At 31.1% G+C, this 115,343-nt stretch carries 107 protein-coding genes, 1 rRNA gene, 5 pseudogenes and 1 riboswitch (2 of these 114 running past the window's edge); of the genes and pseudogenes, 83 read left to right on the top strand and 30 right to left on the bottom strand.

Annotation, left to right across the window (positions count from 1 at the left end; translation table 11 throughout):
• The 7 genes from B3630_RS13250 to B3630_RS13220 form a co-directional block, all read left to right on the top strand.
• Positions 1–212 carry the 3' portion of a hypothetical protein gene (locus B3630_RS13250; protein ID WP_346898906.1) on the top strand. It extends 163 nt beyond the left edge of the window, so only the last 212 of its 375 coding nucleotides appear in the window; the start codon falls outside the window, past its left edge; the stop codon is at positions 210–212.
• A 136-nt stretch (positions 213–348) separates the two neighbouring features.
• Positions 349–516, top strand: coding sequence for a hypothetical protein (locus tag B3630_RS13245; RefSeq protein WP_346898904.1), 168 nt, complete (start codon positions 349–351; stop codon positions 514–516).
• Positions 517–526: 10 nt separating this feature from the next.
• Complete coding sequence (locus B3630_RS13240; protein ID WP_346898902.1) at positions 527–700, top strand: PH domain-containing protein; 174 nt, start codon at positions 527–529, stop codon at positions 698–700.
• A gap of 71 nt (positions 701–771) precedes the next feature.
• Positions 772–889, top strand: a 5S ribosomal RNA gene (gene rrf / locus B3630_RS13235).
• Between the two features lie 348 nt (positions 890–1,237).
• Positions 1,238–1,924, top strand: a complete 687-nt coding sequence (locus tag B3630_RS13230) for a polyphosphate polymerase domain-containing protein (protein ID WP_346898900.1) — start codon at positions 1,238–1,240, stop codon at positions 1,922–1,924.
• Positions 1,925–1,950: 26 nt separating this feature from the next.
• Positions 1,951–2,637, top strand: coding sequence for a DUF4956 domain-containing protein (locus B3630_RS13225; RefSeq protein WP_346898898.1), 687 nt, complete (start codon positions 1,951–1,953; stop codon positions 2,635–2,637).
• Between the two features lie 19 nt (positions 2,638–2,656).
• Positions 2,657–4,516, top strand: a complete 1,860-nt coding sequence (locus tag B3630_RS13220) for a CotH kinase family protein (RefSeq protein WP_346898896.1) — start codon at positions 2,657–2,659, stop codon at positions 4,514–4,516.
• Positions 4,517–4,612: 96 nt separating this feature from the next.
• Here B3630_RS13220 and B3630_RS13215 read toward each other — a convergent pair whose 3' ends face one another.
• Positions 4,613–5,821, bottom strand: a complete 1,209-nt coding sequence (locus B3630_RS13215) for a HAMP domain-containing sensor histidine kinase (protein ID WP_346898894.1) — start codon at positions 5,819–5,821, stop codon at positions 4,613–4,615.
• Between the two features lies 1 nt (position 5,822).
• Entirely contained in the window at positions 5,823–6,494 is a 672-nt protein-coding gene (locus B3630_RS13210) for a response regulator transcription factor (RefSeq protein ID WP_346898892.1), read from the bottom strand.
• Between the two features lie 225 nt (positions 6,495–6,719).
• On the opposite strand from B3630_RS13210, the gene B3630_RS13205 reads away from it, so the two are divergent.
• The 4 genes from B3630_RS13205 (at position 6,720) to B3630_RS13190 (ending at position 11,435) form a co-directional block, all read left to right on the top strand.
• Positions 6,720–8,780: a methyl-accepting chemotaxis protein gene (locus tag B3630_RS13205; protein WP_346898890.1), complete on the top strand. Its 2,061-nt coding sequence runs from the start codon at positions 6,720–6,722 to the stop codon at positions 8,778–8,780.
• A gap of 150 nt (positions 8,781–8,930) precedes the next feature.
• The gene (locus tag B3630_RS13200; protein ID WP_346898888.1) at positions 8,931–9,560 is read left to right on the top strand and encodes a lytic transglycosylase domain-containing protein; all 630 of its coding nucleotides are present in this window, start codon (positions 8,931–8,933) and stop codon (positions 9,558–9,560) included.
• A 151-nt stretch (positions 9,561–9,711) separates the two neighbouring features.
• Positions 9,712–10,155 carry a DUF805 domain-containing protein gene (locus tag B3630_RS13195; protein ID WP_346898886.1) on the top strand — a complete coding sequence of 148 codons (444 nt, stop codon included), beginning with the start codon at positions 9,712–9,714 and terminating at the stop codon, positions 10,153–10,155.
• Positions 10,156–10,322: 167 nt separating this feature from the next.
• Positions 10,323–11,435 (top strand): sensor histidine kinase, encoded by a 1,113-nt coding sequence (locus tag B3630_RS13190; protein WP_346898884.1) that lies wholly within the window; start codon positions 10,323–10,325, stop codon positions 11,433–11,435.
• A 67-nt stretch (positions 11,436–11,502) separates the two neighbouring features.
• On the opposite strand, the gene B3630_RS13185 is transcribed toward B3630_RS13190, so the two are convergent.
• The 8 genes from B3630_RS13185 to B3630_RS13150 form a co-directional block, all read right to left on the bottom strand.
• Entirely contained in the window at positions 11,503–12,249 is a 747-nt protein-coding gene (locus B3630_RS13185) for an ABC transporter permease (protein ID WP_346898882.1), read from the bottom strand.
• Entirely contained in the window at positions 12,249–12,902 is a 654-nt protein-coding gene (locus tag B3630_RS13180) for an ABC transporter ATP-binding protein (protein WP_346898880.1), read from the bottom strand. The genes B3630_RS13185 and B3630_RS13180 overlap by 1 nt, the downstream gene beginning before the upstream one ends.
• A 169-nt stretch (positions 12,903–13,071) precedes the next feature.
• Positions 13,072–14,196, bottom strand: coding sequence for an ABC transporter permease (locus B3630_RS13175; RefSeq protein WP_346898878.1), 1,125 nt, complete (start codon positions 14,194–14,196; stop codon positions 13,072–13,074).
• Positions 14,196–15,305: an ABC transporter permease gene (locus tag B3630_RS13170; protein ID WP_346898876.1), complete on the bottom strand. Its 1,110-nt coding sequence runs from the start codon at positions 15,303–15,305 to the stop codon at positions 14,196–14,198. Before B3630_RS13170 ends, B3630_RS13175 begins: the two co-directional genes overlap by 1 nt.
• Before the next feature lie 9 nt (positions 15,306–15,314).
• Positions 15,315–16,247: an ABC transporter ATP-binding protein gene (locus B3630_RS13165; protein WP_346898874.1), complete on the bottom strand. Its 933-nt coding sequence runs from the start codon at positions 16,245–16,247 to the stop codon at positions 15,315–15,317.
• Positions 16,248–16,420: 173 nt separating this feature from the next.
• Complete coding sequence (locus tag B3630_RS13160; protein WP_346898872.1) at positions 16,421–17,047, bottom strand: response regulator transcription factor; 627 nt, start codon at positions 17,045–17,047, stop codon at positions 16,421–16,423.
• Between the two features lie 212 nt (positions 17,048–17,259).
• Positions 17,260–17,799: a rubrerythrin family protein gene (locus tag B3630_RS13155; protein WP_346898870.1), complete on the bottom strand. Its 540-nt coding sequence runs from the start codon at positions 17,797–17,799 to the stop codon at positions 17,260–17,262.
• A gap of 154 nt (positions 17,800–17,953) precedes the next feature.
• The gene (locus B3630_RS13150; RefSeq protein WP_346898868.1) at positions 17,954–18,325 is read right to left on the bottom strand and encodes a hypothetical protein; all 372 of its coding nucleotides are present in this window, start codon (positions 18,323–18,325) and stop codon (positions 17,954–17,956) included.
• 201 nt (positions 18,326–18,526) lie between these two features.
• Between B3630_RS13150 and B3630_RS17465 the strand changes: the two are divergent.
• From B3630_RS17465 to B3630_RS13130, 4 genes and pseudogenes are all read left to right on the top strand, one after another.
• Positions 18,527–18,631, top strand: a pseudogene (locus tag B3630_RS17465) (CPC_1213 family protein); the annotation flags it as partial.
• A 414-nt stretch (positions 18,632–19,045) separates the two neighbouring features.
• Entirely contained in the window at positions 19,046–20,953 is a 1,908-nt protein-coding gene (locus tag B3630_RS13140) for a cell wall-binding repeat-containing protein (RefSeq protein ID WP_346898866.1), read from the top strand.
• A 141-nt stretch (positions 20,954–21,094) separates the two neighbouring features.
• Complete coding sequence (locus B3630_RS13135; RefSeq protein WP_346898864.1) at positions 21,095–22,243, top strand: DUF3298 and DUF4163 domain-containing protein; 1,149 nt, start codon at positions 21,095–21,097, stop codon at positions 22,241–22,243.
• 136 nt (positions 22,244–22,379) lie between these two features.
• The gene (locus B3630_RS13130) at positions 22,380–24,191 is read left to right on the top strand and encodes a glycoside hydrolase family 25 protein (protein WP_346898862.1); all 1,812 of its coding nucleotides are present in this window, start codon (positions 22,380–22,382) and stop codon (positions 24,189–24,191) included.
• A 44-nt stretch (positions 24,192–24,235) separates the two neighbouring features.
• Here B3630_RS13130 and B3630_RS13125 read toward each other — a convergent pair whose 3' ends face one another.
• The 6 genes from B3630_RS13125 to B3630_RS13100 all read right to left on the bottom strand — a co-directional run bounded on the left by B3630_RS13125 (position 24,236) and on the right by B3630_RS13100 (position 29,003).
• Positions 24,236–24,586 carry a hypothetical protein gene (locus B3630_RS13125; protein ID WP_346898860.1) on the bottom strand — a complete coding sequence of 117 codons (351 nt, stop codon included), beginning with the start codon at positions 24,584–24,586 and terminating at the stop codon, positions 24,236–24,238.
• A 92-nt stretch (positions 24,587–24,678) separates the two neighbouring features.
• Positions 24,679–25,002: a hypothetical protein gene (locus tag B3630_RS13120; protein WP_346898858.1), complete on the bottom strand. Its 324-nt coding sequence runs from the start codon at positions 25,000–25,002 to the stop codon at positions 24,679–24,681.
• Positions 25,003–25,098: 96 nt separating this feature from the next.
• Entirely contained in the window at positions 25,099–25,854 is a 756-nt protein-coding gene (locus B3630_RS13115) for a TSUP family transporter (protein ID WP_346898856.1), read from the bottom strand.
• Between the two features lie 181 nt (positions 25,855–26,035).
• Positions 26,036–27,391 carry a radical SAM protein gene (locus B3630_RS13110; protein ID WP_346898854.1) on the bottom strand — a complete coding sequence of 452 codons (1,356 nt, stop codon included), beginning with the start codon at positions 27,389–27,391 and terminating at the stop codon, positions 26,036–26,038.
• Between the two features lie 15 nt (positions 27,392–27,406).
• Positions 27,407–27,985, bottom strand: a complete 579-nt coding sequence (locus B3630_RS13105) for a manganese efflux pump MntP family protein (RefSeq protein ID WP_346898852.1) — start codon at positions 27,983–27,985, stop codon at positions 27,407–27,409.
• Positions 27,986–28,436: 451 nt separating this feature from the next.
• Positions 28,437–29,003: a TetR/AcrR family transcriptional regulator C-terminal domain-containing protein gene (locus B3630_RS13100; RefSeq protein ID WP_346898850.1), complete on the bottom strand. Its 567-nt coding sequence runs from the start codon at positions 29,001–29,003 to the stop codon at positions 28,437–28,439.
• 622 nt (positions 29,004–29,625) lie between these two features.
• Here B3630_RS13100 and rlmD point away from each other — a divergent pair.
• Positions 29,626–30,990, top strand: coding sequence for a 23S rRNA (uracil(1939)-C(5))-methyltransferase RlmD (rlmD, locus tag B3630_RS13095; protein WP_346898848.1), 1,365 nt, complete (start codon positions 29,626–29,628; stop codon positions 30,988–30,990).
• Positions 30,991–31,207: 217 nt separating this feature from the next.
• Here rlmD and B3630_RS13090 read toward each other — a convergent pair whose 3' ends face one another.
• Positions 31,208–32,104 carry a GIY-YIG nuclease family protein gene (locus B3630_RS13090; protein ID WP_346898846.1) on the bottom strand — a complete coding sequence of 299 codons (897 nt, stop codon included), beginning with the start codon at positions 32,102–32,104 and terminating at the stop codon, positions 31,208–31,210.
• A 503-nt stretch (positions 32,105–32,607) separates the two neighbouring features.
• Here B3630_RS13090 and B3630_RS13085 point away from each other — a divergent pair.
• From B3630_RS13085 to B3630_RS13010, 16 genes and pseudogenes are all read left to right on the top strand, one after another.
• Entirely contained in the window at positions 32,608–32,955 is a 348-nt protein-coding gene (locus B3630_RS13085) for a DNA recombinase (RefSeq protein ID WP_346898844.1), read from the top strand.
• A gap of 265 nt (positions 32,956–33,220) precedes the next feature.
• Complete coding sequence (locus B3630_RS13080) at positions 33,221–33,508, top strand: helix-turn-helix transcriptional regulator (protein WP_346898842.1); 288 nt, start codon at positions 33,221–33,223, stop codon at positions 33,506–33,508.
• Positions 33,509–33,608: 100 nt separating this feature from the next.
• The gene (locus B3630_RS13075) at positions 33,609–38,516 is read left to right on the top strand and encodes an AAA domain-containing protein (RefSeq protein WP_346898840.1); all 4,908 of its coding nucleotides are present in this window, start codon (positions 33,609–33,611) and stop codon (positions 38,514–38,516) included.
• A 137-nt stretch (positions 38,517–38,653) separates the two neighbouring features.
• The gene (locus B3630_RS13070) at positions 38,654–42,310 is read left to right on the top strand and encodes an ATP-dependent DNA helicase (RefSeq protein WP_346898838.1); all 3,657 of its coding nucleotides are present in this window, start codon (positions 38,654–38,656) and stop codon (positions 42,308–42,310) included.
• Between the two features lie 550 nt (positions 42,311–42,860).
• Positions 42,861–43,115 (top strand): hypothetical protein, encoded by a 255-nt coding sequence (locus B3630_RS13065; RefSeq protein ID WP_346898836.1) that lies wholly within the window; start codon positions 42,861–42,863, stop codon positions 43,113–43,115.
• A 592-nt stretch (positions 43,116–43,707) separates the two neighbouring features.
• Positions 43,708–44,547, top strand: coding sequence for a hypothetical protein (locus B3630_RS13060; RefSeq protein ID WP_346898834.1), 840 nt, complete (start codon positions 43,708–43,710; stop codon positions 44,545–44,547).
• Between the two features lie 400 nt (positions 44,548–44,947).
• The gene (locus B3630_RS13055; RefSeq protein WP_346898832.1) at positions 44,948–45,607 is read left to right on the top strand and encodes a hypothetical protein; all 660 of its coding nucleotides are present in this window, start codon (positions 44,948–44,950) and stop codon (positions 45,605–45,607) included.
• 24 nt (positions 45,608–45,631) lie between these two features.
• A complete protein-coding gene (locus B3630_RS13050) occupies positions 45,632–46,438 on the top strand; it encodes a recombinase family protein (RefSeq protein ID WP_346898934.1) in 807 nt (268 codons plus the stop codon).
• Positions 46,439–46,453: 15 nt separating this feature from the next.
• Positions 46,454–46,588, top strand: a pseudogene (locus B3630_RS13045) (recombinase zinc beta ribbon domain-containing protein); the annotation flags it as partial.
• Positions 46,589–46,832: 244 nt separating this feature from the next.
• Positions 46,833–50,786 carry a hypothetical protein gene (locus B3630_RS13040; RefSeq protein ID WP_346898830.1) on the top strand — a complete coding sequence of 1,318 codons (3,954 nt, stop codon included), beginning with the start codon at positions 46,833–46,835 and terminating at the stop codon, positions 50,784–50,786.
• Between the two features lie 329 nt (positions 50,787–51,115).
• Positions 51,116–52,267 carry a hypothetical protein gene (locus tag B3630_RS13035; RefSeq protein ID WP_346898828.1) on the top strand — a complete coding sequence of 384 codons (1,152 nt, stop codon included), beginning with the start codon at positions 51,116–51,118 and terminating at the stop codon, positions 52,265–52,267.
• Positions 52,224–52,616: a hypothetical protein gene (locus tag B3630_RS13030; RefSeq protein WP_346898826.1), complete on the top strand. Its 393-nt coding sequence runs from the start codon at positions 52,224–52,226 to the stop codon at positions 52,614–52,616. The genes B3630_RS13035 and B3630_RS13030 overlap by 44 nt, the downstream gene beginning before the upstream one ends.
• A 124-nt stretch (positions 52,617–52,740) precedes the next feature.
• On the top strand, positions 52,741–53,490 hold the full coding sequence (locus B3630_RS13025) for a hypothetical protein (RefSeq protein WP_346898824.1): 750 nt from the start codon (positions 52,741–52,743) through the stop codon (positions 53,488–53,490).
• A 583-nt stretch (positions 53,491–54,073) separates the two neighbouring features.
• On the top strand, positions 54,074–54,529 hold the full coding sequence (locus B3630_RS13020) for a hypothetical protein (RefSeq protein WP_346898822.1): 456 nt from the start codon (positions 54,074–54,076) through the stop codon (positions 54,527–54,529).
• A 100-nt stretch (positions 54,530–54,629) separates the two neighbouring features.
• Positions 54,630–54,764: a hypothetical protein gene (locus B3630_RS13015; RefSeq protein WP_346898820.1), complete on the top strand. Its 135-nt coding sequence runs from the start codon at positions 54,630–54,632 to the stop codon at positions 54,762–54,764.
• Between the two features lie 357 nt (positions 54,765–55,121).
• Positions 55,122–55,346: a hypothetical protein gene (locus B3630_RS13010; RefSeq protein WP_346898818.1), complete on the top strand. Its 225-nt coding sequence runs from the start codon at positions 55,122–55,124 to the stop codon at positions 55,344–55,346.
• A gap of 54 nt (positions 55,347–55,400) precedes the next feature.
• Here B3630_RS13010 and B3630_RS13005 read toward each other — a convergent pair whose 3' ends face one another.
• The 4 genes from B3630_RS13005 to B3630_RS12990 are packed head-to-tail and all read right to left on the bottom strand — an operon-like array spanning position 55,401 to position 57,775.
• Positions 55,401–55,838, bottom strand: a complete 438-nt coding sequence (locus B3630_RS13005; RefSeq protein WP_346898816.1) for a hypothetical protein — start codon at positions 55,836–55,838, stop codon at positions 55,401–55,403.
• Positions 55,839–55,841: 3 nt separating this feature from the next.
• The gene (gene istB, locus B3630_RS13000; protein WP_346898814.1) at positions 55,842–56,606 is read right to left on the bottom strand and encodes an IS21-like element helper ATPase IstB; all 765 of its coding nucleotides are present in this window, start codon (positions 56,604–56,606) and stop codon (positions 55,842–55,844) included.
• Positions 56,603–57,019, bottom strand: a complete 417-nt coding sequence (locus tag B3630_RS12995) for a hypothetical protein (protein ID WP_346898812.1) — start codon at positions 57,017–57,019, stop codon at positions 56,603–56,605. The genes istB and B3630_RS12995 overlap by 4 nt, the downstream gene beginning before the upstream one ends.
• A 51-nt stretch (positions 57,020–57,070) precedes the next feature.
• A complete protein-coding gene (locus B3630_RS12990) occupies positions 57,071–57,775 on the bottom strand; it encodes a helix-turn-helix domain-containing protein (protein WP_346898810.1) in 705 nt (234 codons plus the stop codon).
• 64 nt (positions 57,776–57,839) lie between these two features.
• Here B3630_RS12990 and B3630_RS12985 point away from each other — a divergent pair, with 64 nt between their 5' ends.
• The 3 genes from B3630_RS12985 to B3630_RS12975 all read left to right on the top strand — a co-directional run bounded on the left by B3630_RS12985 (position 57,840) and on the right by B3630_RS12975 (position 60,384).
• Positions 57,840–58,172 (top strand): hypothetical protein, encoded by a 333-nt coding sequence (locus B3630_RS12985; RefSeq protein WP_346898808.1) that lies wholly within the window; start codon positions 57,840–57,842, stop codon positions 58,170–58,172.
• Between the two features lie 790 nt (positions 58,173–58,962).
• Positions 58,963–59,400 (top strand): hypothetical protein, encoded by a 438-nt coding sequence (locus B3630_RS12980; protein WP_346898806.1) that lies wholly within the window; start codon positions 58,963–58,965, stop codon positions 59,398–59,400.
• 663 nt (positions 59,401–60,063) lie between these two features.
• On the top strand, positions 60,064–60,384 hold the full coding sequence (locus B3630_RS12975; protein ID WP_346898804.1) for a DUF2971 domain-containing protein: 321 nt from the start codon (positions 60,064–60,066) through the stop codon (positions 60,382–60,384).
• 240 nt (positions 60,385–60,624) lie between these two features.
• On the opposite strand, the pseudogene B3630_RS12970 reads toward B3630_RS12975, so the two are convergent.
• Positions 60,625–60,813: pseudogene (locus tag B3630_RS12970) on the bottom strand (ParA family protein); the annotation flags it as partial.
• A gap of 255 nt (positions 60,814–61,068) precedes the next feature.
• Here B3630_RS12970 and B3630_RS12965 point away from each other — a divergent pair.
• Both B3630_RS12965 and B3630_RS12960 read left to right on the top strand, forming a co-directional pair.
• On the top strand, positions 61,069–62,277 hold the full coding sequence (locus B3630_RS12965) for an SIR2 family protein (protein WP_346898802.1): 1,209 nt from the start codon (positions 61,069–61,071) through the stop codon (positions 62,275–62,277).
• Position 62,278: 1 nt separating this feature from the next.
• Positions 62,279–63,895, top strand: coding sequence for an ATP-binding protein (locus B3630_RS12960; protein ID WP_346898800.1), 1,617 nt, complete (start codon positions 62,279–62,281; stop codon positions 63,893–63,895).
• 77 nt (positions 63,896–63,972) lie between these two features.
• On the opposite strand, the gene B3630_RS12955 is transcribed toward B3630_RS12960, so the two are convergent.
• A complete protein-coding gene (locus B3630_RS12955; protein WP_346898798.1) occupies positions 63,973–64,239 on the bottom strand; it encodes a hypothetical protein in 267 nt (88 codons plus the stop codon).
• 317 nt (positions 64,240–64,556) lie between these two features.
• On the opposite strand from B3630_RS12955, the gene B3630_RS12950 reads away from it, so the two are divergent.
• The 19 genes and pseudogenes from B3630_RS12950 (at position 64,557) to B3630_RS12860 (ending at position 80,718) form a co-directional block, all read left to right on the top strand.
• The gene (locus B3630_RS12950) at positions 64,557–65,150 is read left to right on the top strand and encodes a YdaS family helix-turn-helix protein (RefSeq protein WP_346898796.1); all 594 of its coding nucleotides are present in this window, start codon (positions 64,557–64,559) and stop codon (positions 65,148–65,150) included.
• Between the two features lie 12 nt (positions 65,151–65,162).
• Complete coding sequence (locus B3630_RS12945) at positions 65,163–66,680, top strand: class I SAM-dependent DNA methyltransferase (RefSeq protein ID WP_346898794.1); 1,518 nt, start codon at positions 65,163–65,165, stop codon at positions 66,678–66,680.
• A 357-nt stretch (positions 66,681–67,037) separates the two neighbouring features.
• The gene (locus B3630_RS12940) at positions 67,038–68,258 is read left to right on the top strand and encodes a restriction endonuclease subunit S (protein ID WP_346898792.1); all 1,221 of its coding nucleotides are present in this window, start codon (positions 67,038–67,040) and stop codon (positions 68,256–68,258) included.
• 41 nt (positions 68,259–68,299) lie between these two features.
• Positions 68,300–71,557, top strand: coding sequence for a type I restriction endonuclease subunit R (locus B3630_RS12935; protein WP_346898790.1), 3,258 nt, complete (start codon positions 68,300–68,302; stop codon positions 71,555–71,557).
• A gap of 316 nt (positions 71,558–71,873) precedes the next feature.
• A complete protein-coding gene (locus B3630_RS12930; RefSeq protein ID WP_346898788.1) occupies positions 71,874–72,881 on the top strand; it encodes a hypothetical protein in 1,008 nt (335 codons plus the stop codon).
• Between the two features lie 287 nt (positions 72,882–73,168).
• A complete protein-coding gene (locus tag B3630_RS12925; RefSeq protein ID WP_346898786.1) occupies positions 73,169–73,753 on the top strand; it encodes a sugar O-acetyltransferase in 585 nt (194 codons plus the stop codon).
• Between the two features lie 352 nt (positions 73,754–74,105).
• Positions 74,106–74,381 carry a CPCC family cysteine-rich protein gene (locus tag B3630_RS12920; protein WP_346898784.1) on the top strand — a complete coding sequence of 92 codons (276 nt, stop codon included), beginning with the start codon at positions 74,106–74,108 and terminating at the stop codon, positions 74,379–74,381.
• A gap of 11 nt (positions 74,382–74,392) precedes the next feature.
• On the top strand, positions 74,393–74,572 hold the full coding sequence (locus B3630_RS12915; protein ID WP_346898932.1) for an HNH endonuclease signature motif containing protein: 180 nt from the start codon (positions 74,393–74,395) through the stop codon (positions 74,570–74,572).
• Between the two features lie 133 nt (positions 74,573–74,705).
• A complete protein-coding gene (locus B3630_RS12910; RefSeq protein ID WP_346898782.1) occupies positions 74,706–74,951 on the top strand; it encodes a hypothetical protein in 246 nt (81 codons plus the stop codon).
• Positions 74,952–75,319: 368 nt separating this feature from the next.
• Positions 75,320–75,601, top strand: a complete 282-nt coding sequence (locus B3630_RS12905; protein WP_346898780.1) for a hypothetical protein — start codon at positions 75,320–75,322, stop codon at positions 75,599–75,601.
• 78 nt (positions 75,602–75,679) lie between these two features.
• Positions 75,680–75,961, top strand: a complete 282-nt coding sequence (locus B3630_RS12900; RefSeq protein WP_346898778.1) for a hypothetical protein — start codon at positions 75,680–75,682, stop codon at positions 75,959–75,961.
• 124 nt (positions 75,962–76,085) lie between these two features.
• The gene (locus B3630_RS12895) at positions 76,086–76,478 is read left to right on the top strand and encodes a hypothetical protein (protein ID WP_346898776.1); all 393 of its coding nucleotides are present in this window, start codon (positions 76,086–76,088) and stop codon (positions 76,476–76,478) included.
• A complete protein-coding gene (locus tag B3630_RS12890) occupies positions 76,479–76,691 on the top strand; it encodes a helix-turn-helix transcriptional regulator (RefSeq protein ID WP_346898774.1) in 213 nt (70 codons plus the stop codon).
• Positions 76,692–76,764: 73 nt separating this feature from the next.
• Positions 76,765–77,711: pseudogene (locus B3630_RS12885) on the top strand (terminase TerL endonuclease subunit).
• A 280-nt stretch (positions 77,712–77,991) separates the two neighbouring features.
• Positions 77,992–78,480, top strand: a complete 489-nt coding sequence (locus tag B3630_RS12880; protein WP_346898772.1) for a hypothetical protein — start codon at positions 77,992–77,994, stop codon at positions 78,478–78,480.
• Between the two features lie 149 nt (positions 78,481–78,629).
• A complete protein-coding gene (locus B3630_RS12875) occupies positions 78,630–79,013 on the top strand; it encodes an NUDIX domain-containing protein (protein WP_346898770.1) in 384 nt (127 codons plus the stop codon).
• 11 nt (positions 79,014–79,024) lie between these two features.
• A complete protein-coding gene (locus tag B3630_RS12870; RefSeq protein ID WP_346898768.1) occupies positions 79,025–79,540 on the top strand; it encodes a DUF6933 domain-containing protein in 516 nt (171 codons plus the stop codon).
• Positions 79,533–79,730, top strand: a complete 198-nt coding sequence (locus B3630_RS12865; protein ID WP_346898766.1) for a hypothetical protein — start codon at positions 79,533–79,535, stop codon at positions 79,728–79,730. The genes B3630_RS12870 and B3630_RS12865 overlap by 8 nt, the downstream gene beginning before the upstream one ends.
• Positions 79,731–80,181: 451 nt before the next feature.
• A complete protein-coding gene (locus B3630_RS12860; protein ID WP_346898764.1) occupies positions 80,182–80,718 on the top strand; it encodes a hypothetical protein in 537 nt (178 codons plus the stop codon).
• A gap of 300 nt (positions 80,719–81,018) precedes the next feature.
• Here B3630_RS12860 and B3630_RS12855 read toward each other — a convergent pair whose 3' ends face one another.
• The gene (locus tag B3630_RS12855; protein WP_346898762.1) at positions 81,019–81,465 is read right to left on the bottom strand and encodes a hypothetical protein; all 447 of its coding nucleotides are present in this window, start codon (positions 81,463–81,465) and stop codon (positions 81,019–81,021) included.
• Positions 81,466–81,680: 215 nt separating this feature from the next.
• Here B3630_RS12855 and B3630_RS12850 point away from each other — a divergent pair, with 215 nt between their 5' ends.
• The 3 genes from B3630_RS12850 to B3630_RS12840 all read left to right on the top strand — a co-directional run bounded on the left by B3630_RS12850 (position 81,681) and on the right by B3630_RS12840 (position 84,118).
• Positions 81,681–82,610, top strand: coding sequence for a DNA/RNA non-specific endonuclease (locus B3630_RS12850; protein ID WP_346898760.1), 930 nt, complete (start codon positions 81,681–81,683; stop codon positions 82,608–82,610).
• A 216-nt stretch (positions 82,611–82,826) separates the two neighbouring features.
• Positions 82,827–83,099, top strand: coding sequence for a hypothetical protein (locus B3630_RS12845; protein WP_346898758.1), 273 nt, complete (start codon positions 82,827–82,829; stop codon positions 83,097–83,099).
• 287 nt (positions 83,100–83,386) lie between these two features.
• Positions 83,387–84,118, top strand: coding sequence for a Fic family protein (locus B3630_RS12840; RefSeq protein ID WP_346898756.1), 732 nt, complete (start codon positions 83,387–83,389; stop codon positions 84,116–84,118).
• A gap of 152 nt (positions 84,119–84,270) precedes the next feature.
• On the opposite strand, the gene B3630_RS12835 is transcribed toward B3630_RS12840, so the two are convergent.
• Positions 84,271–86,148 (bottom strand): S8 family peptidase, encoded by a 1,878-nt coding sequence (locus B3630_RS12835; protein WP_346898754.1) that lies wholly within the window; start codon positions 86,146–86,148, stop codon positions 84,271–84,273.
• A 300-nt stretch (positions 86,149–86,448) separates the two neighbouring features.
• Positions 86,449–86,940 (bottom strand): annotated as a pseudogene (locus B3630_RS12830) (cupin domain-containing protein); the annotation flags it as partial.
• 541 nt (positions 86,941–87,481) lie between these two features.
• Between B3630_RS12830 and B3630_RS12825 the strand changes: the two are divergent.
• A complete protein-coding gene (locus tag B3630_RS12825; protein ID WP_346898752.1) occupies positions 87,482–88,696 on the top strand; it encodes an FAD-dependent oxidoreductase in 1,215 nt (404 codons plus the stop codon).
• Between the two features lie 75 nt (positions 88,697–88,771).
• On the opposite strand, the gene B3630_RS12820 is transcribed toward B3630_RS12825, so the two are convergent.
• Positions 88,772–89,314 carry a nitroreductase family protein gene (locus B3630_RS12820; protein ID WP_346898750.1) on the bottom strand — a complete coding sequence of 181 codons (543 nt, stop codon included), beginning with the start codon at positions 89,312–89,314 and terminating at the stop codon, positions 88,772–88,774.
• 435 nt (positions 89,315–89,749) lie between these two features.
• On the opposite strand from B3630_RS12820, the gene B3630_RS12815 reads away from it, so the two are divergent.
• From B3630_RS12815 to B3630_RS12795, 5 genes are all read left to right on the top strand, one after another.
• A complete protein-coding gene (locus tag B3630_RS12815) occupies positions 89,750–90,073 on the top strand; it encodes a PadR family transcriptional regulator (RefSeq protein ID WP_346871383.1) in 324 nt (107 codons plus the stop codon).
• The gene (locus B3630_RS12810) at positions 90,073–90,420 is read left to right on the top strand and encodes a DUF1048 domain-containing protein (protein ID WP_346898748.1); all 348 of its coding nucleotides are present in this window, start codon (positions 90,073–90,075) and stop codon (positions 90,418–90,420) included. Before B3630_RS12815 ends, B3630_RS12810 begins: the two co-directional genes overlap by 1 nt.
• A gap of 9 nt (positions 90,421–90,429) precedes the next feature.
• Complete coding sequence (locus tag B3630_RS12805) at positions 90,430–90,780, top strand: DUF1048 domain-containing protein (protein WP_346898746.1); 351 nt, start codon at positions 90,430–90,432, stop codon at positions 90,778–90,780.
• 143 nt (positions 90,781–90,923) lie between these two features.
• Complete coding sequence (locus B3630_RS12800) at positions 90,924–91,112, top strand: cysteine-rich KTR domain-containing protein (RefSeq protein ID WP_346871380.1); 189 nt, start codon at positions 90,924–90,926, stop codon at positions 91,110–91,112.
• 3 nt (positions 91,113–91,115) lie between these two features.
• Positions 91,116–91,238 (top strand): hypothetical protein, encoded by a 123-nt coding sequence (locus B3630_RS12795; protein ID WP_346898744.1) that lies wholly within the window; start codon positions 91,116–91,118, stop codon positions 91,236–91,238.
• Between the two features lie 149 nt (positions 91,239–91,387).
• Here the strand turns inward: B3630_RS12795 and B3630_RS12790 are convergent, their stop codons facing one another.
• Entirely contained in the window at positions 91,388–91,888 is a 501-nt protein-coding gene (locus B3630_RS12790) for a DUF4489 domain-containing protein (protein WP_346898742.1), read from the bottom strand.
• A 390-nt stretch (positions 91,889–92,278) separates the two neighbouring features.
• On the opposite strand from B3630_RS12790, the gene B3630_RS12785 reads away from it, so the two are divergent.
• The 3 genes from B3630_RS12785 (at position 92,279) to B3630_RS12775 (ending at position 97,222) form a co-directional block, all read left to right on the top strand.
• Positions 92,279–94,084, top strand: a complete 1,806-nt coding sequence (locus B3630_RS12785) for an ABC transporter ATP-binding protein (RefSeq protein ID WP_346898740.1) — start codon at positions 92,279–92,281, stop codon at positions 94,082–94,084.
• Positions 94,074–95,858: an ABC transporter ATP-binding protein gene (locus B3630_RS12780; RefSeq protein WP_346898738.1), complete on the top strand. Its 1,785-nt coding sequence runs from the start codon at positions 94,074–94,076 to the stop codon at positions 95,856–95,858. The genes B3630_RS12785 and B3630_RS12780 overlap by 11 nt, the downstream gene beginning before the upstream one ends.
• Positions 95,859–96,097: 239 nt before the next feature.
• Complete coding sequence (locus B3630_RS12775; protein ID WP_346898736.1) at positions 96,098–97,222, top strand: radical SAM protein; 1,125 nt, start codon at positions 96,098–96,100, stop codon at positions 97,220–97,222.
• Between the two features lie 278 nt (positions 97,223–97,500).
• On the opposite strand, the gene B3630_RS12770 is transcribed toward B3630_RS12775, so the two are convergent.
• Positions 97,501–98,139, bottom strand: a complete 639-nt coding sequence (locus B3630_RS12770) for a CPBP family intramembrane glutamic endopeptidase (RefSeq protein ID WP_346898734.1) — start codon at positions 98,137–98,139, stop codon at positions 97,501–97,503.
• A gap of 576 nt (positions 98,140–98,715) precedes the next feature.
• On the opposite strand from B3630_RS12770, the gene B3630_RS12765 reads away from it, so the two are divergent.
• The 9 genes from B3630_RS12765 (at position 98,716) to B3630_RS12725 (ending at position 107,962) form a co-directional block, all read left to right on the top strand.
• Positions 98,716–99,216, top strand: a complete 501-nt coding sequence (locus tag B3630_RS12765; RefSeq protein ID WP_346898732.1) for an AraC family transcriptional regulator — start codon at positions 98,716–98,718, stop codon at positions 99,214–99,216.
• Positions 99,217–99,287: 71 nt separating this feature from the next.
• Positions 99,288–99,518 (top strand): GyrI-like domain-containing protein, encoded by a 231-nt coding sequence (locus B3630_RS12760; RefSeq protein ID WP_346898730.1) that lies wholly within the window; start codon positions 99,288–99,290, stop codon positions 99,516–99,518.
• A 197-nt stretch (positions 99,519–99,715) separates the two neighbouring features.
• On the top strand, positions 99,716–100,891 hold the full coding sequence (locus B3630_RS12755) for a sodium/glutamate symporter (protein WP_346898728.1): 1,176 nt from the start codon (positions 99,716–99,718) through the stop codon (positions 100,889–100,891).
• Positions 100,892–101,018: 127 nt separating this feature from the next.
• Positions 101,019–101,876: an AraC family transcriptional regulator gene (locus B3630_RS12750; protein WP_346898726.1), complete on the top strand. Its 858-nt coding sequence runs from the start codon at positions 101,019–101,021 to the stop codon at positions 101,874–101,876.
• 295 nt (positions 101,877–102,171) lie between these two features.
• Positions 102,172–102,954, top strand: a complete 783-nt coding sequence (locus B3630_RS12745; RefSeq protein WP_346898930.1) for an ABC transporter ATP-binding protein — start codon at positions 102,172–102,174, stop codon at positions 102,952–102,954.
• Positions 102,944–105,013 carry an ABC transporter permease gene (locus B3630_RS12740; protein ID WP_346898724.1) on the top strand — a complete coding sequence of 690 codons (2,070 nt, stop codon included), beginning with the start codon at positions 102,944–102,946 and terminating at the stop codon, positions 105,011–105,013. The genes B3630_RS12745 and B3630_RS12740 overlap by 11 nt, the downstream gene beginning before the upstream one ends.
• Before the next feature lie 11 nt (positions 105,014–105,024).
• Positions 105,025–105,702, top strand: coding sequence for a response regulator transcription factor (locus B3630_RS12735; protein WP_346898722.1), 678 nt, complete (start codon positions 105,025–105,027; stop codon positions 105,700–105,702).
• Positions 105,699–106,757: a sensor histidine kinase gene (locus B3630_RS12730; RefSeq protein ID WP_346898720.1), complete on the top strand. Its 1,059-nt coding sequence runs from the start codon at positions 105,699–105,701 to the stop codon at positions 106,755–106,757. The genes B3630_RS12735 and B3630_RS12730 overlap by 4 nt, the downstream gene beginning before the upstream one ends.
• A gap of 347 nt (positions 106,758–107,104) precedes the next feature.
• Positions 107,105–107,962 carry an AAA family ATPase gene (locus B3630_RS12725; RefSeq protein WP_346898718.1) on the top strand — a complete coding sequence of 286 codons (858 nt, stop codon included), beginning with the start codon at positions 107,105–107,107 and terminating at the stop codon, positions 107,960–107,962.
• Positions 107,963–107,982: 20 nt separating this feature from the next.
• On the opposite strand, the gene B3630_RS12720 is transcribed toward B3630_RS12725, so the two are convergent.
• Positions 107,983–108,456 (bottom strand): pyridoxamine 5'-phosphate oxidase family protein, encoded by a 474-nt coding sequence (locus tag B3630_RS12720; protein ID WP_346898716.1) that lies wholly within the window; start codon positions 108,454–108,456, stop codon positions 107,983–107,985.
• A gap of 163 nt (positions 108,457–108,619) precedes the next feature.
• Here B3630_RS12720 and B3630_RS12715 point away from each other — a divergent pair, with 163 nt between their 5' ends.
• The 6 genes from B3630_RS12715 to B3630_RS12690 all read left to right on the top strand — a co-directional run.
• Positions 108,620–110,038 (top strand): PLP-dependent aminotransferase family protein, encoded by a 1,419-nt coding sequence (locus tag B3630_RS12715; protein WP_346898714.1) that lies wholly within the window; start codon positions 108,620–108,622, stop codon positions 110,036–110,038.
• A 213-nt stretch (positions 110,039–110,251) separates the two neighbouring features.
• Positions 110,252–110,361: riboswitch (SAM riboswitch) on the top strand.
• Between the two features lie 126 nt (positions 110,362–110,487).
• On the top strand, positions 110,488–111,795 hold the full coding sequence (locus B3630_RS12710) for a Na+/H+ antiporter NhaC family protein (RefSeq protein ID WP_346898712.1): 1,308 nt from the start codon (positions 110,488–110,490) through the stop codon (positions 111,793–111,795).
• Between the two features lie 649 nt (positions 111,796–112,444).
• On the top strand, positions 112,445–113,290 hold the full coding sequence (locus tag B3630_RS12705; protein WP_346898710.1) for a GNAT family N-acetyltransferase: 846 nt from the start codon (positions 112,445–112,447) through the stop codon (positions 113,288–113,290).
• Positions 113,291–113,317: 27 nt separating this feature from the next.
• Positions 113,318–113,890 (top strand): GNAT family protein, encoded by a 573-nt coding sequence (locus tag B3630_RS12700; protein WP_346898708.1) that lies wholly within the window; start codon positions 113,318–113,320, stop codon positions 113,888–113,890.
• Between the two features lie 141 nt (positions 113,891–114,031).
• Positions 114,032–114,937 (top strand): AraC family transcriptional regulator, encoded by a 906-nt coding sequence (locus B3630_RS12695; RefSeq protein ID WP_346898706.1) that lies wholly within the window; start codon positions 114,032–114,034, stop codon positions 114,935–114,937.
• A gap of 339 nt (positions 114,938–115,276) precedes the next feature.
• Positions 115,277–115,343: the 5' portion of a TetR/AcrR family transcriptional regulator C-terminal domain-containing protein gene (locus B3630_RS12690; RefSeq protein WP_346898704.1), read on the top strand. 503 nt of this gene lie beyond the right edge of the window; 67 of the gene's 570 nt are visible here — the first part of the coding sequence; the start codon lies at positions 115,277–115,279; the stop codon falls past the right edge of the window.

Raw genomic sequence — 115,343 nt, 5'->3', positions numbered from 1 at the left:
ATAGACCATGCCCACCATGTCCACCATGTCCAAAACCATGTCCACCATGTCCACCATGCCCAAAACCATGTCCACCATGTCCAAAACCATGTCCACCATGTCCACCATGCCATTGTTATCCAAACTATAACCAATGCTCAAGCGGAGATGATTGGTGGATAATTTTAATACTATTATTCTGCATATGCCCATTTGGTGGATTTTTCTGGTAAACTATAGTATTATCAATAACTTAAATGTAAATATTTATAAATAAAATATTAAAATAAACAAGTAAAAATATAGAAATGGTCATCACTGTATATTAATATATATAGTGATGACTATTATTTTAAGAGGAGTAGTGATATGACTAGACAAGAAAAATTGTTAAAACTAATTGAAGAGAGACTTATTAAAGATGAAGTTATAAGTTATTGTGTGGAAGGTGCTTTTGAAAGCACTGTAAATGGAAGACAAAACACAATTACAGGGGTACTGGTAACCACTAATAAAAAAAATAAGATTTTGTGGTAAAAGATTTTTCTTGATTTATGATGATATTATAGAATATAAAGATATTGAATATGTAGATGCTAATAAAGAAAAGCTTGGTTATAAAATTTTTATAGCTGGAAAAGGAAAATCTTATTCCATGAAATTTATCATAAGTAAAAATGTACATAATTTTGTAGATAGTATAAATAAAAATTTATACTAAAATAAGTAGATAAAAGAAACTTAAAGATTTAATGATTATTATCTATAATAATGGTAAATAATAATAATAAATCTGGTGAGTATACTATTAGAGGCTACACCCGTATCCATTCCGAACACGTAAGTTAAGTTCTAATAGGCTATATATACTACATTAATGAAAATGTGGGAAAAGTAGTTATTGCCGGGTATAGAACAGAAGCTAAAAACTTTAAAGAAGCAAGATAAAAAAAGGATGTATAATGTTTTATTGATAATATGTTTAGCATGTTTATTAATGAATCTATTATAATCTTAAATTAACTAAAGATTTTATAAGATGACTTTAAAATATAAAGAAGGAGAGATAGTTTTTTATCTCTTCTTTTTTGTGCAAAATTATCTATTATTAGCCAAGTTTATGTTATCAGACAATCATTGGTAAATAAAGATTAAAAATTAAATATATAGGTAATGTAGATAAAAATAAATTTAAGATAAATTTAAGCTAAGTAATTTATTATAGGATTGTACTATATGACACAAGGAGGTGATTTATATGAAACAAGTTAAATTTAGACACGAGATAAAGCATTTAATAAATATTTCAGACTATTTGGCAATTAAAAACAGATTAAAAAATATTGCGCAGTTAGATGAGAATGCAGGAGATAAGGGTACTTATACTGTAAAGAGTCTATATTTTGACAATATTAATAATAAGGCATTAATGGAAAAAATTAATGGAGTAAATAATCGAGAAAAATTTAGATTAAGAATTTATAATGATAACCATTCTTTTATAAAATTAGAGAAAAAAAGTAAAGTTAATGGATTATGCAGTAAGATTGCAACAAGTATATCTATGAATCAATGTGAAGATATAATTAAAAATAATATTGATGACATATTTAAATATAAGGAGCCTATTTTAACGGAGTTATACTCAAAGATGAAATATGATTTATTACGTCCTAAGACTATAGTTGAATATATAAGGGAAGCATATGTATTCAAACCAGGAAATATTAGAATTACCTTTGATAGTAATATTAAGAGTGGTTTATATTCACAAAATTTTTTTAATGATAACCTTGCTACCATAGGAATGCCAGGAAGGAGTCCTATAGTTTTAGAGGTTAAGTTTGATGAGTTTTTTCCAGAAATTATTAGAGATATAATTCAAACAAAAGATAGAGAAAGCTCTGCTTTTTCAAAATATGCAGCTTGCAGAATTTATGAATAAAATTAAGTTATTTGGAGGAGATAAAAATGGATAAAGCACTAAGTTTTAATGATATTTTAAAATCAAGTTTTTTAGAAAAGGCATCTAGTTTTTCAATTGTAGATGTAGCTATAGCCCTAGGACTAGCGCTTGCTATTGGACTATTCATATTTTTGGTATATAAGAAAACTTTTAAAGGCGTAATGTACTCAGAAAGTTTTGGTATTTCACTTATTGCAATGAGTTTAGTTACAACATTAATTATTCTTGCAATTACTTCTAATGTAGTACTTTCACTTGGTATGGTTGGTGCTTTATCAATTGTAAGGTTTCGTACAGCAGTTAAAGAACCTATGGATATTGCGTTTTTATTTTGGTCAATAAGTGTAGGAATTGTTGTAGGAGCAGGATTAATACCTCTTGCGGTAATTGGCTCAGCATTTATAGGAATTATAATTATGGTGTTTGCAAATAAGAAAAGTACTGATAATCCGTATATCTTAGTTGTAAGTTGCAAGGGAGATAGCAGTGAAAATAATGCCATGGAGCATATTAATAAATATGTTAAAAAATATGTGGTGAAGTCTAAAACCGTTTCTGCAGGGAGCAATATTGAATTAACAGTAGAAATAAGATTAAAAGAAATGGCTACTCAATTTGTAAATGAAATTAGCAGTATATCAGGAGTAAACAATGCAGTGTTAGTAAGTTACAACGGAGAATACATGTCTTAATATTTAGGTGGTGTATGAAGTGATTTCAAATAAGTATATAAATATTTTTATAACAATGATTATGACATTAAGTCTAGCCTTGGCTGGAGTAATGGCAACTATTGATATGTCTACAGATGAAGCAAATGCTACAGAGAAAACAACCCAACCAGAGTATATAACAAATCTTTTTAACAAAGATGATATTATGGAAATTGATATAGATATAGATGAGAAACTTTGGAATGAACTAGCAGATAATGCTATGAAAGAAGAATATTATAGTGCCAATATAACTATTAACGGAGAAACATACTATAATGTTGGGCTTCGAGCTAAGGGAAATACAACATTATCACAAATTGCTAATGATGATACTACGGATAGATATAGTTTTAAAGTTAAATTTGATGAATATATCCATGGACAAACTCTTAAAGGTCTTGAGAAATTAGCATTAAATAATATGATGCAGGATACAACTTATATGAAAGAATATCTTTCCTATGATCTATTAAACAAAATGGGAGTTTATACTCCAGCGTTTCAGTATGCTAGCATCACCTTAAATGGAGAGCCTTGGGGTTTATACTTAGCCCTTGAGGTTATGGAAGAAAGCTATATTGAAAGATACTATGGAACAACAGTTGGAAATTTATATAAACCAGAAACTACTAATATGGCAGGAGGAATGGGTGGGGCTAAAGTTGATATGGAGGTGAAAAATGATGCTACAACAAAAGCTACAACAGATACTGCTAAGAAAAATCCTAACCTTAATAATGAAGAAAATTTAATGTCTCCACCGTCAAATCCAGAAATGAACAACTCACCACAAAAAGGTGAACAGGGGGATATGCCAAATAATAATATGCCTATGGAACAAGGCAAAGAAATCAATGGACCTATTGGAAGAAATACTTGTGGAGCAGACTTAGTATATTCTGGAGATAAGCATTCTAACTATTCTACTATATTTGGAAATGCGATTTTTGATTATACAAATGAAGATGACTACGATAAAATAATAGCCATGATAAAAAGCCTCAATGAAGATATTTATGAAATAGAAAAATATTTAGATGTAGATGAAATATTAAGATATTTTGCAGTAAATACTTTTGTTGTAAATTTAGACAGTTATGCATCAAACATGAAACATAATTATTATCTATATGAACAGGATGGAATATGTTCAATACTTCCTTGGGATTACAATTTAGCCTTTGGAGCATTTCAAGGAGGAAGTGCAAGTAATGTTATAAACTTTCCCATTGATAATCCTGTAGGTGATAGTTTAGAAAGTAGCCCACTTATAGGAAAACTTCTGGAAGTAGAAGAGTATAAAGAAAAATATCATGAGTACCTTAGTGAAATAGTTCAGGATTATGTAAATAGTGGAGTATTTACTGAAACAATTAATAATATAGATAATTTAATTGGTGACTATGTGAAAAATGATGCTACAGCCTTTTATACCTACGAAGAATATGTAGCTTCTATTCCTGAGTTAATTACCTATGGAGTAGACAGAGCTAAGAGTATATCTGCTCAACTTTCTGGATCCCAGTCCTCTACTTCTATTGGAAATATAGCTACTAATTTAAATATATCTGCCCTTGGTAGTCAAGGTGGTGGAGGTAATAGAGAGGGAAAGGATATTCCTCAAGATATAAAAGAGAATAATAATCCTGAAAAAGGAGCTCCTCAGGGTACCTTTAATCCAGGAAATAATCCAGGTGATATTAATAGGGAAAATTCTCTAAATAATATGAGGGGAAATACGTCAAATTATACAAACATTAAATCTAATTTAATAATATATGGTATATGTTTTCTAGGAGTCATTTCAGCAATAATAGTAGTGCTAAGGTTTAAAAGAAAAAAATATCATGTGTAAAATACTAAAAGCTATCTCAGAGTATATATCTAAGATAGCTTTTAAATTTATATAATTTAGATTATAGTACTTTTCTGTGTTTTATTATAAATTCTTTCATTCTAAAATAGGAAGTTCAATAATAAAGGAGGTATCTTTTCCTACATTACTTCTGGCATAAATCTTTCCTTTATGACTTATTACTATGGCATTTGCAATAGCTAAGCCTAAACCATAACCACCGGTTTTTCGTTGTCTAGACTCATCAGAACGATAAAATCTTTCGAAAATTTTTTCTAGGTCTTTATCAGGAATTCCTTCTCCAGTATTAGTAATAATGATTTCCATCTTAGATTTTAATTTACTTGAAGTGATGGCAATAGTTCCATTTGGGAAAGTGTGTTTAATAGCATTATCCAATAGAATATTAAAAAGCTTTTTAATTTCTTCTAAATCACCATTTATAAAAAAGTTATCCTTTAAATTGTTTTCTAATTCTATTTTATTTTCAAAGAAAACTGCTTCAAAGGACATAAGTAAATTTTCTAGTACTTTATTTATGTTTATAGGCTGTAGGTTAAGTACTTTTTTATCTTCATCAAGCTTTGCTAAGGAAAGCATATCATCTATAAGATGAGACATTCTATCAGTTTGTAGATCTATATAATTCATCCATTTGCCTTGACTTTCAATAGTTTTATCTTTATTAGATGAAACTAAAGCTAAATTAGTTTTAATAATGGCAATGGGTGTTCTAAGCTCATGGGAGGCATCTGCAATAAATTGTTTTTGTTTTTCAAATACCTCTTTAATTGGCGCTATGGTTTTATAAGCTAGGTAATAGCTTATAGTAAATAATATAATCAAACTGATAAAGCCAGTTATGAAAAAAGTCTTCAAAAGGTTTTTTAATAGATTTTGCTGAGGTGACTTATTTATTAAAGCAATTCTATTAATTTTACGATCTAAGCTTTTTAAGTATGCAAAATCAGTATCTTCAATTTTTATAACTCCTGATGAAGACTCTGTAGATAGAATGTTAACTGCTGATTCAACAAGAATATCTTTATCAACATTATATGGAGTCATAATATTTATCACGTTTAAATTATGGTCAAGATTTATTAGTATACCATTATTAAGGGGACCACCTTTACTGGGTCCACTATTGTTAGGTTCATGGATTAGTGCATTAAGAGAAAAGTTAATTTGTCTTTCTCCACTATTCCAAGTTATAAAGTATATGACTCCAAATATACAAAAAAATACAAAGGTTAAAAGAGACATATTTATCATAATAAATTTATATTTTAATTTTTTAAACATACTACTCCTCCAATTTATAACCAATACCACGAAGGGTGGATATTTTGGATTTAGAGCCCACATAGGATAATTTTTTTCTTAAAAAAGATATATAGACCTCGATATTATTATATTCAGCATCAGAGTCATAGCCCCAAACCTTTGTAATTAAATCATCTTTAGTAACTATTAAAATAGGTCTTTCCATAAAGTATTTTAGGATTTCAAATTCCTTTGAGGTAAGTCGGACAGAGTTACTATTTCCTTCAAGTTCATAGGTAGATAGATTTAAGGAAAAGTCACTAAAATGAAGAGCATTATCATTTATAACTTCAGCTTTTCTTCTACTAAGAGCTCTTAATCTAGCAAGAAGTTCTTCATGAGAGAAAGGTTTTACTAAGTAATCATCTGCTCCATAGTCTAATCCCTTAACTTTATCTTGAATTTCACCTTTAGCAGTGAGAAGAAGAATAGGAGTAGATACATTATTAGCTCTTAGCTCCTTTAGAATCTCTAATCCATTAACTTTGGGTAGCATTATATCTAATATAATTAAATCATATATTCCTGAAAGACCATAATCAAGACCTGATTCACCATCATAAACACTATCGACTATATATTTATTTTTACTGAGAATTTCTTTTAGAGCTTCCGCAAGGTGTATTTCATCTTCAACTAATAATAATTTCATAATTCATCACCCTTTAATTACAAATTTTTAGATAATATTACGTTTTTTTATTTAATTTTATCATACAAATCTTAAATTCATATTAAAATTATTATTTATTTTTAGAAAATAGTAAAAGTACCATATTGTGTAGTAAAGGATGTTATTTTTTGTTTCGATTATATCCATGTACAGAGTGTATATATAGCTATAAATTTTTTTTGTATATAGTAAGGTGGGGAAGATATGAAGGTCAAGAAAAGGGTAAAAAATGAACTGAAAAGTAAGAAAATTAAAAATACTAAAAAAGGAAAACAGAAAAGGATTAGAGGAATAGGAATGCAACTTATGTTAAGTTTTACAGTAATCATAGTATTAGTTGCAGCATTTCTATCTGCTTTTTCTCTTTATATGAATAAGAAAATTATTACTGACAAATCAAAAAGTCTCCTAGAGAATGTAGCTGCATCTATGGCAGGAGAAATAAATCAATTGACAGATAGTTATGGAGTTATAGTAAATCAAATAGCAATAAATGATTTTTTAGTAGATGATACAGTACATAAGAAAGAAAAGTTAACAAAATTAAAGAATATAGCTGAGAAAATACAGTTAAAAGAAATTGCTATAGTAGATGCTGAAGGGAATTGTATAGATACTTCAGGAGAAAGTACTAATATTAGTGATAAGGACTATTTTTCAAATGCATTAAGTGGACTTACATTTGTTAGTGAACCATACTTAGGTACAACTGATAATATGCTAGAAATAGCTATAAGTACCCCAATAAAAGAAAATGGGAATATAAAAGGTGTTTTAATAGCTTATCTAGATGCTAGTAAATTGTCAGCAATAATATCAAAGGTATCCATAGGTAAAAGTGGAAATGCTTATTTAATAAATAGGGAAGGAAATATAATAACTCATAATGATTCATTACTTATAGGAACTAAACTATTGGATACAGTGAAAGATAAAAATGGTTCTGAAAATATGAAACAGATTTCAGGAAAGATGACATCGGGAGAAAGAGGAGCAGGTGAGTATAGAGTAGGTGCTGATGAAAAATATATTGGATTCGCATTTATAGAATCAACAGGGTGGTCTGTAGGTGTAGAAGTAAGTGGAAGTGAGCTATTAGCAGAAATACCAGAATTTCAAATAAAGGTAGTAATTGTATGTATTATTTTTATAGTGATAGGTCTAATATTTGGATACGTAGTAGCTAAATCTATGACTAAAAGATTAGGCAAAATAGGTACTATTGTAGAAGATATGGCAAAGGGTAATTTCACTAAATCTAATATAGTTAAAATGAAAAATGATGAAATCAAAGATATATATACGGCTGTAGAAAAAAGCAAGGAAATTATAGGTGGAATGATTCTAAATGTTAAAGATAGTTCCATGGTTATTGAAAGCGAGGCTTCATCTCTAGCTGCTTTGGCAGAAGAATTTGTATCAGGAGCTCAAAGCATAAGTGAAAGTATAGAAGAAACTGCTACAAGCTCACAAAGGCAGGCAGAAGAATTGGAAGATGTAACTAAAGAACTAGAAGAATTCGATAATAAACTTTCTACTAATATTAGTGACATATATAATATTAGTGATATGGCGGAAAATATTAATAGCAAAGCGGATAAGAGTAATGAGGATATGGAAAAGTTAGCCATGGCCATGAATGAGTTAAGTAAATCCTTTAAAGAGTTTAACAGTTCTATATATAGTATGAAATCTAGTATGGAAACTGTAACAGAAATAACAGAAATTATTAATAGCATATTTGAACAGACAAATCTTCTAGCACTAAATGCGGCTATAGAGGCTGCAAGAGCTGGAGAAGCTGGAAGAGGTTTCTCAGTAGTAGCTGATGAAATTAGAAAGCTAGCAGAGCAAAGCAAGGAATCTACACAAAATATTTATAATGTAATAAATAATGCTATTAAAGAGAGTGAAACTATAGAAATTAAAAGCAATAAAATAAATGGTGAATTAAATAACGGATTAATTAGTGTAGATAATGCTATAGAGTCATTTAAAAATATTGCAGTATTAGTTTTAGATATGGTACCTAAAATAGAACATGTAGCAGTTAGCTCTAAAGAAATTATAGAAGAAAAAAATTCTATTACTGAAAATATAGAAAATTCAACTCAAATATCTTCTGAGGTTTCAGGAAATACACAACTAATAGCTGCATCTACAGAAGAACTTACAGCTTCTAGTGATGAAGTTGCAAATGCAGCAGAAAAATTACTTGGACTTACAGAAAATATGAAAGAGTTTATGGAACAATTTAAACTTTAGTATAAGGTTATTTCAGAGTAATTAAGACTTTAAAATAAATTAATTTTTATTTTAAAGTCTTTTTGTTTATTTTATGGTAAAGGTGAAATACTAATTAATACATGAATTCTAATTTAAATAATAAAGTTATACATTGATAGTGGAGGTATAATGGAAATATTAGAAGAAAAGCAGTTAAATCTTAAGTTTATTAGTATAACGGCTATTTTATTTATAGCAGGAATATGTATTAATTTATATTTTATGAATTTACATGAAAATGAAAAAATTAAGGAAGTAGATAGTAATGAAAAAGATATAGTAGAGAATCATATACAAGTACCATATAGTGAAGAGATTGAAGCATATAGTGAAATCTATGGACTAGATCCTTATTTAGTTGCAGCTATAATCAAAACAGAAAGTGGGTTTGATAAGGATATTGTTTCATCTATGGGAGCTGTAGGATTAATGCAGATAATGCCAAGTACAGGAGAATGGATAGCTAGGCAATTAAATATAGAAAACTTCTCTATAGAAATGTTGAAGAATGAAGATGTGAATATAGAAATGGGGTGTTGGTATCTAAATTACTTAAAAAATCAACTTAAATATACAAATGAAATGCTAGCAGCTTATAATGGTGGCATAGGCAATGTATGTAAATGGCTTCAGGATCCTAGATATTCCAAGGATGGAGAAGTAGTTCATACAATACCATTTAAAGAAACAGTAAACTATATAGAAAAAGTAGCTGTAGTTTATAAAGAATATGTAGACTTGTATAAAAGTGAAAAGTAATTTTTATAAAGAACTATGCTGTAGTATTAAAATAAACCTCTGGAGATTATTAAAATAACTTCCAGAGGTTTATTGATTTTAGTTATAATATTTGAAAATGTGTATAGAATTATAGTAGGTTACTGTAAAATACTGTTAATGAGGTGATGAAATGAGTGATGACTTATTTTTACTTAACAAAGGAATAGGAAGAAAAAAATATAGTATCTATGTACTAGCTTTCTTAATAGGATTTATAATTTTAGAGATTATTGGAACATTTATTACTTTTAAACTTGAAAAAACTGATAATGGATTGCTAATAGCGGCTTCCATGTCTTTTCAGATTACCCTGATAGTTTTTATAAATATAATGTTATTCATTTTAAGTTATAAAAGATTTAAGGATATAAATTTATCAGGTGTGTTTGGAATACTTGCAGCTCTTATATTTGTTCAAATCCCAGTGATAATATTTCTAATGTTTTTTAGAAGAAAAGAAAAATATGAAAAACAAAAGGAAGAAAGTATGGTAAATATCCTTGAGGAAAATGCAACCATAACTTTATGTGAGGGAGAAGAAATAGAAGTCACAGAATCTAACTTAGATCAATAATAAAAATGATTTTCATAAAATAAATTCATAAAAATAAATGTTGAGCATGTATTTAAATTATATAAGTACATGCTCAATATTTTATTCCAGACTAGTGATATATTTTGTGAAAGACCATATTATTGTGATAATATATAGATATAATATTTTGCAAAGGTGGAAATTGCATGATTAATAACAGCGATGATTATTTTCTCACTATAAAATTACTTGGGCTCATATTTAGTACCTATGTATATATAAATTATGGTTCCTTCCAAAGCTCTATAATTATAGGATTACTGTGTTTTTTAATAATAAACATAGCTTTATATTACCTAGAGAATATTAATATTAGGGTATGCTTATCAGCCATATCTTTCTGCATTTCTTATGGACTAGGTATAAAATATAACAGTATATTTTTTACATTAATACCATTTACCTTTTTTGACATAGGTATACTAATGAATATAAAGCTTAGCTATTCTTTTATGGTGACTATCTTGTTTATAACCATATTACCAAAAGACATAGTTATGAATTATTTATTATTTGCAATATTTTACTATATAGCAGCAAAAATATTAATTAACAAAGTAAGTAAAATAGATAAATTATGGAAAGAAAACTTAATGTTAAGAGAAAAAATAGACAAGTATACTAGAGAAGTAGAAAAAGAAAAAAATTATTCAAAACAGATAATATATACCACAAAGTTAGAAGAAAGAAATAAGCTATCAAAGGAAATGCATGACAAAGTTGGACATACTATAGCTTCTAGTTTAATGCATCTAGAAGCCACAAAGTTAGTAATAGATAAAGATAAAAATGAAGCTAAAAATATGATAAATACAACTATCCAAGTTTTAAGGAAAGGTATGGATGATATTAGAGAAACTTTAAAAATAATCAAGCCTTCTGAGGAGCAATTAGGTATAAATAGAGTGAAATCTATAATGGAAGATGCTTTTAGTCATAATAGTTATGGATATACCTTTAATCACTGTGGAAATATAGACAAACTTACCTATAGTCATTGGACGTGTATAATTAATAACCTAATAGAGGGAATTACAAACATAAAGAAACACTCTACCGGTAACAATGCTTCTTTAAATATTGAAGTCCTAAATAAGATTGTAAGAGTATCTATAAAAGATAATGGTGATGGAGCAGTGAATATAAAAAAGAGCATTGGACTTAAGGCAATGGAGGAAAGAGTAATAGACCTTGGAGGTAATATTAGTTTTAATGGAGAAAATGGATTTACTATTATAATGATTCTTCCTTTATCATAAGATCAATATTTAACAAGGATTGTCCTAAATAATTATTTAATTTATTTGGACAATCCTTATATTTACACTATATTCTTAATTGGGACCTTTCATTAAAAAAGCTTTTGTATGAGATATAGGTTGCTATTAAGGTAGCAATTGAAGTAGAAGATAATATCATAAAGGTAACCATTATTTGAAATTTAATTGCCATAAGTGGTGATGATCCAGCTAAAATTAATCCAGTCATCATCCCAGGCAGAGATACAATGCCAAGAGTTTTAGCAGAGTCAATGGAAGGCATTATTGAGAGCTTTATACTATCTTTAAGAATCTCTTTAGATGCAACCTTAGCTGTGGCTCCAAGGGCAAGTTTAACTTCAACTTCATTTCTCTTACTACTAAAGGTAGTATTAAGATTTTTGTAACTGAGATTTATGGCAACCATAGAATTACTAACAACCATACCAGCTACAGGAACTATTTCATTGGGAATAAAGTTAATAGCCCCAGAAAGTACTAATATAGAAAGCGTTATAAAAGCGCCTGAAAATAGAGCAATAAACGATGTTCTAACAGGATTTTTTATGTTCTCACTACGCTTTCTAGTGTTAAGTGCTGCGTTAATAATCATTAGTGTAACTAATAAAATAGTGAATATAGGATTTTCTAAACTAAATACAAATTGGAGTATATAGCCTACTATAACTAATTGTATTATGGCCCTAACCATACTAATAAGTATATCTTTACCTAGTCCTAAATCTTCTTTATAGGAGATGAAAATAGGAATACAAATTAATACTGAAGAAATTATAAGTGATAGAGTACTCATTAAAATCCCTCCCTAGAAATTATTGTTCCATCTTCTATAATAATCTTTTTGTTGCTTAAGCCCTTTATTTGAGATATATCATGGGTAATCCATAAGATTGTATGACCGTTCTTATTCATATCCTTCATAATAAGTTCAACTAAAAGTTTATTTTCTTTGTCTAGAGCTGAAGTAATCTCATCTAGTAAGAGAATAGGGCCTGCATGGAGAAGAGAGCGAATAAGGGAAATTCTTTGTTTCTCACCACCAGATAATTTGTTTATATCTTTACTTAGGTAGTCTTTGTCTATATTAAATTTTTCTAAAAGCATATATATTTTTCTATCATCTATATTTTCCTTTCTAATTTCATAAGGAAAAGAAAGATTATCATATACAGTATTACCAAACAAATAAGGTTGTTGGAAGAAATAATTTATTTCACTTCTTAGTTTAAGAGGGGGGATTTCAGAATAATCCTTATCTCTAAGGTATACATGACCAGAAGTTGGCGAAATTAAGTCTCCTAAAATTCTTAGTAAGGTTGATTTGCCACCACCAGAAGGACCTGTGATAGTTATAAAATCTCCTTCATTAACTTCTAAATTAATGTCCTTTAGAACTTTTGTATTAGCATCTCGAAAAGAAACATTTTTTAAAGATAATATACTCATTATATCCCTTCTTTCAAAGTAAAATTTAAAAATATTATTGTTTAATTATATCATTGAAAGAAAACAATACATAGATAAATCCTCACTAATAATTTGAATTTCTTAGTGAGGGTTTATTATAATGGGCTTTAATACAGTATTTATAATACTTATATTAAATATAAAACTTTTATTGAAGTTTAAACTTAAGTTTATAGGCTGAAGCTAAAAATAGTGCAATGGAAAAGAGTAATAATATTCCCAAATTAATAATAATAGAATCTATTCCCATACCCATTTGAAGCTTAGTTATTCCATTCATTACCCAGTATTGAGGAGTGAAGGGTGCTATAAATCTAATATTTTCAGGTAAGAAATCAATAGAAGTAAAAGCACCTGATACCATGGTAGTGATAGTAATTACAATGTTAGAAAACATACCGTATCCCTTAGAATTAAAAAATAAAGCTACGGAAAAAGTACCAAAGGCCACGGTAACTAGGGCAATTCCTAATAACAAAAGAAACAGAGGAATAAAGCCTACCCCAGTATATATATCTACAAAATAATTTAGAGTTATAAGAGCAATTATAAGTTGAAAGGCTAAAAGTGAGAAGTTTGCTAAGATATTTCCTCCAATATATTGAAAGGAGGTAACTGGCGTAGTAAATATTCTATAGTAAGTTTTATTCCATCTTTCTGATAATACTATATGAGATATAGAAGATGCCCTCATCATGAGAAAGAAAACTACAAAGCCAATGGAAATTTGAGTTAATTCAAAATCATTCTCTAAATCTGATAAGGTTTTGGAAGTGATTTTCACTGGATTATTACTATATTTTAATAAAAGATTTTGATATTCATCATTGATTTTATTAGAATTAGTGCCCAAGTTATATAAATTTTCTACTTGAAGATTTACTATAGAGGTAATAGCATCACCCATAGAACTGTCTTTTTCAGAAAGTACATTAATCTTTTTAGGAGTTCCATTTATAATACTTTCTTCAAAATCTTTAGGGATTTCAATGGTGACAGGAATAGATGTCTCCATCATATTTGATTCAACAGTAGAACTTTCAAGAGGTACTGTACTAATTGAAGAATTATTACTTAAACTACTTATTAAAAGCTTTGATGAATTAGATCTATCTTCATCTATAATACCAATTTTTACAATTCCATTGCTGAAACTAAATAATTTTATACTAAACATTATTATTATTATAGGAATAAATAGCTGTATTATAGAAAGTTTATCTTTAAATATAAGCCTTAGATTTTTTTCTGCCATAACTAATAAAATATTCATTAATAAACCTCCTTTTTATTTGATATAGAGAAAGTAAAAGCTAAAAATAAAATTCCCAGTGCTACAGAGTAGAGAATACTTATATAAAACTTAGAATAGTCCTCATAAAAAGCTATGGAAAGAATAGATTTATTTATTAAGGTTAAAGGTGAAATATAGCGTACTATATCAAGGAGCTTATTACCATCCTCTAAATATATATATCCTCCACCTAAAAAGGTCATAACAGGTATAATTAAGGTATTAAGAAAGAAGGAACCATGTTTTTCTTCTTTAAAAATATATCCAAATAAAATTCCAAGGGTAGTACCAAAGAAATTTAAGGATAAAAGTAGTGCTATAACAGAGAAGTAATCTTCACCCCAATAAGCTTTTAAAACAAATATGGAGTAAAGCATTGCAGGAATCAGTGATATAACTGTTACAATAAAAGTAGAGGTAACTTTAGTTAGTATATAGGAATTTTTAGAAAGGTTCCCTTGAAAGCATCTGGCTTCTATTTTGTTTCTTCTATTATTATAAATGTTATAAAACCCATAGAGAGAACCATAAAGGACCATCATGGTTATTTCTACGATGCCATAATAATCATAGGAGGTGAATCCTTTTTTAGGCTGAAATTCAGTGGCAGTGGTAAAGCCTTCTTCTAAGGTTTCAATATTACCATTAGTAATACTTTTTAGAGTAATTTTTTTAGATATGGAAGTTAGCATACTTATAACTATATTTGTGGAATATTTATTCTTAGAATTTTTATAAACTGTAATATTTTTATCCTTAAGTTCTATCAATATTGAATTAGCAGTTTGAACTTCTTTCTTGCCTTCTTCTAAAGAGGAAATTTCTTTAAAGGTTATATTATTTTTTTTCCCCAGTTCTAAGAAATTATTTAAAATAAGTTTTTCTTCACTATAATCAGAAGTGGTAGAAAGATTGTTCACATATATCACTGTTTTAGGTTTAAATTCATAGCTTGAAGAAAAGGCTCCACTTAAAGTTATTCCAAGGGTAGTCATAAATAATATAGGGAAAATTATCATGGATAACATGGAGGTCTTATCCCTAAGTAGGTCTAATATATCATAGTAAACAACATTCAAAAATTTCATAATTTCCTCCTAATCCCTAAGCTTTTTGCCTGTTAAAGTTAAGAATACATCTTCTAAATCTAAGGTTTTATAACCCATATTTTTAATTTCTATATTATTAGAAGTGAAAAAGTTAATAATGGAACTTAAATTTGATACATCTTTACTGGAGGTTATCAGCACTTTATTTTCATTTAAGGAATAACTTTTTACTCCCTTTATTTCCAAAAGCTTTTCTAAAATAGATTCATTAATATCATAGCCTTCAATTTCTAAAGTGGAATTATCTGAAATTAAAGAGATTAAATCATCCTTAGTTCCCTTTGCTATTAGCTTTCCATTATCCATAATAACAACTTTATTACACAGCTGTTGAACTTCTTCCATGTAGTGAGAAGTATAAATAATAGTACAACCTTCTTTATTAAGGTCCTTTGCCATATTTAATATATGATTTCTTGATTGAGGATCTATTCCCACGGTAGGTTCGTCCATAATTATAATTTCAGGCTTATGAGCTATGGCACAGCCAATATTTAATCGACGCTGCATTCCACCAGATAGATTTTTACACTTAGTTTTTTTATGATCCTGTAAAGAGGTAAAATCTAGAGCATAGTTTAAACCCTCTCTTAAAGAAGCTCCCCTTAATCCATAAAGTTTTGAAAAAAAACTAATATTTTCTTCTACTGTAAGGTTTTCGTATAAAGATATGCATTGAGGTACAATACCCATACGAGCCTTTATTTCTGGTCCATACTTATAAAGAGACTTTCCAAAGATTTCTACATTACCTTTAGTAGGCTTTAGTATGGAGGTGACTATATTTATAGTAGTGGTTTTACCTGCACCGTTAGGACCTAAAAGACCAAGAATTTCACCCTTTTCAATGGATAGAGTTAAGTTATCTACAGCAATATTATCACCAAAGTTTTTAGTTAGGTTTTCTATATTTATTAACATTATAACAACCCCTTTATTAAGCTAAAAAATTGATAAGTATTTTATAAAAATCTTATTGATATTTCTTAGCTGAAATTTAAATATAATTGGAATATCCTATATTTAAATTATATAAAAAACCTTTCCCACTAATAAGTGGGAAAGGTCATAACTTTATATTACTTTCGTCATATTTATATTTTTCCTTTTAAATAATAAACTGCAATTTGGGTTCTATGCTTTAAGTTAGTTTTAGTTAGTATGTTTGTAATATAATTTTTCACAGTACCTTCAGAGATATATAGCTTTTGAGAAATTTCCTTATTACTTAAGCCTTCAGCAATGGACTCTATAATTTCTACTTCTCTTTTAGAAAAATTATTCATATTAGGGTTAGGACTTACTGGAGAAGTTTTAGAAAGAAGCTTATCTATAATTCCATTTTCCACTACGTCACTTCCATTATGAACCACCTTTATGGTGTTAATAATAGTATTAGGAGAATTGCTTTTTAACAAATAACCCTTTGCTCCATTCCTTAATGAAGAAGAAATATATTCATCCTCATCAAAGGTGGTTAATATAATGACTTTAGTTGATGTTACTTTACAAATCTCCTTAGTTGCCTCTACACCATTTAATTTAGGCATACGAACATCTAAAAGGGCCACGTCCACAGAGTTATTACAGCAATACTTAACAGCTTCCAAACCATTTTCACAAACATGTACAACATTTAACTCCTCATCCATGGATAATATAATTTTTAAACTTTCTCTTATCAGTGCATCATCATCACAAATTAAAATTTTAATACTCATAATAACTCCTATAATAAATAAATTTAAATTTTTAATAAAAAATATGATATGTAAAGTTAATACATAGTAGGAGATTAAATTTAATATGCATAAGTTTAATCTCCTACTATATAAATAAATATTTCTATAAAAATCATTAAAAACCTTTATATAATAAAAATAAAATAGCGAGATTGCCCTGGGGGATAGGCATCTACGCTATTTTAAAGTGGTTAATCTAGAGGGTTACAGTATGGCTCAAACCATCCTTGAGGGAATTTACAAAGAGGACATACTCTAGGTGCAGTGTCGCCTTCATGAATATATCCACAGTTAGTACATTGCCATAGAGAATCAGAATCCCCTTTATACAATGTTGAGCTAAGTAATCTGTTGTAAAGAGCACGGAATCTTAAATCATGCTCAGCTTCTACTTCGGCAAGTTCTTTATAGAAGTCTGCTATTTCTTCGAACCCTTCCCTTCTTGCGACTTCTTCATATTCTTTATAAATTGCAGTAGCTTCAGCAGTTTCGCCCATAAAGGCATTCATTAAGTTTTCTTCTGTAGAGTTTACTTCACCTAGAAATTCACCATAGACTCTTCTAGCATGAGCAAGTTCATTAAATGCAGTTTCATCAAAAACTTGAGCTACATAGTGAAGACCTTCACTTCTAGCTTTTTCTGCATACAATGTATATTTAGTGTTAGCCTTACTCTCTCCAGTAAAAGTCTTTTTTAGATTTTTTTCAGTTTGGCTTCCGTAAAATTCCATGTAAATCTCCTAAAAAGTACTATCTATATATAATATATTAGTAGGTACTTTAAAGGTTACAAAAAATAGACTATGAAACAGTAAATTAAGTTTCATAGTCTATTTTTTATTTATGCACTCATCAATATCCATAATAAATCCTTACATAAAAATTTTACTCTTCATAGTAACTAAAACAATAAAATAAGCAATTTTTATAATGTGGCAGATCACTTTCAAGGATAACATGACCATTGTCAGGCATCTTTGAATAGAATTTCTTAGTACCATCTTCAAATCTAATTTCTATAGTTCTAAGCCTTTTGAATAGTTCATTAGCTAGTTCATAATCAATAGGCTTAATTATTCTCCATGTATCATTTAGACTTACATGCTTATCTTTTGCAAGTTTTACACGTCTATGAATGATAAATTTTTCTGGACCTCTAAGCTCTAAAGTATGTCCTTCAGCATTAATAGCTCTGTAAGTTGGATGAGAATCTAAAATTTGAAAAGCTTCTAAAGTTGATAAATTGTATTCCATCATATAATACCCTCCTTTAAATTATTTTTTATAATAAGTTTACTCTTAATATATAAGTATAATACTATAATTATATCATAATATGATTATAATTGGAGGTAAATATTGTAAAATATATTATCTTTAATACTAAAAGTTTTAAAAAGTATAAACTAAGGATTTGTGGTTATTCTAATATTACAAAGGGGTGATACCGTGACAAATATGAAAAGAACACAAAATAATAAAAAAGAAGATGGACATTTTAAGAAGAAAAATATAAATCATGATCCTCAAGTAGAAAGTGCAAAAGCTGTATTTAATGGGCCTAAGGTTGAATACAATGGTCCTAAAGCAAAGGAGCATGATCCAAAGGATTTTATTATTTAAAGTAAGAATTAAAAGGTATATCATAGTGATGAAAGTCATTAGGATATACCTTTTATAAGTTATATCTCTAATTAATTCCATTACTATTAGATTTAATACTCCATCTTAAGCTAGGAACTCTGTTTACAAAGATTTAAATTCGTATTAATTATTATATGAGGATGCTATATTATAAAAGTTTACAAATTACTCCTAATTTATATGTTATAATGTATAAGTAACAGTGTAAAAGTAAAAATTCCACATAATTTATCAAAAATCAAAAGGATATGAATGATATATGTAGAATAAAATTATTGGTGACTATATTTTAGTAATAAAATGTATAATTATGTATAATAGGGGGAAAGAAGAGTGAAAAGAAGTAAAATTCGTATTAGAAAGCTACTATGTGCAATAACTGCAGTGTTAACAATTACTATGGTATCTCCAGTTAGTAGATTAGCTGTAGCAGAAGATGGTGGTATAACTAATACAGAAAGTCAATTACAAACCATACTAAGTGAAAATGAAGGGGCTAATTTACAAGTGAAAAATGGATTATCCATTGATATTGGACAAGCAATTGATCATACTAGCCTTTTAGTAGAAGAAGAAGCTTCAATTCCTTTTAAATTAAGTTCCAGAGATGAAAGTATAGTCAAAGTAGACGAAAATGGCAAATTTGTAGGGGTAGCTACAGGGGAAACCTTTATACTACTTGAAAGTGAAGGTGGTTCTTATCTGTACCAAGTATTAGTAAAAGAACCAACTAAACAAGTAATGTCAGCCAGAACTTTAACAGCGACCACTGGAAAAACGATAACAACTAACAGTAACTATAGAGTATTTATTGATGCTGGACATGGTGGAAGTGAGCCTGGAGCTTGCGCAAATGGGTTAAAAGAAAAAGATTTAACTTTAGCTATATCAGAGAAGGTTCAAAGAATTCTTCAAGCACAAGGAATAGAAGTAGTAATGCGTAGAACTACAGATACCTATTTAGATTTTAGAAAAATTAGTTCCGTTGCTAATAACTCAGGAGCTGATGCCTTTGCATCTATTCATATAAATTCAGCAACTACAACTGCTGCCTATGGAATAGAAACTTATTATGGAACTAATAGATTTGATTCTAAGCCACTTGCAGAATCTGTGCAAAAACAATTAATAAGAAGTACAGGAGCTTATGATAGAGGGGTAAAGATTAATGGTTATAATGTAGTTGAAGATACAATAATGCCATCAATTTTAACAGAATGTGGTTTTATAAGTAATAAAAGTGAAGCAATTAAAATGAGCACTAATTCTTATCAAGAATTATTAGCTAGTGGTATAGCTAATGGTATAAATAATTATTTAAAAGCTAATGTAACCCTTTCTTCAACCCCAGGAGAGAGAATATATGGAGCTACAAGATTTGAGACATCTTATCTAGCAGCAAAAAAAGGATGGACGACTTCAGATACGGTAATAATAGCACCGGGAATGAGTTATCCAGATGCATTGTGTTCAGGACCACTAGCAGCAAAAAATAATGCACCAATTTTACTAGCAAGAAATGAATCTTTAAGTAGTCAAAGTGAGTTAAAAAACTTACTCTCTAGTTTAAAGGTAAAAAAAGCTATTATAGTTGGGGGACCTACTGTCCTTTCAACATCCTTTGAAAAAGAAATTAAGTCTATGTCTATATCTACGGAAAGATTAGGAGGTTTAAATAGATATGAGACCTCTGTGAAAATTGCTCAGGCAGTGGGTACTAACGGTGAAGTGGCCATTGCAACAGGTGAAGGATTTGCAGACAGCCTCTCTATATCAGCTGTAGCAGGTATAAGAAGAATGCCTATACTTTTAACTGAAAAAAGTGTATTAACAGGTACAGTGAAAAATTATTTAGATAAGCAATCTATTACTAGAAGTTATATAATAGGGGGAACCACTGTTATATCAGATAGTGTAGCTAAAAGTGTAAAAAGTCCAGAGAGAATTGGTGGAGCTAATAGATACGAAACTAATGAGAAAATTTTCAACAAATTTAAAGGAAGTTTAACTAGTAGTGAAATGTTTATGGCTCTAGGTACAAATTTCCCAGATGCTCTTTCTATTTCAGCTTTAGCAGCACAAAAAAAATCTTTTGTACTATTAACAAATACAACTGCTGTAGAAACACCAGTAATGAATGTAGTTACACAAAATAGAGATAGAATAAGTAAAATGTATATAGTAAGTGGACCACAGTTTATAACAAGTACTATATTAAATAAATTAAGAATTAAATTATAAAAAATTAATTTTAAAAAATGTCTTAACTAAAGGTTAAGGCATTTTTTTATTAAAAATTAACAGGTGTACACAGGATTTATATGGGCAAACTAAGATAAAGTTATTTTACTTAAAATATATTTTATAGAAGGGAGAAATGTTATGAGGAAAGTTATATATTTATTTTTAGTTTTATTATTAACTACTAATTTTCATGGAGCATTTGCCGTAGATACACACAGTGATCCAGATTCAGTAGAGATATCTTTACCAAGAATGGTTAATAATATACTGAAAGATGAAGAAGGTGCCACAATAGAAAACGAGGAGAAGGTATATTCTAATAAGTATGTATCAGTAAATATCAATAAGCCCATTGTAAAGATTGCTAAAAATAAAGAAGCAGAAGAACTTATAAATAATAAGATATCAAAAAGAATTAATGACTTTGAAGAATATATAACAAAGCTATCTATTAGAGATAATGAGTATAATATAAAAGTTGGATTAGAACCAAAACCCTATGTAATTAATATAAATAATAATGTGACTTATAATAAGAATAATATCCTTTCAATAACACTAAATCTATATAGTTATACAGGTGGAGCTCATGGATCTTCAGTAGATGAGTCCTTTAACTTTGATATAAATACAGGAAATAGAGGAGTCATTGAAGATTTCTTGGGTAATAATAGGAATTATAATAAAATTATTTTAGACAATGTAAAAGCTACTATAAATAAAAATCCTGAATTATATTTTAAAGAATCTGTAGATAAGCTAAATGCAATCCCTTATAATCAAAAATTTTTCTTAACAGATAAAGACTTAGTTATATATTTTGATGAATATGAAATTGCTCCCTACGTAGCAGGTATTCCTAAATTTTATATACCCCTAAGTAAATTTCCTAAAGGTTTAAATAAAGTAAATATTCAAGTTGAAGCCCCAATAATAAAAACAATAAATTATGAAGAAAGTAGTGAAGATTTTAACCAGTACTTATGTTATCCTAAAATTGAAAATATGATAAACAAGGATATAGAGGTGAAAATTAATAAGTATATTGAAGATGAAGTTTTTAAATTTATAAAAGATATAAAAGCATCAAACTCTCAAAATAAGGATTCTGATAAATATGTAAAGGGGGTTACCACCTACTACAAGAGTGTATTTAAAGACAAAAACACCTTAATTTTACATATAACCTATTCAGGAAATAATAGAAAGGATGAAAACATTTTGTTAAACAATAAAATATATGAGATAAACTTACAGAGTGGAGAAATTAAAGTAAAAAATCAGTAGATAATTAGGTTCTATATATTAATATTTAATAAGAAAATATATACATTAATCTCATATATTTAAATAAAAATGTTGTAACACATTGGATATATGACTAGTAATATAATAAGTGAAGCATTCAATTTCGGAGGAGAGTATGCAAAATAAAACTAGTCGTAACATAATAGGTCCTGATTTAAATGAATATAGGGGCGACGTAAATTATACTCTACTTGCAACACAAACCCCATATGCTTATTTACGTGGTTCTGGTTATGGTACTGGTAGATTTAGAATAGACAGAAAATTTTTTGAGTATGTAAACGGATTAAGAAATGTGGGAGTAAAAACAGGTGCATATCACTATGCAGTACCTTCTACAGATTTAACTACCGCAGATGTTCAATGTGATGGATTTATAGACGTGCTACAACAAGCTTACGGACCAGGAAGATATGGAGATCTTTTCCCTGTAATTGACATTGAAGCACCACTAGATAAATCTATATCTACAGATGCTTTACTAGATTGGGTAGACAGATTTAGAAAGAGATTTGAAAGAAAAACTAGAAGAAAAATGATGTTATATACTGGAGCATTTTTTATTGATTTATATAATAATTTCTACCATACAAAGAAAGGCTTTATTCTAGCAGATATGCCACTTTGGATTGCTATGTATCCAGAACTACCATCAAATCCTCCATTTCCAAGGGATCAAGGTGGATGGACTAGATGGAGGATGTGGCAATTTACTGAAAATGGAACTATGCCTGGAGTAAACCCACCAGTAGACTTAAACTATGGACCAGAAAATTTAGATTTATTAATGCAACCTAGAAATGTAAGAGATTTTAGAGCAGTAGCAACAGGCCAAGAAATAAGAATGAATTGGACCCCAAATACTGATATAGATTTAGGTGGATATAATATATTCATAAACTCCAACTATGTAACTACATTAGGTAGAGATGCTAATTCCTATGTTTTAAAATTAGCTAACAAACCAAGTCTAGGAGAAAAGTATATAATGTCTATTGAAGCCTTTGATACCGACGGAGATTTTTCACAACAGAGAGCTAGTGCTAATGTCACCTTTGGCAGGGACATAGTATTTAATGATGAAAATTCCCATGAATGTCAATGTAATAACAGATGGAATGTAGATGATTATAGTAATGTAAAATCTGTAGAATTTAAGGATCCTGTAGATAGTTTAGCAAAAAGATTTATTAAACCTGTTGAAAGAAAAGAAGATTTTAATATGTATGATGATTTTGTAGAAACAGATGATGAATTTGATGATATTTTATATATGAAGAGATTAGAAGCTGAAAGAGCATATAGAAAATATTATGATAATAGGGACTCTAGGGATAAATTTGGTCTTTCTGAAATCAATAGAGAGTGTAGAACAGAGAACTCTTATAAAAAGTTAGATAAGAAATGTGAAAATCCTTGCCCAAGATGTAATAAAAACTATGAGGAGTATCACGAGGAATACCACAAATGGAATGAAGATCAGTATGATGATATTGAAAAAGAAGTCCATGATGACAATGATATGATAGATAGAAATAATTTTAAAGAACACATAGACTATGAAGAAATAGAGACAAAAGGTATAGAACAAGAAGAAAATGATATTTTATTAGAGGGTGTTGAGAATAGTAAAAGATATGAAAAACCAGTATATGATGACATCCTAAGAGAAAAATATGAAGGAGACCGTCGTAGATTAGAAAATCGTGATCCAATAAGTTATAAGGTATGTGAGGAATGTGTGCAGCCTAAGAGCAACTGCATGAAGTGTGAATACTTACTTCAAAACATGTATCTAAATAATTGTGATTATGGACACAAACATCATAAAAAGAAATACTATGATTATAAAGAATATGATGATTGTTATCCAAGTAATAAGAAGAGCAAGAAGAAGAAAAAACATCATAAAAAACATCACAGATAATTAAAAGTCCACTTTCTTTTAAAGAAGGTGGACTTTAATACATATTATACTTCTTTTGGTGTATCCGTAATAGATTCAGTTTTTATAGCATACTGAAAAGCGCTTTCGTCACTATCTTCATATTGTTTCATGTCAGGGAAAGCTTCATAATCAATTTCACCATCTTCACCACAGTGACAAGCATTTAAATTTTCTTCATAGTCATCATCTAAAAAGCTACATTGACATAGGTCTGAATCTTCATCTCTATCTTCGTCTTCATTTAAATCACCTTTCATAAGAGCCTCGCTTATAGACTTTATGCTCTTGTTTGAAACGGCATTTACAATTTTATCTACAACCACAACAGCACCTACAATAGCTAAAGTATTTGTTATTAATTTTTTAAAATTCATAATATCATTCCTTTCTTAAGATTCTCATTTAGTTTATGTATAATATGAGAAATTATATCTAAATATTTATTAAAATATTTTTTTAATATTTTTTATTGCATTATATTAGTTTTTTGTGCCTTTATTTTTTTCATAATAGACTCTAGATTAAACATATGAGTTTGAAGTATGTTAAGATTCTTACCTAAAGCTATGCTTCTAGTTATTATTCCATCAAATAGCTGCGATTCCTTTTGAGTTAGAGAATCCTTGAATTTACCTCGCTGTTCAAAGTTAAGTTTTTCAAATTCTGTAACAATGTGATAACAATACTCTAATAAATTGCCATTAATATTACTAGCTCTATTTTTATAATTTCTTTTGCAAACTAAAAATCCAATAATAATTATAATAATTAAAACAACAAATGAATACATGAGCACAAAGCCTCCTTTTTAGCACACATTAATAAGTATAGGCTAAGGATAAGTTCCTGTAAAGAAAATTATTCCTAATATATAAAATATTTAATATTAGAATAGTTGTAATAACATTTTTATAGCTACGGCAAGGGACATAGTAACAAAAATAGGCTTAATAACCTTTGAACCCTTATTAATAGCTAACTTTGTTCCAAGCTTAGCTCCTAATATCATAAATACACAAACAGGTATACCAATTAGATAATTTATGTTACCACTAAAAGCAAAGGTAACAAGAGCAGCAATATTACTAATAAAATTTAAAACTCTAGCATTGGCTGAAGCTTTAAGAAAATTAAAACCTAAAATATTAATAAGACCAAAGATTAAAAAGGAGCCTGTACCAGGTCCAAAGAATCCGTCATAGAATCCTAGTGAAAAAGCAAAGATTATAGAAATAGTCATATTCCTTTTATTTAATCCCTTAAAATTATCCTTTTCCCCAATGGATTTAGAAAAGAATGTATAAACACCTATGGCAAGAACTAGCACAAGAACTAAAGGTTGAAGAAAACTTTCATCCAATAGAAGTACAGCCTTAACGCCTAAAATAGAGCCTATTAAAGTGAAAGGTGCTACTATTTTAAGAAACTTAAAATTGCAGTTACCTGACTTTATAAAATTAATAGAACTAGTAAGAGAGGCCATAGAAGCTGTAAACTTGTTAGTTCCAAGAACCATGTGAGGAGGCAAACCAGCTATCATATAAGCAGGAACGCTTATTATCCCACCACCACCAGCAATGGAATCTACAAAGGCTGCCAGAAAACCTGCAAAGCATAAAAAAATAAAAGTAAGTGTATTCATAATTCCTCCAGAAATTTAATTTTTACAAGCTTCATATTAAAGTATATATTATAAATTTATGAAGCATAATCTACTCTTATATTATAAGGGGAAAAGGAAGAAAAAGAAACAGCATTACTTTATTATTCATAAAAGTACCCCATAGGCCAGGAGTAAAATTCCTTACCCAATGGGGCATAGTTTATTTATTTTTACACATTAAATTTTCTTTCCATAATGGTTCAGCACGTTTAGCCCAAGTTTCACCATAGTCTATAGTTTTAGCTACTAAATCTTCTACATTTTCAGGATCTACATACTCTGTAGATTTAGCACCAGAAGCCTTAACCATCTCTGCAATCTTTGGAGCATTATCAAGAATTGGGCAAGGTCTAAATTGATTCTTATTAAAAGGTTGATTCTTTTGGTATTCCATAAACAGTGGCTGTCCTAGAGCTTCAATTAAAGGTACTTCCTTTATATTAGCACTGGAGTAGTGGCAGAATACACAAGGTTCCACATCTCCATTAGCATTAATATGGCAGTATCGTCTTCCACCAGCAACGCAACCACCAACATATTCAGCATCGTGCCAGAAGTCCATATTAAATATTGGTTTAGTAGAGCGCCAACCTCTTATAGTACGATATAGTTTCTCTCTTTGATCAGGATTAGCCATTAGGGAAGTGTCTGTTTTGCAGCCTATAGGCATAAAAGTAAAGTACCAAGAGAAATAAGCACCCATATCTATCATCATATCTATAAATTCTTCAGATAAAACGCTGTCACAGTTATTAGTTGTAAAGCAAGTTGAGAATCCAAATGGAACTCTATTTTCTTTCATAAGAGCCATAGCACGAGTGATATCCTTCCAAGAACCATCACCACGTCTTGCATCAGTAGCATCATCAAAACCTTCAACACTAATAGTAGGAACTATATTTCCAACTTCACATAGATCTTCACAGAAAGCTTGGTCAATTAAGGTTCCATTAGTAAATATCATAAATACACAATCGTTATGTTTCTTAGCTAATTTTAAAATATCATTCTTTCTAACTAAAGGTTCACCACCAGTCATTATATAGAAGAAGATACCTAAATCCTTACCTTGAATAAGTAAATTATCTAATTCATCATAGCTTAAATTTAAAGCTTTGTTATAATCAGCAGCCCAACATCCTATACATTTTTTATTACAAGCAGTAGTAGGGTCTATAAGTAGAGTAAAGGGAATTTCATATCCATACTCTTTAGATTTCTTCCTAGATTCACTCCAACCTCTAATAGAAGAATTAAGAAGGAAGTTACTAAACACAGTCTCTAAAATATGAGGGTCCACTTCTTTTGCTAATTTAGTCATAAGCTCTACCCAGTTATTATCCTTCTCCTTTAAAAATCCTTCAATGGCATCATATTGAGGAGTATATAAATTTTCAGTATCAAATTTTCTTAGCCAGTGAACAATTTTCTCAAAGTTTTTCTCAGGATTTTTCTTTAAGTATCCAAGTCCTTGTTTTAAAGCAGCCTTTTCAATTTTATATTTTACATTTAACATAAGCCATCCCCCATTTTAAATAATTTTAAAGTAAGAAAGTATCATTTTTACTCCCATAATAAGCAATATAACGCTACCAGATATATTAACAGCAACTCTGTACTTATCACCCACACGGTAGCCTACCCTTAGTCCAATGATAGATGAAATTCCTGTTATTACAAATATGATAAACATATCTATAATGATTTCAGTACGCATTAGAGCAAAACCAATTCCTAATACTAAAGCATCTATACTAGTTGCAAAGGCTAAGGAAAAAATATTTCTATAGTTAAAACTTTCCCTTTGCTCATTGATGGATTTAATAGTCATAGCATTTTTTATCATCTTCAGTCCTAAGAAAATGAAAATAATTGCAGAAAACCATTGATTGATGGATTTAAAAGTTTCAGAATAAATTGAGCTTACTGGAAACTTGGTAATCATCATTCCAATAGTAAGCATAATAGCTTGTATTCCCCCAAATGCTAGGCCAACAATAAAATCCATACGCTTTTTTAGATAAGGTTGAGTTGCACCTGTACATACTGTCACTGTAAATGCATCTAAAGACAATCCTATTGATACTATGATTACTTCCAGAACACTCATAAGCATCTTCCTTTCATAATCTGTTTTCTTAAATTATAGTCAATATAGATTTTTATGTAAAAATACACTTTGCCCTAAATGTATATGAAAAAAAACAAAAAGCAACTTATGTAGTTGCTTTAAAACAAATCTATTTAATTGTTTTATGATAGGTTAAGTAGGGGCTTTAACAAAATAAGCTAATCTAAATAAATATTGAATAAGCACTTATATTATTAACGCTCAGCCGTTTCGGAATATTGATTTACTAAAGCATTTATTCAAGGTAAAATCTACAACACAACAACTCGTATACACTCAAACAAGTTGTGTTGCTTAACGATTTTACCATTCATAAATACTAAGTAAATCTAATATCCCTGCAAATGGCATTCGCTAACAATAATATTAAAGTGCATCTTCAATATTTTATATAAGATTAGTAAGATATTTTGTTAAAGCCCATAACTTTTTATAATGGCTTGAACACAATATCTTCCAAGGAATTAGAAAGTAGTAAATAATATTTTTCAGCTAGCTCATGAGCAGGAACTTGTACACCTTTCTTAAGCCAAGTAATTAAGAAATAGGTTAAACCTCTAGAGTAATAATTAGCAATTTCAGAAGCGGTAAGAATTCCTTCAAAATTCATATTTTCTATATCTAGCACAGAGAACAATTCTTCAAACATCTTAAGAAGAAATTTATATATTATACTCTCAAAGGAATTTTGTCCTTCTATTTTCATAGCTTTAATATAAAAATCTTTATTATTTTCTATTCTAGTAAGAATAAAAAGAATTGTCTCATTAAACATTTTATTATCTATAAGAAGGGTTGCACCTTCAAATATATCCTTATAACAAATCCATTCAAGCAATTCATACTTATCAGCAAAGTGGTTATAAAAGGAGGGTCTTATTAATTTTGCCTCATCAGTAATCATTTTTATAGTTATCTTATCAAAGGAATGTTGAGTCATTAACTTTTTAAAGCTATCAACTATCAGTGCTTTAGTATTTTCTTTTTTAGATCTCACAGTATAACCTCACCCCTTTAAAGATATTCTAAAAGTTAACTCAAAGTTTTCCACAGTTTTAACCATTATATCAACTTCCTATATTTTATGTCAATTAAGCCACATATATGCCATAATACTAAGAGTTGCCACACTCAGTGTAAGGAGAAGCTTTAAAATTCCTAGGGATATACCATAAAAGCCTAGATAAAATCTGGGGGATAATATATAATAAACTAGGTAATTTCAAATAAGGCATCTTCAAAAAATACTTCCCATCTTTGACTTGTTATTTATTTTCAGATGCCTAAATATACACCTATTTAACTAGAAAACAATATATCTAGGAAACTATAAACCTATTTAAATATAAAACTATAGAAATATTAAAATAGTTAAATAGGGAACAATAAAACAATATAACTATATAAATATTTACCTAGGAAACTATATAACTAGTTAACTATTTGTTCTGTTTATGCGGGTTTCAGAGATTTTTGTGATTTTCAGAGTCATATTTGGAACCTCTAATATAGAGGGTAAAAAATTCAATTAAAACTTATAAATATACCTAATAAATGAAATTATTTTTAAATAAAAAATTAAAATTAACCATAGAATTTTATTAGATAAGGAGATAAACATGAGAAAGAGAAAAGAATATGAATTTATCATAGAGGGTACAGAATTTCCAGGAAAGGGAGTTGCCTTCCATGAAGGAGAAAAAGTAGCTATAAAAAGTGCATTGCCCGGGCAAAAGGTTAGAGCAAGAGTAACTAAAAAAAATTCCAATGGAGTAGAAGCTAAACTTCTTGAAGTCTTAGAAGATGTAGATTACAAGGTAAAGCCAGCCTGCGATATCTTTGGAATTTGTGGAGGATGTAGTCAAGGAGACTTATCACTAGACACTCAACTTAAATTTAAAGAAGAACAAGTAAAGGCACTTTTAGATAACAAGGGTATAACAGATTATGAGTACCTAGGAATAGAAAGCAGCCCACTTCACTATGAATACAGAAATAAAATGGAATTCACCTTTGGAGACTTTGAAAAAGGTGGAGAACTAACACTAGGAATGCATGCTAAAGGAAAAAGCTTTGCCATAGTATCAGTACATAACTGTCAAATAGTAGATGAAGACTTCAGAGCTATAATAAATGCAACCATAAACCACTTCAGAGGAGAAAACCTTCCTTATTATAGAATCTTAAAACATGAAGGCTTTTTAAGAAATCTAGTAGTAAGAAAGGCTATAAACACAGGAGAAATATTAGTTAACGTAGTTACAACTACCCAAGTAGAATATGACTTCACAGCCTTTGTAGATGTTTTAAAAGGATTAAATCTAAAAGGAGAGCTGACAGGAATAATCCATACCCTAAATGATTCTCTATCAGATGTAGTTCAAGCAGACTCTGTAGAAATACTACATGGAAAAGACTATATAATAGAAGAGCTTCTAGGATTAAAATTTAAAATAAATCCCTTTGCCTTCTTCCAAACTAATACTAAAGGAGCCGAGAAACTTTACTCTATAGTAAGAGACTTCATAGGTGAATCAGAAGACAAAGTAGTCTTTGACCTATACTGCGGAACAGGAACCATAGGACAAATAGTAGCTCCAAAAGCAAAAAAAGTAGTAGGTATAGAACTAATAGAAGAAGCCGTAGAAGCTGCAAAAGAAAATGCTAAAATCAACGGCCTAAACAACTGTGAATTCATAGCAGGAGATGTAGCAGTAACCATAAAAAATGTAACAGAAAAACCAGACATAATAATCCTAGACCCACCAAGACCAGGAGTACATCCAGTAGCACTAGACTACGTTATAAAATTTGATGCCAAAGAAATAATCTACGTATCCTGTAACCCTAAAACACTAGCAGTAGACTTAGAAGTATTAACTGCTAATGGATATAAAGTGGAAAAGGTGAAAGTTATGGATATGTTCCCGCATACGCCGCATGTTGAGGTGGTCACAAAACTCACGAAGAGCAAAGCGAATTAGTGAGTTTTAAGAGTGCCACCCATGCAAGGGCTCCCCAAGAATCCGAGCGGTAGCGACGGATGATTGGTAGGAGACTACTGCTGAGGCGGTTGTTAAGCTTACAAGTAGTGTTTTGGTATTATGAAATAGAAATGCCCTAAATATAAAGGATTTCCGAGATTGAAAATGTTGCTGCTAAATTCATAGCAGTGACCTTCAGTCCTGGAAATCCTAATTTTTATTGTTTTTCTTCAAGCTCTTTCAAGGTTTTTCCTTCTGTAGTTTTCCACTCAGTTAGACCATTTACATGACCACCAATAACGAAAGCAGCAGCATAGGAAGGGCTATTAAATAGAACATCCTCTTGTAATACTTCTTGTTCATCTATTTTTGCGTTTTTTCGGGATTCCTTAATTCCCACAGGGATACTTGGAGAATCTATTGTTTCAATATGGCTGTCTTTTAAAACGACAAAACCTTCACTAGTCTGCTTGCAAGAAGCTTCAATTAGCTGCCCACTTTTTCTACTCTTTCTCTTAAGATATAGAATCAATTCTGGTTCATTGTCAGTGGTAGCTTTAGAAAGAACAGTTTTTGGCTCTGTAAATGGTAGGAATACCTTATGTCCAAGTGTCCCCATAATGATTTTTGCATAATCTATAAATTCCTCTAGTTCGCTTTCTTTTTCCTCGGTAATATTGCCTGGAGTTGGGTCGTTTCCGTTCTTAATAGTGTAGCGGTTTGCCTGCATTGCAAGATTACAGAAACGATTTTCAAGATAACTAATCTCGGTGGGACCAAATGAATTGTTAGAGGTTGTGAAAACAATGGCCTCTGTCCAATAATCTTTCTCAGCATTACGTTTATGTTCCTGCAAGCGATTGAGAATTCCTTCACCATTTTTTCTTGCACCTGCTTGACCTATGTAAACAACATTTTTCCCAGTTTGGTCTGACGTACCAAATAGAAAGTAAACACCACTCTGTTTTAGATCATCTCGTTCTTTACATTTATCTAACTCAGTACGTGGAATTTTATATGCAACACCTGTCCAGTTGGCAAGGGTACATTTCATACGACCGTTTGCATTACCATCCATTAAGAACAGATTTATACTTTTCCCTCTTGTTGCCATTAGTAGCACCTCCTAATAATTTATTCATTTACTTTATGCTCTCCTATTGTTAGGGTGTATCTTAATACCACTAATTGTAAATTAGCATTTATATCTATAAGTGTCAATATTAAATTGCTGTTTTGTGGAGTGAGAATGTTATTTTGTAGTTTAATTTAAAATAATAATACAAATACATTAATTCTAATAAATGAAGAGATATAGGATATTAACTTCTTCATAAATCAATAACAATAGATTTTTTAATAAAAAAGAGAGTTAAGAATAGAGGTTATGTTAAATAATATTATGTAGAAGATAGACATCCAGCCATCATTTCAAAAGAAATGTTTCACTATATTTAGGAAGAACTAATTAGAAGAAGGATATGTCATATTAGTAGCAGTGGGGAATGTGAAGAGATATAATGCAGAATTCATTGGAAGAACCTAGGCAAGAAATCTATTGTTTGGAGGTGCATCAGCAGACTTGAGAACACAGGTCTAGCTTGCAATTCGAGGACAATGCTTGAGGAGTTATTAAAGGATGCAGTTATAAAAGCTATTAATGAACTGCTAGGGCAAAAGGATGATTTTATAGAAGTTCTTAGCAATAATATAGAAACGGTAATTAATGAGCAGGATACCAGTGCAGTAGCTGAAATAGAGAAGAAGTTAGAAGAATTAAAAAAGCAACTATTAGTACGTGCCAATTCTAAAGAGGACTATAACGATATTGCCGATGAAATTTATCGGCTGCGAGAGGAAAAGCATAATGCTTTAGCAGAAGATGCAGAAAAGAAAGTAGTGGGGCAAAAACTTCTTGATATGAAAGCTTTTCTAAAGGAACAACCAACGCTTATTGATGAATGATATGAGCAGTTGATAAGGAGTTTGATTGGAAAGATTATTGTGTATGAGGATAAGTTAAAGGTAGAATCTAAATCTGGGGTAGAGGTTGAGGTCAAGATGTAAAGAAATATTATAAGCACCAATTTTGGAAAAAATGTTTTCTGGTTGGTGCTTTTATTACGATTTGAAGTCATTATTTTCAACATTTTGTCTGTATCAATTGTAAAATGTAAAATTTTGCGATATATTTAAATGGTAAAATTTTTACAAAAGAGGTGAGTGTGCTTTGGAAAACAATAATATAGCGTTAGTTAGAGAAAAAATAACAGCAAATATGGCAGATAATTTAGCAATGCTTCGAACAAAGTTAGGATTAACACAAGTACAATTAGCTAATTTAATTGGTGTTTCAAGACACACTATAATGCAGGTAGAAAATAAGAAAGCTAAGTTATCATGGAATACTTTTCTAAGCTTGCTGTTGGTATTAATCAAAAATCCTGAAACTGATAAACTTCTTAATATATTAGAGATATATACTGAAGAGTTGAATAGTGAATTAAAGATAAGATGAATTTAAAAAGCTAATTATATTAGCAAAAAATGTATGGTTTTGGAAACTGCTTAAATACATTATTGATTAAATAATATGAAAATCTAGGGGGTTAATCATTATGAATGAAGTAGAAAAAAGATATTTTAACGCACTTAATAAAGATCGTGGTGATAGTGCAGATACATTTGAAAAGCCGTCTAACAGAGAAATGTGGAGAAGTATTGTGGAAAAGTATTCTGACCAGGCACATTTTATCTATGAATTAATACAAAATGCTGATGATGCGGGGGCAACATCGGCTCGTTTTATACTTGAGTCGGATAAATTGATTTTTGCGCATAATGGAAAACGTCATTTTTCAATTAGCAACCCTGAGACTGAAGATAAAGATTCAAAAGAAGGTAATCTAGGTGACATCAATGCGATTACTGGTATTGCTTTTTCGAATAAAAAAACTCAAGAAAATAAAATAGGTAAATTTGGTGTGGGATTTAAAGCTGTATTCCAATACACTGCGACTCCATGTATTTATGACCCGAATTTTCGTTTTTGTATAAATCGTTATATTGTTCCTATTGCATTAGAAGCAGATTTTCCATATAGAAGACCAGATGAAACATTATTTGTGTTTCCGTTTGATCATGAGGATAGAAATCCGGTTGAAACTTATAAGGATATCGAAGGGAAATTAAAGGGGGTGTCATACCCTGTTTTGTTTTTAACAAGTCTTCTTGATATTTCTTTTGAGATTGTAAATCTTATAGGTCTCTACGGAAAAAGTATAGAAGAAACATATGAATTTGAAGATACTATCGCAGAAAAGATTTGTTTAATGAAAAATAGTGGCAAAAGTATTACATCTAAGTATTTATGGGTATTTAGCCGTTTTTATGGTGAATTTAAATACTCCGTGGGATTTTTTCTTGATGGGAATAATCACTTAACACCAGCAAATGAATCTGCATTTTGCTTTTTCCCAACAAAAGAAACAACAGGATTGAATTTTTTAGTCCATGCTCCATTTCTTTTGACGGATAGCCGTGAAGGTATTAGAGCTGGAGTTACACACAATAATAATTTGATTAATATGTTGTCAGAACTTGCAGCAGATTCAATGCTTTATTTGAGAGATATTGGAGAAAGAACATCAGTACAATTAATTACAGATGATATTTTTTCAATTATTCCTATCAAGGAAGATGCTTTTTGCGACGTGGATGATACAAGCCGTATATCTTTCAAGCCTTTTTATAGTGCGATTAAGAATGCATTTGACAATGAAAAACTGATACCTACGAAAAATGGATATACTACGGTAGAAAATGCATACTGGGCAGCAGTTCCGTTTTTATCACAGTTGTTTTCTGATTCTCAGCTTGCAGATATCTGTGGGAACAGAGATGCAAAATGGGCATTTGTTTCTCTGGGGCGAGATGAAGTTCAGCGTAATAATAAAGATTTATTCCCATATATAGATTCAATAACAAAAACAGGACTTAATGAAGACCATTTGATAAAAGGGCGTTTTAGTGGTTATGGATACAATCGAATCAAAGACATAAATGGTATTGATAAAGCCTTCATTGAAAAGCAATCAATAGAATGGTTACATCGTTTTTATAAATGGATATCTGAAACGAGTCATCGTACGGAGTTGGCTAAGGTTGCACCTATATTTTTAGACCAAGATTCAAATGCTGTTGCTGCTTTTGATGAAGAGCAACATTTGATTTTATTCTTACCGGTACAAGATATTGCGGGTTACAGAACAGTCAACGAAGAATTGTTGAGCAACAAGGAAACTGCAGAATTCATTGTAAAGATAGGTGTAGCTAAGCCTTCTATTCGTGACCGAATTTATAACGTTATTCTTCCACAGTACAAAAATAATGTTGCAATTGATACAGACCCACATTTTATGTTGTTTTTTAGGTATTACCGCAAATGTTTGCAGGAAGAAGTTGATGATTTCATTGACGAGATAAGAGATTGTGGATTTATTAAATATTATGCTAAAAATAATCCGAAAATTTATAGAGGTAAAGCGAAAGAACTATATTTGCCCACTGATGAGCTGGTTGAATATTTTGAAAGCAAACCTTCTACATGCTTTATTGATTATGATACTTATAAAAAACTTGTTGGTGAATCAAATGAGAAATATTTAATATCATTTCTAACTGAATTAGGTATTAAGAAAAGCGTAAATGTATATGATAAAGAACTAGAGCAGGATGAAATAAATAACAGACGTGATTTGCCGAAACCATGTTCCACATCAACTTATACATATAATGAAAAATATATAGATGGTTGTAAAGAAATCGTTAATTTTATTGAAAAAAATGAATCAAAAGAAAAATCTATTGTGTTGTGGAAACAACTAATTAGCATTATTTCTACAAAATGCATATATGGGGGATTAAAAAAATTATTAACAGGTACTTGTTCATATTTTTATTATTCATCAAAAAGCCAGAGTTTTACTTCATCTATTGCAAATTTACTTTGCTCATCTAGCTGGTTGATGAATAATAAAGGAGAGTTCGTTTCTCCAGGCAAGGTATCATTAACTACTCTTTCTGAAATATATGATGTAGAAGTTGAAGAGGCACCCGAACTATTGAGTTTCTTAGGTATTTCAGTTGAGGGAGAATATATTTATGACCAAGAGGATGATAGCAATCTATCCGATATGCAAAGGGAGCGTATAGAGTTTGCAAAACGTTGTGATGAACTAGGCTTGACAGAAGAAGACTTAGAAGAAATGGCACAAATCAAACGTAGGAGAGCGTTGGAAAATAACGCTTTGAACGGATATGCTTCTGGCCATAATATATCTGATGATGATATGGACGATGAAATCTTTGATGATATTCACGATTCTGAAGATGAAGATGAAAAAGAACAAGATCCGATAAAGAAAATTCATCAGGTAATTTCTAGGGTTGCTAAAGATATCATTAAAAGAACCAATCCCACCCCTATGGCATATGACGATTCTCCTATGAATGAATTTGAAGATATAGATGCAGATGAATTCACACCTTCTTCAGTGGACTTTAGTCGAAAAGCTGAACTAGAAAAGCAAAAAGCTGCAAAAGTTATTGATAAAATTGCTTATCAAGAGGAATTGCAACAACGTGCTTTAGAAGCTGATAGATATTCGTATGGATGGTTTAAGGCTCTTTTAGAGCTTGAGGCATTAAATAGTAATACTAACAATATGAACAGCAAAGAAGTGTCAATTAGTTTTACTCGTGTGGAACGTGAACCGGGTACACATAGGACACTTATTTTGAAACAGTCAAATCGATATATTCCACAATTTATGGAGGATTTAGCTGATATTCCACTAGTTCTTCGTTTTGGAGAGCAGACAAAGACTTTAGCTATTGAGGTGGCAAATGTTAAATCATATGCTTTGCGTGTGAAACTGAAGTCTCATGTGGACATTGAAGACCTCGATTTATCAAAAGTAACAGAGGCACGTATTGATGCCAGAAGTCCGGTATTCTTGTTAGAGGAACTTCGTAAACAGTTTGATGAACTGGATTACGATGCTGATTTCAATATGCAAGAAAACCTATGTGAAAATATAGAGTTTGTATTTGGTCCTCCGGGAACAGGAAAAACAACTCATCTAGCTAAAAATGTTCTTGTGCCTCTTATGTTTAGCAATCAGGATTTGAAGGTTTTAGTATTAACACCTACAAACAAAGCAGCCGATGTTTTGGTGCGAAGAATAATGGAAGTGATGGACAAAGATCTATCTTATAACGAGTGGTTAGTAAGATTTGGTGGTACTGGTGATGAACTTATTGAACAGAGTCAGGTATATCGTGATAAAACATTTGATATTCGTACATTAAATAAAAATGTTACAGTAACAACGATTGCACGATTCCCATATGATTTCTTCATGCCACAAGGTTCTCGTATCTTCTTAAATGGAATAAAATGGGACTGCGTTATTATTGACGAAGCATCAATGATTCCTCTGGTTAATATTGTATATCCTTTATACAAGAAAACTCCTAAGAAGTTCATAATTGCAGGTGACCCTTTTCAGATTGAGCCTATTACATCAGTAGATTTGTGGAAGAACGAAAACATTTATACAATGGTACATTTGGACTCATTTGTGAACCCAAAAACTATTCCTTATGATTATAAAGTGGAGTTGCTTACAACACAGTACCGTAGTATTCCATCGGTTGGATCCGTATTTAGTAAGTTCGCCTACGGTGGAATTCTAGAGCATTATAGAGGTGAGGATAGTAAAAAGCAATTAAACATTGATGACAAACTTAAGGTCAACGCACTCAATATAATCAAGTTTCCAGTAAGTAAATACGAGAGCATATACCGCTCAAAAAGATTACAGCATAGTAGTTCGTATCAAATCTATTCTGCATTATTTACTTTTGAGTTCGTATCATATTTATCGAATCTAATTGCAAATGCAAATTGTGGAGATTTGTTTAAAATAGGTATCATTGCTCCCTATAGAGCACAAGCGGATTTGATTGAGAAATTAATTGGTTCCGCCGAAATTCCAAAAGAAATTGATGTTCAGGTTGGAACAATTCACGGATTCCAGGGAGATGAATGTGATATTATTTTTGTGGTGTTTAATACACCTCCAACAATTACTGTGGGCAAAGATATGTTCTTAAATAAAAGTAATATTATTAACGTGTCCATAAGCCGTGCAAAAGATTACCTGTTTGTCGTAATGCCAGACGATAATACAGAAAATGTTGGCAATTTACATTTGGTAAAACGTGTAGAGCAGCTTTTTAAAAGTAGCGATTCGTATGTAGAATTCCAAACGCATGACTTGGAACAACATATATTTGGTAATGCTCAATACTTGGAGGAAAATGCTTTTTCAACTGGACATCAAAGTGTAAATGTATATAGACTGCCTGAAAAATGTTATGAAGTTCGAAGTGAAGATACGGCGGTTGATGTGCAAATATATCGACCAATAGAGCAAAAAAATCAGGAGAAAACAGAATAATTAAGTTCTATACCGAATGAAAAAGCATTAAAATTGATAAGAAATACTTCCATGTCAGTATACCAGAGAGTTTTTCTGGAGACCGGTTTATAATAATATCAGATATTATGTAATAGAGGTTTAGGAGGAGAGGGCTAATGTGTAAGAAAGTTAAACCACAAACAAACTATGTACAACACTTTTCAACAAGAATTCCGTGGAAAGATAACGATTATACTGGGCGAATTGACAATAATCCTAGGTATAATGTAGCTGCTCAAGTAATTCCCAACATTGCATCGTCACGGGACTTGGAGTTTGAGGAAACAAATAAAGGTAAAAGTTACAAACAAGTAGGACCGGTAAAAATGCAAAACTGGATTACAGAGAACGCGGCGTTCATGAGTGATACTAAGCTTTATCTTAAAATGAACCATCCATATAAAAAAGGAAATGCTAAGTTCAAGCATTTTGAAGAAACAACTTTTGAGATGAACCCGTATTCATTTTTATTGCGTCCATTTTCATGGACTTTAAAGGATAATGCCAGTGAGAAACAAAAGTATTACAATTTTTATTTTGACTTAGAAAAAACAGAACAAATGCTGAGCTGGTCAAGTTCGTGGGTATCGCATGGAGAATCTCAAAAAGGGATTTTCGACTACTTCTTTTCCGGAATTAGTCCGCACAATTCATTGATATTTCCATATTACAAACAAGTTCCGTTTATCGATGATAATAGGCGTGTAATTGCAGGAATGGGAAATATAGTATCAAATGTAGAAATTAAGGAGTATGAGTCTGATGGAAGCAGTGACGAAAAAAACTACATTTGGGAGACAAATGCAGCTCATTCAATAAGAGTAGATGGTAAAGATGGCTTTTTAATGCCATATCTTGAAATTTCCGAGTATGCAAAAAAGCATCCTGATTTTGATGTAGCGAGTGTCACATTGTTTGAACCAGCAGGTTTTAGATTGGAATTTTCATATGCAGTTGAATGGGTTTGCTACGATGCGGCTATTGATGTGCTAAATCAAGCGAAAACTGTATTGAAAAATATAGCTAAACTCGAGCTAAAAGAAGCCAATCATGAATGGGTAAATATTCAACTTGATTATATTGATAATCAATTAAAAAGCGTTTGGAATCAACGTGGTATATTCCCAGGATTAGGTTCAGTTTTATCAGCTTTCGGTGTTAGATACGGTTTCGATGTTGCTAAACATGTTGATACTTCTGAAAATGACCTTATTTCTGAATTGAAGTTATACTTTTCAGGTGATAAAGAAATTGGAAAAGAAAAATTGGATAACAGCTTAGCTGACAAAGAGGATGAATTTTCTGGTTTACTAAGAGATGAAAACAAAACTCGATTCTTTGAACTTTTGTCTCGATTGAATCTTTCTGTTGAACAAGCTATTTATTCTTGGGGTAACCTGAAAAATTATGCAGCTAAAATTATTGAAAACCCATACCTGTTATACGAACTTACACGAAAAGAAAAGGACGAACATCAAGTTACTATTTCTCAAATCGATAATGCAATGTTTGTGAATCCGTTGGTGGAAAATAAGTATCCTCTCAAGAAACCAACTAAAATGAGAACTGAAAGTGATAAACGCCGATTTAGAGCTATGGTGATATTTGTTTTAGTCCAAGCTGCAAATCAAGGCCATACTTTACTCAGTTATGATCAAATTGTTGAAGAAATTAACAAATTACCATTAGATAATAAAACGGATTTTCAAACAGAAAAGATTGAAGGTGTTCTAGAGTTCTTGCAGGAAGGTGAATTGCACGTTGATGTGGAAAATACTTATATCAAACTGAAAGAATATCAAGATTATAAACAATTGATAGTCGATATAGTGAATAGCCGTTTAGGAACTAGTTTATCAAGTGAACAAAACTGGAGAAAAATTATTGACGACCAATTTGGAGAACTTCAAGAAAATAATGAAGATAACGATGAACTGGCTCGTGATGAAAAGGCAACAGCGTTAAAGGTTCTCGAATCTTCTAAGATATCTGTCTTATTGGGAAGAGCAGGGACGGGTAAAACATCAGCATTGGGAATTTTTGCTTTTTCAAAAGAAATTAAGGCTGGTGGAGTATTAGCATTGACACCTACTGGAAAAGCAAGAGTTCAACTTGAAAATTCATTTAAGAAGAATAGTGTTGAAGCTGAGTTTATGACTGTGGCACAATTTTTAATTCGTTCAAAAGGTTTCAGTTGGAACACAATGACTTATAAGATGCCAAGCAAACCTAGTTCAATTATAGCAAAAACAGTTATTATCGATGAAAGTTCAATGCTGACTGAAGATATGTTTGCTGGCATACTAAAGCTTATTGATTCTCATGCTGAAAGAATTATCTTTGTAGGAGATCCAAATCAATTACCTCCAATAGGAGCAGGACGCCCATTTGTCGATTTGATTAATTATTTAGAGAGTGCTTATCCAGAAAAGGTAGCAATATTGAAAACTGAGATGAGACAAGGTTCAGGTGGTGATGATTTATCATTTGCTCAAATATTCTCTAATTTGGATTCAGTTGATAAAGATGTAATTTACCACATTCAAAACAAACAAACAGATAATCGTCTTAAATATATTCAATACAACGATTTAGACGAGTTAGAAAAAGTGTTTTTTGAGGAATTGGTAGAAATTTCAAATATGACAACTAAAGATGATATTGAGGGTTTCAATAAAAGTTTAGGTGCTGAGAAAAACGGTAAATATACAAATTATAATACCGGAAGGCATATTGAAGACTGGCAAATTCTATCTCCTACAAAATTTATTGGAACTGGAAGTTACTATTTAAATAACCAAATCCATCAAAAATATCGTCAAGACATTGTCGAGGAATGGAACAAATATCCATGGTCAAATAACAGTCCTCAATCTGTTCAAAATATTGTTTACGGAGATAAAGTCATATCTAATGTAAATGGTGAGAAGGATTACTGGGATGGTTCATCGGGGAAAGCATATATTGCAAATGGTGAAATTGGTATTATGGCGGATTACCCAAGCCACTATGGCAAAAATGATAAGAATACTAGTTGGTATAAATTCCGTTTTGGTTCATTTGAAGGAAAAGTATTTTCATATACTAAAGCTGATTTTGGTGGTGATAATAGCGATTCTAAGTTAGAACTTGCTTATGCTCTTACAGTTCACAAATCACAGGGGTCTAGCTTTGGCAAAACCATAGTAGTCATAAATGGTAAAAGTTCATTTGTTACAAAAGAACTTTTGTATACTGCGTTTTCTCGTCAAAGAGAAAAACTAATTGTATTAAGTGATTTGTCAATTCAAGAATTAGTTCAGTATGCGAATGATTGGTATTCGGATACCAAACAACGATATACAGACTTATTTAAAGTTCCAAACATCATTGAGATAGAGGCTAGTAAACAAAAACGGTACTTTGAAGAAAAATTGATTCATAAAACAATTCGTGGTGAAATGGTTAGATCAAAGTCCGAAGTAATTGTGGCTAATATTCTCGATAAGATGAAAATTGAGTATTTCTATGAAGAACCATTAAATGTTAGTGGTAAAACCTATATTCCTGATTTTACTCTACGTTACCAAGGCAAAACCGCTTATTTAGAGCATCTTGGAATGCTAGGAGATAAATCATATAAAAAGCGTTGGGACGAGAAAAGAGCAAATTATGAAAGTGCGGCAATTTCAGAAACTCTTGGAAATTTGATAATTACCGAGGATGGATTAAACGGAAGTTTGGACGCAACGATAATAGAGAGTAAAATTCAAACATGGATAAAAAATAGTTGATATATTCCCACAAACGTAAGAACTTAAAAAAGTGCCATCGACTTATTCCCANNCCATGAACGGAGAAATGAAAATTTATATAAAATATAGCGTTCATCCACTCAAAATAGGTTGTCACATCAATCCAAGCCCTATTAGCCATGTGGAGACGGTAATTCTGATGACGAGGGCTTAAAACCCAGTAACCATGAGGGTTTGATTCGCTTTTTATCAGCGTTTTCTAAGCCTTGGAAAACAGCGAAAATATAGATGACATAGGGTATTTCGAACGATGCATACAAAGAAGAAAGTATCTAAAATCGTGTCAAGTACTTTTTGAAAAATTCATTTCAGTAATGAAATAGTGAATATTACTGAGTTATACGGGTCGTATTGTGAGAAGCACACCCATATCCGTGATGCTCTCAATTATTTGAATTAGAAAAATACTTGGAATTGAATGTTGTGGAAATCAAGGCTGAACAAATAGGGTTGAATTCAAAAGAGATTATTTTGTGTTTGAAGATAAAGCGTATCTATATAGTATATTGACAGATAAGCAGGAGATAGTATGTCTGGTTTTGCACGGATTATTACTGAACAAATCACCACAGGAAACGTATTATTAAGACTTGACGAAAGGTTAGCTTTACCTGTAAATCAAGCAATTTCCTATTCAACATTCAATTTCGAAAAGTTTTATGGTCCACAGTTTCATTTTAAGGATAGTGTGTTCGAAAAGCAAAAAACGATTATTGTTCATATGGATAATGAAACATGTGATAAATTGTTGATGGTCATAAAACAAGATTATGATTTCAAATAAGGACAGCCGTTTTTACATATTGAGATAGAAACATTGCCATATGTAAAAGAGGATTATCTAAGTACAGACTGTATTACTACTTTTCTTCACGGGATGTATTATTTAGACAGTGATTGTTTTACGCATATTGATTATACAAAAAATCAATATCAATTTGATAATTATGTAAAGAAATACGCTGAAAGTACATCGGGAGTTCCGATAGATTTTTATGCAAAAAAAGAATTGCATTATAAAATATGGTGTGTGTAAAATGGTAATTATTCAAGAGAGGTTTGGTACAATTTAATGATTGTTTCATTGACAGAAAAATACCGCACTTTGCTTGATGAAATATTAGCATAAATTTGCCATAAAACTGTTCAACTAACACGGGCGTATGTTAGCATATTTTAATGTGATGTGGTTATAAAATGTACTTTTTAATAGTGAGGAGAGGATTGCTGTGAAGATAAATGACAGTATACTTAATGCTAAGTATATTTATTTGGACTGGAATGTAATCAAATATATGAAAGAATCTCGTTTAGATAAAGGAGATTTAGATAATAGGTTCAAAGACATGATTTTTCGATTAAAAGGGAAGTATAAAATGCCGTATAGTACGGCGCATATTAAAGATCGGGCAAATAACTATAAGAGTGAGTATTATGATAAAGTCAAGGAGGATTTTGATTTTGCTGAAACTATAAATGATATGCTATGTTTAGGAATTGATGATGCATCACCTGTAATTGTTCAAGAATCTATGATGAAATGTTTTAACGATTACATTACAGAACCGAAAAAAAAGTTATCGATTAAGAACGAAGATATGATGTGTTCATTTAATATAGATATGACTCGAATGGATATTTCACATCCAATATATGATTTTTTGAAATCACACGGAGGAAGATATTCAGCACAGAATATGGGAATATTTCTACAAGAAATGTATACGTTAATTTTTGAGGATGTAAGTAGGTATAAAATATTAAGGGAATATATCAAAAAAATGGATTTGAAAAACGATTTTAATCAAGCATATTCATTAGGTGAAAAAATTATGTTAGATAAGTTACTTTATCATATGTTTTCTTTTTTTGATTCATTTAAAGATGATGAAGAGACATTGATGAAGAAATGGCCTAAGATAGCGGAAAAATGGTTTTCGTTAAATAATGAGTATGTAGGTTTTGACTTGTTGTTAATTCAAGGTTATACACTTCTCGATATGCATCCGTTGTTTAATGACAAATTGAAGAAAGGAAAAAATACTTTAGATAACATTATTAGAGATGGACATCATTGTTTCTATGCGTTGAAGGGACAATATTTTGTTTCAGAAGATGCTTATACAAGAAAAAAGACTACGTTTCTTTATGCAGCTTACGATATTAAAACAAAGGTGGTAAGTGAAGCGGAATTTCTAAATTATTTTGATTTTTGATATGTTTTCACAAACGAAAAGAACGTGGTGGTTATGTTCCCATAAACGAGAGTTGGCATTTGACGTACTTGCTATCCTCTCGTGCCATGTTGAGTGTGTAATTCTGATGACGTATTGTGGTGATAAGAAGAAATAAGGTGATTGTACCACAATATGTTGTGGTTTTAAAGTAAAAAAATGAGCGAAAGTTAGGCTTATAACGCCAGATTTTTTCCCTGATTTTTAGGTGAAAATATAGATGACATAGTATTTTGCATTATAAATTAGATAGAGTGGAATTGCATGTAAGTTCATAATAAAATGCTGTTGAATTAGCTTTTACAAAAAATACAATAGAAGACTGCAAGGGTAACTAAAAGGGGGAATCAAAATCCGAAGTATTATAAATACGATAAAACAATTGAATGATAGTGGTATCTTAGACTTAATTGCTATAATAATAAGTCCTATTATTTCTTTTGCTGTTTTATTTTTTACATTAAAACATGATAAAAAACAATTTAAAGTTCAAATTGAAAATCAACAAAATGAACATCAAGAAACCATTGATATAATGGTAAAACAGCATGAGCAAGAATTAGATAAGCAAACAGAAATTAATAGGATAGCTATAATGCCATATTTGTTAATTGATAAATGCATTAAAATTAGAAGTGAAAGAGGACATACATATTTCGAGATTTCTTTTGTTAATAAGGGCAATGGAGCTGCAATTGAATTAACAGGGAAATATTTTGATAAATTGTTGGATTCATTTTTATGTCCTATGTTTGAGTCAGCATCTGCTGTATATGGTTGTGCTTGTCCTTTTGATTATGAGACAAATGTAGTGAAACCGGGAGAAAAGTGCTGTTTTGAAATGTATCGGGTGATAAATAGTAATAATATTAAGACTAAAAAATTAGATAAGGTGACTTTCAAAATATTATTTAAAGATATGTATTTAAATCAGTATGAACAAGAGTTTATGTTTTTATTTTCTGAAATTCAAGGAGATGGGAATATTGAAGTGCAGCGTGTTTCAACATATTCACCAAAAGTCATTACAAAATATAAATAATTTTGTGATATAACTTGATATGAAATCAACAACGCAGGAGCTTATTTTGATTATGGTAGTGGACTTCGGCAAAGGGGTCGATCCAATTTAGAGCAAATGATAAATATGGCGTGTGATGGCGAGATTGATTACATTCTTACGAAATCTCTCAGTAGATTATATAGGAATGTTTTAGATACATTAATAATCATAAGAAAATTAAAAGAAAGGGTCATTAATATGTATTTTGAAAATGAAAATCTAAATTCGATTGAAGATGAAGCAGAATTTGCAATCACTCTTAGTAGTATTTTAGATCAGGAAGAAAGCAGAAATCTTAGTGAAAATATTCAATGGGGCTATCAAAGAAAGTTTGAATACGGAGATATATTTACCAAGTATAAAAACTTTATGGGTTATAAATGTGAAAACGGCAACTTAGTTATAGTACCTGAGCAAGCTCAAGTAGTGAAAACAATATTTAACCTATATTTAGATGGCATGACATTACTGCGAATAAAAGAGTACTTAGAGAGCATGGAAATTAAAACTGCTACAGGTAAAGGTATTTGGACAACATATGTTATTCAAAAGATGCTTAAAAATGAAAAGTATAAAGGGTGTATCATATTTCAGAAAACTTTTATTGAAGATTATATTACTGAGAAAAGAAAAGTAAATCATGGTGAGCGGGCAAAATATTATGTAGAAGATACTCACCTAGCCATTGTATCAAAAGATATATTTGATAGAGAGCAAGAAGAAATGAAGCGACGTGAAAGAATTGTGCGTAATAATGATGGCAGCACAGAAGCATCAAAGAGCAAATTTAATAGCAAATATATTTTATGAAATTTACTAGTATGTGGGGACTGTGGTGCATCCTATCGTAGAAGAACCGCGCGTGGCAAAGTTTTATGGAGATGTGCTACTAGAATTGAAAAGGGCAAAAATGAGTGTACCCTATCTCCTATACTAAATGAAGAGTGGTTAAAAGCGTAGCTCACAGAGTTAATTTGTGACGGTAATTACGGCGAAGGTGTAGTGAAGAGTAAGGTGGATAGAATTGAAATATATGACAGACATATTTTAGTTAAAGGATATGACGGGTCAAGTGTGAAACAACGAAATTCATTTTGTTAAAGTGTTATTTGCTCTGTGAATATGTTATAATTTGTATGTAAAAAGTGAGCTACGGCACAGATTAAATAATATATATTTATTCGGGGAGAAAGTTGGTGGGCACATGGCAAAGAAGAAAAAAGGTAAAGCAAAAAAGATAAATCCTTGTACATCCAAGTCAACTGTTCAAGAATTGCAAGTTTCAAGGGATGGAGGGAAAATTGCACTTGTAGGGTTCACTTATCAATTTCTATATTCTTGCTATCTAATATTGTCTGAAATGGATGAGAATACTGTCTTTTATTTAGAGGGAATTGAAGACATAGATAAAATCAACCATATCGATGTGGATAATTGCAATACCCATATACAGCTAAAATACTCAACACAAAAGCAAGATGCTAGTTTTTTAAAGGATGTTCTAAAAAACTATTTAGAAGCCTATCTTATTGATAAAAATCGAAAATTCAAATTGGTTTATGATTTTAAGGTTGCTAATGGAAATTTAAGTAAACTTATTAAAAATACTTTAGATGCTACTTCCAATACTTATTGGGAAAAGATAATTGGAGAAATAAAAGAAGAAAATCCATTTTGGAATTGGAATGACTTCTCATATGATACTTTTATAGCTAAACTTTCTTTTGAAAAAAAAGAAAAAAATACTTTGTCTCAAGAAATAGAAAGGCTGTTAATAAACAATTACGATATTGTAACGGACAATATTACAATATTCGCAAACGGTCTCAAAATTTGTTGCTTAGAAAAAATGGAGCATAGGAAAAGTATTAATAAAAATGAACTCAATACATTGATTTTAAGTATTAAAGATGACATTAGTAAGGGAGCACATAATCCTGCACACAGTTGGATAAAAAGAGTTGGTTTTGAGTCTGGCTACAATGTTAGAACAGACTACAGTTATTACGAAGGGAAAAAACCTTCCTACCAGGATATCGCACAACAGCTACCAGTTAGAAGAATTGTATTGGAAAAGGAAGTTGTAGAATCAGTTAAAGAAAATAGAGTTACTGTAATAAAAGCCTCTAGCGGTCAAGGAAAAACAACCTTGGCTCTTCAAGTTGCATATGATTTGCAAAAGGAATATACAATTTATCATCTTTTATGGTGTAATGACCCAAAGGAGCTGAGCCATATAATATCTTATTTTAGTACAAGAGTAAAAATGGGAGAAAAGCCCCTGATTGTTATTGACAATCTTGATTCTCAACTTAGTGAGTGGAATAAATTAGCCCAACTTCTGCAGGATGAAATATCATATAATTACAGATTACTTATAACGACCAGAGAAGATGATTGGTACAATTATAGCGGAGATTTGAGCAATGTTAAATCTTTACAAGTAATAAAATTATTTCTTAATGAAGATGAAGCAAAAGCTATATTTCAAGTGATTAACCAAACAGGTAAGCTGCATCCATCAATTACTGATTGGCGAAAATGTTTTGTATCAGTTGAAAAAAAGAAGCTTCTGATTGAGTATATTTATTTACTCACTCATGGCGAAATGTTATCTCAGCGAATATCTAATCAAATTGCTCAAATAAGTAACACGGATTCTGGTAGAATTAAATGCGAAATTCTTCGCAAGGTTTGTTTTGCCGATATATGTGGAATTAAACTTTCGGCAAATAAACTCATTAGAAGTTTAATAGAAGTAACTTCCCAAGATTATGGAGAGCTATTAAAGGGCATTGAAAATGAATTTCTAATTCGAATTGATGGTTCGTCAAAATATATTGAAGGATTACATCCAGTTCGCTCACAACACATTGTTGATAAGCTGCATGAATTTGTTGAGTTGGAAGAAACTGCATTGCAAATCGTAAATATTGTGGACTGCACTTACTATTCTAAACTATTTTCTTGTTTCCCAAAGATAATTAATGATAAAGAAAAATTCTATGTTCATTTAGTTGAGACACTATGGGATGAAAGTAATTTAACTCCATATGTAGATGCTTTGCGTGGCATATTTTCTGGTAGTGTTATGCAATATTACCTTGCCAATCAACATATTTATGATGATGCAAATGAACATGGTGGCTTATTTGTTTTAGACATGGAATTAAATCCATTTACTAAATTTGAAGAGATAGATACTTCCTTAAACACCTTAGACGATATGCGAAAAATAATGCCTGAAAACAAAAATATAGAGTATTTATGCCATCTTAGAAACAATACACCTAAAATGGAATTATCACATACAGATATATATTTTCTGTGTAAAGCCCTATACAAATACTTCAAAAGTGATGAAGCTTTTAATATTACATCGGACATTGCTTCATACGCTTCAATTATTTATTGGCTCATTAACATTGACCCGTCTTTTAATTTAACGAATAATATCTCTCTAAAATTGCTTTGGGAAAACTGTGACAGTTATTCCGTGGATACTATATCTTCCGTTATGTATACTTGTTTTTGTGGAAACAGAGAAAGATATATGGCATATGTTAATGATAACTTGGAGTGCATTTTAACCTATTTAAGGAATGAAACTGAATCACTACAAATATATGTTAACGAGAAAAGAGAAGAGATCTATGTAAATTACATTATCCTTGCAAACGAAATAAATAAGGGCAATGACGAGAGTGTATCAAGATTAAAAACTATATGCAAAATGCTTCCCGTTTTTGATACTTATTGTGCCGATGCTATTAAACCAGTAATAGATGCTCTTTCAGGATATGAAATTCCTGATGATGCACATAAGACCATGCCAATCAGAAATATTGTGATTATGTTTCATCAAGAGTTTACCTCCCTTTGGAGCAAAACAATTCTTAGTAATTATGAATGCGATAGTATTTATGAATGGCTTGAACATTGGCTTTTTATTAGAACTAGTATTGTTAATTTATCCCAAAAAACTATTGTGTTCATTCATAGAATTTTAGAACAAAAAACATTAGGCAAAATTGCAGATGAAATAGATGAACTTAGAGAAGAAATAAATAAAAAGCTGATTAGAGAGTACAAATATCCTTATGAAGATAGACCTTTTGATGAAAAAGCCAATCTTCCAGAGGGGTTAAACAAAATCAAAAACGACTTTTTTCAAAGCATAAAAAATTTTTATAACCAATTAGTTGGATTTTTGAGTAGGGATAAAGAGAAATCTCGGTTAGCACTAATAAATTTACAACAGACATTGTCTTCATTAGAGAAGATGCAAGCATATTTCAACGAAATATGCAAAGAACAAAAAAAACTAGCTGAAGAGTATAGAGAAATTTGTGAAGTTGAAGAAAGAACATACAAAAACCTTATTATTACATGCCAATATTATAAAGAACACCAACCCAGTAAATATTTTAATAAATATCAAATAAGTGCTTGGCATACGAATAACTACAAAGATAAACTTATAAAAGCAACAGAGACATTAAGTGATTTATCAGTTGCATATTCCATAGTTTTCCCCTCGCATTATTTTTTTGATGGAATACTTAGTCATTATCCGATTATTGTGAATAAATTTGATATGACTGATGGTGAAGAACTATTGCAGTTGCTGTACCTCTGTACCCCTTTCACTAGTTTGGAATATGATTATTTGATTGTATTATGCTGTAACGATCCTCATAATATAATGACTAATGGATTGAAAATTCCAAAGAGCTTTTTTGAAGAATTAAAAAAAGTAGTTGAAGATGATGATGTCAACTTAATGAATGAATTGTCACCACCTTTCCCCGTGGAGGTTACGCCTCAGATGTTGGACTGTTTTAACTGCGGTTATGATGTTGTAAAACCTGCTGTTACAGGGTGCGAAAATATTGATCGCATAGGCGAACTTTTATGGGCATTATCAAAATCACGGCAAATGTTAATTTATAATGAGGATGTAAAATATCGCAGTATTGTTGAAGAAAAGTATAAGGATGAGGTTCTAAAGATTCTTGAGGATATTAATAGTAAAATCACAGACGAGTATTTTACTGAAATCTCCAATCTTTGTAAGGCTGTATTTGAAGGAGAGGAATTTTTAGATGTAGAACTAAATGCATTTTACGACAATTTAATCAGTATTTGCCCGAAGTAATCATTTGATACAACTTTTTGTATTTTAATTAAAACGGATTTGACAAATCGTTATTTTAGAAACAGCTACTAAAATAATTTGTCTTGATGTAAATGTTGAAAAGAATTTTATTGGGTTTATAACTTTTCCGAAAGAGAAACTTACATTGCGTGAATCAAAAATTGCTGGGTGGAAAATCAACAGAAAATGAGTAGACGGAAGCTTATAGAAATGCAAAAATGCCATAGTGTTGAGTTGTCGGATTTGATAACAGCCTTGTGAGTGTACTCATTTGACATTCGCAAAAATTACAAACACTGGTATAGAATTGATATAGGAGGGAATGTATAATGGATAAAAAGAATGAACTTATTCAAGCAATGAAGGATGTTGAATATTGTCCTCCGACAGAGCTTGTAAGGATGAATATTGATATTGAGGAAGCACAGAAGTTCCCTATTAAGAAAGCGGCTGCATTAGGCGTAGCTTTTCAACCTTTGACACAACTTTCAAGTTATGCAGCAGGTAGTTGTGGTCAAAGCGGACTATATTTTGTTAATACTGCAGGAAAAACAATGTTTAAAAGTGGCGGACAGTATATAGGAAATCTTCAAGCTGCTAATGGTGGTGTAGGTGGAGGAATTGCAAGAATGACACAGATACCACTTGACCCTACAATGTTATGTATGGCTGTTGCGATTATGGCAGTAGAAAAGAAATTAGATGCCATCCATGAGGCACAAAAAGAGATACTTGCTTTCTTAGAAATGAAAGAGGAAGCAAAACTTAAAGGTAACCTTAATGCTTTGGCCGATGTGCTTAACAACTACAAATTCAATTGGGATAATGAGAAATATAAAGACCACAAGCATATTCTTGTTCAGGATATTAAACGTGAGGCTGAACAAAGCATTATCCTATATCGAGAACAACTTACAAAAGCACTTAAGAAAAATGTGTTGTTTCACAGCAATCAGAATGTCAAGTCCACGTTGAACAAGACGGTGGCTCGCCTTAATGATTATCAGCTTGCTCTGTATACATTTTCATTCTCTTCGTTCTTAGAGGTCATGCTACTTGAGAATTTCGATTCTAATTACCTGAACAGCATCGCCGGAAAGATTCAGGAGTATTCAATTGATTATACTTCACTCTATGAAAAATGTGCGGAGAAAATCGAAAATGACTCCAAAGCTTCTTTTGAAGGTTATGCTCTGAAGGGCTTGTCAAAGATAAGCAGTGGAGCCGGAAAGTTGGTTGAGAAAATCCCTGTAATTAGCAAGTCTCAGCTTGATGAAAATCTCATCAAGGCTGGTGGTATACTTCAGGATGTAAATACCAGTAGAACACAAAACGTGATGCAGATACTTGTAGATAGTCAAACCGATTATATAGGTGCTTTTGTTGAAAACATCCAGACCATTGATAGTTTGTATAATCGTCCGGTACAATTAATGTTTGATGCTGATAATATCTACATTGCATCAATTCCGGCTGCATAGTAAGGCATCCAGAAAGAGGTTATCGAGTCAACTTTATAGAAAGTATCAAGCTGTAGGTGTCGGATTCCCAATAACTAACCGAATGTATCAAGGTTACTATAATCCGAATTTCAGACAGTTTGATGTTATGTTTTCGACTATGAATGAGGAACTTGGTAGAACAGAGCCAGCAACGATTGTTAATACAACTATTCCTGCTTGTGTACAAATAAAAGCTGTAACTTCAAATGAGCTGACTAATATAATAGAACCACTTATATGCGGTCAGTACGATAATGTGATTACATATCTAAGGCATCCTTCTGGTGAACATAGTTATGAAGTGTGCATTAGAGAAATTGAATTCTAGAGTTTAATAGTGCTCCTCTCATTCATCTGTCTTTTATAGTGACAGGGGGATATTCACTATACTTATATTGAATACAATAGTTAGTCAAAATATATAAAAATATTTGATAGTTGAGGAGGTTTATATGAACGATAGAATTTGCTATTGGTGCGGTAAAAAAGCCACTTCTAGAGAGTATGTTCCGCCTAAATGTTTGTTTCCAGAAAATAAAGATGTAGGTAATATATTAAAGCAATCATATAGGGATAATTTAATTACTGTTCCTTCTTGCGATGAGCATAATAGTAAGAAATCACATAATGATGAATATTTAATGGCATGTTTAAGTGGTAGAGTTGGTAACAATTCTGTAGCATACATTCATAATAAGACTAAAGTTAAGCGTGCATTGGAAAGAAACTCTTCTTTATATAAAATAGAAAAAGATGATGTATTAAAAATTGCTAATAAGAGTTTTCCTATTCAGTGGGTTACTGTAGATAATTTAAGACTAATACAGTCTTTTGAATCTATAGCAAGGGCATTGTATTATTATGAAAAAAATAAAATTTTTAGAGGTGAATGCACAGTGGTATCAGATATATTTATTAATTGTAATGATAAACGGAGTACATATTATATGAAGCAAATGATAGCACTGATTGAAAAAGAGAAAATAAGCTGGGATACAATAGTAAAGGGAGGTAACAGAGATGTATTTACCTACCAGTTTAGTCCTGTGGACGGATTTAAATGTCAAACATTAGCATTAACCTTTTATAAAGGAACAAAAGCCTATGTAGCAATGTCAGAAATGGACAAAGAGCTTAAAAAGAAAGCAAAACCACAATTCGATTTTCTTATTGATTCAATTTTAGGAGATTATCAAGAATAATTGGTGGGTGGACATTTAAAAGAAAGGGGAATAGATTTATGGGGGAAGAAAAATTATCAGTTTCAGATAGAAATAGTAGGTACTTATTGGTATTTTCATTTATTTCTGTTGTTTGCATAGTTCTAAGTAAAAGTATCGAATTATTACAAAATGAATTAAGTAGAATATATATTTCTCAGTCTGGAATACCATATATTAAAATGTTACAAGCATTTCCGTCAATTATTTTTGTATCATGTATATTTTTGCTGGTGGTACTTATAAGATATTCGTATTTTGAGGCAAGTATATTTATTGAACGAGCAAATGCCAACTCACAACAGTTTTTTTACAAAAGGCCAACAATTCATATGATCATATTTTTTATTATTTAATGATATTTGGGATAGGTATAACTTTTTATTTATTGTTTGGTTCATTAATCGACAATATCGAAATTGCAAAAAATAACTATGCAATTACCTACAGTATTGTTGTTGTTATCTCTATAATAATCACGATCGTTACTACAAGAATTACTTCAAGAAAAAGCGGTAATGCCATCCCTCATATTACAACTGATGTTGTTGGAGCTGTAGTATTTTTGATATGTTGTCTTTATGCAGTAACGACTTTTCTACCACAGCAAATGAATGCCAAGCTGAAAATTGAATATGACAATCAATATATTAACATAAATTTAGAAGGAAATTCAACTTTTGAAAAAATACTAATAATGGTAAATAACAAAATAGTTGAGCAGATTGACGGCAAAGAAGATAATTACTTTATTTCTAAATATGTTGCTAAGGATAACTCAATTAATGCTACAAATGAAAGCTTGGAATCCGATGTTTTTGTAGAAGAAAACAATAATTATTTTTATTACACAAAAACAGCAGATATAAACGAATATGTTATTGAAGGAATGAATGACGTGCAATTTCTTTTAGAAATTGATGGGCGAAATTATATGTTTAGCAATCCGTTAATTATTGAAGACTCAAACTATGAATATGTTAAATCTATTTACGAAACAAACATTAACATAAGAAAATAGAGCTTGTAGTGTTAGCGTCAAAGAATTACCGGCTATTAACTTATAATATCCTTTGATAAACTTGAAATATCTAAGATGATTTAAAGGAGGTATTTCAACAATGTTAAAGGATGTAGATAAAGAACTAAATTGGGAGGAAATATTAGTAAAGTTTAATTCTTATGAAGGTAAGATTATAGATTTTGTAGAGAAAATAATATTAGCCATCATCAATTATATTACCACTTCAAGATGATTGGCAATTCTTGTTTAGAAGTTCCATCCAGCATTTCTAACTTACCACCCGCTGGAAAAATTAATTCATATCCAAGTATCATCAATCAAAGCTTAAAATTAAAGATAATGAAAAAAATGACACGACTTGATTATGGGAAGTGGACAGAAGAAAAGGCAAATAGGGATAAAGAAGAAATGTTCAATATTTTGGAAATATAAAGGATAGAACATTTCGGATAATTAGAAGTAATGAATAGATATGTTTGCAAGAACACCTAAAACGAGATGCTGTCTGGAACACAGGAAATTACCGAGTTACTCGATATTAAGACATAGGGTTAATAAAAAATATACATGGGACAAGGAGGAAAAGGTTATGGCAAAATATATGGTTACTGATAATGAGGTTAAGAAGGCACTGGCTATCGACAGCTTTAGAAATATGTCTAAAGACAAAATTATTGAGTTCGTCTCTGCAATTCCGAATATGGATAAAGATGTTGCAATTAAAATTATCGATCAGTTTCCTGCTTACACTGAATCAGCAAATAGCATGATTGCACAGTTAAATACCATGTGTAATAACGTAATGAAGGTGTAGATTGTCAACTACTTTTGACCCACTTTTTCACATAAAATTGACCCATTAGTAATATCAATTTATTAATTCTATATCATACCCACTATCGCGAAGGCGATTGATATTTATATTAATAGTTTTAGAACTGGGACTAATTTTTATAAATTTTGCCATTTCTAAAAGTCTATCTTGTACTAAATCTAATGTTAATGAATCCATAGGATTTTTACAGTATACTTTTTCTGATACAGAGGCTACAATTTTTGTAGCCTCTGTATCTTTAACTTTGCATAGTTGTTCCATGCTCATAAAATCAAGGTTATCATTAGATAGTTCTTCATATTTCCTTGTACTTTTATTGAATCTATAATTGGTATTTTTTCTTAATAATCTTATAGTAGTAGCGTATTCAACACCGTAGGTGCTTGATAGGAACTCTACGGCTGATTCTTTACCTTCGGTATTGAAGATATGTACTAATTTATCAAAATCTATATTCATATTCTTAACCATATTCTATACTCCCTTTATTTGCCCCTTTACTCTAAAACTATCTCCTGTTATACTTATTAAGTGACAGTGATGCATTAGTCTATCGAGTATTGCAGTTGCAGCTAGTTTACTTGTAAATATTTGATCCCAATTACCTAACGGTATATTGGTGGTTATTATTAGAGAGTTTTTTTCATAGCGTTGGCGAATGACTTGAAAAAATATACTCTCTTTTTCTTTGTCCATTTTAAAATGACCTAATTCATCAATGATGAGTAGATCTATTTTTTCTAACTTTTTAAACTTGCTTTTAAGGGTTCCTTCTATGTAACTTTTATAGAGGTCGTCTATAAAATCATTAGCTGTAGTGAATAACACCTTTAAACCATTATTACATGCTTGTAAGCCTACGGCAGTTGCAATATGACTTTTCCCAACTCCAGGTGGTCCTATTAATATTACATTTTCTTTATTTCGTAAAAATGCTAAGGTTTCTAAATCTCTAACCTTGCTTTCATTTATCTTATCTGGAAATGTAAAATCAAATGAACCTAGAGATCTTACAGACTCAAATCTTGCTGCTTTTATATTACGCTCCGCGTTACGTTCCTTTTTTCCTTCATATTCTATCTCTAATAATCTACATAAGAACTCTCTGTGACCGAGATTATTTTCAATGGCGTAAGCTATTTCTGATTGAAATTTCATCCTTATGTCTAAAAGTTTAAATTGTTTTAGAAGAGCATCAATATGGTCTGTTGATGTGTTAATTCCAGATTTTTTCTTCAAATTTGACCCTCCTCATAATAAGATAAGTCTCTACTTGTATCCTCGATTGTTAACATATCATCTGCTGAATTACTACCTTTAACTATTTCAAAATATTTTCTTTTTAACACCTCTTTGATGCTTCTTATTTCATATATATTATTATTTATGCAATATTCTAAAATTAAATCTAGTGATGATATATCGTAAAGATCCTTTAACTTAATAAATTCTCTTAAATGATAGCTTGGCTGCTTTAAATTAGGTATAGAATTTTTATAAAAAACCTTACCATTGATAAATGTGTCTTGAAACTGCCTTATTATTTCTGGTATAGATTTTGGAGCTATATCATTTAAACTTCCATAGTGATTATCTACAGTTACCATACGTCCTTTATCTTTAATGATTTCATGAACTGCTATTAGCTCCAATGATTTATTGAATACCTCTAATTTATAACCTAATGTGATTCTAAAACCAACCTATTTACCTACATATTCTACGGGAACGCTGTATTTTATGGCATCCACAGATATATAAGAATCTAAACTTACTTTTCTTTCTTTAAGATTACATAAAATAAATGGCTCTTTTCTTACAGGATTTAAGTGAGGTAGTTCCTCAGCAAAGAACTCATTTGTAACACCACCAATTTTCTTAAATAATAAATGAATAGCTTCATAAGTGGCTTCGCCGTCGCAAGACTTTGAAAATAATATAGCCTTCTTCCTAGAGGCTGCAAGGACTAATGAGAAGCAATATAATGTTAACTTTTCACAACCAATTTCCATTGTGTAATGTGCCCAATCAAATTGAGCCTGATCTCCTAACGGAGTTTCTATTCGTTTGGTTGCTTTCATTGGAATATTTATTTTATCATCCTTTAATTTATTAAGATATCTGTATATGGGAGATATACTACCGTCATATCCCAACTTTTTCAACTCACGATATATTCGTGTTCCTATAAAATTAAACTCGGGACTCAGGTACCATATTTTTATTTGTTCTAAGTAAGGGTCAATTTTAGTATCATAAGTTCTTTTTTTGTAATGTGGTTCTTCTCCACATTTTATTAGTCTTTTAACAGTGTTCCTAGATATCTTTAATTCTCTTGCAATCTGCCTTATCGGCATCCCCCTCTCATACATTCTCTTTACTGTAATCCATTCTCTCACATCTTTCACCTTTGTTTTTCCTCCCAATCCCAGTATAAGATTAGGATATTATAATAACTTAGGTGGGTCAATTTTGCTCGTTAAAGGTGGGTCAGTTTTAATTATAAATCAACAGAAGGAAAATGGAGAAAGTCAGAAGGAAGCGATTGAGGCTTATAAGAAAATACTCGATGACCTTGGTGACCTTTTAAAAAAGGACACAATTACTGCCGAAGAGAGAGTAAAAATAACAGAACAGATGATAACTGTTGCAGGTCGTATTTCAGCAAAGGATACTGAAAACAAAGATTTTCTCAACGGAATAATTAAGTACGGAGTTCCTATTATAGGAGGTGCGCTTGTATTGGGCGCTGCAATCTTAGGTGTGAATGTTAAAGGTACTAAGATTCCGACATTGGATAAATAGTAGTAGATATATTCCAGAGAACCGAGAAAACTTAAAAAGTAGTGTTGACTTATTCCCACGAACGCATAAATGAAAAATGTGTAAAAATACTTGGATTTACACACTCAAAAGGGGTTGTAACATCAATTCAAACCCTATTAGCCATGATGGACAGTCGTTATGATTACGAAGAGCGTTTCTAATTAAAACAAACCATTTCAATTTAAAATAAATTCTTTGCATTTTTAAAATAAAGTTTTGTAATGAAAGAATTTGTCTGATATAGGGGCAAAAAAATGGAAGTGAAAATATAAAATATACGTTGATAAATAAGGGGAAAGAATCATGGTTTAAGCCTTGAATCTTTTCCTTTTTAATAGAAAGATTTAAGGGGAATGGATTAGGAATTAGGGATTAACTCCAAGCCTTTAAAAAATAGAGGTTCTTAAAGAAAAATTAAATGGATTTATAATGAGATAAAATACTGAATCTTAGTAAATAAGTGCTGATGAAAAATGGATTTTTAAATGGATGAGAAAATGGAAAATAAAAGAGATAGATAACCACAGATGAAAATGTTTATTTTAAAATCGAACGAAAGAATCGGGGGTTAAGATGGGTGAAAATGAAAAGGTTTATTTTAAACTTACATAGTAGGCAAAAGGAAAGGCTAAATTTTTAAAAATCAAATTAAATTTATGATAAAAAGTGTAAGAGGGGATGGATTAAGAGGGATTTTATTGCTAATTGAAGAAACAATATAGTGAAATTGATTTTATATAAAAGATATAGTTATAGGGGGAAGAAATAAATGGACATTAGAGAATTAATAAAAATGGAAAATGAAATTATAGAAGAATCTATTTTAGAATCAGAAGAACTTATTACAAATTCATATAACTTGGTTAAATTATTATCCCAAATAGCTGATGGGAAAAATATAGATGCTTCAGTATTTCTCTTCTTACATAGGCAAGTGCAAAATAGTTTATTTCAAAATTTATTATCAATTTTAAGGAGGCATGAGATTCAAGCACAAATTATGTTGAGGCATTCAATTGAAATGGCATGTTTATCAGTGTATAGCTTAGAAAATGCAAATACTAATGACTATATTGTAATCGATGATATTGCAGCAAAGCCAGTTAAAGGAATAGAGCGTAAAGCATATAAATATTTAGATAAAGAATTTCATGAAGAATCAAAAAAATTAAAAGCAATAAAAGATAATATAAATCAGTATTTTTAACATGGGAATATGTTTAGTTCTTTTAAAATATTATCAAAAGATTCACTCAAAATAGATTATTTTGATAGGAAAGATAGTTTACTTGAAAGGACGTTTATATGGCAAATTGGATATGTTGCAAGTATTGTTTTTATTATGATATATAAGGCGGCTAAAAAAAGTAGTGCAGTGATTGTACGTAAAGAAGTATTTGATGAGTTTAAAATGTTATTATCGGTTAATCAAAAATTTCGAGAAGAATTTTTAAAAGAGAAAAGATTGAGAAGACATAGTAATATTGTATAACTTAGAAAGTATTTTTAATTAGTTAGATATATAAATGTCAAAAATATGACTGAACGATGTTCGGAGGATTATAGAAAGAGAACTCTTAGGACTTTATTATGATTCTAAGTGGTTTAATAAATTATAAAAAAGATTAGCAAAATAAATTAATAAGTGTAAAGTCTATTAATTTACTACCTATCATAATCTTTAAAAAGGGAAGTAGTAAGATGCTTATTCATGTAATAAATTTTAGAAAGAAGTTAGTGGAGGTTTTATTGGTAACCATAACACTGTTTGAGCAGATGTTTTTATCATTATTGTAGCTTATATATATTTATAGCTATAATTTCAAATAAAAGTTTAAGGTTATGTGATTTAAGTAAAACAAATGATTATATGGAACGTAAATGGATACTTAATAATTTAGAAGATTCACTTATTAAAGCATTTGAGAAAAATGAAATTTCTATTAAATTAAAAGAAGATTATTGTTATGATAAGGGAATACACAATCGCCTTGCGTTTATCCTTGATATGCTTAAACATTATGTTGAGAGTTCAAGTTATATTACGTGTTTTTCAAGAAATGGAGATTTATTAAGTCAATGGAGAGCATATGGAGATAATGGAAAAGGGGTTTCAATTGGATTTAATTCAAAGTTAATTTCTAAAGCTATAAGCAGGAAGAATAAAGTTTACAGTATAGTCATCGTATAATAAGGGTATCCCTGCTTCGTAACTGTAGCCCATTCAGGGAGATATAATCTTAGCTTATCGAACCCAGTACATTGGAATAGATAAAAAAGCACCATCTAATGATGTTTCTATTCATGTAAGATTCTTTTATTATGAGCAGGTATTTAGATTCGTTTATAAATTTAATGGACTGCCTTATAAGAATAAACCAATAATGCCTTACAAGGGTGCGGAGCCACTAAGTCCATTTGTAAATTCCCTGGCAAGGGTGGTAGGTATATTGTCGGGCTGTGCGTGTCCTAAACTGATATACAAACTCCTTTGAGGGTCGATGTCTACAATCAAGACTTTTTTGCCCTCCTGTGCAAGCCCTATGCCTAAGTTGGCACAAGTAGTTGTTTTGCCGATACCGCCTTTTTGCATGGCGATGGCGATTGCTTTTGCGTTCAAGTTTTGTTCCTCCTTTGGATTTTGGGTATAAAAATAAGTCAACATAAAGTTGATTTGTATATAAAAAATTGCCCCCTATAAAATTAAGAAGCAATTTTTATATCCATAATTTAGTTTTGTATTACTTCAAAAAAGCAAGTGCATATTTGGTAGCATACAATTAATTTACAAATTTCGCCCTAATAACTGATTTTTATAGTTTGGGGTATATAATTATGGTATAATTTTCTTAATTATATATACGGGGGTGATTAAATGACAAGCAAAGATGAGTATTATATTTCATCAAGTGTAATATTAGCATCAGAAGAAGACACGCAATTTTTTAGAAATGATCAAATATTAAAAAACTCTGAAACAACCGCTGATATCTCTTTGAGTGAGTTTAGATCTTTTATAAAACAGGAAGTCTCTGGATTTATTCATCGTTCATTTGACAATATTATTATTCTTGCTGGTGCCGGAGCTTCTGTTGTCTCTACTGAAGAAAGTATAGACAAAGATTTTGGGAAAACAGTATTTATGCTTGCCCAAGATATTAAAAGTGAGTTAGACAGTGATACCAGTTTGTTTTCACTAGAAGATTTAGCCAAAGAAAGTAAATACGATGTTTCTGTGGAAATCGACAGTGATGGCGAAAAAAAAGTTTTTAACCCTGATTTTAATCTTGAAGATTTTTTATCAAATTTAATAACTTTTGAAAAATATGTACCTGATGCAATAAAAGAAAAATATCAAAAATCCAAGAATAAAATTTTTCAACTTATTAGAAATAATACAAGTTACGACTTCAATAAAGAAAAACTTAAACATGCGGCATTCATTAACACACTAGCTAAAAAAGTTAAGTCTCCAAGTAAATTAACAATTGTAACGACTAATTATGATACTATTTTTGAAGATGCGGCTGAAAGTATAGGTTTTACGGTCATGGATGGTTTTTCATTCTCTCATAAGCCTTATTTTGACAGTAATATGTTTGAATGGAATTTAGTTAAAGATATTGAAAATGTAAAAACAAAGGAACTAGAATATAAAAAAAATATATTAAGTCTTTTAAAAATTCATGGCTCACTAACCTGGGAACGTGATGAATTGGGAATTCGTAGAAAAGACAAAAGTACTATAGTTACACCTATTATGATTTTCCCAAGTTCAAATAAATACATGCAAAGTTATCAAGAACCCTATTTTGAGCTTTTTACGAAATTTCAAGAGTTGTTAAAACGCCCAAATACATTATTAATAACAACGGGTTTTAGCTTTTTGGATACACATATATCTAAAATGATCACACAAGCAATTACGCATAACAAAGGATTATCTACTTTAGTAAGTGATTTTAATATTAAACAAAATACTAAAAATTGGAATGAATTGTTAACTTTAATGGAACAAAATTATCAAATCGCATTTTTAAAGGCTACTATGAATTCTAATCTAACAGAATATTTAGGTGAATAATATGGTGATAGATAATTTTTACAATTCAATAGACAAAAATAATTTTTATCTTGGAAGGATTTCACAAGTTTATCGAGGTAATAGTGTAATACAAGTCGAAAATTTATCGCTTTTGTCTCATCGAAAAATTAAAAATGAATCATTAATAGCTAATACAATTAATTATTTTGTTGTAATTGATTCTACTCAAGGATTATTTTTGGGAGAAGTTTTTCAATCCAAGATTCTAAATACTGTAAATATGCATGATTCCATAAATGAAGGAAAACCTGAAAGTGTTTATCCTGAAATATGTGTTGATATTATCGGCTTAATGAAATATGGCGATAGCATATTTAGGTTACCTGAGTTTTTGACCGTAGGAATTACGGATAAAACATATATTGCGAATGAAGTTATTATTCAAAAATATATGCAATCTATTGAAATAAGAAAGAATGACGATGATAGTTTACCCCCATTTGCTACATTTTTAAATCTTAGAGATCAGACAGTTGCACTGAAAGCAAGTACTCTATTTGACAGACACTTAATGGCTGTTGGAACTACTAATAGCGGAAAATCCACATCAGCATTATCAATACTTGATAAGTTAATAAAAAGTCAAAAAAAACTATTGATTATTGATCCTACTGGTGAATATGATGAATCTTTTAATAATCAAGAAGTTAAAAAATTAAACCTAGGGCTTGATACTATACTATCGGTTGGCGAAATATCCATGCAGCAATGGTCAATATTATTTGAAACGAACGGAAATACACAAAGTGCTGTATTGTCAGAAGCGATACGTTCATTGCGCTATCAGAATAAAATTGGCGATAATACCATATATAAAAAGGATGGAGAAAATATTCAATGCGTTCAACAAAATTTATCAACAATTATGGCACAAGATAAAGCCTTTGATATATCCTTATTGCCAGAGCAAATAGTTGCTGAATCTGTTGTAGAATCTTCTAATAGAGCTACCCAGGGTCAGTATGTATATGACACATTTAGGGCAAATACAAACAGTTATTTAGTTCAAAAGGTAAATTATCAGTTAGCAAATACAAGCTTCCTTGATTTTTTTAGTGGGGTGCCGGGTGCCTTGAATCTTCTAACGGAAATTGATGCTTTTTTGACAACACCTACTAGTAGTTTGTATATTAATACTTCTCAAATAGGAACTGGTGATGGAATTGGTGGTATGATTGTTGATTTAATTAGTAATTATGTTATTAATCAAAAAGACAATCTACCATTTGTAATGTTTATTGATGAGGTTCATCGATATACTCGCTCGCCATACGTTGAAACCGAATATCATAGTGGATTAACAATGGTTGCCAGAGAAGGAAGAAAAAAAGGGATTTTCTTATTCCTGACAACTCAAAATCCTCAAGATGTTTCTCCGGTTCTTCTTGGACAAGTAGGAACATTGATAATTCATCGACTTACACATAATGATGAATTAAAAACAATTCAAAATCACTTGGATGAACACGCTATTAAGCAGGTAAAAAAATTAAATCAAGGTGAATCAATATTAACAAGCATTAATTTATTGCAAAATCTTTATATACATGTTAATAAATGTTCTCGAAAGCATAAGAATGAAACACCTAGATTATAACTATTTTTTATATTTCAAACTGTAGGCATTATTTCGTTTTATCTTTAGGCAATTAAATTATTATCTACAATTGCATGTTATATGATATTAAGATGAGTTAGTGCATCTTTTATGGCATCTACTTGAATAGGAGTGGGGTATTTTTTCGGCTTCTTTAGTGTTTCAACTGCATTTGGTGCATTGTACATCGGTAAGCCTAAACCACCCTTTACTTCAGCGATGTATGCTGTGTGTACCTTAAAGCTGTATTTTTCAAGGATGTACTCCTTTATCAGCTTGTAAGTTATTCTTTGTTTTGGCTTGTATGCGTCAGCTTTTTCCACTATACTATTAAGAGGAATCATGCCAACGCTGTTCCCAAAGTCCACAGTTACGTTGATATAGCTGTCTGGAGCTTTGTGGGTCTTTTGTAATACCGTTGAGACAGTAGTTAGGCTACAAAGGATACACAATTAGAATCTTGAGAAATCAGGGTTCTTTTCTTATGTAAAAAATACATGTACCTACATAGAAGATTACAAATCAATAATTTTACATTTTTCAATAATAGATATTGACCTAGTCAATAAATAAGGATACAATATATTTATATTGACTAAGACAATTAATTAAGTGTGTAGTGATTTAAGTACATAACAAGAAATACTGAGGGGGTGATTATTTGATTGGGCTTGAGTATATTCTTAGTTTATATAGTATGCAGCATATAGAACTTGCAGAAAAGCTAGGAATTAAAAAGCAAAATATTAATATGTGGATTAAAGGTAAGCAAAACATACCTAAAAAATATCTCCCCATATTGGAACAGCTCTTTGGAACTAAGCAAGAATATTTTATGAAAGAATTAAATGAAATAGAAAAGCTTGAAATACAGAAAGAGAAATTGAAAAAAGATTTAAAACCAGTAATAAAAAAGCATGAACAGCAGTTTCTTATTGGTGAAGCTAATGATCTTGTGAAAGTTCCTATATATGATAAAGAAGAAATTAACACTATGGAGAGAACCATAGAAAAAGCAAAGTTAATATCTAGGTTTAAAGAAGCTATGGATATTGTAGATGATAATCCATATATGGATACCTATAAATTAATAGTTGAACTTATGGAAAAAGTTCAGCATGAGGCACTTGTTCATAAAACAATAGAGGCATTAGGACATTACTTTGAAATATTACCTGATTGGGTATCTACAGGTTCAGAACAAGATGAGTTTGAAAGTGAAATTTTTGAAGTTTTTGATGATAATAATTTTTAGGAGGAATACAAAATGGCAACAGCAAATATTGGTTTTGAAGAAACCCTATGGAAAGCAGCAGATAAGTTAAGAGGAAGTATGGATTCAGGAGAATATAAGCATGTAGTACTAGGACTTATATTCGTTAAATACATATCAGATAAATTTGAAACAAAATACAACGAACTTTTAGAAGAAGGAGATGGATTTGAAGAAGATAGAGATGAATATACCTATGAAAATATATTTTGGGTTCCTAAAGAAGCAAGATGGGATTACATAAGAGATAATGCTAAAGACCCTAAAATAGGTCAAATAATAGATGATGCAATGATTCTAATAGAAAAGGAAAATCTAACACTAAAGGGAGTTCTTGATAAGAGATATGCAAGACCAGAGCTTGATAAGAGAAGACTTGGGGAGCTTATAGATTTAATATCAACAATAAAGCTACATCAAAATGGAGAGAAGGATCTTTTAGGAAGAGTATACGAATACTTCTTAGGACAATTTGCTAGCTCAGAAGGTAAAGGTGGTGGAGAGTTCTATACTCCAACTTCAGTAGTTAAAACATTAGTAGAAATGATAGAACCATATGAAGGTAGAATTTATGATCCAGCTTGTGGATCAGGGGGGATGTTTATTCAAAGTGAAAAGTTCGTAGAAGAGCATAAAGGAAAGATAGAAAATTTATCAATTTACGGGCAAGAGCTGAACTCAACAACTTGGAAGCTTTGCAGAATGAACCTTGCTATTAGAGGGTTAGATGGAAATTTAGGACCATACCATGATGATACCTTCCATAATGATCTTCACAAGACGTTAAAAGCAGACTACATACTAGCCAATCCTCCATTTAATATAAGTGACTGGGGTGGAAATAAATTAGCAGAAGATGTGAGATGGAAATATGGAACACCACCAGAGGGAAATGCAAACTATGCATGGCTTCAACATATGGTATACCACTTAGCACCAAATGGTTGTGCAGGTATAGTTCTTGCTAATGGCGCATTAAGCTCAAATACTTCAAATGAAGGAGAAATTAGAAAGAATTTAGTAGAAGGAAAATTAGTAGATGCAATAGTTGCATTGCCAGATAAGTTGTTTTATTCAACAGGGATTCCAGTATCACTATGGATATTAAATAGAAATAAAAAAGACAATCCTAAATTTAGAAGTAGAGAAGATGAAATACTATTTATAGATGCAAGAAATTTAGGAACAATGGTTGATAGAAGACATAGAGAATTAAATGATGATGATATTAAAAAAATATCTGAAACTTATCATAATTATAGAAACATAAATGGAAGTTACGAAGATGTTCAAGGCTTCTGCAAGAAAGCAATTTTAGATGAAGTAAGAGAAAATGAATATGTATTAACTCCAGGTAGATATGTAGGAATAGAAGAAGGAGAAGATGATGGAATTCCCTTTGAAGAAAAAATGGAAGCTCTAACCAGTGAACTAGGAGAACTATTTGCAAAATCAAGATGCCTAGAGGATGAGATAAGAAAGAATCTAGGAGGGATTGGGTATGAGTTTTAAGGAAATTGAGAGTTTACATTTCAAAAGTTACTCACTGAGAAACTAATTAAGTAATGTTTTTTATATGAGGAACTAAAGAAAATAGAAATAATTAAAAATATTGACGCACTGAGTCAACAATTAAGCTGTTTACATTATAGACTACTTATGAAGTTAAAGCATAATAAGAAAGAAACAAATATTTGCCTTAAAGTATATGCTATATATGCCGACAGAAGAGGAACTAAAGAGGGAGATAAATAAAGAGGGAGAAATACTAGAGATTGAGGAGAGGATGAGTAGGGATGAGTAAATATATATTAACAAAATCAAGACGCCTAGAGGAGGAGATAAGAAAGAATCTAGGAGGAATTGGCTATGAGTTTTAGTGAATGGAAAGAATCAACTTTAAATGATATTGCAGATATCACTATGGGACAGTCACCAAAGGGTGAATTATGCAATAATAATGGTGAAGGCGTACCTTTGCTAAATGGACCTACTGAATTTGGAGAACATCATCCATACCCTACACAGTTCACTGTTGATGTAAAAAAATGGGCTAGAAAAGGTGACTTATTATTTTGTGTTCGCGGTTCAACAACTGGTAGAATGAATTGGGCTGATAGAGATTATGCGATTGGTAGAGGTATAGCTTCAATTTCGCCTAAGCATGATAACACAGACCGATTCATAAAGTGTTTTATAGAAATTAAGCTACCAGAACTACTAAAAATGGCGACAGGATCAACGTTTCCTAATGTTAGTAGGAGTATGTTAATAGATTTGTGTAAACAAGTGCCTGAATATGGTGAAATGATTAAAATAAATAATTTTATCAGAAGCATAGAAGATAAAATAGAAACTAACAATCAAATTAATAAGAATATAGAAGAAATGGCTCAAGCTATTTTTAAACAATGGTTTGTGGACTTTGAGTTTCCAGATGAAGATGGAGAGCCTTATAAATCAAGTGGTGGAGAAATGGTTGAAAGTGAGTTGGGAATGATTCCTAAGGGATGGAAAATAAAAAATTTAGGTGAATTATGTGAAATTATAACTAAGAGCGAGAAACCATTTGAGAATCCAGAAAAGATATACGAGCATTTTAGTCTGCCAGCATGTGATGAAGGTAAATTACCAGTAATAGAGATGGGGAAAAATATAAGTAGCAATAAATATAAAATTAATAATGATTGTATCTTGATTTCAAAACTTAATCCTTCAACAAAGAGAATATGGGGGCCGTTGTGTAATAGTGAAAATGCAATTTGTTCAACAGAGTTTATAGTATTTAAACCTTATGATACAAATATAAAGCCATTTTGTTATGAAGTAATTAATTGTGATAGATTCACAGAATTTTTACTAGCTAATGTTACAGGTTCTACTGGTAGTAGGCAGAGGGTACAACCTAAAAATACTTTGAATTTTAAAGTATTAGTATCAGAAACAAACTTAATAGAAGATTTCTGTAATGTTATAAAATCAATACATGAAAAAATAAAACTAAATATTCAAGAAGGCAAAATTTTAAAGGATACAAGAGATACTTTGTTACCAAAACTTATGTCTGGTGAAATAAGAGTACCCGTGTAGTTAAATGATAATTAATAATATGTGTTAAAGGGGGATGCGGTTTGAGTTTATTCGAAAATTTTACAGAAGACCTATTAGAAGAGGCAGCTATAGAGATACTTCAGGAGATGGAGTATAACTATGTATTTGGACCAGATATTGGTCATGATGGGGAATATCCAGAAAGAAAGAATTATAGAGATGTTATATTAGAGCAAAGAGTTAAGGATGCTTTGTTTAATCTTAATAGACATCTTCCAGAAGAAGCGTTAGAAGAAGCTTATAGAAAGATAATTACCTTTAATAGTCCAATATTAGAGGAGAATAATAAGGATTTTCACAAGCTTTTAGTTGAAGGTATAGATGTATCCTTTAGAAAGGATGGTCAGCCTAAAACTGAAAAGGCTTATATCATAGATTTAAAAAATCCTAAAAACAATGATTTTTTAGTAGCAAATCAGTTTACTATAATTGAAAATGAAGAAAGAAGACCTGATTTAATAATATTTGTTAATGGTATTCCTTTAGTAGTTATTGAGTTAAAATCAGCTACTGATGAAAATGTAGGAATAGATAGTGCATATAATCAAATTCAAACATATAAACAAGACATTCCATCATTATTCAACTATAATGCCTTCTGTATTTTATCAGATGGAATAAATGCTAAGGTTGGAACTATAACTTCAAATGAAGAAAGATTCATGAACTGGAGAAGTGTTGATGGTATAGATGTTGCTAGCTTAGATATACCTCAATACGAAGTAGTACTTAGGGGAATGCTGCAGAAAGAAAGAATTTTAGATATAGTAGAAAACTTCCTATTATTCCAAGAATCAACTAAGGCTGAATATGATGTTGATGATGATAAAATAGGAGATAAGAAAACTATAATTAAAATATTAGCTGGTTATCATCAATACTTTGCTGTTAAAAAAGCAGTTGAAAAAACTAAAATTGCAACTAGTGAACAAGGTGATAAGAAGATAGGAGTTATTTGGCATACCCAGGGGTCAGGTAAGAGCTTTTCTATGGTATTCTATGCAGCAAGCCTTGTAAAAGAACTTAATAATCCTACTCTTGTCATATTAACTGACAGAAATGATTTAGATGATCAATTGTTTGGAACCTTTTCTAAATCAGCAGATATTTTAAGACAGACTCCAAAGCAAGCCAATGTGAGAAAACTAACAGAAGAGCAAAAAAAAGCACAGGCTAAGGATAATTCTAAAGAAGTAAATGGATTATTTGATCTCTTAAATGAAAGAGAATCAGGTGGGATCATCTTTACTACTATTCAAAAGTTTAAGCCAGAAGATGGCGAAATGCCAGCACTTACGGATAGAAGAAATGTTATCATCATTGCAGATGAAGCGCATAGAAGTCAGTATGGTTTAGAAGCAAAAACTGACACTAAAACTGGTGAAGTTAAGTATGGTTATGCAAAATATCTAAGAGATGCCCTTCCTAATGCTTCGTTTATTGGATTTACAGGTACACCAATAGATTTAGAGGATAGATCTACTACATCTGTATTTGGTGAATGTATTGATACTTATGATATGACAAGAGCTGTTGAAGATGAAGCTACTGTTAAAATATACTATGAAAATAGAATTATTAAACTAGAAACAGACGATGAAGAACTTCAAAAAATAGATGAAGAATTTGAAGAAATTACAGAAGGTCAAGAGGATAATGACAGAGAGAAATATAAGTCAAAGTGGTCAAGATTAGAAGCTGTTGTAGGTTCACCAAATAGAGTTAAAAAGCTTGCAGAAGATATAGTTAATCATTATGAAGAAAAAGCTAAAACTATTGATGGTAAAGCTATGATTGTATGTATGAGTAGAAGAATAGCAGTAAATCTATATGATGAAGTCATAAAGCTTAGACCAGATTGGCATAGTGATGATGTTAATAAAGGTAAAATAAAGGTTGTAATGACTGGAAGTGCAGCTGATAGTGAAAGACTTCAAAAGCATATAGGTGGAAAGCAAAGACGTGATACATTAGCTAAAAGAATGAAGGACAATAACGATGAGCTAAAAATAGTTATTGTTAGAGATATGTGGCTTACTGGTTTCGATGTTCCTTCAATGCATACTATGTATATAGACAAGCCAATGCAAGGACATAATTTAATGCAAGCAATAGCGAGAGTAAACAGAGTTTTCAAAGATAAATCAGGTGGTGTTGTAGTTGATTATCTTGGAATTCTTGAGAGCTTAAAAAAAGCACTGAAGCAATATACAGATAATGATAAGCAAAATACAGGTATAGATACATCAGCTGCAATATCTGTAATGATTGAAAAACTTGAAATTCTTCGTGATATGGTTCATGGACTAGATTACTCAGCATATATGGGTAGTTCTCAAGCTACTAGAATTAGAGCTATAACTAGTGGTATGAATTTAGTTCTAGGTATGGAAGAAAAGCAGCAAAAGGAATTTAAACAGTTTGCAATTGAACTAGCTAAAGCTCATTCTTTATGTGCAGCAACAGAGGTAGGTAAAGCTTTAGCTTTAGAAGTAGCTTACTTTAAGGCTGTTAAAGCAAGTTTAGCAAAACTTGACTCAAAAAATGTTATGAAAAAATCAAAAAAGGAAATTGAAGTAAGAGTTAATCAGATGCTTGAAAGATCCATTATATCAGAAGAAGTCATTGATGTTTTTGATACACTTGGTATTAAAAGACCAGAAGTTTCAATTCTTTCAGAAGAGTTCTTAGAAGAAGTAAAAGCTATTAAATATAAAAATTTAGCTGTTGAAATGCTTAAAAAACTTCTTGAAGGAAATTTAAAATCCATGGAGAAAAGAAATTTAGTTAAGTCTGAAAAGTTCTCAGAAAAACTAAAGAAAGCTCTTAATAAATATAGAAATCAAGCGATAACTAATGCAGAGGTAATAGAAGAGCTTATTAAAATGGCTCAAGAAATAAAAGCAATGAAAGATAAAGAAAAAGATTTAGGGCTTAATGATGATGAAATAGCTTTCTACGATGCTTTAACTGCTGATGATATAATTAAAGAATTTATGGATGATGAAACACTAAAGAAAATAGCCCATGAGCTAACAATGTCTATAAAAAATAATATTACTATAGATTGGAGTGTAAGGAAAAGTGCCCAAGCAGGTATGAGAAGAATAATAAAGAGATTGTTAAAGAAATATGATTATCCACCAGAACAAGCAAAGCATGCCTTAGAAGTAGTTATGAGACAGGCAGAGCTTATGTGTGGAAATGTTGATATGGATGAGATAATTTGTGATAGAGTTGCTGAAAGTAAAGGAGATTACGGAATAGATAATAGCTAAATGTAAGATATAGAAGTAAGGATATTAAATTATTAGAACTACAGAACTGCCTATCAAATAGAAATAATTTAGTTGATAGGCAGTTTTATTACATTATCAGAAGGCAGATTATTCTGAATTACATTAGAATTTTAGATGGAGATATCATTGGCAAGCTCCAATGAAGCTTCCTCTAAATACTTAACTAAATGATTTTTATAGCACTAATATTTTTGCAGCATATGAAATGGCTAGACATACTTATTAGTACTGTACCAGAAAAAAGTGGAGCATTGAAAAAAATGATAATTGTTGATAAGAGAGGAGAAGATATTATATGCGTATACAAAAAATAAGAATTATATCTAACAATATTTGTTATGGTCCTAAACCTTCTCAAAAAGATGAAGTGGAACAACATTTAACTATATCAGCAAATGGGCTAGTAGTACTTTCTAGATATAATTATGGTCGAGAACCTGGAAAATATGAATTGAGCAGTAGAAAAAAAATTAGCATTACAGAAGAAAATGCTTACATAATCTTAAATGCTATTGGCATATATTTTGAGAGTAATTCTGTAGATGTGTTTACAACCGATATAGGAACATGGGATTTAGTTATTATTGGTGAAGACGGGGAAGGAACTTATATCGGTTCTCTCTGTAATTCTCTTGAAGTAAATGGAGATGATCTATCTGATCTTATCCGCGATATATTGGGAATTGAAAACTTGTTTGTTTTTGATGGAAACTATAAACCGGATAGAATTGAAAAGACAAAATATATTATCAAAAAATGTACTCATGATGATTTTAATGTAACGAAATTTAATAATGCTGAAGAAAATGAAAGTTATATTCATAGTGTGTCGGATAAAAAACTGAAGGGAAATACGTGGACTGAGATTAGAAATCAAGAAGATATTGATAAACTAATGTATGACTTTGGAGGGTTTCATGATGGATGCCTCAAGGAATTGAGGTATTTATCTGGTGAGTATGTTAATAAAGATTTAAGCATGTATCCCCTCAATTCAGAAAGAAATATATATGCTATTTTTCAACGTCAATGGAAAAACCCATCAGTTATTGAAATGGTATTTGAGGGAGTAGAATGTATGACATTAAATCCATGTAATGAAGATTATGATGGGATTATATATGGTGCATATATGGTAATCCACGATGGGCGGTTTATATGGTTTGATTGCGATGATTTCAAAGATGATTATCGTGAACTATATGAATATAATGATGTTACTTGGATAAAAGCTGAAACTGTTAAATGGAGAGTAGTAGACAATTATCTAGGAGATGAGGATGTGTTTATTTACAGAGATTGATAGGTTGACGTATACCCAAGGTTTCTATTCATGTAAGATTCCTTTATGATGAGCAGGTATTTAGATTCATTTATAAATTTAATAGAATGCCTTATAAGGATAAACCAATAATGCCTTACAAGGGTGCGAATCCACTAAGTCCATTTATAACTTTAGGGGATAGATAAAAATGATAAATTATACTACAAGGAATTATAAAATTGGTAATATTTGTGGCATAATTTTCTTTATAGTGAGTCGAAATTATAGCGCAAGTCGATAAATAGTAATTTGAAGAGGTGAGTATTATGACAGAAAGAGAAAAGATGTTAGCCGGTCAGCTTTATGATTGTGGAGATATGGAGTTGATTACACAATGGCATAAAGCAAAAAACTTGATTAGACAATACAATAATACTATGTCTGAGGATGCATATACAAAAAACAATATTCTTGATAATTTGCTTGGTAGTAAAGGAAAAAATCTTTGGATTACTGCACCTTTTTTTGTTGACTATGGAAATAATATTTATTTTGGAAATAATTGCGAAGTTAATATGAATTGTACTTTTTTAGATGATAATAAAATTATTATTGGAGACAATGCATTGATTGCACCAAATGTTCAGATATATACGGCATTTCATCCTGTAAATGCAAGAGAACGTTTTGGTGAGCCTAAAGAAGATGGAACTTTTCAATTTTGTAAAACGCAAACAGCACCTGTCACTATAGGCAATAATGTTTGGATTGGTGGTGGAGCAATCATAATGCCAGGAGTAAAAATTGGAGATAATGTTGTAATAGGTGCAGGAAGTGTTGTTACAAAAGATATTCCATCTAATAAGGTTGCATACGGTAATCCATGCAGAGTGGCTAGGGAAAATATTTAGAAAGACAAATTCCAATTTGTAGATTAGGTTTATCTTGAATAATAGTAATGTTAATTGAATCATGCTGTAACAATTTCGAATACACAAAAGTACAATATAGACTTGCAAGTGCAGGTCTTTTTCTTTTACACAAGTTTAAAAATTAGTCTGTAACTTTAAGTTTTTTTAGGGATATAATTTATGCAGAAAAAAGCTGTTATTTTTTCAGCAGGTGAGTATCTTAATTCATCAAGTATCCAAAACCTAAATTGGATTTACAGGGTGTTAAGTATGATATATTATCTGTACGATGACGATGGTTTTTGTGGATATTTATGGTATGACCTGAAACGTACTAAACTAGAGGGTGATTATGGAAATTGTAAATGATACAAAATTTTTATGTCCTTGTTGTGGCTATCAAACACTGGATGAGAGAGCAGACTATGATATTTGTGTACTATGTAATTGGGAGTATGATGGTCAAGATGATTTAGATGCTAATCTAGTTAAAAGTGGACCTAATAGCGATTATTCACTTACAGAAGCTAGAAAGAATTTTAGAAAATATCTTGTAATTTATTCGCCAGATAGAGATATGAGAATAACTGGTTATGATAGTAGATGGAGAATAGCTAGAGATTTTTAAAAGCTAATCCTCTGTGTGTTAGATGTAAGGAAAAAGGTAAGCTTACTAAAGCAACTATTGTTGATCATATAAAACCGCATAGAGGTGACAAGGAATTGTTTTGGGATGAGAGCAATTGGCAACCACTTTGTAAGAGATTTCATGATACTAAAACTATGACCGAGGATAGATATAAAGAGTATAAATATTAAAAGAGTAGAGTAAAGTTGATGGAAGTAGAATATAGAACTCTGATATTATTATAATAGAGATAATAAATAGCTTTCATTAGAATTGTAGGATTAATAGGTTAGATGTAAGATACTTTTATAGGAGGTGTGTTACGTGAGTAAATATGGTAAAGGACCAGGCAGAGAAATTGTAGAGGGAGTAAAGAAGGGTGAAATAGATGAGCCACTAACTACAAAGAAGATTAAAGAGTTTTGTGAAATGAAAGGGTGGAAACCTTCTGAACATTATATTAATGTGTTTTTAGCTAATACATCTGCAGATGAGCATAGCCCAACCTACGTAAAATATATTGAAAAGAATAGTTGCAGAGAATATGTTGTAGCTAAAGAGTTTAGGTAGGGGGTATCAAATCCCTAAGTTAGAGGATTTTGTGAGCGTAATAGCATTTCTGGGTTTCCTGTATTGTTGCTTTTAATGTTGAAGAAAAAGTTAATTTGTTCTTATTTTGCAAATCCATTAAAATAAAAATCCACTGGTAGAATGAGAAGATTTTGTTGTGATGACTGAAGAAAATAGTGGAAAAAACATAAGGGTAAGAGGAAGAAAAGAAGGGGAAGAATTATGAAAAAGCTGTCAATGCTGACCTTGAAGAAATAAAAAAGGAGCAATCATAATTACAAAGGCACATGGGCAAATAAGATTTACTTAAAATATTTATAAATTTAATAGATAGAGTAGTATAATGTAGTAAATTAGATATAAAGTAGGTGAATGAAATAAAAGAAGTTATAAAAGCTTTAGAGAAGGTAAGAGAAATAATTGTAAATTATGAGATGGATTTAAGTTATTCAACATGTGAAAGTGAAAAACAATTAATTAGTGATTTAGATGTATATATAGCTAAAATTAAAACTAATGATTTATCATGTAAAAAGGAAATTTTACTTTTGTTTGCACCTACTGGTGATTTACAAGAGATAGCTATTGATAGTGGTTGGAGTAATGAGTATATTGAACTAGCCGACATTATAGATAGGTGTATTAAATAATAAGTATTTTTAAAAGGGTGTACTGAGTAAGGTATACTCTTTTCTTATGATAAATTTTATAGATGGGAGGAGAAACCTATGGCACAAAGAGGAAGAAAACCAAAACCAACTGCAGTGAAGGAATTTGAGGGTAATCCAGAAAAAAGAGCACTTAATGAATTAGAACCAAAGCCTAAAAAGAAAGCACCAAAGTGTCCTACTTGGCTTGATGCTGAAGCTAAAAAGGAGTGGAGAAGAGTCCCAAAGCAGCTTGAGGAGTTTGGACTTACACCTTCTTCAAGAAGTAGAATTGTTGCAGATAAAGGTTCTAATGATTGTTTAGATCCTATGGAAATGATGCTAAGGGGTGAGATGAAATAATTTTTAGTAAAAAATAAAATCTAAATAAATTATTTACAAATATAACATTGACATACAAAAACTTATGTTATATATTTATAACATAAGTTAAAAATATATAACATGTAAAACAAGGAGCGGTGATATGAAAAGAGCATTAACATTAAGAAAAAAATCAATACTAACTAATGGAGGCTCAGGAATTATTTATATTATTTTTGGATGCATACAGTTTTTTCAAAACGATCGAAATGGAGATGGTGCATTACTTATCTTAATAGCAATTCCTATGCTTTTGGAGTTAATTACAGTTTTTTTAAAAACAGAGCCAGAAGACGAAATGGCACAGTATAATAAGTATAGAACTAAGGCAAAAGTATATGAGCTAATATCCTTAGGAATTTCGATTTATATATTTATGGCTCTTTTTGAAGTGGGATTGATGATTAATATAAAAATAGTGTTACCATTTTTACTAGGTGCTTTTAAATTACTTGAGCTTATACTTTTTGTTGCTTATGAGAAGGTTGGTGCTTAGATGCCAATATTAAAGACTAAAATTCATGAATTGCGCAGAGAATTTAATATGAAACAGGAAGAATTAGCAGAATTGGTAGGTGTAAGGAGGGAAACAATAGGACATTTAGAGAATGGACGATATAACCCATCTTTAAAACTAGGTATGGATATTGCTAAAGTTTTTGGAAAGTCAGTGGAAGAAGTATTTGAATTCATAGGAGAGGATGAATAGCATAAAAATTAGAGAATTTATTTAAAGAACACCTTTTGTTAAGGGTGTTCTTTATTGCAGTGGAGGTGAAATAATGTATGATGAAGTAAAAGCACAGATAGCTGTAAATTTCATTAATTGCTTAAAGCATACAAAAGGTCAGTGGAGAGGTGTTCCTTTCGATTTACTTCCTTGGCAAGATAAAATTATCAAAGATATATTTGGCAATGTTAAGGAAAATGAATATCGTCAGTATAATAGTGCAAAGGAAAATCCAACTGAGAAAATATATTTAGACAGTTAAGATTAAATCAATGGGTAAAACAATCCACTCGTTGGATGCAGATGTATAAATGGGACAAGTGTGATTTTAATATAGATATAGATTCTTTAAGAGGCAGAGAATGTTATGGAGGACTTGATCTTTCAAGCACTACAGATATTACTGCTTTTGTTTTAGTTTTTCCTCCAAGAACACCTGATGAAAGATATATAGTACTTCCTTACTTTGGGATACCAGAAGATAGTTTAAAGCTTAGGGTGAGAAGGGATCATGTACCTTATGATGTGTGGGAGAAACAAGGATTTATAATAACCACGGAAGGAAATGTGATCCACTATGAATTTATAGAAACACTTATAGAAGAACTTCAGACTAAATATTCTATTAAAGAAATAGCTTTTGACCGCTGGGGAGCAGTGCAAATGGTACAGAACCTAGAAGGAATGAGATTTACAGTAGTTCCATTTGGACAAGGGGATAAAGATATGTCACCTCCTTCTAAGGAATTAATGAAATTAACCCTTGAGAAGAAAATATCACATGGAGGCAATCCAGTGTTAAGATGGATGATGGATAATATATTCATTAAACAAGACCCAGCAGGAAATATTAAGCCTCATAAAGAGAAATCTACAGAGAAGATTGATGGAGCTGTAGCTTTAATAATGACACTTGATAGAGCAATCAGAAATCAAGGTAGTTGTGATAGTGTTTATGATGAGAGAGGAATTTTGATTTTAAAAGACAATATAGTATAATTTAACATAAGATACTATGGGGGATTATTGCATTGACAGTATTTCAGCCAATTGGATACAGAGACTATAAAAAATTTTGAATTAGAATTTCAAAAAAATCCACGTGAGCTAATTCAATGAAGAGATTTTAAAATATATTTCGATGATGATAAAGCAGGTAGAGTAGCCGAGCTAGAAAGTTGTAGAAATAAAGAATGGGTTTCTAATAAGGCTAATTGCTTAAGTAAAGTACTTATGTTAATAGAAGAAATAAGAAAAATACAATAAATGAGGTAATATTATGTTAACAACACCACTAGGTAATCTAATCATTCAAAAAAATGGAGTTGAGATTGATTATAGAGCAATTCCACAGTCATTAACAGTTATTGAAGCATCTAATTATTATGTGGATGCCAGATATCTAATACTTATAGATACAACAACTATTAAAGCAGGTGACATAATTAAGTGTTTTATAGATTGTGAAAACATTGAAACAGCTATTAATGGTGGAGAATATCTAGTTCTTTTAGATTTTTATAAAGACAATTTATTATTAAGCTTAGGAGGATATGAAATTTTATATCATGACTATCCAGAGAAAATGTATGGATTTAATTTTAGGTATATGAATAATGGTTTAGAAGCAAAATTTATTGATACTCAAAATGTTGAAAAATTTAGATTAGCTATTTCCTGGATGGACTTAACAGGCGATAAGGACGAGAATGCAACGTGGTATGGTTCAGATCCATTAATGTGTTATGAAATAGTTAATAATATCTAAAATAATTAGCTGATAAATATAAAGAATGGAAGTGCTAGATGATGAGAGTATGAAGTAAATGGAAGTAAATCTATTTATTTGGTACAATAACTATAATTAATAGGAATATGTAAGTAAGATGATTTATATTTTTCATTGGAGGTGTTTGAATGCGAGAACTTTGGGATATATTAGATGAGAATGGTAATAAGACTGGACGGCTACGTGAGCGTGGTACTCCTATGAGTAAGGGTGAATACCATCTTGTTATTCAAGTTTGGATAAAAAATAGCAAAAATGAGTTTCTTATTTCACGCCGAACAAACAATGGTGGATGGTGGAGTGGGTTATGGCAAACAACAGGAGGAGCTGCCGTTACCGGTGACAATAGCCTTGAAACTGCATTAAAGGAAACAAGAGAAGAAATCGGAATAATCCTTGAACCTAAGAATGGACAGCTCTTCAAGCGTTACAGTGAACCACACATTGATTATTTGCTTGGAGAAATTAGAGAAGTTAGAGCAAGTGAAAGAAAATTAAAGCACTATTTATAGGAGTTAAAGATATGAATATTGAATGCACGAAGAAATTAGCAGATGCTATGAAAATAAAACTAAATACATATGAAGAAGGTAATGCTAAAGTATTCTTTGAATGGCACGCTAATCTGTTTATGTTTGATAGAAGAAAAGGCATTATATTAATGAACAATAAAACAAGATACTGTATTGTATTATATGGGTTAAAAGCAGAGCATTTTAAAAAGTTTGATGTAATTATTCTTAGTGCTATAAGAGAAACTTTTATTGCAGAGGGATTTTCTTTAGAGGTAGTAGAGAAATACATTACTGATTGCGGTGAAGTGCATTACACAAAAACACATGATAGAAGTATACTAAGTCAAATAAATGATTTTCATATCAGCATTTCTTGGCAAATAGAAGATTATTTACCTAGTGAAGAGTTAAACCTTGTAGAACTTAACAAATGGGTAGGAAGTTCTCTGATGTGCGGTACTCTTGGATATGCAAATCCTATTAAATTATTAAAACAAGAAATGAGAGGAGAATATAATGCCTAGGAAAAAATGCCCTGCTTGCGGTTCAAATGATACAGTAAAAATTTTATATGGTGAACCAACATATGAAGCCGTTGCAGCAGCAGAGCGAGGAGAGTTTGTATTAGGGGGATGTTGCATTTCAGATATTAGTCCAACTAGACACTGCAAAGCTTGTGGACAAGAATTTGGTGGAGGAAATTTATTTTTTTAGTTGATATGATTTCTTTTCAATTTTTTGTAGGTGGCTACTTTGGCACATTACACTTTATATACATTGATGGAAAGCGAAAGAATAAATTAATAAGATATGCAAAGACTCCGGGTGGGATGTATGTTGATTTGAAACATCCTAAGAATGAGATTAACTTTAGACCAGATATTTTTCTAAAAGAAATACATCTGTAATCAGAACAGTGGATTGCTTTTAGAGAAGATTTATCTTTTTTAGAAATAAAATATTGGAAAGATAAATATTATCATTATATTGGAATGAACTTATAAATAATGAAGAAATAAATGCGAATATTCATATGATTTCAAGTTCATATTATGATACTAAAAATATTAATCTATCGATATCTCTATCTATTGTAACATTCCCATAATTATATCAATATAAGAGTGCTGCAAAAATAACTTGAAAATTAAAAGGAGAAAATATTATGAACCGGTATTTAAAAATTCAAGAAAAGATAAAGCATAACGAGATTACTTATATAGGCTGCTTTTCTGAATGTTTCGAAAATGAGCAGATTATTAGATTTCGTGATAGTAAGATGACGGATATGCGTTTTCACAATTCTACAAATATTAAAAAAACATTATCTGAAGATGCTTTGCAACAGATTATTAAAGAGGAAATAGAACTAAATCATAAAGAAGGTAAAGGGTTTTGTAGGATTACTATAGATGAACTGCCTACTGAAAAATATTTAGAAGGATATCATGAAAAACTAGAAATTGAGCATTATGGTAACTATGTATATGTACCTATGGAATCTCCAAAATGGAATACTTTAAATGGATACTCAATACGTAAAATTGTAGATAATTCTATGGTTGAAGATTTGGTATTACTAGATTTAATTCAGGACAGTGAGGCTTTTGAAAATGATTTTTGCCAGCGTAGAGCTAGACGTACGGGACAGGCATCTTTGTCAGAAATTCCGGTGGATACATATATTTACATACAGAGGTAGTGGCAATATATACCTATAAAGGTGAAAGAGGTAAGGATAAAAATTACTTATATAAGGTTCCAAATTTGGAAGATGAAATATTAATGTAGCAGCACATTTTTTAGATGCGATGAAAACGTTTCGGGAATATATCCCGGGAAATTTGTATTTACAGCTTTCCGAAAATCAGATTGAAATGATTATGAATAACTAGGCAAAAAAGCCTAATACAGGAGATGGTCATCACCACCTGCTTAAAGCTTGCTCTAACCTCATTATATAAATTAATATAATCACCACAAAATATAGACACACCCCAAATTAATTATTAACTATAAACTCCACTGCCTTTAAAGTTTTTTCATCTAAATCTTCTGGGTACCAGTGTCCAATTCCTTTATTAATATGGTATTCATGAGCAAGTCCAACTTCATTAAATATCTTTAAGAGATGCTGAACAACTGGGTCAGTGTCCTGATCTCCTTCAATAATAACTATTTTTGTTTTTCTTTCTGATAATTTCTTTGTATCTTCAAGTCCGACCATATCTAAGTAATCACCAGGGCATAATGCAATAACTCCTTTTATTGGAATAGTATTATGAAAAGCCATATTAATAGAGGTAGTTGCACCTCCAGAGAAACCTCCAAATAATACACAAGTTTCATCAATGGAATAGTTTAATAATAATTGCTCATAGAAATCTATCAGTTCTTTTCTTGATAGAGTGGGATCAGTAAGCCAGCCAAAGCTGTTATGGAAATACATTTGTGATGATTGAGGATATACAACTATGTATCCTTTTTCTAAAAGTGCATCAGGTTTCCAATACCAGCTAGTATTTTTTATATTGCAATGAAATCCATCACCATGTAGATAAATAGAAATAATCTTAACATAAAAAACTAATGTAAGTAGCTTTATCCATGCCTGGATGGTAAAATAATAGAGAACTGAAGATGATTAGGGGGAATTTTTAAGAAATGAAGAAATTTTTGTCGGGCTTAATTGGAATACTATTTGCTGTTCTAATTTTTGGCATGACCATGATGCCAAAAGATACAAACAATCAACAAAATACTGCAAGTAATAAAATTCAAGAATCAACTGAAGCAGCTAAGGAAACTGCAAGTAATTTAAAGGAAGAATCAAAAAAAGAAACTTCAGCTGTTATCACAGAAGATATATTTTCAGGATATAAACTGATAGTAGTTGATGGTGGAAATCTATCTGGACACAGAGAACCGAATGTTGTGGTTGACATAGGATTTGGAGATAGAGAATATTATGCTTTTACCAATGAATACGGTCAACTTGTTAAGGTAATAGCAAAGGAGATAATCTTGCAAGATGATTCAACAGAGCCTGTTACTTCAAGTGGAAGATATTATCAAGATGAAGCAAAAGTGCCAGGAGTTGAAAGTAGGAACTTGGATGAGGGACATGTTATAGCTGATTCACTTGGAGGAGTTTCCAATGCATACAATATAACTCCTCAGAATAGTATCCTTAATAGGCATGGTGACCAGGCTTATATGGAAAAGGTTATTCGAGATGCTGGAGGTTGTACAGAGTTTGTTGCAATGATAACTTATCCAGATACAACTACACAGATACCAAGTCACTATAGCTACACTTATACAATTAATGGCAATGTAATTAATGATGAATTTGATAATGTGAATCCTGATGAATATAATGCAAGTTTAGAAACCAATACTTCAACTAATAACTCAAATACTACTATCAATAATTCAGGTAGTACAAGCAGTGCAGGAAAAGTATATTGGACACCTAATGGAAATAGCTATCATACTACAAAGAGTTGTTCTACTTTATCTAGAAGTAAAACTATTTTAGAGGGGACAATACAAGAAAGTGGAAAGAATGACCCATGCGATAGATGTCATTAGTTAAAAGTAACTTAAGAGATTAGATTAAATTCTAGTCTCTTTTATTTTACACAAAATACATAGCTCAATGAAATATATGGTATAATTTCTATATATTTATTGAAAGCCAAGTGTTACTTGGTCAAGTAATAATCAAGAGGCCTTCGCAACTAAAATAGCAAATCAAAGAAGTGTAAAAGAAATTATACCAACAGATGTTTTGGGGGGGATTAAATTATGAGCAAAGTGAAAAAAGTCATTGTATTACTAATTATTATAATGGGTTTATTAGGGGGAACTATTATTTATATAAGGCCTATCAGTGAAAAACAATATGTGCAAAAGAATGCTAATGAATTAAATTTACAGAATTGTGAGGATTATTCTGACCTAAACTTTATAGATGAAGATATAAAAGATAAGAAGGTTGTATTTACAAATGAGGTTCATGGAGCTAATGAAAACGCAGACATTCAGTATAAATTTGCTAGTTATTATAGATTTAAATAATAGAAAAAGTACATTTTCAAAAGAGCTTACACCTACAGTGTTTACTTATTATGATAGTGCAATTNNGAGAAGTATTTTATAGTAATAAAGGAGTTACAACAGATTATTTTCAAGGTGTTATTTTAATTAATAAACCTACTAATGTTGAGCCAGCTATTCCTGTAGGAAATTAATTTAATATAGTATGTCTTGGTTAATACGTGGAAATAATTATAATTAAATGATAAACTATATATGATAAATAGTAGAGAATAATAACAATATACCAGAATATCGGGAGGTACTATATGAATTATGAAAGAATCCTAGATAAAAAGAATAGATATGAGGCGGGAAAAAATAAGATTGATGAAGTAACATTAACTTCTTATGATAAGGATTTTGAGTTAACTTTTACACATAACTCTACTGCAATTGAGGGCAATACTTTAACCCTTATGGAAACAAAGGTGTTATTAGAAGATGGAATCTCAATTGGTGGCAAGGAGCTTAGAGAAATTTATGAAGTTGTTAATCATAAAAAGGCATATGGCTATGTGAAAAAGTGTATTAAGGAGATAAAGCTATTAGATGAAACTATTGTGAAAGATATTCATGAAATATTAACTGCTGGTATAATTCAAGGTGGAATTTATAGAAATCAAGAGGTCAGAATTAGTGGAGCAGGTCATGTTCCTCCAGCAGGAAATGATATGTATTTTCAAATTAAGAATTTCTTTACAGATCTTCAATATAAACAAGATATGAATCCAATTGAGCTAGCAGCATGGACACATGCAGAATTTGTAAGAATTCACCCTTTTATTGATGGTAATGGAAGAACATCACGTCTTATAATAAATTATCAGCTAATGATACATGGATTTTTACCTATTTCAATTGCAAAGGAAGATCGTCTTAATTACTATAATGCCCTTGAGGAATATGCAGTAAATGGAAACTTAGATTTGTTTGTAGATTTAATTGCAAATTTAGAAGAAAACCAGCTTGATACGTACATTAAATTAATAAGAGAGTAAGTATTTAAAAGAGGATCTAATGCAAGTTTGATTGAGTAGACTGAGATAGAAGTTGTAACTGAATAGATATTAAGGTTTAACCGCTAACTGAGTAATTTAATATTCTTAGTTAGCGGTCTTTTTAGATTTATAAGTTCAAGTTGTTTCATCGCTTACTCTATAATGTCTATAGAATCATCTATTCTTACATATAATTCTTTAGGCATTCTTATATAAAAATCAGATGGTAGTTTATTCTTGTTTTGAGTATTGAGTGCGTCATAATGTCTAATTAGTGGAGATGACCTAAGGTTTTCGAAGGAGCCTTGAAGACTTAACATGCCGTAGCCCCATTGTGGATTAGGATATATATCACCAGACCTTTTACTAGTACCCCTTGTGAAATAAGAAATAGCTGTAGGACCATATATGTTTGGGTCATTTCCAAGGATGATTCCCCATTCTAGCAGAAGCAGTGTGGCTCCACACAGTACGGCACCAGCTACAGAACCACCAGAAAGTAATACATTTTCATTATTTAGGCCTGTAGTTAAAGCCATAACTCCACCTGTAGTTAAGTTAGGTTTTATTCTATTATCTGCAGTAAATCCTCGACCTGATTCTACAGCTATAGTATTATTATTTTGATTGTAGAAAGAGGTGGTTATAGATTTTTGGGCATTAGCTGGTGCTTGAAGTGTGGTGTATGGGTTAGGATTTATTACTCTAGTAGTTAATTGTATAAGTGGCCTTTGAGGCAGCCACAGATTATATACTCCATTAACTATATAATCTCCTTTAAGTCTTAATTGCCAAAGTCCAGCTTTGGGATTTTTAATAGTTATATATATAGATTCATTTCCACTAGCAAATTCAGGGTTTAAAAAAGAAATGTTAATTATACTATTTTCAAGAATTAAATTAACTTGTTCAAACTTACTAGATACAAGGCCAGATTGTATAGGCTTTGCAATCTCACCATTAGGAGAAATTATTTCAATGGATATTACATCAGGTCTTTGAACCCAGAGCATAAGAACTAAATTATTTTCATTTTCACCTACAATAATCTCTAAAGTTTGAAGTGTATTACTCTTTATAAATCTACCATAACCATGTGTTAAGCTAGCCCCTTGATTACCAGTGTTAGTTACGAAGATAAGTCCCTTTCTTGTTGAAAAGAAGTTAATATCTTCTTCTATAGATGTAATACCTTCATGTCCACCCCAATTTGTTCCTGCAGAGATCAGAATACTCATAGGTTCTGTTGAAGGTGATGGATTGTAATTTATTACAAACTTCATTGCAATATAAATATCAATACCTTCAAAAATAGGTGTACTTCTTCTATCGTTAATTCCCACTAATTTAAGGTTACTAGTTTTAAATTCCTTAAGTTTCACAATTAAAAATTCACATTCAGGAGCACCGCCTATAACATCATTTAATCCTCTTGCACCAACTAAACCAGCTACATTTGTACCATGTCCTAACTCATCTCTTGAAGGAACTATATCATAAGGATTCCCACCTTGATTTGATACTTGAATAGCTCTATTAATTTCCTCTTGGCTATAAACAGTGCCAAAAAATGCTATAGGGTCATCATTGTTATTACTTTCAATAGTTTGATCCCATATACCTATAATTCTTGTAGTTCCATCAGGGTTTTGAAATTGAGGATTTAAATAATCTATACCTGTATCTATAATTGCGGCTATTGTACCTTTTCCTGTAAGATTTAAAAAGGTTTCTCCGTGAAATTGGGTTATATTAGCAGCTTCTACTGGCTCTATAGCTGACAAGGTGTAAGGGAAACTAATATCTATGTTAAATATATTATTAAATCTATCTATAAAGTCAGTATAATTAGCAGTTCTCACAGAAGCAATGTAGGCACCCTCAGATACGTTAAAGGCACATATATATTCTATTTCTTTAATCAGGCTATTAAAGTCTCCTGTATATTTAATGAATACAGTTACATATTCTTCACTAATATAGGCATCTCTACACAGAGCAATTTCTCTGCATGTACTTAGAGTATTCATTTATAAAATTACAACTCCCCCAAATATCTATCTATTTATATTATTCCATAGGACTTAAAGTAGTTACAAATTAAATAGATATAGAATTAAAATGCGATATCTCAATGAAAATGAGTTACCGCATTTGGTTTATATATGGTTTTATGATTACCTCTAAGTATGTCAACTTTAGAAAGCTTTGCCAGTTTACTGATACATAAGCATGTTTTCACATTGTGCCATCATACTGAGAAAGCTCATTTAAGATAAATTTTTGGTTAGCCTAAGCTTTTTTTGTGTCTTTTGATAGGAGTCGTTGCTTTACTCTTCAGCAGCGTCTGAATCAGCTTTAGTTATATGAACTGTATCACGTGGATGCTGAGGAGGAGCATAAATAGAGTATAATTTAATTGGTGTATTACCTGTATTGATTAGATTATGCCATTTACCAGCTGGTATGATGAAGACAAAATCATCATAGACATTTTTTTGAAAATCTAAGTTATCTTTTCTGTCACCCATTTTAACAAGCCCTTCACCTTCTTCAATACGTATGAATTGATCAAGGTTAGGGTGACTCTCTAAACCTATTTCTCCTCCAACAGGGATACTCATCAAGGTAAGTTGTAAATGAGTTCCAGTCCATAAAGCGGTACGAAAAGTATCATTTTGCTTAGTAGCCTTATCAATATTTACTACAAAGGGTTCTGGTCCATAATCCTTCAATTCAATAAAACTATTAGTATATTCAGATCTTAAAAAATTAAATCTTGATTCATGATCAATTTCATTAGTATAAGGGATATATTCATTAGGATACATATTTCTCTTCCTTTCATAGAACTATAACATTATAGTATTCTCTAAGTTTGGAAAATGTGATTGATTCATAGGAATACTATACAGCTATGTCATAGTACTAAAATTAGAAAGTTCATGAATTTATGATTCTGTATATTTTCTATTAATTGTATTTTTTCCTTGTCATAGTTGACTTCTCATTAATGTATCTCTTGTACGAGAATATCGTTACCTTTTCACTACTACAACTATTTTACTACCTAGGGAGAGTAAACTTTGATTAGCAAATTTTAAAACTAAATTTGTCATATATGTTTAGTATTTCTTGGATATAAGCATAAACTTTAGGAAATAATAAGGCTACAAAGTATGAATTGTTAAGAAAGGAGTGTAGTATGTCTAATAAAATACGTTATTTTATAGTGAGTTATATGAATTATTCGTGTTTCTGAAAATATGGAGATATTAAAAAATTAGAAGATTATCTACAAAAGCATAAGCAGTAGATTAAAAAATGCTAATTTAAATTATATATAAGAGATAGGTGGTTATTATGAATACACAATATGTACAAGGAGATTGTATATTTACAAGAATAAATAAAACGATAAAACAGTATGAGTATTTAACAGAGGATATAGAGACAGAAGTAATAATAATAGGTGGAGGAGTCACTGGGGCAATTTTAGGATACTATTTTAGTAAAAACAATATTAATTGTGTTATTTTAGAGAAATCAAGAATAGGTCACGGCAGTACTAGTATAACAACATCATTACTTGAATATGAGCTTGATAGTAATGCTATGGAGCTAAAGGCATATACAAGTATGGAGAATATAATAAAATCATATAAGTTAGGGCTAAAGGCATTAGATGAAATTCAAGAGTTTATAGATAGATATGGTAATAGGTGTGATTATAAAAGAGTAGATAGTTTTTTATATACAGCTAAGAAATTAGAAAAAAAGGAGATGGAAGAAGAGTATTATATTAGAAAAGAAGCTGGATTACCCGTGGAATTTATTGATGAAGATAATAATCCTTTTTTATTTGATGTAAGGGCAGGTGTATTAGGTAAAGGTGGAGGAGCTGTATTTGATCCCTATAAATTTACTCATCATCTAATTGAGGTCAGTTGTAAAGAGGGATTAAGAGCATATGAAAACACAGAGGTTATAGATGCTAAATATAGTAATGATAGTGTTACCGTAGAAACTGTATACGGTTATAAAGTTAAAGGAAAAATTGTTGTTGTAGCTACAGGTTATAATACAGAAATTTTCACTAAAAGGACATTTGGAACTAAGACTACTACATTTAATATTGCAACTAGGCCAATAAATAACATTGAAGAAATTTATCAAGACATAGTTATTAGAGATAATAGAGTTCCTTATAATTACTTTAGAACAACTAGAGATAAAAGGTTAATAATTGGAGGGGAGGATATAAACTTTATACCGGATATATATAATGAAAAGTTATGTAGTAAAAGTTATGAAATATTAGAACAAAGGCTAAAAAGTTTATTTCCAAACTTAAATATAGATATAGAATATAAATATTGTGGAGCATTTGCATCTACCCAAGATAATTTGGGTTTTATAGGTGAAGAGCCTACTAATTCTAAATTATGGTATTGTTTAGGTTATGGGGCAAATGGAATATTATTTGCTATGCTAGGTGGAATGATGTTAAGTAAATTATATTCTGGAGAAGTAGATAAAGATCTGAATCTGTTTAAAGTAGATAGATTTGATCATTAAAATTTGTGCAACCCTATTGATGCAGAATTTGTAATAGAGGTTGCACAAACTATTTCTATGAAAGATAAGATTGTATTATTGCCTGTTTGTATTATTCCAACTGTTGTAATAAATATGTTGTGAGATATCTTTTGGAGGATAATGTTCATCATCTTCATTAGTTTCACCAATTGGAGTCATTGCAACTACTTTCAATTTTTCAGGAATATTTAAAATCTTACGCACTGCTTCTTCCTCGAAAGAACCTATCCAGCAAGTTCCATAACCTTCATTTGTTGCTGCCAATATGAGATGCTCCATAGCAATACCGCAATCCAACATAAAATATGATTTATTATCAACATCACCACTTTCCGATGGGTCTGCCACTATAACAGCAATGATTGGCGCTTGTTTAATGGAATTTGAGGCTTTGTCAGTTTTGTTTATAATTGTATTGGAGATTTGCTCTCTTAAATTTTGATCATTGATAAAAATAAATCGATAACAAGTTTTATTTTTCCATGAAGGTGCCATTAAAGCAGCATTAATAATTTTATCTAATTTTTCTGCTGGTATAGGAGTTGATTTGTAGGTCTTATTACTTGTTCTGTTTTCAATTACTTTATAAAAATCCATTAGTATTCTCCTTCCTTAATACAATAATTCTTAAATTTCAAAATTATAGTTCAAAGCTCAAGTTTATATAAGAAGCCGTCCCTATGTATTTTAGTATGTGTGAATATGTACTTTTTATACTTTAAGTAAACCTATAAATAATAAAAGAACTACAGATAGCATTTAGATTATTGAAAAAATGGTATAATATGTGGGAGTATAGATATGTGGATAAATAATGCTAGGCAGAATTGTCCTCAGCATTTAGAGTAGAAATTTTAGCCTCTGATATTAATTTAAGGTGGAATTTATCTTAGTACTATTTTAAATCTTACTGGTAGAAATAACCATAAAAATAAAATATCATATTGACACTACAACTACTACGTGATACTATATAGTGGTAGTAAGTAATACAGAATATCGGTAATACTAGATAGTGAAGAGGTGATTTATTTGGAAAATATTACGGAAATGTTAAAGGGTGTACTGGAAGGCTGTGTTCTTGAAATCATCAGCCATGAGGAAATATATGGTTACGAAATTACCAAGAGGCTTAATGTCCTCGGATTTTCGGATGTTGTGGATGGGACAGTTTATACAATCTTGGTGCGGCTTGAGAAAAACAAGCTGGTGGAAATTACGAAAAAGACATCCGATAAGGGACCGCCACGAAAGTTTTTCACCCTCAACGATGCGGGGCGTGAGGAGTTGAGGAGATTCTGGGAAAAATGGGGATTCATATCATCAAAAATTAATGAGTTAAAGGAGAAGAAATAATGAATTTTTGGGAAAAAATTACCGGAAGCGACATGACTAAAGAAATGAGAGTTTTTGAATCGCGAGCTAAAAAGCTCACGGCTGATTATCAAGCGGCATGGGAAAAAATTAAGGCTAATCTTTGGCCGCACTCGGATTTCACTGGTCGCAACCTAATGCCAATTCTTGACGGTGTGATTGGACTGCTCGAAGAAACGGCTGTGGACGGTCAGAGTGTACAAGATGTTTTGGGTGACGATATCAAAGGCTTCTGCTCAGCTCTGGTCGGCGAAGAAGGGGCAAAGTCTTTTCGCGACAAGTGGCGCAAGGAACTCAACAACAATATTGCTAAAAAATTAGGTAAATAGGAGGATAAAATGAGAATACAAGATATCATCGAAGGCAAAAAAGAGTGGCGAGCGCACATAGCGCGTGTTAAAGCGCTCCCGAAAGATTTTCAGATTGTTTATAAAGAGATTCAAAGATATCTTTTTAAGGTTGGACCTGTTGAGTTAACCGACGGGATAGGTTTACTCTCGGGGATTATCGATCTTTTTGAAGAGGGCGTGGCCTTTGAAAAAGGCGTGATCGAAGTGACGGGCAGTGACGTAGCGGCTTTCTGCGACGATTTAATCAAAGGTTCAAAAACCTACGCTGACATCTATCAAGAATCTGTTGACCAAGAGGTTAACAAGGCTATGAAAAAGGTTACGGATAAAACAAAGTAAAAGAGAGATATCGGGATTAAAAAGTAATTGAAGTGAAAGGTATGTGACTCCCGCAAAGGGGGGGTACATTGAAAAGCAACTTAATGTTTGCAGGCATTAAAATGATAGTGGTCAACCAAAATATCAACTAAGGGGATGGTAGAGTGTGTAAATACAAGTGGATATTATGCCCGGTTTGTAGCAACAAAACAAGGATGAAGATACGTGATGATACGGTGCTTGAAAACTTCCCACTATTTTGTCCCAAGTGTAAACAAGAAACGATAATTAATGTAAAACAATTGAATATATCAGTTATTAAAGAACCAGACGCTAAGACGCAGAGCCGATAACATGTGAGTGAAATCACAGTTGTTGGTTCTTTTTTTATGATAACTACTCAAGCTGTATTAAAAGGATTAGATGCAGATTTGAGTAAGGTTACTATATTGTATTTGATGAGATATTTAAGATTATGACTAAAAATGCAGGTCAGATTCAGTACGTAAGTATATTATCTAGCCTGCAAGTGATCAGATAAATTATACACATAAGATATAAAAAGGAAACTTCATGTAATAGATTTAATAGATTAAAGAAATTTATTTAAGTTCTAATTTACATTTAGTTAACAGTCTTGTTTTGGATTATCTACAGTAACGGATGATAGTCTTGCAGCGAAAACGCCAATATTACCTGTAATAGCACCTTCAGTACCTTCACCAACTGTCACTATTACAGCATAGGTGCAACATTCATTTAAACATGAATCGCAATCACATACAAAGAATGTGAACGTCCTAGCAATAAGAGATGGCGTCGCTACTGTAAAAGAAAATGGTCCTCCTATTGGAAGTGGCTGTTGATTATCACAGAATTTAAATAATTGAAATATTAAGGTTCCGGAAAAACCTATTCCAATTAGATTACTTGTAAATTCAAGCTTTGTACATGGATTACAGAATTTAGAAGTATCTATGGTGATAGTAGCAACAGTAGCAGTAGTTCCTACTAGTGAGCCAGGTAGTACTACTTGACCAGGTTCGCCGCATTTTAAATCAACTGGACATTGGGAGTCACAGTTACAACTTTGAGCATAATTTAAATCAACTTCTGACATTGGATTCATAGATTATTTCCTCCTAACATATTGAAAAATATTAATAATACAACTTAGAATTAATGTGAATTTTTTTTAAGTAGGCTGATTTAGTGCTTATTAGAAAATTCTTATAATACAGGATATTAAATAAATGAAGAATAGTGATTATTTTTTATGAATATTTGCTTTTAGTAAGCAAATTGAGTTAAATATGTTCTTTGAAAATTCAATAATACAGTCTGAGGGGATTTTTATGGGGTATATAAATATGCAAACTTAGTAAGTAGTGCTAAGAAACCTATAAATAACAATCCCAAAATGAACATGGAATTTTATTGTAAAAGACTACCCTATATTATATAATATGGTAATAGTTTATAAAATTTGGTCTAAATATATAATATTAGGGGGGATTAAATGTCAAAATATAATTTGTTCTCGAAAAAGAAACTTGGGATCCTTGATATAATTGGAATTCCAGTTCATTACTGCCCCTTTTATACTATTTCAATTGCGGTTGTTAGTTTTTTTAGTGGTATAGTTCCAACACTTTCACTTTTAGCCACTTCACATTTCATCAATTCTTCAATATTGTTTTTCACAGAGGGCTTGGGTGAAACTCATATCAAAATGTCAGTATTGGCAATTATTTTATGTATACTGTATTTGAGTTTTTCTCCTTTATTGATGGAGTATCTTAATAGGAAGCTTGAAAATGGTTTAATGGAGAATTTTTCTGTTTCTTTAATTAGTAGGATTGCATCACTAAAATATGAGTATCTTGAGGATGATTCAAGCTTAGATTTAATATCTAGAGTTTCTAGACAACCTGAGATCCAATGTGTTAAGTCTTATGGACAAGCGTTGGGAGCATTTAGTCTAATACTAAAAATCATAGGGATTATGAGCGTTCTTCTCTTTAACGTTGCCTGGGCTGCATTAGCAATTGCATTAATAGCAATACCAACATTTCGTATTGCTATAAGGGGAGGCAAAGAAAATTATGAAGCAAATAGAGAGTGTGAAAAACATATAAGAAAAGCGGGATACCTATCAGAAATTCTAACTGGAAGAAATGCTACCAAAGAAAGAATTCTTTTTAACTTCTCAAAGAAGGTTAATGATTGGTGGCATAAGCAATACGAAATTGCAAGAAATATTAAGTTTAAAGCCAGTTTAAAATGGTTAAAGGAGTCTGAAATTGGTGGAACTTTAACCTCTTTACTGATAGCTGTTATTATTTTAATTCTTGTATTTCCATTAAAAACAGGTTTATTGTCTATAGGACTATTTATTTCAATTGTTAATAGTATTCTGTCATTAATTCCAGATTTGGCTTGGCAATTACCAGAGTATACTGAAGCTATAGCTGAATCAAAAGAGTATTTAGAAGATTTTACAAAGTTATTGTCATTAAAGTATAAGAATGAGTACTTGTGCGTTCCATCAGAGAATCCGACTACGGTGTACCGCATAGAATTTAGGAATGTAACATTTAGATACCCAGGAACTAAACATGATGTATTGAAAAACCTTAACCTTGTCATTGAAAGAGGAATGCACTATGCTTTTGTTGGTGCTAATGGTTCCGGAAAGACAACAATCACTAAACTACTAACGGGATTGTATGAGGAATTTGAAGGAGATATTCTTATCAATGGCATTTCAATTAAGACGTACAGCCAACAAGAATTAAAATCCATGTTTGCTATAGTATATCAGGACTTTGCTAAATATGAGATTTCATTGAAGGATAATATAGCATTAGGAGATGTAAACAGTTATAGCACTCAACGTCTTGAAGAAGCAATTAAAGAAAGTGGATTAAAGGAGTTAGTACAAGAACTACCTAGAGGTATAGATAGCTCTATTGGGAGAATTGTTAAAGAGAGTATTGATTTATCAGGTGGACAATGGCAACGAGTTGCCATTGCAAGAACATTATTAAGTAATGCTTCCTTAAGAATTTTGGATGAACCAACGGCAGCACTAGATCCAGTGAAAGAGAGTCAACTTTATGAGAACTTTGAAAAAATTAATCATGGGAAGACCACACTTCTCATTAGCCATCGATTAGCTTCAACGAAACTTGCAGATGTTATTTATGTAATTGAAGAGGGAACTGTAAGTGAACAAGGTAATTTTGATGAACTGATGAAAATCAATGGTTCTTATGCTGAAATGTTCAATAGTCAGAGGAGGTGGTATGAGAATGAAAACTAATAGAAAATCTGACTGCAGTATAATTGTTCAAGCATTTCAAAAGGTAATTGGTGCCTGTCCAATGTATTTTCTATTTATTTGTATCATTGACTTACTATTGGGTTTAACACTTGCTCTTAACACCTTGGCCCTTGACAACTTTTTTAGCCTTGTTGGTCAATATGTTGCTGGAAAAACAGTATTAAGTGGAGTATTGAGTTCTCTTATATTACTTATCCTTTGTATTTTGGCAAACCCAGTATTAAATGGACTAAGTACAGTTTTTTGTTTAGACTATGAACGTAAGGTGATAGGAAAACTTGAAAAGATGTTCAATGATAAATGTGCTATGCAACAAACAGCTAGTTTTGAGGAAACTTCTTTTTTAGATGGTATTAATAAGGCTCAGAAAGGTGTAAAAAATAGTGTATCACTTATAACAGGAATTGTGGATGCTACACTAACCTATATCCCTTATTTTTTAATTATCGGTGTATACCTTTATAGCTTAAAACCAAACTTAATTGTAGTCATTTTTTTATTTTCCATTCCTATTATGTTCTCTCAAATGTTTAAAAGTAAATTATATGCTAGACTGGAAGATAAGGCTGCACCCTTGCGTAGAGAATGTGAGCATTATGGGGAATGCATCATTGGCAAAGAAAAATTTAAGGAAACAAGATTACTTGGAGCATACAATTTCTTTATTAAGAGATATAAGAACAGATTGCAAACTCTAAATAATGTTACAATGAAGACTCAAGTTAAATCAATAAGGATTGAATTGTTATTTAAAATTCCTGTGTTATTGGGACATGTAATTACACTGCTATTACTTGTTAGGTATCTTCTTGACGGTTCTATTTCAGTAGGAAACTTTGGTGCTGTTTTAGCTTCAACTGGAATGATTATGAATATGTTGGAGCAGATGATTTGCTATATAATAGGAAACTCAATGAAGCAGATTGGTACTGTGGATAACTATCTTAAATTTATGAATATAAAAGAACCAGTAGGAAAGCAAATTAACTATGAAAAAGCTCCAGCCATTGAGCTTAAGGATGTTTCCTTTAGTTATCCAGGGAGTAAGAAAGATGTTATTTCAAAGGTATCTATAAAATTTGATAGTGAGGAAGTCATAGCTATTGTAGGAGAAAATGGTGCTGGGAAAAGTACATTAGTAAAGCTGATTTCTGGGATTTATTTACCTAATAAAGGTAGTGTATATTTTAACGGTGAAGATACTAGAGGATTAGATCCTAAAACCTTGATGAGTAATATTTCTAGTGTCTTTCAGGACTACCAACGCTACAAGATGACACTGCAGGATAATATCAGTATAAGTGATACATCAACCACTGTGATAAATCAATGTGCTCAGAACTCATTAAAAGAAGCTAATTTAAATGTGAAATCCAAAGCATTTCCACAGGGAATGAATACAATGCTTTCACGAGATTTTGATGGTGTGGATCTTTCAGGAGGACTTTGGCAAAGAGTAGCCATTGCAAGAGGATTTTATAAGAAACATAATATGATTCTTCTTGATGAGCCTACAGCTGCAATTGATCCAGTAGAAGAATCTAAATTATATATGAAATTTATTGAGTTATCAAAAGGAAAAACATCTTTTATTGTTACTCATCGCTTATCTCTAACTAAAATGGCAGATAGGGTAGTTGTAATGGATCAAGGTAAAGTTGTTCAAATAGGAACTCACAAAGAATTAATTAGTGTAAAAGGAAAGTATCAAGAACTGTATAGTTCTCAAAGTAAGTGGTATGTAGAAAACTAATATGATGAAAATAGATATTCAAAGGAGTTTGCTTCAAAGAAAATACAGTTAGAACCTTGAGAAATCAGGGTTCTTTTTAAGTGCAAAAGGTTATATGTTTTTAAAGACATAGTAAGGATACAATGAAAGTGATATAATAAAGCGAATGAGTATGACTTTTGAAGAAGAATACGTGAAAAAGCATAATAAGGAGAATTTAGATTGAATCATTAAGAAGATAGATTAGAGGAGGATACATAATGAAAATTTCAAAAGAAGATGCGTTAATGTGGTTTGAGTTTTTTGCCATGCTGCCAGAAGATGAGGAGCTTATGACAAAACAACAGGAAATTATATATGCTACCTTTGCACAAATAGAGGAGTCAATTGATCATAGAAATAATATGTTAATGTCAGAAATTAAAGACTTAAAAACTCTAGGGAATAGAACTTATTTTGTGGGAAATGAAAGAAAGTTTGCAATGGGATGCCGTTCTTGTCTTATGGGAACTGGCTTAAGTGCAATTAGAAAAACAAACAAATGTAATATAGAGTGTAAGTTCTGCTATAACTATGGAGAATTAGAGGATCAGCCTCCTATAGGTGAAGGTATGTGGGAAATCGGAGGTACAAAGTTTTATGAGAAGGATATAGATTTACTTCTTTCCATCCATAAGAAACCTACTGGGGTATGCTATGTTTATTTAGAGCCTTTTATGGAAATTGAAAAGTACTATCCTGTTATAAAAAAGTTTAGTGAGGCAGGGGTTCATCAACATTTATACACCAATGGAACTTTAGCTACGGAAGAAACCTTGAAGGCTTTAGCAGAAGCTGGCCTTAATGAGATAAGATTCAACCTAGGGGCAACTAATTGTGCAGATAAAGTTATAAAAAATATTGGACTTGCTAAAAAATATATTAAAAATGTAGGTATTGAAACTCCAATGACTCCTGAGTTTTTTGAAGGATTTTTTGAGAAAAAAGAAACAATTTTGAACACAAATTTGGATTTTATAAATTGTGCAGAGCTACATTTAAATGAGAATAACATACACAATTATGAAGGCGAAAATATGTATATTTCTAGACATGGCTATATTTCTCCAACTTGGAGCAGAGAATTAACTCTTAAATTCATGAAAATAGCTGAGGAGGAAAACTGGGATTTAGCAGTTCATGATTGCTCAAATCATACAAAATTTGCGAGAAACTTAAATTTGAGTAGCAAAGAAGGTAAGTGGTTCGGAGCTAGTAGCTATGGCTGTGAGTTTTCAAGGATACCATACGAAGTATTTTTACCAATACTTAAAGATGACAACTTTAAGTTTTTAACTGAAGAAGAACTGCCTGAGGGCTATAAAGCAGGAGAGCTGTTTTTCTAAAGAATCTTGTCATTTTGTTTTCGAACTTATATGAGTGACTTTTAGTCATGAAAATTCTTATTTTTATTACTGGTGATGGCTTATGGATTGGAAAAGTATCATAGGATTAGAATGGACGAGTTTATTTTGTGTGAAGAGTTGACAAATTAGATGTAGGTAAGATTGTGGAGATAGGATAGATGAAGTCATGAATTGCACTTAGATGTGGTTCATGACTTTTAATTAGTTTTATATCAAAATGTAGAATGTAAACAAAAAAGACACATAATGCATCTTTTTTATTTAAGAAGTAATACTGGAAGGAAAGAAAAAATGTCAAATGCAATATGAACAATCCAAGTTACCCAAATTGAATCAGTTTTCTTAAATAGATAATTAAGAATTAATCTAGATGGTATGATAGTAATTAAAACTTGTAGTAAGTTAAATCCATATGAAGGTAGGTGCCATACTGCAAACAAAACTGCACATAAAAGTGAAGCTTGCCAGAATTTCATTCCTAGCTTTTTCCATCCTCCATATAATAATGGGATACATAATAATTCTTCACCCATTAGAAGTAAAGGAATATGTGATCCAACATAGGTCCAAGTTAATACACTATTAATTTCATTTGCAACAGGCTGAGCAACTGAAATGGCTTTCCATACAATACCAAATATTAATGAAGTTATTATTAACAATGGAATACCTATTATTGTCCATTTAAAGCTAAAGTGCTTAAACCACTCTGTAAATTCATCTCTTAAAATAAGAAAAGAAAATCCTCCAGCTAAGATAGCATTAAATACTACACTTATAGGGTCTAATATCTTAAAACTAATTGGTACGATACGAAGAACCTGAAAACATATTGCTATTATTATCATTCCTAAAATTAACGTAAGTCCTGATTTGTTACTTTTATATTTTTCCATAAAACTCCTCCTCAATATATTATAAATTTAACTATTAATCATTAAATTTAATCGACAAATTAATTATATTTATCAGTTAAATTTCTGTCAAGTGACTTAAGTAACTACATTTTAAGAGATGATATCATGTTACCAAGTAAAGAAACAGAAGAAAAGGAATTGGAAATAGCAGGACAATTAAATTGCCGTCAAGGGGATACCAGTTTCAAGAGTCATCTTTTTTGAACACTCAAGGCATGTGGAGACGGTAGTAAGATAGTAAAGAAATAGGCTGAAATCAAAGGTTTTAGAGGACCTTAAGTAAATATTGAAGTGTGTTTTATGTTCACTCATAGAATTTATAGGAAAAAAGACGAAAAATATAAGAGCAACTATTGTGTACAAAGCTTGAGATCAATTGGTATTAGGTTAATAATATATAAAGGTTTGTTAAAGTTAAATCTAACTTTTATAAGTCTTTTTTACTGTGATGAAATATTTTTATTCTTATAATAATAGGACAAAATATCAAGTTTTATTATTTAATGCATGATATTATAATTACAGGCGCCTAGGTATGAGGTATTGATAATAGATATGTATGAGAGAATTAAAAAGAGTATTGATTTTATAGAGATAAACCTGACTGAACATATAAGTCTTAATGAAGTTGCAAGCAAAGCTTTTTGTTCGCTTTCATATTTTCACAATGCATTTCGCATAATGACAGGAATAGCTTTAAAAGAGTATATTAGAAATCGTAGGTTAGTTTCTTCTGATTATGAGCTTGTGAATACAGATGGGATGATAATAGATTTAGCTTATAGATATCAATATGAAACACCGGAGTCATTTACCAGGGCTTTTACTAAAATGTTTGGAGTGACTCCAAGTGTGTATAGGAAAAATAACAAACATGCAATTGTTTTTCAAAAGATTGATATATTACAGATGAGTCTGAAAATTTTACAAGAAGGGTATTTCATGGATCCTAAAATAATAGACATGGAAGAAATAAAGATTATAGGAATAGAACTTAGAACTTCTTGTGACGACAGTGAATTTTCAATGGGGATAAAGGAGCTTTGGAGTAGATAATTTAATGAAGAAGTTGGAGATAATATACCTAATCAAATTAACCAAAGTACAACTTTAGGTGAAAATATGCAGTGTTTGCTGCTAGAGGAGAAAGTAAAAAAGATATAGGACGTAGATTAGGACAGGCGTGGAGTTATTTTTTTACTATTTGGCTACCACAGTCAGTGTATACTCAGCTTGGTATATCCTCGCCAGATTCAGTTTCTCCATCTGATAGTGAAGCAGCACCAGATTTTGAGTGGTATGATGAAAGATTTACTGAAAATGGTTTTGAGGTAGATGTTTATATTCCAATAAAATAGATTTTTATAGCACTATCCCCTTTGCTATCAAGAGGGTAGTTTTCACTAAAATCACAATACTAGAGTTTTAAGGTTTTTAAATGAATAAATCATTATGATATAGTTCAATTATCAAAATATTTTGCAATTGGAAATATACTAGTCATTTTCTAACTGTATAAAGCAATTGATATTGTTAAAATTGGAGGAATTACTTTATGGAAAAATTTTTAGAGTATTTTGGAAAATATACCCTGCTAGCTGATGGAGCTGTAGCAACCTTTAAAATTGAGTATTTAACCTCTCTTTTAGTTGCTACTTTCGTAATCTTCATGGGTAGAGCGATGGTTAGAAAATTTAAGTTTCTGAAAAAGTATGCTATACCAGCACCAGTTGTGTCAGGATTACTATTGTCAATTGTAATATCAATCATTAAAGGGGCTAGTATTATTGGATTGAGCTTTGATAAAGCACTTATTCAAGATTTATGTCAGAACATATTTTTCTTGTGTGTAGGTTTTGGTTTCAGTACAAAAATGCTGAAAAAAGCAGGATGGAAATTATGTGGTAAAATTGCAATTGCAGCTTGTCTTATAATCACACTTCAGAACATACTAGGACTTCTTATAGGAAAGGCAATAGGGTTACATCCACTACTTGCTCTACAATGTTCTTCTTCAGCAATGAGTGGTGGTGTTGGAACAGCGTCTGCGTTTGGTATAACCTTTGAGGCGGCAGGGGTTGCTAGTGCAGTTACAATCGGTGTTGCAGCTGCAACTATTGGAAACGTTATGGGTTCTTTAATTGGTGGTCCAGTTAGAGATTTCTTAATAAACCGCAATAAGTTAAAGCCAGATCCAAATGATAGACCAGAAGGCGAAGGAAAAGGAGAAGTTGTAGAATTAAATGCAAATAGATTGATTTCTGCATTTGCATTAATATTGTTACTTGCTGGTTTAGGAATGCCAATATATGCGTTACTTGATAACATTCCATGTAGAGAAATGCCTAAATTCATAGGCTGTATTTTCGCAGGTGCTATTGGACGTAATGTGATGGAAGCTCTTAATATTGAGTTTTATACTGCAGAAATAGATGCAATTGAGCACATGTTTTTGGAATTGTACTTAGTATTAGTACTTATGAGTATCGATATTATTGCATTAATTCCAGTTGCAGGTAAAATAGGAGTTATATTATTAGCACAAGGTCTACTAGTTGCTGAATTTGCAATTTTTGTTTCTTACAGAATGTTTGGAAAAAACTACGGTGCAGCTGTTATGGCAGCAGGAAACGTTGGATGGACTTATGGATCTGGTTCAACTTATGAACTATTTAGAGATAAAGAATATTTGCATAATATATATTCCCTTTATCTAATCAATTTAACATAATCTATCTACGGCGTAATGGTATTGGCATAGCTTTAAAAATTAATCTTCCAGACAAAACATAACAAAAAAAGTCGGGAATAACTGCTTGAAAAGCAATATGATATAAATGTAGACAGGAGTGATGAGTATGGGATGGATTGAATGTATTGGTGAAGCTATTAGTTACATCGAGGAAAATATTACCGAAGAACTTACAATGGAGAAAATTGCAACACAGGCTTTGGTGTCACCTTTTTATTTCCAAAAAGGATTTGCAATGCTTTGTGGTTTTACGGTTGGAGAGTATATTAGACAACGTAGGCTTACTCTTGCCGGCAGTGAGCTTGTATCTACTGATGAGAAAATTATTGATATTGCAGTGAAATATGGCTATAACTCACCAGATAGTTTCACAAAAGCCTTCACTCGTTTCCATGGTGTCACACCTACTGCAGTTCGAAAAGACGGAGCAATGATTAAATCTTTTGGGACCTTAAAAATCAAATTTTCATTGGAAGGCGGTTATATTATGGATTACAAAATTGTTGAAAAAGATTCATTTACAGTTATGGGAGTATCAAAGGTATTTAAATATGATAGTGCAACTAGAGAAATTCCACAGTTTTGGACAGAGCATTATCAAACAGGAAAGGGTAAAGTTGTGTGCGGAATGTACGGTGTATGCATTGATGAGAGTATGGGTTCAGATGAATTTGAATATTTGATTGCCGATAATTATACTCCATCCACATTAACTCCAGAGGGTTTTATTACAAAGATTATTCCTAAACACACTTGGGCTATTTTTGCTTGCAAGGGTGCAATGCCAAAATCATTGCAAGATGTAAACCAAAAAATATTCTCAGAATGGCTACCTAACTGTAAAGATTATGAAATTGCAGCTGGTTATAACATTGAAATGTATACAAATATAGCTGATTATCCAAAGGGTAATCAGGATGAAAATTATTACAGTGAAATTTGGATTCCTGTTAAGAAAAAATAATTAAATCAATTAAGGAAATACTGGATACAAAAACTTTTTTAAAGGCACTAAGATAATAAAATCTTGGTGCTTTCTTTTTACGTATTATTTTAATAACAGAGGTTTATTAATGAAAAATATTAACCTATAGAGACTGGTGTTAGTATCTAATTGTGGACACTAAAAGCTTACAGAAGTAAAATATAACTATAAAGAGGAGATACTCATCTCATTACAAACCTTACAACAAATGTAAGTGTTAATTGATAAGTTTTTATTGTACGGTATTTATAGTGGTAGTAAAGGAGGATATGATATGAGAATTTCAGATAAGTTGCTTCAAGTTCAGGAAGTGCATAAGATATATGGTGAGGGGCAAAGTGAAACTGCCGCATTGAAGGGTATTACCTTTGATGTTCTTCCAGGAGAGTTTCTTGGAATCATGGGTGCAAGTGGGTCAGGTAAGACCACGTTGCTTAATTGCATTGCAACTATGCTTAAGCCAACCTCTGGTCAAATATTACTTAAGGGTGAGAATATTTCTTCATTTAGAGGAGCCCAGTTAGCAAAATATAGAGGGAACGATATAGGATATTTATTTCAAGAATTTGAGCTGTTAGATAATTTAACTTCTAGAGAAAATATTGTTTTGCCTTTGTCTATTCATGGGGAAAATCCTAAAAAACAAGAGGCTCAACTCCAAAAATTAGCTAGGCAATTTGATATTGGGGAGGTATTAAATAAATTTCCTTCTCAAATGTCAGGAGGTCAGAAGCAGAGAGTTGCAGCAGCAAGAGCATTGATTTCCAATCCAAGCATTGTGTTAGCAGATGAGCCAACTGGTGCTTTGGATACAAAAAATGCAAAAATCCTGATGGAAAAGCTATCTTGCACTAATGAAGAGGAGGAGTCCACCATTTTGATGGTTACTCATGATGCTAATGCAGCAAGCTTTTGCTCAAGAATCTTATTTATCCAAGATGGTGTTATTTTTCATGAGCTTCGAAAGGAAGTACCTGGGGAGACTCAGAACTCTTTTTATGAACGAATCTTAACTGTTATGGCACAGTTGGGAGGAGGCAGTACCAATGTTCTTTAATTTTATCAAAGAAAATAGTCATAAGACTCGAAAAGAAAATGGGGTTTATTTTGCCTCACTAGTTATTTCTATTGTTGCTTTTTATGTGATACTTTCCCTTGGAGAGCAAGACGTTATGATTTATCTAAAGACCGTTGAGAGTGATGCTGTTACAAAGCTTCTGTTAATGATACCGGTACTTTATGCTGTATCCTTGTTCTTCGTATTTTTCCTTGCTTATTTTGCAAATAAGTACCAATTACAACGTCGCAGTCATGAATTTGGTATTTACTTAATGATGGGGATGAGGCGAAGCAAGTTATTCGCAATGGTAATGAGTGAAACATTGTGGAATGGTTTAGTGGCTTTGCTAATTGGAATTCCAGTTTCTTTATTTTTAACAGAGTTAATTAGTCTTGCAACTTCTAGACTTATAGGAATGGGTATTATTGGTCATAAGTTTCGTATATCTTGGGTTGGGCTAGGATTAACGGTATTAGGTTTTATTATGGTTCAATTAGTAGCTATGTTTATCCTTAGCTTGAAAATGAGCAAGAAGGAACCTGCGGATTTGCTTAATGAACAGAAGGAAAAAGACCAAAGAAGCCTTTCGCCTGTATGGGGCTTGATTAGTTTGCTACTTGGAGCAGTTTTGTTGTGCATAGCTTATGTGCTAGCAATTTTTTATTTGAGTAGCCTTGATTTTGTGATATTTGCATTAATAATGGTTATAGGAATCAGTGGAACCTTTATGCTATTTCGTGGATTGGGAAGTTTGATTGGAATATGGATAAAGGGAAAAAGTAGCTCGTCTACTGGATTATTTATATTTACGGGAAGACAACTTCAGGAGAATGTTCTACATCAATGGAGTTCACTTGCTATATCATCACTGCTAATTCTTATGGCTATGGTTTGTTTTTCTTTTGGTATTTCCACAACGTTAAATAGAAGTGCAACATCTGCAAGAACTGTAGATTTCACTTTCAATGGTCAGGAAAAAGAAATTGTTTCTGCACTGACCTCAGAAAAACTGAAGCCTTACGTAAAAGACTATTATGCTATGAAACTTGGCTTTTTTCAATCTTCCCATGAAGAAACCTCTGAAGATGTAGCCACACATACTTTTCCTTGGGAAGGACTTGAAAAATCTATATCTAAAGAAAAAGATTCGGAGGAAAAAGAAAATTTATTGAGGAATTTATCTTATCAGGATAGACCATATTTAATTTCTCTTTCTAGTTATAATACATTACTTAAATCTACGGGTAAAGATCCTATTATACTAGGAAATAATGAAGTAGCAATGTATTCTAGTGAAGAATTTTCACGTTCTCATCAAATATTAAGGAAGGTGCTGCAGTCTAATCCAACGGTTAGTATAGACGAAAAACAATACAATTTGGTATCAACACTATATACAAGCAATATTGTTGCAGATAGAGCTATTACTCTTTCATATGCATTGATTGTATCAGATGATATGTATAATGCTTTAGTTGAAATCTCCAAAGACCAAGAGTCATACTTTTATAATATGGTTCTAAACTCTGATTTTGTTGAGGAAAAAGGTTTAATGCAAGCCATGTATGAAGTAGATGAGCTACTGAGTATATCAGGTCTAAACTATGAAAGCTATCTTTCTAGCATGGGTAGACGTTTGTTTTATATAGTGGCAGGAAGTTATACCACATTTTATTTAGGCATCATGTTCCTTATCATTGCAAACACGGTGTTAGGATTGAAGTTTCTTATGCAGCAAAGAAGTACAAGACATAGATATTCCACAGTATCTATGCTAGGAGCAAGTGTTGAATCATTGTGTTCATCTGCAAGGGTACAAATTTGGTGGTATTTCGGTTTAGTTATCTCCATAGCTTTTATTAGTTCTATTTTTGGTATTAAGGCTATGTTGAGAGTATTCCTAGTTATTCCAAATTCATCATCTTTAAAAAATGGTACTATACTTTTGATGGTAACAATTGCTCTTATTGTATTTATAGCTTTTGAACTTTGCTATATATGGATGATTCAGAGAAAGAGCGACGAAGAAATTAAGAAATTACAAGATATTGGGTAGGAGGTGAAAGGGTGGAAAAGATAGTCATTGTTGAAGACGACATCTTTCTACGTGCAGAGTTACAAAGTATATTAGAGAAAGAGGGATATGCTGTAGAGTGTATCTCCTCTTTTGATACTCCGTTGGAAGATATTGTTTCAGCTACTCCTTCAATAATTTTATTAGATTTAAATTTACCAAAGCTTTCTGGATTCGATATTTGTCGTGCACTAAAGGCTAGAGGAATAGGCCCAATTTTAGTGCTAACTTCACGTAACCAGCTACGTGACGAACTGCATGCATTAGCGTTAGGTGCAGATGATTATTTAACAAAGCCCTGCCATCCTAAACGTCTAATTGCTAGAATTGAAAAGCTACTTCATCTCTATGCCAATATACATGTTCTGCTAGAAGCTGGTGATTTTCAGTTAGATGAGAAGGCAAATGTGTTGTATGCTGGTAAGAACTCTATTTCATTATCTGAGAATGAAGGAATTATTATGAAGGCCTTAGTTAAAGCTTTCCCTTCAGAAGTAAAAAAGGAAGAGCTTTTTAATCTATTATGGGGAAGTAGCAATTATGTGGATGAGAATATACTACAAGTGAATATGACTAGACTACGCAAAACTCTTGATGAGGTTGGATTGTCTAATGTAATAAAGACTGTTAGAGGAGTTGGTTACAAATTAATAGGAGGTGGCTGTGAGTGAAGCTAAGAGACTTTTTAAATATTCTAAAGGAATCACGTCCTTGGGTATTACTTCTTGGCATAAGTAATGCCTTTTTTATTTTTATAGCTTGGACAGCGTATCCAGAAACTTTTGGACTTCTAGTTGGAATTATGATTATTTTTTCTATAACTATAATTGTTCTTGGTATGTTGTTAGCTTGGAAAATGAAGGTAAAGCAAGAGAGAACCTTCTATGATTTTCTTCGAGAGCCATCATCGGAGTATGAAAATCAATTAATAAAATCCATTGGTGAATTACATAGAGAAAAGATAAACCATCTAGCTAATAAGTTACGCATGTTAAATGACCAATTAGCTGAGATCAAGCTGCAATCTATAGATCATGAAGAATTTATCGAAAGTTGGGTTCATGAGATAAAGACACCGATTTCTTTGGCAACTTTGGTTTTGGAAAATCGTAAAGAAGAAATGTCAGAATTGGTGTATCAAAGACTTAAACATGCAAGAATTAATATCAGTGATGATGTTGAACAGATATTATTTTATGCGAGATTACAGGCATCCCATGTTGATTATCGATTAGAAAGAACCTCTTTAAATCTCTGCTATGACGATGTAAGGCTAGAACTTCAGGCATTACTGGATGAAAAAGAAGTTAAGGTTATTTCTAACATGGAAGATATCCCAATTATATCAGATGAAAAAGCACTTCAATTTATTTTTACTCAAATATTCATTAATGCAATTAAATACTCTAATGAAAAAGTTAACAGCTTTATTTGGTTAAAAACTGGTCTTGATGATGTAAAGAATGGATATTATTTAAGGATTTCTGATAATGGTATTGGGGTTTTAAATTCTGATCTTCCTTTTATTTTTGACAAAGGGTTTACAGGCGATAATACTAATCGTAGCCAGTCCACTGGTATAGGACTATACCTTGTAAAAAAATTATGTGATGAATTACAGATTGAAATTGAAGTTGAGTCTGAGTATGGGGAGGGGTTTTCAATTCAATTACTGTTCCCAATAATTAAATGGTCACCAAAAAGCAAAAATTCATTAAGAATCTAACTATAATTAGGATGAAATCATAGTGATAGTAGTGTATAGTTGATTATAAAAAATTATAATATGATAAAGCAAAAGATAAATATGACTATTTCTCTATATAAATATTTACATAGGGAAATAGGTATATAGCAAACTATTTATATATATAAATAGGGATATATTTAACTATATAACTATATAACTAGTAAACTAGTTGTTCTGATCATGCGGGTTTGAGCGCTTTTTGTTAATTTTCTAGTTAAATAAGAGGTAAGATTTTATAGTGAAATATCTTATAGATTATTAAAGGTTAAGATAGACAAAAGAAAAAATACAAATATTATAATGTTATGGTAAGGAGGATGAAGATGGTTTATTTAAGTGTGTTCACATTTCCCAATGATGATATGGAATTTGATTTTATAATAGAGGAAAAAAGAAGGTGCTACGATTCCTTTTATCCATTTAAGATATTATCAAAACATAGTTTTGAAAGAATTGATTTTGAACCAATTACGATTTTATATGGTGGAAATGGTTCGGGAAAATCAACGGCATTAAATGTGATAGCAGAAAAAACAGGAATCAATCGAGATTCTATTTATAATAAATCTAATTTCTATCCTGACTATATCAATATGTGTGAGATGCATCTTGAAGATGACATACCTAAAAATAGCAGAATTATAACAAGCGATGATGTATTTGATTATATGTTGAATATCAGAAACCTCAACGAAGGAATTGACCAAAAACGAGAAAAACTTTTTGAAGAATACTTAGATGCAAAATATTCTAATTTCCAAATGAAATCAATAGAAGATTATGAGCAACTAAAAAAAGTGAATACTGCAAGAAGTATAACTCAGTCAAAGTTTGTGAGAAAGGAAGTTATGGATAATGTAAGGGAGTATTCAAATGGGGAAAGTGCATTTCGATATTTTATTGAAAAAATTGGTGAAGATGGACTATATATATTGGATGAGCCTGAAAACAGCCTTTCTCCAAAACGTCAGATGGAATTAATGAAATTTATCGAGGACTCTGCACGGTTTTTAGGATGTCAATTTATCATATCAACACATTCCCCTTTTCTGCTTGCTATGGGTGGAGCAAAAATATATGATCTTGATGAAAATCCAGTTGATGTGAAAAAGTGGACAGAATTAGAGAATGTGCGTACATATTATGAATTTTTTAAGAGATATGAAAATGAGTTTAGATGATGCTGAGTATTCTATTTGCCTTATTTATGATATTTTCCTGTACACTCTACAATCTCAATCTCAATTACTGCAGTACCCTTAATCATTTTATCAGGAAGCTCTTTTCCAGCAAATTGAGGAGTGTACTTTTCTACCAGCCTATTTAGCACTTCATGTTTATAATCCAAGTCTTCAAGCAGTGAAGCATTTCCAATAATCACAACACTATTGTACTCTGCCTCAGTGTCACAAGCATTCTCGATATTGTCAGTCAAGAGACCAAACAATTCATCAACCTCAAAGCATATTTTGGGGTTTCGGTTTATATTGTCGATTTTTTGTCCCTTTGGTAGGCCATGAATATAAATTTTGTTATTGTAATAAATAAAGTGCATAGCAACCACATATGGATAACCATTTTCATTGATAGTAGCGAATCGTCCGGTATCTGCTCGATGAAGGAGCTCATCAATCTGCTCCAACGTTAATTGGAACTTCTTCATTCTATATTGCATAACTTAATTATCCCCCTAATCATGTAAATTTGATTTCTATTCAAGATATATATGTACTTGATATAGAATTAAACATATTGTATCATGTAAGTGAACCCATTAAAAGATACACTTAGATGATATAATATAGGATACACTTTAATATAAGGATGGTTATAATTATATGATATATATTCAAGAAAACTCAAATGATCCAATGTATCTTCAAATCTATAATCAGGTCAAAGAAGATATTGAACAAGGAAATATTGCACATGGGGAACGGCTTCCAGGTATTCGCACACTAGCAAAAACATTAGGTATTGCACGCAATACAGTAAGTCAAGCTTATAACCAGCTGGCTGTGGAGGGATATATTCAAGCAAAACATGGATCAGGTTTTTTTGTTCTGGATACTTCAAGTGAATTTACGGAGAGGGATTATGTGACAAAGGTTATAAATGACTTATCTATCAAAAAATCAGAATTGAAGAAACTTGAAATTCTATATGATTTTCAGTACGGCACGCTTCCTTATGAGCAATTTCCTTTCAAGTTATGGCGAAAATATACCTCTCAAATTCTCTTATCATCGCAAAAAGAATTAGTTAATCAGTATCCAGATAAGCAGGGTGATCTGTTATTAAGAGAAGAAATCGGAAAACATTTGTACAAATCAAGAGGTATGGTTTGTAATAAAGAACAAATTATCATCGGATGTGGGCTACAATATTCCTTAAATATTTTGTGTACTCTTCTGCGTAAAGCAAATAACACAATTGCAATGGAGGAACCGGGATATAATGGAGCAAAGGATGTGTTTATCAATAACAAGTATAATGTGCATGCAATCCCAGCTAGTAAAGATGGACTTATTCTCTCATCAGTTCATGGTTCTGATGCATGTGCTACTTATGTAACACCTTCCCATCAATTTCCTTATGGAACTGTGATGCCAATTTCTCAGCGTAAGGAGCTCCTTAATTGGGCAAATGATAAGGATGGTTATATCATTGAGGATGATTATGATAGTGAACTTAGATATGATGCTAATCCAGTGCCATCACTCCATTCTTTAGATACAGAAGACCGTACTGTTTATATCGGAACTTTTTCAAAGTCTCTTTCTCCTTCTCTGAGAGTGAACTATATGGTATTGCCAATACGCCTCCTAAATAGGTATCATAGTTTATTCCATTCCCATAGTTCTCCAGTATCATGGTTGACGCAACGTGTTTTAGCCGAATATATGAGAGAGGGAAATTATGAACGTCATATTCGAAAAATGTGCATTACCTACAAAAAGCGTCATGATATATTTGTACAGGAAGCTATTAAAATGTTTGGAAGAAAAGTAATATTACATGGTCGTGGAGCAGGGGTGCATTTCATTTTGGAGTTTCCAGGTGGTGAAGATCAAGATTGGCTTATTAAACAGGCCGAAAAAGTTGGAGTCAAAGTATATTCTATGATTCCATTTTGGAATAATAGGAATGATTGTCCACGAAATATTTTATTTGTCGGATATAGCTTACTGAATGAACAACAGATACGAGAAGGTATTACATTGCTACAATCTGCATGGTTCAATGCATTACCCTAATGAAGATTGAAGGGTGAAATTTTCGAAGATATACTAGATAAAATAAAGGTATATTAAGGATATAACAAGAAGAGGATGTTATACATAAATAAAGAGAAAAAGCAAAAAAGCATTTATTTGATAAAGTATGAATTAAAATGCTTTTGATAAATTATATTGACATAGTAATAAACCAATGCTATTCTTATAAAGAATTTAAAAATATAATATAGTATCTTATCAAGAGAGGCAGAGGGACTGGCCCTATGAAGCCCGGCAACCAAAGGTAGTTATTTTAAACTTTATGGTGCTAAATCCAGCAGGATTAACCTGGAAGATAAGAATTGGAAGAACATAACTTCTTGCATTATCTTTTAGGTAAGGCAAGAAGTTTTTTTTATTTACGGATGCCTAAGATCACTAAATCTTATACAAAAAAATTAAAACATTAATTAACTAAGGAGGAAAAAATGAAAGATAACTTGAAAAAGGGCAGTGTTATTGCTTTGTTACCATTATTTATTTTTATAGCAGTTTTTATGGGGATATCATTAGTTACAAAGGACTTTTATGCTATGCCTGTAACTGTGCCATTTTTATTAGCAGCATTGGTAGCATTATTTATGAATAGAAAAGTATCACTAGATAAAAAATTGGATGTATTCTGCAAGGGAGCGGGAGAACCAAATATCATTTTAATGTGTCTGATATTTATATTGGCAGGGGCTTTTGCAGAGGTTGCTAAAACTATGGGAGCTGTAGAATCTACTGTTAATTTAGGGCTAACATTTTTACCAAGTAACATACTAGTAGCTGGAATTTTTATAATTGCATGTTTTATAGCAATATCTATAGGTACATCCATGGGAACAATAGTAGCATTAGTTCCTATAGCTACTGGAATTGCGGCTAAGACCGGTATACCTGTAGCTTTAGTAGTTGGAGCTGTTGTTGGTGGAGCAATGTTTGGAGACAACCTTTCTATGATTTCTGATACAACTATAGCAGCTACTAGGACTCAAGGCTGTGAGATGAGAGATAAATTTAGAATGAATTTTATAGTTGTATTGCCAGCAGCAATAATAACAGCGTTAATATTTATTTTTACAACAATGGGGCAAGAATCTAAAGTAGTAGCGGATTATTCATATAGTTTAGTTAAAGTTTTACCTTATGTAGGAGTATTACTTGCGGCACTTTTAGGGGTTAATGTGTTATTGGTGCTAGTTGGTGGAATCTTATTTGCAGGGAGCATAGGAATATTTACTGGAGCCTTTGATATAATAGGTCTATTACAGGCTATAGGCAAAGGAATTGGGGGAATGTCTGAGCTTGTAATAATTTCAATCATAATTGGAGGAATGGTTGAAATTATAAAATTCAATGGAGGAATTGACTTTATACTAGGATTTATTACAAAAAGAGTTAAGAGTAAAATAGGAGCAGAATTTGGAATTGCCGCATTAGTTAGTTTAGTTGATATATGTACAGCTAATAACACGATAGCTATAGTTACTGTAGGACCTATAGCTAAAGATATATCCAATAAATATGATATTGAACCTAAAAGAGTAGCGGGTATATTAGATATGTTTTCTTGTGTGTCACAAGGAATTATTCCTTATGGTGCACAACTTTTATCAGCATCAGCATTAGCTAAATTATCACCATTTATTATAATGAGATATCTTTATTATCCGTATTTAATGGGAATAAGTGCTCTTATAGCAATTGTATTTATACCTTATTTAAAACTAAAAATTAAACAGAAACTATAAAACTATAAAACTAGTGAACTAGCTTTTATGTTCATGCGGGTTTGAAAGCTTTTTGTTAATTTTATCCGTTAACTACCTGCTCTAATACTCCCGTTTCTTCAAAGTGGGAGCAAAGAGCTGTTATGTACATATATAACAGATTTCTAAGCTTCCAAGAAGCTTAGAAATCTGTTTATAAATATAATAAAAGGAAAGATTTTGTAGTGAAATATCTTATAGATTATAAATGTTAACGTAGACAAAAAATTATAATTAATATAATATAAAATATATAATATTTTCATATGGAAGGTGAAATTTATGAAGTGGTTACTGGAAAAATATAATGTGTTAATGTTATGAGGAAAGATATTTCATTTCACTCTTGACTTTAAGTATAGTTAATTATCTTTGTCTTATGATTTATCTGAATTTTCAAACCCAATTTTAAGACCAATAATAACTCATGATGATTTTCTGTGTGATTTTAATAAGTTTATTTATTGTAGGAACAACACTCTATAATTTTTTCTAGTATTTATATAGTATCAGCTTTTTCTACTTTAAAGGGAATAAATAAATCTTAGGAGAAAGGGTAGCAATTTTTTAGAATATTGACAAATTTATTACCAATCTAAAAGATGACGTAATATAAAGGAGAAGATAAGAAATGGTTAGTTATAAAATATTAGATAAAACAAGTATTGAAACACTTCATAAAACATTTTTAGATGCATTTTCTGATTATCAGGTTAAGATGGATTTGCCTATTTGGAAGTTTAATCAGATGCTTCAAAGAAGGGGCTATGTCTCCGAAATGTCTATAGGTGCATTTAAAAGTGAAATGTTAATTGGATTCGTTTTAAATGGATTTAGAAATTGGAATGAGAAATCAACAGTATATGATCTTGGGACAGGCGTTACAGTTGAATATAGAAGACAAGGTATCACAAGCAATATGCTTTTAAATATCAAAAAAGAGCTTAAAGAAAAGCAAGTAGAGCAATACTTACTTGAAGTAATTAAATCTAATACATCTGCGGTTGAACTATATAAAAAACAAGGCTTCGAGATTCAAAGAGAGTTCCAATGTTTTCAACTAGATAAAAATAAATATAATCCAATAACAACTTATAAGGTTCAACATGTTGACAAAATTAACTTAAGACAATTAACAGAATTTTGGGATTTCCAGCCATCTTGGCAGAATTCTATTGAATCTATAAGCTCTATACCAGAAGCATTCTTATATTCTATTGTGCGTTTTGATAACAACATTGTTGGCTATGGCATTATTGATAAAAAAACAGGAGATATTCCCCAAATAGCAGTGAATAGGGATTATAGGGGTAATGGAATTGCAAGAAGTATAATTACAGATATGATAAAAAATACAGAATCACATAAAATCAGTGTTCTTAACGTAGATGATCAATCTGAATCCACTAAAAACTTTTTACTCCAATTAGGGTTTGAATATAGTGTTAGTCAGTATGAAATGCTTTTGAAGATATGATTTAATCAATATGAGGAGGAACACAAGGTGAAATTTAATAAATTGTTTGAAAGTTATCCCAAAATTGAAAGTGAAGAAATTCTACTAAAGCAAATTGAAAAATATGATTTAGATGATTATGTAGAAATAAATATGGATGAGAGACTGTACCAATATAAACCTGGAGAGCCTAGAAAAACGGTTTCTGCAGTTGAAAACATAATAGGACATCATGAAAGAGATTTTTTAAAAAGGAAAATAATTAATCTTGGAATATATTCTAAAGAAGAGAATAATAAGATGATTGGTGTGGCTGAAATTTTTGATTTTGATTCAAAAGTTAGTTCCGTTACTATAGGATATACATTGAATTATAATTATTGGGGGAAAGGTATAGCAACTAAAACCACAAAGTTACTGCTAAAATTTCTTTTTAATGAAATTGATGTAAATAGAGTTCAAGCTTTTGTGATGCCAGAAAATGTGAAATCTCGCAATGTGCTTTTGAGAAATAATTTTATAGAGGAAGGGACAATAAGACAGGGATATTTTTGGAAAGGTAGAGGAGTTGTAGATTTGGTGTTATATTCTATCTTAAAAGCTGAATATATGGATAAGTAGTAGATGATTTACATCTCTAGGCAATTGAACTATCTTTTTATTATATAAGTTGTAGAGTAAAATCTACAGCTTTTTATTCGCAATGAAGGTCAAGAAATAGAGTTCTTTATGATATATACTTTAGATATTGGAGGTGGAAGAATGAGTGAGGCTGAAACTATTATGGCGGTACAACGTATGCAAGAGTACATTGATGTTAATATTTTAAGAAAGATTACGTTAAAAGAACTAGCTGTTGTGGCAGGATATTCACCATGGCATGCTGCAAAACTATTTAAAGAAGTTACTGGTAAGGCACCATTTGACTATATTCGTGCATTAAGGCTTACTAAAGCTGCGTTAATACTACGCGATAGTAATGAAAAGATTATAGATGTAGCCATGGATTTTGTCTTTGACTCACACGAGGGATTTACAAGAGCATTTTCAAAGGAATTTGGGATGCCGCCAAGAAGATATAGTCAATGTACACCACCAATAAAACTATTTATGCCTCAGAAAGTTTTCGATACCTACCGAGCATTTCATAAAGGAGGAAAGAAGATGATTGATAGTTTTAATACCAAATCTGTATTTGTACAGGTTATTGAACGTCCTTCACGAAAAGTTTTGTTAAGGCGAGGGAAAAAAGCAACGGGTTATTTTGAATATTGTGAAGAAGTAGGGTGTGATGTATGGTCAGTACTTACAAGTGTAAAAGAAGCCATATATGAGCCAATTGGAATGTGGCTTCCAAAATATCTTATTAAAGAAGGAACATCACAATATGTGCAAGGTGTAGAAGTTCCCATTGACTATACAAATGATATTCCTAGTGGATATGAACTTATAGAATTGCCACCTTGCAAATTAATGATTTTCCAAGGTGAATCTTATAATGATGATGATTTTATGGATGCAATCGATGAAGTGTGGAAACATATTGAAAAATTTGATCCTACTGTTTATGGATATCAGTGGGCACCAGAAACTGCACCGAGATTTCAGCTTGTACCAATGGGGTACAGAGGATATATTGAAGCACGTCCTATTAAATCAATAAACTAAATACTGGATACAAAATCTATTTTAAAGGCACTAAGATAACAAAATCTTGGTGCTTTCTTTGTATTAATTATTTTACTAGTATCCTTCTGGTATTATCACTATATGCAAGCAATACTGTTAACCTTATAAAAATTATTTTAACTATATTACTGCTGTAATAAAAAATTATTTAAAAATCTAACTTTCATTAGTTGTTCTGTTCATGTGGGTTTTAGGGCTTTTGTTATTTTTGTAGATACTCACCTTTCTCGTCAGAAGCTAAATATGATGGATAATTTAAAAATAACTTACCATATGTTATAATTTTGAATATAGATAAAGCGTTAAGGAGGTGGCGATTTGGCACAGCAATATACTAGAAAAATGATTCGTGAGGTATTTATAAAGATGCTGAATGAGCGTCCAC

Source organism: Clostridium sp. UBA7503 (genome assembly GCF_002477055.1).
In the GTDB taxonomy this organism is placed as follows: domain Bacteria; phylum Bacillota; class Clostridia; order Clostridiales; family Clostridiaceae; genus Clostridium_J; species Clostridium_J sulfidigenes.
Note: the sequence above shows the minus strand (reverse complement) of the source record. Positions and strands in the feature narration are given on the sequence as shown.

Coding starts and splice junctions, on each gene's coding strand:
- B3630_RS13245 (WP_346898904.1), top strand. CDS start 349: ATGACTAGACAAGAAAAATTGTTAAAACTAATTGAAGAGAGACTTATT.
- B3630_RS13230 (WP_346898900.1), top strand. CDS start 1,238: ATGAAACAAGTTAAATTTAGACACGAGATAAAGCATTTAATAAATATT.
- B3630_RS13225 (WP_346898898.1), top strand. CDS start 1,951: ATGGATAAAGCACTAAGTTTTAATGATATTTTAAAATCAAGTTTTTTA.
- B3630_RS13215 (WP_346898894.1), bottom strand. CDS start 5,821: ATGTTTAAAAAATTAAAATATAAATTTATTATGATAAATATGTCTCTT.
- B3630_RS13210 (WP_346898892.1), bottom strand. CDS start 6,494: ATGAAATTATTATTAGTTGAAGATGAAATACACCTTGCGGAAGCTCTA.
- B3630_RS13205 (WP_346898890.1), top strand. CDS start 6,720: ATGAAGGTCAAGAAAAGGGTAAAAAATGAACTGAAAAGTAAGAAAATT.
- B3630_RS13200 (WP_346898888.1), top strand. CDS start 8,931: ATGGAAATATTAGAAGAAAAGCAGTTAAATCTTAAGTTTATTAGTATA.
- B3630_RS13195 (WP_346898886.1), top strand. CDS start 9,712: ATGAGTGATGACTTATTTTTACTTAACAAAGGAATAGGAAGAAAAAAA.
- B3630_RS13190 (WP_346898884.1), top strand. CDS start 10,323: ATGATTAATAACAGCGATGATTATTTTCTCACTATAAAATTACTTGGG.
- B3630_RS13185 (WP_346898882.1), bottom strand. CDS start 12,249: ATGAGTACTCTATCACTTATAATTTCTTCAGTATTAATTTGTATTCCT.
- B3630_RS13180 (WP_346898880.1), bottom strand. CDS start 12,902: ATGAGTATATTATCTTTAAAAAATGTTTCTTTTCGAGATGCTAATACA.
- B3630_RS13175 (WP_346898878.1), bottom strand. CDS start 14,196: ATGAATATTTTATTAGTTATGGCAGAAAAAAATCTAAGGCTTATATTT.
- B3630_RS13170 (WP_346898876.1), bottom strand. CDS start 15,305: ATGAAATTTTTGAATGTTGTTTACTATGATATATTAGACCTACTTAGG.
- B3630_RS13165 (WP_346898874.1), bottom strand. CDS start 16,247: ATGTTAATAAATATAGAAAACCTAACTAAAAACTTTGGTGATAATATT.
- B3630_RS13160 (WP_346898872.1), bottom strand. CDS start 17,047: ATGAGTATTAAAATTTTAATTTGTGATGATGATGCACTGATAAGAGAA.
- B3630_RS13155 (WP_346898870.1), bottom strand. CDS start 17,799: ATGGAATTTTACGGAAGCCAAACTGAAAAAAATCTAAAAAAGACTTTT.
- B3630_RS13150 (WP_346898868.1), bottom strand. CDS start 18,325: ATGATGGAATACAATTTATCAACTTTAGAAGCTTTTCAAATTTTAGAT.
- B3630_RS13135 (WP_346898864.1), top strand. CDS start 21,095: ATGAGGAAAGTTATATATTTATTTTTAGTTTTATTATTAACTACTAAT.
- B3630_RS13130 (WP_346898862.1), top strand. CDS start 22,380: ATGCAAAATAAAACTAGTCGTAACATAATAGGTCCTGATTTAAATGAA.
- B3630_RS13125 (WP_346898860.1), bottom strand. CDS start 24,586: ATGAATTTTAAAAAATTAATAACAAATACTTTAGCTATTGTAGGTGCT.
- B3630_RS13120 (WP_346898858.1), bottom strand. CDS start 25,002: ATGTATTCATTTGTTGTTTTAATTATTATAATTATTATTGGATTTTTA.
- B3630_RS13115 (WP_346898856.1), bottom strand. CDS start 25,854: ATGAATACACTTACTTTTATTTTTTTATGCTTTGCAGGTTTTCTGGCA.
- B3630_RS13110 (WP_346898854.1), bottom strand. CDS start 27,391: ATGTTAAATGTAAAATATAAAATTGAAAAGGCTGCTTTAAAACAAGGA.
- B3630_RS13105 (WP_346898852.1), bottom strand. CDS start 27,985: ATGAGTGTTCTGGAAGTAATCATAGTATCAATAGGATTGTCTTTAGAT.
- rlmD (WP_346898848.1), top strand. CDS start 29,626: ATGAGAAAGAGAAAAGAATATGAATTTATCATAGAGGGTACAGAATTT.
- B3630_RS13090 (WP_346898846.1), bottom strand. CDS start 32,104: ATGGCAACAAGAGGGAAAAGTATAAATCTGTTCTTAATGGATGGTAAT.
- B3630_RS13085 (WP_346898844.1), top strand. CDS start 32,608: ATGCTTGAGGAGTTATTAAAGGATGCAGTTATAAAAGCTATTAATGAA.
- B3630_RS13075 (WP_346898840.1), top strand. CDS start 33,609: ATGAATGAAGTAGAAAAAAGATATTTTAACGCACTTAATAAAGATCGT.
- B3630_RS13070 (WP_346898838.1), top strand. CDS start 38,654: ATGTGTAAGAAAGTTAAACCACAAACAAACTATGTACAACACTTTTCA.
- B3630_RS13065 (WP_346898836.1), top strand. CDS start 42,861: ATGTCTGGTTTTGCACGGATTATTACTGAACAAATCACCACAGGAAAC.
- B3630_RS13060 (WP_346898834.1), top strand. CDS start 43,708: ATGCCGTATAGTACGGCGCATATTAAAGATCGGGCAAATAACTATAAG.
- B3630_RS13040 (WP_346898830.1), top strand. CDS start 46,833: ATGGCAAAGAAGAAAAAAGGTAAAGCAAAAAAGATAAATCCTTGTACA.
- B3630_RS13035 (WP_346898828.1), top strand. CDS start 51,116: ATGGATAAAAAGAATGAACTTATTCAAGCAATGAAGGATGTTGAATAT.
- B3630_RS13025 (WP_346898824.1), top strand. CDS start 52,741: ATGAACGATAGAATTTGCTATTGGTGCGGTAAAAAAGCCACTTCTAGA.
- B3630_RS13015 (WP_346898820.1), top strand. CDS start 54,630: ATGTTAAAGGATGTAGATAAAGAACTAAATTGGGAGGAAATATTAGTA.
- B3630_RS13010 (WP_346898818.1), top strand. CDS start 55,122: ATGGCAAAATATATGGTTACTGATAATGAGGTTAAGAAGGCACTGGCT.
- B3630_RS13005 (WP_346898816.1), bottom strand. CDS start 55,838: ATGGTTAAGAATATGAATATAGATTTTGATAAATTAGTACATATCTTC.
- B3630_RS12980 (WP_346898806.1), top strand. CDS start 58,963: ATGGACATTAGAGAATTAATAAAAATGGAAAATGAAATTATAGAAGAA.
- B3630_RS12975 (WP_346898804.1), top strand. CDS start 60,064: ATGGAACGTAAATGGATACTTAATAATTTAGAAGATTCACTTATTAAA.
- B3630_RS12965 (WP_346898802.1), top strand. CDS start 61,069: ATGACAAGCAAAGATGAGTATTATATTTCATCAAGTGTAATATTAGCA.
- B3630_RS12960 (WP_346898800.1), top strand. CDS start 62,279: ATGGTGATAGATAATTTTTACAATTCAATAGACAAAAATAATTTTTAT.
- B3630_RS12955 (WP_346898798.1), bottom strand. CDS start 64,239: ATGATTCCTCTTAATAGTATAGTGGAAAAAGCTGACGCATACAAGCCA.
- B3630_RS12945 (WP_346898794.1), top strand. CDS start 65,163: ATGGCAACAGCAAATATTGGTTTTGAAGAAACCCTATGGAAAGCAGCA.
- B3630_RS12940 (WP_346898792.1), top strand. CDS start 67,038: ATGAGTTTTAGTGAATGGAAAGAATCAACTTTAAATGATATTGCAGAT.
- B3630_RS12930 (WP_346898788.1), top strand. CDS start 71,874: ATGCGTATACAAAAAATAAGAATTATATCTAACAATATTTGTTATGGT.
- B3630_RS12925 (WP_346898786.1), top strand. CDS start 73,169: ATGACAGAAAGAGAAAAGATGTTAGCCGGTCAGCTTTATGATTGTGGA.
- B3630_RS12920 (WP_346898784.1), top strand. CDS start 74,106: ATGGAAATTGTAAATGATACAAAATTTTTATGTCCTTGTTGTGGCTAT.
- B3630_RS12900 (WP_346898778.1), top strand. CDS start 75,680: ATGGCACAAAGAGGAAGAAAACCAAAACCAACTGCAGTGAAGGAATTT.
- B3630_RS12895 (WP_346898776.1), top strand. CDS start 76,086: ATGAAAAGAGCATTAACATTAAGAAAAAAATCAATACTAACTAATGGA.
- B3630_RS12890 (WP_346898774.1), top strand. CDS start 76,479: ATGCCAATATTAAAGACTAAAATTCATGAATTGCGCAGAGAATTTAAT.
- B3630_RS12880 (WP_346898772.1), top strand. CDS start 77,992: ATGTTAACAACACCACTAGGTAATCTAATCATTCAAAAAAATGGAGTT.
- B3630_RS12875 (WP_346898770.1), top strand. CDS start 78,630: ATGCGAGAACTTTGGGATATATTAGATGAGAATGGTAATAAGACTGGA.
- B3630_RS12870 (WP_346898768.1), top strand. CDS start 79,025: ATGAATATTGAATGCACGAAGAAATTAGCAGATGCTATGAAAATAAAA.
- B3630_RS12865 (WP_346898766.1), top strand. CDS start 79,533: ATGCCTAGGAAAAAATGCCCTGCTTGCGGTTCAAATGATACAGTAAAA.
- B3630_RS12860 (WP_346898764.1), top strand. CDS start 80,182: ATGAACCGGTATTTAAAAATTCAAGAAAAGATAAAGCATAACGAGATT.
- B3630_RS12855 (WP_346898762.1), bottom strand. CDS start 81,465: ATGTATTTCCATAACAGCTTTGGCTGGCTTACTGATCCCACTCTATCA.
- B3630_RS12850 (WP_346898760.1), top strand. CDS start 81,681: ATGAAGAAATTTTTGTCGGGCTTAATTGGAATACTATTTGCTGTTCTA.
- B3630_RS12845 (WP_346898758.1), top strand. CDS start 82,827: ATGAGCAAAGTGAAAAAAGTCATTGTATTACTAATTATTATAATGGGT.
- B3630_RS12840 (WP_346898756.1), top strand. CDS start 83,387: ATGAATTATGAAAGAATCCTAGATAAAAAGAATAGATATGAGGCGGGA.
- B3630_RS12835 (WP_346898754.1), bottom strand. CDS start 86,148: ATGAATACTCTAAGTACATGCAGAGAAATTGCTCTGTGTAGAGATGCC.
- B3630_RS12825 (WP_346898752.1), top strand. CDS start 87,482: ATGAATACACAATATGTACAAGGAGATTGTATATTTACAAGAATAAAT.
- B3630_RS12820 (WP_346898750.1), bottom strand. CDS start 89,314: ATGGATTTTTATAAAGTAATTGAAAACAGAACAAGTAATAAGACCTAC.
- B3630_RS12810 (WP_346898748.1), top strand. CDS start 90,073: ATGAATTTTTGGGAAAAAATTACCGGAAGCGACATGACTAAAGAAATG.
- B3630_RS12805 (WP_346898746.1), top strand. CDS start 90,430: ATGAGAATACAAGATATCATCGAAGGCAAAAAAGAGTGGCGAGCGCAC.
- B3630_RS12790 (WP_346898742.1), bottom strand. CDS start 91,888: ATGAATCCAATGTCAGAAGTTGATTTAAATTATGCTCAAAGTTGTAAC.
- B3630_RS12785 (WP_346898740.1), top strand. CDS start 92,279: ATGTCAAAATATAATTTGTTCTCGAAAAAGAAACTTGGGATCCTTGAT.
- B3630_RS12780 (WP_346898738.1), top strand. CDS start 94,074: ATGAAAACTAATAGAAAATCTGACTGCAGTATAATTGTTCAAGCATTT.
- B3630_RS12775 (WP_346898736.1), top strand. CDS start 96,098: ATGAAAATTTCAAAAGAAGATGCGTTAATGTGGTTTGAGTTTTTTGCC.
- B3630_RS12770 (WP_346898734.1), bottom strand. CDS start 98,139: ATGGAAAAATATAAAAGTAACAAATCAGGACTTACGTTAATTTTAGGA.
- B3630_RS12765 (WP_346898732.1), top strand. CDS start 98,716: ATGTATGAGAGAATTAAAAAGAGTATTGATTTTATAGAGATAAACCTG.
- B3630_RS12755 (WP_346898728.1), top strand. CDS start 99,716: ATGGAAAAATTTTTAGAGTATTTTGGAAAATATACCCTGCTAGCTGAT.
- B3630_RS12750 (WP_346898726.1), top strand. CDS start 101,019: ATGGGATGGATTGAATGTATTGGTGAAGCTATTAGTTACATCGAGGAA.
- B3630_RS12745 (WP_346898930.1), top strand. CDS start 102,172: ATGAGAATTTCAGATAAGTTGCTTCAAGTTCAGGAAGTGCATAAGATA.
- B3630_RS12740 (WP_346898724.1), top strand. CDS start 102,944: ATGTTCTTTAATTTTATCAAAGAAAATAGTCATAAGACTCGAAAAGAA.
- B3630_RS12725 (WP_346898718.1), top strand. CDS start 107,105: ATGGTTTATTTAAGTGTGTTCACATTTCCCAATGATGATATGGAATTT.
- B3630_RS12720 (WP_346898716.1), bottom strand. CDS start 108,456: ATGCAATATAGAATGAAGAAGTTCCAATTAACGTTGGAGCAGATTGAT.
- B3630_RS12715 (WP_346898714.1), top strand. CDS start 108,620: ATGATATATATTCAAGAAAACTCAAATGATCCAATGTATCTTCAAATC.
- B3630_RS12710 (WP_346898712.1), top strand. CDS start 110,488: ATGAAAGATAACTTGAAAAAGGGCAGTGTTATTGCTTTGTTACCATTA.
- B3630_RS12705 (WP_346898710.1), top strand. CDS start 112,445: ATGGTTAGTTATAAAATATTAGATAAAACAAGTATTGAAACACTTCAT.
- B3630_RS12695 (WP_346898706.1), top strand. CDS start 114,032: ATGAGTGAGGCTGAAACTATTATGGCGGTACAACGTATGCAAGAGTAC.